The sequence below is a fragment of the Pseudomonas imrae genome, from assembly GCF_046352735.2.
In the GTDB taxonomy this organism is placed as follows: domain Bacteria; phylum Pseudomonadota; class Gammaproteobacteria; order Pseudomonadales; family Pseudomonadaceae; genus Aquipseudomonas; species Aquipseudomonas imrae.
Genome location: NZ_CP110853.2, coordinates 2,298,233 through 2,413,575, shown reverse-complemented (window position 1 = coordinate 2,413,575; position 115,343 = coordinate 2,298,233). Strand labels below are relative to the sequence as shown.

The following is a 115,343-nucleotide window of genomic DNA, read 5'->3' as shown; positions in this document are numbered from 1 at the left end:
GCTGTTTCGTCGTCGCTGAGTCTTAGCGATCGAGTAGGAGGCGGATTTACATCCGCCGTCCTCTCACACCACCGTACGTACGGTTCCGTATACGGCGGTTCAGGTTATGCGGCTAAGCCGGTTTATCGTATCCAGTATCGAGACCAGACCAAGGCTGTCCCATAGTTTCTTCGGCAACGCCTGATTCACATGTGACGCTCCCGAGTTCCACCATGGGCCTCGCCCATTGAACGCGGACTTGCAAGCGCGGGCTTCGTTGAGCCCTAGTCGCATCAAGTTGCGCGCCCTCGTAGAGGGCTGCTTCCATTGGCGCCAGATGACGCAGCGAAGTTTATGTCGCACCCAGCCGTCCAGTGCCTCAAGGGGTCGCTTGCTCTGACTTAGCTTGAAGTAGCCCGCCCAGCCACGCAAAACGGGATTTATCCGCTCGATGGTGTTTGCCATCTTGCTGCCCCGCGCACCGCGCAGCAGGTCTCTGAGTCGGTCGCGCAAGCGACCCAGACTCATCGTCGCCACTCTTAGCCTCGGCTGTTGGTGCCAGCTCATCCCGTACCCTAGGTAGTCACACACCCATGGCCTTGCTACTCGGCTCTTGTCCCGGTTCAGCGTCAGTTTCAGACATGGCCCCGCCGTTCCAATTCGCAGTCGAGTTCGTTGAGCAGGATATTCGACAGCAACGGCGAGAGCGGGCCGCCTTGCGGCGTCCCTTCCTGTCGTCGGCTGACGATCCCGCCCGACATCACCCCGGCTTCGAGATAACGGCGGATCAGCTTAAGTACTTGCTTATCTTCAATATGACGCTGCACATGGGCCATCAGGATGTCGTGGTTAACTCGATCAAAGAACTTTTCCAGATCAAGTTCCACGCACCAGCGGTGACCCGCAGCCACATGGGCGCGGGCGGTTTCAATGGCTTGGTGGGTGCTCCTGTTTGGACGCAAGCCGTAGCTGTAATCCGAGAACAGGGGATCGAAGATCGGCGTGAGCTGTTGCAGCAGAGCCTGTTGGATCAGGCGATCCACGACGCTGGGGATACCCAGCTGTCTTGTGCCGCCTTTGGGCTTGGGGATTTCGACGGCGCGTACACCTTGTGGGTGATACTCGCCGGCCAGCAGCCTCGCCTTGAGGGTTGGCCAATACTGTTCCACGTAGCCAGCCAATTCGTCGACCGTCATGTCATCAGCACCCGGCGCTCCCTTGTTGCTGACCACGCGCTGATACTCACGCCGAAGGTTAGCCGGTGCAAGCACCCGCTCCATCAGCGTGTCCGGCTCCGCTTTCGTCCACGTCACAGACGCCGCCGATGTCTGCGCACTGCCAGCCGTCATCCTCGGATTCTGTCCGGGACTTGGGATTACAGTTCTCCTGCGGAGAAGTTTCTGCTTTTTCGACATTCGACGAGACTCTGGCGCCTACTGGCGGCATAACCTGTTCGGCCCTTGGTGGCGTGGTATTCGCCACTTACTACGGCTTCGGCTGACTTCTGCACGCTCATCCCGTCGCCTCATGACGCTCGGTAGCACAATGGCAAACGTGCAGATCTCCCAGGATAATTCGCGCGACCTTCCTGCTTATGCCTGTCGGATCTACGTCGCAGCGTTCCGTGCAAGTATTGGGCTTTGACGATTATGGCCGTCTTACCCCGCTACGCCGCCTCATCCGCTTCCTGTTCGTCAGGCCAGCATTTTGCCTCGGGCTTCCTTCAGATTCGCAGTCACCCGCGACACCCTTACCTCTGGCTAACACTTCCCCTTGCCGGGTGTGTAGAGGACTTTCACCTCCGAGTCACCGCGCGGCCACCACAGCCAAGCTGGTTGCGCTTACGCGCAACGCGCCATGCCTGGCGCACCATCAAAAAGCCCTGGCATGCCAGGGCTTTTTTGTGAGTGCCGCCCCGCTGATGATCATCGGCAACCTATTCAGCGCCTGCCCACCGCTATCGCGGCCTCGCAGGAACTCGACGGCTCCCACAGGGGATCGGCTGTTGGTTGGATTGAATACTTAATGACCAGCAGCAATTGCTGCTGTAAGGCGTTTTGGTACCCGGGCAAAGGCAATTAGATATGTAAAAATCAAATTACCTCTCCTCTAAGATCCTTTTTGATGACGGAGGAACAACCGTGTGCAACGGCATTACGATGAAAAAAGTCAACTCTGAGCCAGCCGAAAAAATCAAAAAACATTTCTCAATATTTCAACGCGAAGGCCCTTAACAGCCAGACCCAAAAACATCAGCTCATAAAAACAATAACTTATATCCCCCTTAGGACCAATGCGTAGGAAGTCGTAGGAGTGGTCCGACTAATTTTTTCTTGCAAAGATATAATGCATATCTATTTTATAAATCGTGAGGAAGTCAATATATTGGTCAATATAAGGCAGATATACTTGCTCAGCGATTACTGGAGAATCAAAAGGTAATCGAAGCTATGTCCGTTATATCTGAAATAACGTCCAGTAGGCAACTAGCAAAGTTAGCCACGGGAGCAGATTTAATCATCTGTTGTGCTGATAACCCCAAAGGAGCTATTCAGAATTATGTAGCTAACGCGGCAGTAAAAGCAGGCACATCGGCGCTGTTTGGTGCCGTTGGTATTAACAACGGTATACTTGGGCCACTTCTTAAAGATAGATCTTCATTTCAGGCTTATCTACGATGGATTAGAGAGGTACACAGCGTTTGTAAAAAAATAATTATTCCTGCACGGTTTCCATCCAATGGAATAACGAATTCGATTATTGCTAACCTTATAGCTTGGGAGGCTTTTCAGCATTCAACAAAAATGGGGCCCTCAAAGATAGATGCATGCACCTTAAACCTAAATCTCAATTCGTTTGAATTTACAAAAAAAACAGGTCTTCAAATAAAAATGAATGCATTAGAATTTTTCAAAAACAAGAACGACAACTTATATTATTCCTTGTCAATATTTATGAATTTGGATGTTCAGAGAAGTTTATTTGTGCTTTACTTGCTACAACTTGGTATCACACAAGGAGAGATAGGTATCCTTCAATCTTTTTTATTTTTTTCTTCCGTAGCATTAGAAATTCCATCTGGTTTACTCGCAGATCGATATGGTCGTAAATGTTCTCTAATAATCGGTTTTTTAGGGTTGTGCATAAGCGGTGTTGGATTTTTGTTATTTTCATCTTTTATTCCTTTCGCAATTATATTTTGCCTGTTCGGTGCAAGTCTTGCTATGGGCTCTGGTTCAGACAGGGCATTATTGTATGACAACTTACTTGCTGAACATCGAACTGAAGATTACCCTAAAATATTATCACGCGCCCGTGCCATTGGTGCGGTGTCATTAGGTTTATCCATGCTTCTTGGCGGTGTATTACAAGAGACTTGGTCTTGGAACATTGTTTATATTTTTTTTGCAATATCAAAATTTCTTGGAGCTGTTATTGTAACATTTATTCCCGAAATCAATCTCCCGCCTATTTCACTGAACCCCAATAAGAGAAGTGACATGAGCGATAAAAAAGCAGAGGGGATTTTCACTTTGCTAATTAATTTTTTCCGCTCTAAAAAAGGCGCTTTTCTTATACCTTTATTTATTGGATATGCTTTATTCGAGCTTTCAACGATCCCTCTGTTTATCTATGGCCAGCCATTTTTTTCCATGCAGGGCTTAGAGGTGCCTATGATTGCTGGTATTTATGCTGCCGTTGAAGCTATATCAGCGGGAATGTTCATAGTCGCTGGTTTTATTTGTTCTAGACTCTCCCTCAGCATAATTGCTTTCAGCACTACTATTGTTGTTACTTTTTTTCTTTTCATTTCATCATTGAACATTGGAACAATCACCTCAATTGCAACATTTCTTCTAATCATGTCGCTCCCCGCTATATATGAGACCTCGTATGAAACGTATATCCATGAGAATGTTGAGTCACGTATCCGAGCATCTTGCCTCTCTGTTGCAAATCTAGTCAATTCAGTTATTATTGGCATATCCTATACTGTTTTCGGCGGATTGTTAGATATATATGGCTTCTCATCAACCTTGATTATAGTTGCAGCCTTCTGTTTTGTTGGTTTATTTGGCGTGAGCACAACACTTCTATTAGGCGGACAAAAAACCAATCTAAAAAAACAAGAAACTTGAATCGCCCCAGGTTTTCTAGCCACTTTCCAGGCTCACTGCGTCGTGCTTTCAAACTCTGCTCGGTGACAGCTGATTGTTGAAACCATGGCGTCATTTTTGGTTGTAAAACATCTCAATCTAATCGTAAGCGCGCCATAAATCCCCTCTATTCAAAAAAGCGAAGCGCTATTTCTCGTGCTTGATATCCCCCGCCCGTACGTCTTTGATCGGCAAGAGCAGGTACAGCGAGATATTCCAACGTCGTCCATTATCGGTGACCACGGTGACGCGCTTGCGGTTGATTTCAGCTTGGTATGTGGACTTTATGGCGCGCTTACAGACGAACTGCGCTAAAGCCTCTCCCTGACGCAATCTTCACATTAAAGGCGGAGCATTCGCCGTGATCGAACTGTCACCTATTGATCAGCAGTTTTTAACCTCACTGACGATTGGAGTTCTTCATGGCGAAAATCACCTTGGCCCAGCAATTGGCCACGACCCTTGAGCAGGCAGGCATCAAGCGTATCTGGGGCTTGACCGGCGACAGCCTCAACGGCCTCACCGATTCCCTGCGAACCATGGACAGTATCGAGTGGATGCACGTGCGCCATGAGGAGGTCGCAGCCTTCGCCGCAGGCGCCGAAGCGGCGGCCACCGGCGAGCTGACGGTGTGCGCCGGCAGCTGCGGGCCGGGCAACCTGCACTTGATCAATGGCCTGTTCGACTGTCATCGCAACCATGTGCCCGTGCTGGCGATTGCCGCGCAGATTCCGTCCTCGGAGATCGGCCTCAACTACTTCCAGGAAACCCATCCCCAGGAGCTGTTCAAGGAGTGCAGCCACTTTATTGAGCTGGTGACCAACCCCGAGCAAATGCCCCATGTGCTGCACCGCGCCATGCGCTCGGCGATCCTCAATCGCGGCGTCGCGGTGGTGGTAATTCCGGGCGACGTCTCGCTGCTGGAAGTGGAAGACAAGCTCAAGCCCTGGCCCGCTCTGCACGCGCCGCGCACCTTGCCTGCTGAACAGGACCTGCAACGCTTGACCGAGATCCTTGAAAGCAGCCAGAAAACCACCCTGCTCTGCGGCAGCGGTTGTGTCGGTGCGCATGACCAAGTGGTCGCCCTGGCCGACGCACTCGGTGCACCTGTGGTACATGCCCTGCGCGGTAAGGAACATGTGGAGTGGGATAACCCTTTCGACGTAGGTATGACCGGCCTGATCGGCTTCAGCTCGGGCTACCATGCCATGCTCAACTGCGACACCTTGATCATGCTGGGTACAGATTTCCCCTATCGGCAGTTCTACCCCACTGACGCAAAAATCATTCAGGTCGACCGCAACCCCCAAGCCCTTGGCCGTCGCGCCACCCTGGACCTGGGGATCGCTGCGGACGTCAGCGAGACGCTTCAAGCACTGTTACCACGCCTGACCCGCAAGGCTGATCGCAGCTTTCTGGAATCGTCCCTCAAACACCACGCAAAAGCCCGACAAGGCCTGGACGACCTGGCCCAACCTTCGAAGGCCGATCGGCCGATTCACCCGCAGTACGTAACCCGTTTGCTCAGCGAGTTGGCGGACGACGACGCGATCTTCACCGCCGATGTCGGTTCGCCAACCGTGTGGGCAGCGCGCTATCTGAAAATGAACGGCCGGCGGCGGCTGATCGGCTCCTTCAATCACGGCTCCATGGCCAACGCCATGCCCCAGGCTATCGGCGCCCAGGCAGCCTTTCCCGGACGCCAGGTCATATCGCTCTCAGGCGATGGCGGTTTCAGCATGTTGATGGGCGATTTCATTTCCCTGGCGCAATTGAAGTTGCCGGTAAAAGTCATCGTCTACGACAACGCCTCACTGGGCTTCGTCGCCATGGAGATGAAGGCCGCCGGCTACCTGGACACCGGTACCGAGCTGAAAAACCCGGACTTTGCCGCCATGTCCAACGCCATGGGCATTCTCGGGATACGCGTTGAGCAATCCGAAGACCTGGAGCCCGCTTTACGTCGAGCCCTGGCCCATGACGGCCCGGTATTGGTAGATGTGGTAACGGCCACCCAGGAACTGGCCATGCCGCCAAGCATCAAGCTGGAACAGGCCAAAGGGTTCAGCCTGTACATGCTCAAAGCCGTGATGAGCGGCCGCGGGGATGAGGTGATTGAACTGGCGCGGACCAACTGGTTCAGATAGCCGCACTTGAGTCACCTGTAGACGCAAGCGCCTACAGGTGACTGGTCTTTCAGCCCTTCTGCTTTTCCACCCACTTGCCGTAGGCATCGATAAACGCTTGCAGGAACGGCTTGGTCCTCTCCGAGACATTCCCGCTCTCGTCAAACACATTGCCTGCGCCACCCAGATAGGCTTCGGGTTGCTGCATGCAGGCCACATCAAGAAACACCAACGACTGACGCAAATGGTGATTGGCGCCAAAACCGCCAATGGCTCCTGGCGATACGCTGATGATCGCACCAGGCTTGCCACTCCAGGCGCTCTGGCCGTATGGACGGGAACCAACGTCGATCGCATTTTTCAAAGGTGCCGGGACCGAACGGTTGTATTCGGGGGTCACGAACAGCACTGCGTCGCACATATTCAGCTGTTGACGGAACGCACTGTAGGCAGCTGGTGCCGTTTGCCCATCAATGTCTTCGTTATACAGCGGCAATTCGCCGATCTCGATAATCTTCAGGTTGAGGTTGCCAGGTGCCATCGCCGCCAACGCCAGGGCGACCTTGCGGTTGATCGACTCTTTTCTCAAGCTGCCAACCAGTACGGCGATCTCGTAGACCTTACTCATGGAGTTTTTCCGACTTCTGGATAAAGGAGTGTGTAGTTATAGAGAATTCGTCACGCTATCACCAGCAGGCCCGAACCGCCCCGAAGCATTTTCCTGATATAAACCGATACAGAAGCCATCTGAAAAAAGTAATCGAATAGTATTTTTTTCATGTAGGTAAACTACCCCGCTCAACGACGGTCTACAGAACCGCAAATCGGTGTTTATCCAGAGGTTCTAAACAGATGGCAGCAGTACTTGTTGGACAATTCCATGCCCGAGACGCCGAAGGTCGCGTTTACTCCGTGCATGAATTCCAGGAATCCACCCCGACGCTTGATGGTTTGGCCGGGGCGGCCCCTATCACTTCCTACAAGCTGGCCATTGGTGACCGTGTAGAAAAACTGGAAGGCGATGAGTTCAAGCTGATTCAATCGGGCACTATCATCGTCCGTGAATCAGTAACCACTCTGGCGTCATAACCTGATGCCTCGGCAGAAGCCTTATGCACGGACTTGAGTTAGGATTCAAACCTTGAATTCCTCACCTGCCGGACATGGACTTCACCCATGCGTTTACGTCATATCGAAGTAATTCAAGCCATTTTGCAGACCGGACACCTCGGCACCGCTGCCGAATGGTTGCAACTGGCCGTGCCCGATGTTGACGCGATTCTCAAGGATGCTGAACAACAGTTGGGGTTCATGCTGTTTGCCAGCGTCCGGGGCAGGCTCCAACCCACCCGTGAGGCCCTCGAGCTGCAAAGCGGCATCACTCGTCTCTACGAAGTCCTGGAGCCGGTACAACGCCTGGCCAGCAGCCTGAAAAGCCATCATGCGCCACCGCTGCGCATCCTCTGCACTGCCCCGCTGGCCCATCAGTTGCTGCCGCAAAGCATCGCCGCACTGCGTCGGCGCTTCCAAGACACACCCTGTAACCTGTCAAGCCAGGCGACACGGGATATCGTGAAGAGCCTGTTGCTGGGCGAAGCTGACCTGGGCCTTAGCCTGCATGATCCCGAGCATCCACAAATAACCAGCACGGCACTGACACAGGGCAAATTGCAATTGCTGGCGCCCCACGGCTGGCTCAAGCCTCGACAGAAATACAGTGCGCTGCAAGAGCTGGCGGGCCAGTCGATGATCGGCCTGGAGGGCCAGGATCCGCTAAGCCTGCTGCTGGCAAGCAAGCTGCAAGCCTTGCGTCCAGCACCGGTCATCCAGACACGGGTTCAGACCTACCAGATGATGCGCAGCCTGGTGGAGGCCGGTGAAGGTCTGGCAATCGTCGATCCGTTCACCGCCAGCGGCGCACGGGAGGCCGGACTGGATACGTGCCCGCTGTCGCCTCCTGTGGTGGTGAGCTTGTATGCCCTGACACCCAGGGACAGCACCACCACGCCAGCACTGAATACCCTGGTGGAAATCATCACGCACAAAGCCGAAACCTTACTGGCGGGCACTGCTTCTTGAGTTGATCAGGCGTCTTGCAGCTCTGACTTGAACATGCGGTACCAGAAAATCGCCACCTCCAACGTCTGCGGGTCGATCCCGCGATAACGCAGGTGGTCGATCCCACCCAGCACATAACCGCATCGCTCATACAGGCGGCATGCGCCAAGGTTGTTGTTCTGGGTTTCCAGCATCATGCCGGGCAGGTTTTTCTTGCGGCTCCAGAACTGCGCCACGTCCAACAACGCCCTGGCCACGCCATGTCGCCGTGCGGGAACGGCCACGGCCAACTCATCGACATGGGCAAAACCGTTCCAATTGGTGCTGACAACGATATGACCGACGGGACGATCATCCAGATAGGCCATAAATACTGCGCTATCTTCAGCGCCCCGATAGCTGGCGAATTCTTGCGGATCAATGCCATAGCACTTGCGATACGACGGGACATGTTGCACAGCCCACTGATCGACACGCCTTTCCAGCTCCGGCGCGCCATAGGCACTGACTTCAAAGCTGAAATCGTTGCCCCAGACGTAGGCGTCAAATCCCTCGTCAGCGACTCGCACACTAAGCCCTGGGTACTTCGGATTCATGACAGCTTGCATAACTTTCCTTAAGACTTGATGCAATCAACGGTGTAGCAACGACCATCACCGTGGTCCTCGCGTTGCAGCCCATGAACGTCGGCGACAAAACCGGGGAAGTTGCTATCGAACTCCCGGGCAAATGCCAGGTAGTCGATGATCGAACGCGTCGACTCGGTAAAACGCTCCCCTGGCATGATCAACGGAATACCTGGCGGATAAGGCACCAGCATCACGGCTGCGATACGCCCTTGCAAGGCATCGATACAAACGGCCTCGACCTCACCGCGTACCAGTTGGTCATAGGCATCGGCGGGCTTCATCGCAACCTCGGGCAATACGGTGTACATGCGCTTGAGGTGTTTGGCCGTGGCATTGCTGCGATAGCAGCCGTGCAACTGGTCGCACAAGTCTTGCAAACCCATGCCCTGATAGCGCGCCGGACCGTGTTGAAACACTGACGGTAAACAGCTGGCCAAACTTGCGTTGGCGTCATAATTGCGCTTGAACTCCAGCAATTCGGTCAGCAGGGTACTCCACTTGCCTTTGGTGATTCCCATGGAAAACAGCACCAGGAACGAATACAGGCCGGTTTTTTCCACCACCAGGCCACGCTCCCAGAGAAACTTGCTGACCACAGCAGCCGGGATTCCGCAATCACTCAAGGCCCCGCCGGCGGTCAGGCCGGGCATCACCAGCGTCACCTTGATCGGATCGAGTAACACGTAGTCTTCGGCGACATCGCCAAAACCATGCCAATCGGCTTGCGGTTGCAACAACCAGTCGCTGGTTGCAACCCTTTCGATGCCCGCCACCGAGGGCGGTTGCCAGATGGAGAACCACCAGTCTTCAGCGGCGATATGTTGGCGCAAGTTGGCCAGGGCGCGCCGAAAGCTCAAGGCCTCATCGAACATTTCCTGGAGCAGCGAGCGCCCTGCCGGCCCCTCCATCATTGCCGATGCAACATCCAGAGACGCAATGATGCTGTATTGCGGCGAGGTGGAGATATGCATCATGAAAGCTTCATTGAAGCGATCGCGGTCCAACTGCCGAGCACCACCATCCTGCACATGAATCATCGAGGCCTGGCTGAACGCCGCCAGCAGCTTATGCGTGGAGTGCGTGGTAAACACTAGAGGGCTGTCGACGGTGCGCGAGGTGCCCATGCCGTAGCGTCCTGCAAAAAACTCGTGGAACGCCGCATAGGCGTACCAGGCCTCGTCGAAGTGCAATACTTCGACACTGTTACCCAGTTGCTGCTTGATCAGTTCGGCGTTGTAACACAGGCCGTCGTAGGTGGAGTTGGTGACCACGGCCAACTTAACCTTGGGCTCGCGCCCACGAGTCAATGGGCTGGCATCGATTTTCGCGCGAATCGATTCACGACTGAACTCAGTCAGCGGAATCGGGCCGATGATCCCCAACTCGTTACGTTCCGGGCACAGATACAACGGTATGGCGCCGGTCATGATGATCGAGTGCAGAACCGACTTGTGGCAGTTACGGTCCACCAACACCAGATCATCGCGCCCGACCATTGAGTGCCAGACAATCTTGTTGGCGGTCGAGGTGCCATTGATCACGAAGAAGGTATGATCAGCCCCAAAGTTGCGGGCGGCACGCGCCTCGGCTTCGGCCAACGGGCCAGTGTGATCCAGCAGCGACCCCAGCTCCGGCACCGACACCGACAAATCCGAACGCAAGGTGTTTTCGCCAAAGAATTGATGAAACGCCTGCCCGATCGGGCTTTTGCGGTAAGCCACGCCGCCGCCGTGCCCGGGTGTGTGCCAGGAGTAATTGGAGTCCGCCGTATGCTGCACCAGCGCTTTGAAAAATGGCGGCAATAGGCCGTCCAGGTATGTTCGTGCTGCACGCGCAACCTGCCGGGCCAGGAATGGCACGGTGTCTTCGAACAAATAGAGAATACCGCGCAATTGATTGAGTTCGCTCATGGCATCGGCCGGAGCATTTTCCAGGGTGACTTGCTCGCCAAGCGCAAAGATAGGGAGATTTGGCGCGCGCATCCGCGCCAAGCGGATCAGCTCGACCATATTTTGCAGCAGATGGGTATTTACCCCCGCACCTTCGGCGGCAATCAGCATGCAGGCCAAGCCATGATGAGTCGAAGCCACTAAACGGCCTTCGGCGTAGTCCACGGCTGAAAATATACTGAAGCCTTCTTGCTCCAACTCTTGGGCTATGCCCCGGACCCGATCACCGGCAACGGTGTCAGCCTTGATGTCGCGATGCACGATCAGGATGGGAAACTTCAGGTCTTTATACATGGGAGCCAGTATCCTGAGGGCGATCTACTCAGGGTAGAAGCTCGGGACCGTTGTAGCGAATGAAGATTGAAGCAGTAAGCGGCCACGCCTCTTACTGGGTCAATTGGCTCCACAACGCCGGCGCGCCCGCGGACTTGGCAATGGCCTCAAGACGCGCGGCGTGCTCGGCCATGTCCTGTTCGCTGGCACGGATGATCGCCGTGGGCTTGCGGTCGACCGGCAGGCGCCGGATTTCCGAAGGTCGATTACCCGAACCTTCCGCCGAACCGTTGCCATCGGAAGCGTTACCAGCCAGGGACAGGCTGGTCTGGCCGCCGGTCATGGTCAGGTAAACGTCGGCCAGAATCTCGGAGTCGAGCAAAGCTCCGTGCAGTTCACGACCGGAGTTGTCGACGCCATAGCGTTTGCAAAGAGCGTCGAGGCTGTTGCGCTGGCCGGGGTGCCGTTCGCGGGCCATCATCAGGGTGTCGAGAATGGTGCAGTGGCGGGTGATATCAGCCCGGTCCGACTGCCCCATCAAGGCGAATTCATTATTGATGAAGCCGACGTCAAACGCCGCGTTATGAATGATCAGCTGCGCGCCTTCGATAAAGGCGAAAAACTCATCGGCGACTTCAGCGAAACGCGGCTTGCCCACCAGAAACTCGTTGGTAATGCCGTGGACGCCAATGGCGCCTTCATCACTTTCGCGGTCCGGCTGCAAGTACACGTGAAAATGGCGACCAGTCAGGCGGCGGCCTATCAGTTCGACACAACCAATTTCAATGATCCGGTGGCCATCGGTCACCGGCATGCCGGTGGTTTCGGTATCGAGTACAACAGATCGGATGGCCATCAGGGCTCAGCTCTCAACGGTGTGGTGTGTTTCAAGGGGCAGGATATTAACACGCTCTCCAAGCGAAGCGACCCATGGTGCAACACTGGAGGTATTGCCCCACAGTTTTTTACAAGCTTTAGCAAACCAGTCGCAGTTTGCTACAGGGAGCCTTGCTAGCCTTCGCGGCTCTTTCTGATAGGGAATACCCGGTTTATGTACAACCCGAAATGGCTCCTCGCCCTTTGCCTGTTCGGCCTTGCGAATGCCCAGGCCACCAGTTTCGTCATGACCACCGACGCGCTGGTCAGCCTGTCCATGAGCGCCTCTAAAGGTACCAGCAGCAGCTTGAGGGATGACAAGGTGGTGCTAGCGGCAAAAACCGACGCGGCAGCGTTTGTCGCCAGCCAGGGTGAGATACGCAGTGTTCAACTGGAGGCGGCGTTCCAGCATATCCGCCGCACCCTCCCGGACTCGCGGGATACGGACGAACAACTCGCCCGTGCGATACTGATCCTGTAACAGCTGCAGCGGCGTCAGAAAGGGTCAGCTCTGTTTATAGCCGCGCACTTCGTCCACGCCCCGGTTGGCTAGCTGGTCAGCCCGCTCGTTGCCGGGATGGCCGATATGCCCACGTACCCATTTCCAGGTGATGTTGTGGCGATTGCATTGCTCGTCGAGCAACTGCCATAGGTCGGCGTTCTTGACCGGTTCCTTGGCGGCGGTTTTCCAACCGCGCTTTTTCCAGTTGACCATCCATTCATTGATGCCTTTCATGACGTATTGGGAGTCGGTAACCAACAACACATCACAACGACGCTTGAGTTCTTCCAGGCCACGAATGGCCCCCATCAACTCCATGCGATTATTTGTCGTGTTGGCTTCACCACCCCACAACTCCTTCTCCACGCCCTTGCAAATCAGCAAGGCGCCCCAGCCGCCGGGCCCTGGATTGCCTTTGCAGGCGCCATCGGTGAAGAGTTCTACACTATCGATCATTGCGCTATCCATCAAAGCGGGCTGCCGGCAATCGACCGGCGAAGCCCGAGGCCGGAAAACCAGGCCTGAATTCTAAAGAGTGCCTTATTGCTCGGCGGGCCGGCGATTGACCTTGGCCAACGGCATCGGCACCAACTTGCTTATCGGTTCGCGCCGTACCTGGCTCACTGGTCGTAGCCCCACCACAATCTTGCGCGCCACCAACAAATAAAAACCGCCACCAGACAACTGCCAGGTTCCTGCCCTGCGCTCCCAGCCTGCCAGGCGGCCTTGCCACTTGCTCGAGGCAAGCGGCGGACGATAGCACCCGAAGCGGCGTTTCTCCAGCGCGAAGCCCAGTAGGTTCAACCAGTCACCGACCCGTGATGGCGAGATACAACGAGCCTGGCCCAACCCGTCATGAGCGAAGACGTGGCGCAGGCCCCATGTGCTCCAGGGGTTGATTCCAACAATCAGCAAATGGCCACCAGGGCGCACGCTGCTAGCCGCCTCGCGCAGCAAACCGTGGGGCGACAGGCAGAAATCCAGGCCGTGCTGCAGCACCACCACATCGGCGGCATGTTCGCTCAACGGCCAGGCCTGTTCCTCGCAGACAATTTCCACTCCCGGCAACGGCGCGCCCAGCCGTACGTTACGCTGCACTTGAGGTGCAGACGGTGGGGTTTGGGCCGAAGGGCCGTAATGCACCAGATAGCCACCGAAGAAGCGCCCAAGCTCATCCTCAAGCATGCCCCGCTCTTCTTCCAGCAGAAATTGCCCGATCGGCCCATTCAGCCAATCGCGGGCAGCACCGATGAGGGCCAGCCACTCGGGATCGGCCTGGGCGAACGCTTTATCAGTCATTGCATTCTCCAAACGCGCCAAGACGTTCTAAGATGCACCAATGTGTTCCGCTTGGCGAATAGAAGAATGATACAGATCAGTGCCCTGCCCGCCTTCACCGATAACTACATCTGGTTGTTACAAGACCATCGCAGCCATCGTTGTGCTGTCGTCGATCCAGGTGACGCTGCACCGGTGCTCAAATGGCTTGAACAGCATTCGGACTGGATCCTCGGTGACATCCTGATTACGCACCACCATCACGATCATGTAGGCGGCGTGGCACTGCTCAAGGCAAAAAACCCGCATGCCAATGTCTACGGCCCTGCTCTTGAGACAATTCCGGCCCGTGACATAGCGCTGAAGGATAACGATCGTATCCAAGTGTTTGGCTGGGAGTTCGAAGTGCTTGCGGTGCCCGGCCATACCTTGGGACACATAGCTTATTACCGTCATGGCTTGCTGTTCTGTGGCGACACCTTGTTCGCTGCCGGTTGCGGGCGCTTGTTCGAAGGCACGCCAGAACAAATGTACGCATCGCTGGAGCGCCTCGCTACATTACCCGAGGACACGCTGGTTTACTGCACTCACGAATACACACAAAGCAACCTGAAATTTGCCCAGGCAGTCGAACCGGCCAATCATCATATCAGCGAACGGGTGGAGAAAGTCGCCCAGCTCAGGGCTGATGGCAAGATGACCCTGCCGTCGACGCTTGCGCTGGAAAAACTCACAAACCCTTTTTTACGCACCGCCGAAACATCCGTTAAACAAAAAGCGGACGAATGGAGTGACCAGGACAATCGCTCCGGGAGTGCGGTTTTTGCTGCCTTGCGATCGTGGAAAGATACGTTCTAATGAGACAGCTTCTGATACTGATTTTCTGAATGGTTGACCGCGACCTACGCGCTTTCTAGAATCGCCCGACATTTTTGCCCGGAACTAACTTCCAGCCAATGTCGTCATCTATTCGTAAATCCAATCATTCAGACGCATTGACCCGCCTGGCCCAAGCCATTGCGGTGGCAGCCTGCGCAACTCTGGCGGGCTGCCAATCAACCAACCACCCTGCACAATCCATCGTGCAACCCAAACCCAACCTGGCTGTAAAGATCAAGCAGAAACCCCTTTGGCTGTCAGAAAAGCCAAGCCCGCTGGTACCGCAGGATGTCTGGGAACGCATGCGCCAGGGCTTCCAGCTGCAGGGCGACGTAGGCGTCAACCCGCGCATCGAGCAACAACGCCTGTGGTTTGCCAGCAATCCGTCTTTCCTGGAGAACGCCGGAGAACGCGGCAGCCTCTACATTCACTACATCGTCGAGCGCCTCGAAGAGCGCAACATGCCCCTGGAGCTGGCGCTGCTGCCAGTGATTGAAAGTGCCTACAACCCGATGGCCTATTCGCGCAGCGATGCAGTCGGTTTGTGGCAGTTCATTCCTTCCACCGGGCGCTATTTCAATCTGCGCCAGACCCGCGCCTACGACGGCAGGCGCGATATCACCGCCTCGACCACCGCTGCACTGGACTACCTGACTCGTCTGCATGACATGTTTAACGGCGACTGGTTGCTGGCACTGGCAGCTTATAACGCCGGCGAAGGTACCGTCAGCCGAGCTATCGAGCGCAACGAGAAACTGGGTTTGCCGACCGACTACTGGAACCTGCCCCTGCCGCAGGAAACCCGTGACTACGTGCCCAAGTTCCTGGCACTGTCCCAAGTAGTCCTGGCACCCGAGGCATACGGTATCAACCTGAACCCGATTGCCAACCAACCGTATTTCGAAATGGTGGAAGTCAAGCAAAGCATGGACCTGTCACGGGTCGCGGCGCTGGCAGAAATCGACGAAGACGAGTTGTTCCAGCTCAACCCGGCGTTCAAGCAGCGCACCACTCTGGACGGCCCCCAGCATTTGCTGGTACCCACCTCCAAAGCACAGTTGCTGGCCAGCAGCCTGTCATCGATGAACCGCGAGGAGCTGTTGAGCCTGCGGCCGAAAAAGCCGGTGTTCGACGAGGTTGAACACCAGGCCGTGGCTGGGCGCTCGCGTACCTACAAGGTCAAGAGCGGCGATAACCTGACGCTGATCGCCAAGGCCAACAAGGTCTCGGTACACGACCTGCAACGCTGGAACAAGCTCAATGGCCAGGCCTTAAAAGTCGGCCAGGCGCTGGTGATGCAGGATACGCGCAAGGCTGCACGCAAGAAGCCGATGCGGTACAAGGTCAAGAAAGGCGACTCGCTGTACATGGTGGCCAAGCGCTTCAATGTCGAGATGCAACATCTCAAGCGCTGGAACCCACGCACGAGCAAGGCCTTGAAGCCTGGGCAAATGCTGGTGGTTTCCGGGCCCAGGTAGACAATACCTTTTCGGGGCGACTTTGTGGTGGCGAGCTCGTCTGTCGCCACCCAAAGCCCGCCGCGACATTGTTTTCCCGCCGCTTTCAATAGTCTTTTTCCAAGCGGAACAAGCTGTTACTGTACCGATCATAAAGCCCAAGCTGCCTGGATCGGATCTCTGACTTGAAGCGTTCCCTCCTTCTACTAATAAACCTGGCCTTGAGCTTTTGCGCGAATGCGAGCATCACCGAAAACCACGGTTATGCGCAGTTCGGCACGCTCAAGTATCCGGCAAAATTCACCCACTTCGAGTGGGCAAACCCCGCGGCGCCCAAAGGCGGCACCCTGCGGGTAATGGCCTTTGGTACGTTCGACACCCTCAATCCTTATACCTTCAAGGGCTCAAGCCCGGTCTCGACCGCAAACTTCCTTCAATATGGCGTCAACGAGCTCAACGAGCCGCTGATGGTCGGCACCGGCCAGTATGCCCCCTCCGGCGACGAACCAACCTCCAGTTATGGTCTGATCGCACAATCGGTGGAGTACAGCGAGGACCGCAGCTGGGTGGTGTTCAACCTTCGTCCGGAAGCGCACTTCCATGATGGCAAGCCCATCACTGCTTACGACGTGGCGTTTTCCTATCGTACGTTGCTCACCGAAGGTCATCCGCAATACCGCACCAACCTGCAGGAAGTGGCGCGGGTGGACATTCTCAATCGTCAACGGATCCGTTTTGTATTCAAGCGCGCCGGCAATCCGTTGCTGATACTGCGATTGGGCGAGTTGCCGGTATTACCCCAGCACTATTGGAAGAACCGCGACTTCAAAGCCACCACCTTCGAGCCGCCACTGGGCAGCGGGCCGTACCGGATCAGCAAGGTAGAGCCAGGTCGGCAATTGGTGTTGGAGCGGGTCAAGGATTACTGGGGCAAGGACCTTGCGGTCAATCGGGGCTTTTATAACTTCAACAAGGTCGAAGTTGAATTCTACCGCGACAGCGCCGTGGCCTTCGAGGCATTCAAGGCTGGCGAGTTCGACATCTACATCGAGCACCAGGCCAAGAATTGGAGTAACAGCTATAACTTCCCGGCGGTCAATCGAGGCGAAGTGATCAAGGCGCAGATCCACCATCAGATACCGACCCAGAGCCAGGGCCTGTTCATGAACAGCCGGCGCGCCGCCTTTAGCCAAACCAAGGTGCGCGAGGCCCTGGGGTTGATGTTCGATTTCGAGTGGACCAATCGCACGCTCTTCAGCAGCAGCTATACGCGTAGCTTGAGCTACTACCCCAATAGCGAGTTCGCCGCCAGTGGCCTTGCGACAGGCCACGAGTGGCTGAAACTCTCGCCTTATCGAGAGCAACTGCCAGCCAGCCTCTTTACCCAAGCCTTCAGCCTGCCGCAGACCGATGGGCGGGGCATCCCCAGGGAAACCATGCGCCGAGCCCTCGGCCTGCTGGCCGAAAGCGGCTGGAAGCTATCCGGCCAACGCCTGCTCAATAACGACGGGCAACCATTGCGCTTCGAGATTTTGCTGGTCAATCCAAACCTGGAGCGCATCCTGCAACCTTATGTCGAAAACCTGGCGAGCATCGGCATCGACGCCCGCTTGCGCACAGTTGATCGGGCACAGTACAAACAGCGCCTCGACCAGTTCGACTTCGACATGATCCTCATGACACTCAACCAGACCTTGAGCCCGGGACTTGAGCAGTGGCAATACTTCCACTCCAGCCAGGCCGGGATCAAGGGCAGCAAAAATTACGCGGGCATCGCCAATCCGGTGGTCGATCACCTGCTGGAACAATTACTGGCCGCCCAGACCCGTGACGAGCAAGTCGCAGCAGGCCGGGCCCTGGACCGGGTACTGCTCTGGCAGCACTACATTATCCCCAATTGGTACCTTGACTATCATCGCCTGGCGTACCGTAATCGGTTCGCCTTCATCACCACGCCGCCCTACAACCTGGGTCTGCGCGCATGGTGGCTGAAAGCTTCGGAGAAAGCCCAATGAAGCCTTTGCGTACTGCGATTATCAGTGGCTTGTTCTTTTGCGCGGCTGCCAACGCCGCACCGCAGCATGCCTTGACCCTCTACGACGAACCACCCAAGTACCCCGCTAACTTCAAGCATGTCGACTATGTGAACCCCAACGCGCCCAAGGGCGGGACTTTTCGTGAATCGGCGATGGGCGGCTTTGACAGCCTCAATCCGTTTATCAGCAAAGGCGTGCCAGCCGATAATATCGGCTTGATCTACGACACCCTGGCCCAGCAAGGCCTGGACGAGCCCATCACCGAATACGGTTTGATCGCCGGCAAGATCGAGAAAGCCCCCGATAACAGCTGGGTGCGTTTCTACCTGCGGCCAGAAGCCCGCTTCAATGATGGCCACCCGGTACGCGCCGAGGACGTGGTGTTCACTTTCAAGACCCTGATCACCCAAGGCTCGCCGATCTACCGCACCTACTATGGCGACGTCGAAGACGTGGTGGCCGAAGATCCTTTGCGGGTGTTATTCAAGTTCAATAACACCAATAACCGTGAGTTGCCGCTGATTCTCGGTCAGTTGCCAGTGCTGCCCAAACACTGGTGGGCCGGACGCGACTTCTCCAAGGGAAACCTGGAGATCCCCCTGGGCAGTGGCCCGTACAAAGTGGTCGAGGTCAAGCCAGGACGCTCGATTCGTTATGAGCGGGTCAAGGATTACTGGGGCAAAGACCTGCCGATCAACAAAGGACTGTACAACTTCGATTACCGGGTGACCGATTATTATCGTGACAACACCGTCGCCCTCGAGGCGTTAAAGGCTGGCCAATTCGATTTCTGGCAGGAGATCAGCGCAAAAAACTGGGCCAATGCCTACAACGTCCCGGCTGTGGCCGAAGGTCGCCTGATCAAGGAAGAAATTCCCAACGGCAATCCCACCGGGATGCAGGGTTTTGTGTTCAATATCCGCAAGCCGGTGTTTCAAGACGTGCGGGTGCGCAAGGCCATCAGCCTGCTGATGGACTTTGAATGGACCAACAAGCAACTGTTCAACGGCGCCTACACCCGAACCCGCAGCTATTTCGAAAACTCGGACATGGCTGCTACCGGCCTGCCCGGACCTGACGAGCTGGCGATTCTCGAACCGCTGCGCGACAAAATCCCGCCTGCGGTCTTCAATGAAGCATTCGAACCTTCGAAGACCGATGCCAGCGGCATGATCCGCACACAGCAACGCGAAGCCTACCAATTGCTGCAGGACGCCGGCTGGCACATCGTCGATGACAAGATGGTCGACGCCACCGGCAAACCGGTGACCATTGAGTTTCTGCTGGCCCAGACCGAGTTCGAACGCATCCTGCTGCCATTCAAGCGCAACCTGGCGGACCTGGGCATCAATCTGGAGATTCGCCGGGTCGACGTCTCGCAGTACATCAATCGCTTGCGCTCCCGGGATTTCGACATGCTGGTCGGCAGTTTTCCGCAATCGTCGTCCCCGGGAAACGAACAACGTGAATTCTGGAAATCCTCCAGCGCCGACAACCCCGGCAGCCGCAACTACATCGGCCTCAAGGACCCGGCCATCGACCAATTGGTGGAAGAGTTGATCGACGCCGACTCACGCAAAAGCCTCGTGGCCCACGCCAAGGCCCTGGACCGTGTGTTGCAGTTCGGCTATTACGTGATCCCCAACTGGCATATCAAGACCTACCGCGTGGCCTATTGGGACCACCTGGGTCACCCGAAAGTCCCTCCGCGCTATGACGTAGGCATCTCCACCTGGTGGATAAAGCCCGAGAAGGCGCCGGCGGTGACAGCGGAAACCGACATCACAGCCGATCCGGCGAGCGGAGGCGACTGACATGCTGGCCTATATTTTTCGCCGACTGCTACTGATCATTCCTACGCTGCTGGGCATCCTGCTGATCAATTTTGTGATTATCCAGGCCGCGCCCGGCGGCCCGGTGGAGCAGATGATCGCCAAGCTGGAAGGCTTTGAAGGCGCCACCAGCCGCATTGCCGGCGGCGGCGCGGAAGTGTCGGTAGCGGGCTCCAGCTACCGCGGCGCCCAAGGCCTGGACCCGGCGCTGGTCAAGGAAATCGAGAAGATGTACGGCTTCGACAAGTCGGCGCCGGAACGCTTGTGGATCATGATCAAGAACTACGCACAGCTGGATTTTGGCAACAGCTTCTTTCGCGATGCCAAGGTCATCGACCTGATCAAGGAAAAGATGCCCGTGTCCATTTCCCTCGGGTTATGGAGCACCCTGATCATGTACCTTGTGTCGATTCCGCTGGGCATCGCCAAAGCCACGCGGCATGGCAGCCACTTCGACGTGTGGACCAGTTCGGCGATTATCGTCGGCTATGCGATTCCGGCGTTTCTATTTGCGATCCTGTTGATCGTGGTATTTGCCGGCGGCAGCTACTTTGACTGGTTCCCACTGCGCGGCCTGACGTCCAACAACTTCGATGAGTTGAGCGCTGGCGGAAAAATCCTCGACTATTTCTGGCACTTGGCGCTGCCCGTCACGGCCCTGGTGATCGGTAACTTCGCGACCATGACGCTGTTGACCAAAAACAGCTTCCTCGACGAGATCAACAAGCAATACGTGATCACCGCCAAGGCCAAGGGCCTGACCAACCACCGTGTGCTTTACGGCCATGTGTTTCGCAACGCCATGTTGTTGGTGATCGCCGGATTCCCCTCAGCCTTTATTGGCATCTTCTTCACTGGCTCGCTGCTGGTCGAAGTGATTTTCTCCCTCGATGGCCTGGGCCTGATGAGTTTTGAAGCGGCGATCAATCGTGACTACCCGGTGGTGTTCGGGACTCTGTTTATCTTCACCCTGCTGGGGCTGGTGGTGAAACTGATCGGGGACCTCACCTACACCCTGGTAGACCCACGCATCGACTTTGAAAGCCGGGAGCATTGAGATGAATCTATCCCCCCTCAATCGCCGCCGTTTCGAACGCTTCAAGGCCAACAAGCGTGGCTGGTGGTCACTGTGGCTGTTTTTGATCCTGTTTGGCCTCAGCCTTGGCGCCGAGCTGATTGCCAACGACAAACCATTGGCCGTGCATTACGACGGTGAGTGGTACTTCCCGGCGCTCAAGCGGTATCCGGAAACCACCTTCGGCGGCGAGTTCCCCCTGGAAGCCAACTACAAGAGCCCATACATCCGTGAACTGCTCAAGGCCAAAGATGCCTGGACGCTGTGGGCGCCGATTCCGTTCAGCTACCAGAGCATCAACTACGACCTGAAAGTGCCAGCGCCTGCCCCACCTTCGGCCGACAACCTGTTGGGCACCGATGACCAGGCGCGGGATGTATTGGCGCGAGTGATCTATGGTTTTCGCGTTTCAGTGTTGTTTGCGCTGACGTTGACCGTACTGAGTTCGATCATCGGCGTTGCGGCCGGGGCGCTGCAGGGCTTCTATGGTGGCTGGGTAGACCTGGCAGGCCAGCGCTTCCTGGAAATCTGGTCCGGCTTGCCAGTGCTGTACTTGCTGATCATTCTCGCCAGCTTCGTGCAGCCCAATTTCTGGTGGCTGCTGGGGATCATGCTGCTGTTTTCCTGGATGAGCCTGGTGGACGTGGTCCGCGCCGAGTTCCTGCGTGGGCGCAATCTGGAATATGTACGCGCAGCCCGGGCCCTCGGTATGCAGAACGGTGCGATCATGTTCCGCCATATTTTGCCCAACGCCATGGTTTCGACCATGACGTTCATGCCGTTCATTCTGACCGGCGCCATCGGCACCCTGACCGCCTTGGACTTTCTTGGCTTTGGCTTGCCGGCCGGCTCGCCGTCACTGGGTGAACTGGTGGCCCAGGGCAAATCCAACCTGCAGGCGCCTTGGCTGGGGATCAGCGCTTTCGCGGTGCTGGCAATCATGTTGAGCCTGCTGGTGTTTATCGGCGAGTCCGCTCGCGATGCCTTCGACCCGAGGAAATGAGATGAATCAGGACAATCTGATCGAAGTCCGCGACCTCAGCGTCGAGTTCGTCACCGGCGAGCACAGTCAGTGTGTAGTCGAGCGCATCAGCTTCGATATCAAGCGCGGCGAAACCCTGGCCCTGGTGGGCGAAAGCGGCTCGGGAAAATCGGTGACCGCGCACTCGATCCTGCGCTTGCTGCCCTATCCGCTGGCTCGTCACCCATCCGGGACGATCCAGTACGCCGGCAAGGATTTGCTGACACTCAAGGAGAAGTCCTTGCGGCATATTCGCGGCAACCGCATTGCGATGATTTTCCAGGAGCCGATGACCTCGTTGAACCCGCTGCACTCCATCGAGAAGCAGATCAACGAGGTCCTTGGCCTGCACAAGGGCTTGAGCGGCAAAATCGCTACCCGCCGCACCCTGGAACTGCTGGAGCTGGTGGGTATCCCCGAACCGCACAAACGCCTCAAGGCGCTGCCCCATGAACTGTCCGGAGGCCAGCGCCAACGTGTGATGATCGCCATGGCCCTGGCGAACGAACCGGAGCTGTTGATCGCAGACGAGCCCACCACGGCCCTGGACGTTACGGTGCAGTTGAAGATTCTCGAACTGCTCAAAGAACTGCAGGCCCGCCTGGGCATGGCGCTGTTGTTGATCAGCCATGACCTGAACCTGGTCCGGCGTATCGCCCACCAGGTGTGCGTGATGCAGCGTGGCTGTATCGTCGAGCAGGCATCCTGTGAAGAACTGTTCCGCGCACCGCAGCATCCCTACACTCAGGAACTGCTGGCCGCCGAGCCCAGCGGCGGCCCCGTCGACAATCTGGTCGGCCCGCCGCTGCTGGAAGTCGACGACCTGAAAGTCTGGTTCCCGATCAAGAAAGGTTTCCTGCGCAGCACCGTCGATCACGTCAAGGCCGTGGATGGCATCAATTTCAGCCTGCCCCAGGGCCAGACCCTGGGTATCGTCGGTGAAAGCGGTTCCGGCAAGTCGACCCTGGGCCTGGCGATCTTGCGCTTGATTGGCAGCAAGGGCGGGATTCGTTTTGAAGGCCATCAACTTGATCGCCTGAGTCAACAGCAAGTGCGACCCCTGCGCCGGGAAATGCAGGTAGTGTTCCAGGACCCCTTCGGCAGCCTCAGCCCGCGCATGTGCGTCAGCGAGATCGTCGGCGAAGGGTTGCGGATCCACAAGATCGGTACTGCGGTCGAGCAAGAACAAGCGATTATCGCAGCGCTCAACGAGGTCGGGCTGGACCCGGAATCCCGCCACCGCTATCCCCACGAGTTCTCCGGCGGCCAACGCCAGCGCATCGCCATCGCCCGCGCACTGGTGCTCAAGCCACGCCTGATCCTGCTCGACGAGCCCACCTCGGCCCTCGACCGTACGGTGCAACGCCAGGTGGTAGAGCTGCTGCGCCAGTTACAGGCCAAGTACAACCTGACCTATCTGTTCATCAGCCACGACTTGGCGGTGGTCAAGGCATTGAGTCACCAGTTGATGGTGGTCAAGCAGGGACAGGTGGTGGAGCAAGGGGACGCAAAGTCGATTTTCGCCGCCCCCCGGCACGCCTATACCCGGCAATTGCTGGAGGCGGCGTTTTTAGTCCCGGCCGCCGAGGCTACCTGAATCTTTGGGAGACGCAGCTATCTATACATCGCCAGGGGGGGGTGTTGGACATATCCGTGACTGCAGCAACGGATGCACATACCCGACTCGCCCCCCCAGCCACAAACACATCAACCACCCCACAGAAAAGCAAACCAATATCATTTGCACTGCACTCGACCCTTTGCTTTAATCGCGACCAATTCCCATTCACGCCAAGGCTTCAATGCCGGATGGACATCGTGTCGACCGCCCCTACTCCCTTCAGCCAGCTTTACGGCGCCCATCATTCATGGCTGCTGGGGCTGTTGCGCAGGCGCCTGAGCAATCGTTGGGATGCCGCCGACCTGGCGCAAGACACGTTCATCCGCGTACTCAAGCGCCCACCGGCGCACGCTGATGAAGTGGGCGAGCGCTCCTACTTGGCTACCATCGCCCGGGGCTTGTGTATTGATCATTGGCGGCGTCGGCAACTGGAACAAGCCTGGTTGCAAAGCCTTGCCGAGCGTCCTGCAGCAGTCCAACCATCCATTGAACAGCGGGCGATCATCGTTGAAACCCTCTACGAGGTGGATGCCATGCTCACGCGCCTGCCGCGCAACGTTCGCCAAGCCTTCCTGCTGGCACAACTGCACGGCATGCCCTACAAGCAAATCGCCGTTCAACTTGGCGTGTGCGAGCGCATGGTGAAAAAATACATGGCCCAGGCGCTGCTGCACTGCGCAGTGCTGGAAGCCGAGCTCGATGGACTGCTGGTGCAATGAACGCCAGCGGAAAACTCAGCCATGCCAGCCTGCAACAAGCCGCGCAGTGGTATGTGCGCTTGCAGGATCAACAAGGCTGCGCCCGGTCACGCCAACTGTGGCAAGCGTGGCTGGGGCTGAGCCCTGAACATGCTGCCGCGTGGGACTACGTCGAGCGAGTCAGCCAGCGCTTTATGCCGCTGGCCGCAGAACCCCATGGCGCCGAGCGCGCGTTACGCAGTTCGCGACGCCAGACGCTCAAGACCCTGTTGGTACTGTGCTCAGGTACGGCACTGGCCTGGGGCGCATGGCGTGAAACTGCGCTGCCGCAGTGGGTAGGCGGCTGGACGGCCGACTACACCACGGCCAGCGGCGAGATCCGCGACGCGCTGTTGGCGGACGGCAGTCGTGTGTGGCTCAACGCATTAAGTGCATTGGATGTTCGTTTCGACGACCGCCAACGCCTGGTGCACCTGCGCTTTGGCGAAGTGTTGATCGACACGGCCACTGACCTCAGGCCGTTTCTGATGGACACTGAACACGGGCGGTTGCGCGCTCTGGGCACTCGTTTCAGTGTGCTGCAAAACACCCACGACACACTCCTCAATGTGTACGAAGGCCGGGTTGAAGTGCGCACCGCCAACCATCAACACACGCGGATCATCGAAACCGGGCAGCAAGCACTCTTCACCCGCGACGGTTTCAACACCACCTCACGTGCCAGCGCAACCCGAGAGGCCTGGAGCCGTGGCGTGCTATTGGCCGACAACCTGCCCTTGGGTCAGTTGATTGGTGAGTTGGACCGATATCGGCCCGGCCACCTGGGCTGTGACCCAGCAATCGTCCATTTGCCAGTGATGGGTTCATTTCCCCTTACAGACAGCGAACATGCCCTGCGCCTGCTGGAAGCGGCCTTACCCATACGGGTAGAAAAACTCATGCCGTGGTGGGTGACTGTCGGGCCAAAACCAACTGCCATATAAAAATCTTCATACCCGGTTCCCTTTTCCAACGTTCGTCCGGTTAACCCAGCAGACGCTTTCATAATTCGCCGAACGACTCGATCAAAAGGGCACCTTCCCATGCTGCAACCCGTTGCTTTTGCCGTGCGCCCATTGGCGCTGGCCATCACCGCTACCCTGCTCTGCCTGGGTTCACTGAGTGCGCGCGCAACTGAAGCACCCTCGACCCAGCAAGCCACGCGCAATTACAACATTGGCGCCGGTTCGCTGGTCAGCGTGCTGAACCGCTTCGCCGAGCAGTCGGGAATTTTCATCGCCGGCCACAACAGCCTCGCTGCCGGCAAGACCAGCCCAGGCCTCAATGGCAACTACACAGCAGCAGCCGGGCTGCAACACCTGCTGCAAGGCAGTGGCCTGCAGGCCTTGTCGCAAGGCGATAACGGTTACGTGCTGGAGTTGGCACCTCTGCAAACCGGTGCTCTCGAGCTGGGCGCGACGACAATCTCCGGCTTGGGCCTTGGTGCCACCACTGAGGACAGTCGCTCCTACACCACCGGATCGATGTCGTCAGCTACCGGCCTGCCACTGTCGATCCGCGAGACGCCGCAGTCAGTCACCGTCATCACACGCCAGCAAATGGACGACCAGGGTTCCAACAACATCGCCGACACCCTGCGCCGGGCGCCAGGAGTCAGCGTGCAGAACTACGACAGCGAGCGTTGGGAGTTTTCCAGCCGTGGCCTGCCGATCACCAACTTTCAGTACGACGGCGTCAACTCGACCTATGACGGTGTATATGACTACGGCACCACCAGCACCGACATGGCCGTGTATGACCACCTGGAGATCATCAAGGGTTCTTCAGGCCTGATGACCGGTTCGGGCGACCCTTCGGCCACCGTCAACCTGATCCGCAAGAAACCAACCAGGGAGTTCAAAGCCTCGATTACCGGCACCGCAGGCTCCTGGGACAACTACCGCACCGAAGGCGATATTTCCGGATCCTTGACTGAAACGGGCAATGTGCGCGGGCGGTTCGTCGGCGTGTATCAGGATCGCGCCTCCTACCTGGACCATTACCAGCACACCAAGGACATTGCCTACGGCATTATTGAAGCCGATATCACCGACGACACATTGCTGACCTTCGGCATCGACCAACAAGACACGCGCTCGCGTGGCGCCAGTTGGACGGGCTTCCCGATGTACTTCAGCAACGGCAACCGCACCAACTTTTCGCGCTCGTTCAATCCTGCCGCCGACTGGAGCCGTCGCGACTTCCAGAACCAGACCATATTCGCCTCGGTGCAACAAAAACTGGCCAACGACTGGTCGCTCAAAGTCAGCCTGGACCGCAAGCGCAGCCAACACGACACCCTGCTCGCCTCCGCCAGTGGCGGCAATCCGGACCAGGTCAGCGGCGAAGGCATGTACATGTTCATGGGCAAGTACAAGGGCGATCAGGTCCAGAATACCCTCGACGCCAACCTCAGTGGCCCGTTCAGCCTGCTAGGCCGTGAACATGAGTTGGTCATGGGTTTCATGGCAACCCGCTCGAAGCAAGACATACCGATGTACGGCTCGATCTACCCACCTGTCGGCGGCAGTATCCACGACTGGCACGGCGAGTACCCGAAACCGAACATTCCCCGCAGTGGCCAGAACGATATTGTGCAGCGCCAGACGGGTGCTTATCTGGCGACACGCCTGAAGCCCACCGATGACCTGTCGGTGATCCTCGGTACGCGAGTGAGTAATTTCAGCAACAACGACACCACGGACTTCTACGACCCCGCGACAACCGATAACCGCACCAGCTACAAACAGACCGGCGTGGTCACACCCTATGCGGGTGTCGTCTACGACCTCAACGATGTCTGGTCGGTTTACACCAGCTACACCAAAATCTACCGACCGCAAAACAGCAAGGATGCCGAGCGCAAGCTACTCGACCCGATTGAAGGTGATACCTACGAGGCCGGGCTCAAGGCAGCGCTTTTCGATGGTCGCTTGAATGCCAGTTTTGCCGCGTTCCGCATCGAGCAGGACAATGTTGCCCAGTACGTTTCAGGCTTTGAAAACGAATCGATCTATCGCCCCATTGCAGGGGCGACCACCAAAGGCTTTGAAGCAGAGTTGGCCGGTGAAGTGCTGGACGGCTGGAACGTCTCGGCCGGCTACACCTACCAACATACCCGCGATGCCAACGACGACTACGTCTACAGCTCGGTGCTGCAAACCACCACGCCGCAGCAAGTGGTGCGCCTGTTCAACTCGTATCGCTTGCCGGGCGCGTGGCACAACCTGACCCTGGGCGCCGGCGTGAACTGGCAGAGCGAATTCTTTGGCAACGTATTCCAGCCCAACCCAGACGATACGGTCAACTTCGGCCAGTACGCGCGCATCACCCAGGACAGCTATTACCTTGTGGACCTGATGGCGCGCTACCGCTTCAACGAACACTTGAGCACGACGCTGAATGTAAAGAATGCCCTCGACAAAAAGTACTACACCGGCCTCGGCAATTTCGGTACCGGATTTTATGGAGAACCACGCAGCCTGCAATTGGCAGCGCGCTGGGACTTCTAAGCCGGGAAGCTGGGTCAATCACCGGTCGCCAGCTGTCGGCGGCCGGTTTTTATGCAATCATCGGGGCCCCGTAAGTTGCTCGGAGAGGGGCATCATGTTGCTGCCGGACCCAGCTGCTCCACGCTTCTGGCGTGATGAGCGCCTGCCATTCATCGAGGCGCGAACCATCGCCGATGGGCGCAAGGTCTGCTACGCGCTTCACGCCCACGAGCATTTCTCGATCGGCGCGATCACCGCTGGGCAGAGCTTGTACATTCATGGTTCAGAGACCTTTCGGATCAGAGCCGGCACCGTGGTGCTGATGAACCCTGGCGATGTACATGCCTGCAATCCCATTGATGACCAGCCCTGGTCCTATCACATGCTGTACATCGAAACCCGGTGGCTGACCGATTTGCAGCACCAGCTGGGGTTTGCCGACGAGCTGGATTTTCGCCGCTTCGACACCACGCACACCGATGATCCCGTTCTGTTTTGCGGCTTGCTGGAGTTGTACGAGACCCTGGTGGACGGCAATGCCGAGTACTTGCACAAGCAAAGCACGGTCGTGAGTTTTTTCAGTGAAGTGCAATCGCGCCTGAACCCGGCAGCCGACGCAGGCCGAGAGGTCAACCACAAGCTGGAGCGCGCCGCCGATTACATCCGCGAACATTGCACCGAGGCACTGAAACTGGAAGACATCTGCCAGGCGGCGCAGTTGTCGCCGTCGTATTTGATCCGCGCATTCAAGCAATCCTACGGGATGACGCCTCATGCATTCGTGGTCAACCAGCGCATCCAGTTTGCCCGTGCCCAACTGCGCAGCGGCAAGCTGATTGCCGACGTGGCACTGGCCGCCGGATTCGCCGACCAGGCGCATTTCCAGCGGGCGTTCAAGCAACACCTGGCCGCCACGCCGGGGCAGTATCGCGGCTGAGTCAGGTCAGCAGCAGATACACCACGCTGATCACCAACAGCAGTGCCATCACCCGGTTGAACAGGCGCATGCCACGGGCATTGCTCAGGTAGCGACGAAAGAACGTACCGACATACGCCCAGCACGCCACAGACAGATAACACACCACCAGATACACCGCCGCCAACTGCCAGACACGCTCCGCTTCGCCCTGCGCGGCGAATAGCCCCATGCCCGCGACACAGGCCAGCCAGGCCTTGGGGTTGAGCCATTGCATGATCGCGCCATACAGCATCGACGGCGCCACCGCAGCGCCCTGTGCATTGAGTTGACCGTCATCGATTGCCAGCTTGTAGGCCATGTACAGTAAAAACGCGACACCGCTCCATTGAATGCCTTGGGTCAGCACCGGCCAGCGCACCAGCAACTCATGCAAGCCCAGGCCGATCAACACCAGCAGCAAGGTAAAACCCAATGCTGCCCCGGCGACGTGTTTCTGGCTGGCGGCAAAACCAAAGCGTGCCCCGGTGCTCAGGGCGACGACATTGACCGGGCCCGGCGTGATGGAGGTTGCCAGGGCGAAGGCAGCCATGGACATGATCAAACTCATTGCACTTCCCTTTTGTAGTGACAGGTGGGTCATGGCCTGTACGCTACGTGGTGGCAGCACTCACGTATTGAAGAAAATGCCCCTTTGTTCCGATGTCGTTTATTTGCGTCGGCCTGGGCGCGCGGTTACTCCCCCGTCATACGCTCCAGGCTATTGCTCAAATGCAGCCACATTGCCGCCCGAGCGGCATCCGGATCCTGGCGGCGGATGGCCTTGAGAATCGCCTCGTGCTCAAGATTCGCCAATTGCCCCAGCTTCATCAGATCGGCATCGCCGCGCTCCTGTGCATTGATCCGGGTACGTGGGATCACCGAGTGCCCCAGGTGATAGATCACATCAGTGAAATAGGTGTTCCCGGTAGCCTGGGCAATCAGGCGATGAAAGCGTACGTCCGGCTCCACACTGCTGTCGTTGTTGGCCAGCGAGTCCTGGTAATCGTCCAGCGCCTGGCGCATCTGCAGCAATTGCTGATCGGTGCGGCGCATTGCCGCCAACGCCGCCGCCTGGGTTTCCAGGCCCATGCGCAGCTCAAGAATCCCGCGCACGCTGACGGCAGTGTCATGGGTCAGATGCAACCCGCGGCGCTCGTCGCGCTCCAGCACAAAGCTGCCCACACCGTGCCGGGTTTCGACCAGTCCTGCAGCCTGCAGCTTGGAGATCGCTTCGCGCACCACCGTGCGACTGACGCCGTACTCGGCAACGATGGTGGATTCTGACGGCAGTTTTTCACCCGCCACCATCTGTCCGAGCAAAATACGCTGGGTCAGCGCCGTGACAATGTCATGGGCCAGACCCGGCGAGCGCTTGCGTTGCAGGGAAGCAGTGTCGTCGTTCATGAAATTTTCCGCTCAGGTGATCGCTCCTATCTTAGCACCCAGTGCTACGGAAAATGCTTGCCAACTTGTATGACAACACTTCACAAATCGATTTCAATAATGGATGCAAGATCAGGGAAAACCCGTAGCCGTCGAAAAAAAACTGCCTTAAAGCCCAGGCAGTACAGAGAGCATGAAAAAAATCGTTCCCCACGCCTCTCCTATTGCGTCTTCTAAAAATCAAGTTGTATGATGTCTATCAAGTTGCCAGGCATCTCCTGCCAATCAGGCTATTCCCCGCACAACAATAAATCAGTGGGAGTTCTACCCCGTGAATCCTCAAACCCCTGCCACAACTGCGCCTGCCATCGACCCGGTTCTGGTGCGCGCAATCCAAAAGGTCAAGCGTCATGTGCTGCCACTTTTTGTGATCATGTTCATCGTCAATTACATCGACCGCGTCAATATCGGCTTTGTACGCACACACATGGAGCACGATCTGGGCATCGGTGCGGCGGCCTACGGCTTCGGCGCCGGACTGTTTTTTATCGGCTATGCGCTGTTTGAAGTGCCCTCCAACATGCTTTTGCAAAAAGTCGGCGCGCGTATCTGGCTGACACGAATCATGTTCACCTGGGGCATCACCGCGACCCTGATGGCGTTTATCCAGAACGAAACCCACTTCTACATCCTGCGTTTTTTGCTGGGTGTCGCAGAGGCCGGATTTTTCCCCGGGGTGATCTACTACTTCACTCGCTGGCTGCCAGGTGTCGAGCGCGGCAAGGCCATTGCGATCTTTCTCAGCGGTTCGGCCATCGCCTCGCTGATTTCCGGGCCGCTTTCCGGCCTGCTGCTGCAAATCACCGGCATGGGCCTGCATGGCTGGCAGTGGATGTTCATCATCGAGGGCATGGCCTCGGTCTTGCTCTGCGGGTTCGTGTGGTACTGGCTGGACTCCAGCCCCCACGATGCCAAATGGCTCAGCCGGGAAGAACAGGACGCGCTGGTCAATGAAATCGCGCGTGAGCAACAGGCGCGCGACGCAGCCATCACGGTCAAGCCAACGCTGGGCAAGCTGCTCAAGGACCGCCAGATCATGCTGTTCTGTGCGCTGTATTTCTGCATCCAGTTGACCATCTATGCCGCCACCTTCTGGCTGCCGAGCATCATCAAGAAAATGGGCGACTTGAGCGACATCCAGGTGGGTTTCTACAACTCGATTCCCTGGCTGATCTCGATCATCGCCATGTATGCCTTTGCCACCCTGGCGGGCAAATTCAAGTTCCAGCAGGCCTGGGTCGCCGTCGCCTTGTTGATTGCCGCCGCCGGGATGTTCCTCTCTACCACGGGCGGGCCGATCTTTGCGTTTATCGCCATCTGTTTTGCGGCGATTGGCTTCAAGTCCGCATCCGCGCTGTTCTGGCCGATCCCGCAAGGCTATCTGGACGCGCGCATCGCGGCCGCCGTGATCGCGCTGATCAACTCCATCGGCAACCTCGGCGGTTTTGTCGCGCCGACCACCTTTGGTTTTCTGGAGCAGACCACCGGGTCGATCCAGGGCGGCTTGTATGGTCTGGCCGGCACCTCGGTGATCGCCGCAATCCTGGTGTTTTTTGCCAAGACCCTGCCCGGTTCGCCCAACCCCAGCGTGCTGCAACCCGCCCCCGCCTTGAGCAAGTAAGGAACAAACCATGAACACAGAACATCAGCACCACAGCCGCAACGCTCCGGTCGTGACCCACCTGGAAGTGATTCCGGTGGCTGGCCATGACAGTATGTTGCTCAACCTCAGCGGCGCCCATGGGCCGTTTTTCACCCGCAACATCGTGATCCTCAAGGACAGTGCCGGGCATATCGGCGTGGGCGAAGTCCCCGGTGGCGAGCGTATCCGCGAGACCCTGGAAGACGCACGCTGCCTGGTGATCGGCAAACCCATCGGCGAGTACCAGAGCATTCTCAACGCCATGCGCCGCACCTTCGCCGCCCGCGATGCTGGCGGGCGCGGCCTGCAAACCTTTGACCTGCGCATCACCATTCACGCCGTCACCGCCATGGAAGCCGCGTTGCTGGACCTGCTGGGCCAGTTCCTGGAGGTGCCGGTAGCGGCACTCCTGGGTGAAGGCCAGCAACGTGATGCGGTGAAGATGCTGGGCTACCTGTTTTATATCGGTGATCGCCAGAAAACCGACCTGGCCTATCGCAGCGAAGCCGATGCCGATGACTGGTTCCGCCTGCGTCATGAGCCGGCCATCACCCCCGAGGCCATTGTGCGCCTGGCTGAAGCGGCCAAGGCCAAATACGGTTTCAACGACTTCAAACTCAAGGGCGGCGTCTTGCAGGGTGCTGAAGAGATCGAAGCGGTCACGGCACTGGCAGAATGCTTCCCTGATGCGCGTATCACCCTGGACCCCAATGGTGCCTGGTCGTTGAAAGAAGCCATCGCTCTGTGCCGCGACCAGCATCATGTCCTGGCCTACGCCGAAGACCCGTGCGGCGCGGAGAACGGCTATTCGGGACGTGAGGTGATGGCAGAGTTCCGGCGCGCCACCGGTTTGCCGACCGCGACCAATATGATCGCAACCGACTGGCGGGAAATGGGGCATGCCATCCAGTTGCAGTCGGTGGATATTCCCTTGGCCGACCCGCACTTCTGGACGATGCAAGGCTCGGTTCGGGTCGCACAGATGTGCCATGAGTGGGGCCTGACCTGGGGCTCCCACTCCAACAATCACTTTGATATTTCCCTGGCGATGTTCACTCAGGTTGCCGCTGCCGCGCCGGGCGAGATTACCGCGATCGACACCCACTGGATCTGGCAGGATGGCCAACGCTTGACCAAGGCCCCGCTGCAGATCGTCGACGGTCATGTCCGGGTGCCGGCCAAACCCGGCCTGGGGGTGGATATCGACATGGATGCGGTGGCCCACGCCCACGAACTCTATAAAGGCATGGGCCTGGGCGCGCGCAATGACAGTGTGGCCATGCAGTTCATGATTCCCGGCTGGACCTTCGATAACAAGCGACCGTGCCTGGTGCGCTAGTTCACCGAAACTTATCGAGCGCTTGAGTCAAAGCGCTCAACATCCTGGGCCGATCAGTCTGGACAGGGCTGATCAGCACAATATCCCGGCCATACCGATCAGCGCCCAATTGCTCCACGGCACATTGCTTGGCCCAGCGCTCGATCCCGGACCAATAAGGTACCAGGCTCACTCCAAGCCCTTCACTCACCAGCATGGCGATGGTTTCCAGGGCATCCAGATCCACCAATGCCGTGGGCTGCAGCCCATTGTCGGCCAGGTAGCGCTGGGCATGACGTCCACCCCACGAGTCGGGATCGTAACGGATATAAGGGCGGGTCTTGAGCTGGGTCATCACGTTATCTGCAGATTTTTCCTGGGACAGGAAAACCAGCGGCTCCTTTCGCAGCGCGTGCCGGTGCAGCGCTTTTGGCAATTCGAAAGGTGGCGCCACCAGGATCGCCGCATCCAACTCACCGGCAAGCAGCGCCTGATACAGCGAGCGTGAGGTGCCAGGCACAATGACCGGTTTGAGGGCGGGCGCCAATCGGGTCATGGTCCGCAACACGTCGGGCAGCAAGCCGGTCAATACGGTCGAGATGGCGCCTATTTTCAACACGCCGGTCAGCCCTTCGACATCGACATCGCCGGCGAGCAATGCAACCTCGCGCACAATGCTTTTAGCCCTGGGCAGCAACGCAATACACGCCTCGCTGGGCTTGGCCGTGTGACCGACCCGCGACAGCAGCTCAAAACCCAGTTGCCGTTCAAGCGCGAGTATTCGCTGGCTGATCGCTGCTGCTGTCAGCCCCTCCACCCGCGCCGCATGCGCGATGGAGCCGCACTCCACCACCGTGATCAGGCTTTTCAGATATCGCGTATCCATAAGTAATTCTTTTTATGATCGCAAAAATTACATGCTATCTCTTTGCATAAAATCCGCACAAGCTGCCTGCGAGCCCTTAACTTCCGACTTCAGGAGCAGGCGATGCAGTCGATTTTCCATCTGGCGTTCCATGTTCGCGATCTACAGGCGTCACGGCGCTTCTACTGTGACTTGCTCGGCTGCACGGCCGGACGAAGCACGGACACGTGGTTAGATATCAACTTTTTCGGACATCAATTATCGCTGCATCTGGGCGAACCTTTCGCGGTGAGCAATACCGGCAAGGTCGGTGAGCATCTGGTGCCAATGCCTCACCTGGGAGTGATATTGAATATGGCTGACTGGGTTGTTTTAAAAGACCGCCTGGTCGAGGCACGCCTGCCGTTTGTGCTCGCACCTTCCATTCGTTTTGCGGGCGAGCCGGGTGAACAGGCCACTATGTTTTTCCGCGACCCGTGCGGCAATCCTATCGAGATAAAAGGCTTCGCTGATCTGGCAGCGGTTTACGCGGTTTAATATTTATAAATCCAGGGAACGGCACCGGGCCTTCCGACTTCATCAAGTTCTGGATGGCATTTGGGTTGCCACAGGTCAATATTCCCCTGGTGCGTGATGCAGGGGCGCTTCCCGTCGGGCTGCAAATGATCGGGATCTTCAGGAACGACAGCACGCTGTTGCAGGCTGCCACCCAAGTGGATATCGCGCTGAGAAACGCCGGTTCCTCAAGCGCAGGATGTCGATGAAGGTTACCGGATCGCTCTGTCAGCAGCGACCGGAGCGCAGTCGGCCAAAGTGGCCTTGAGCAGGCGCAGTTCCAAATATTGCAGCAGCATGATGGTCTTGCCGTCGACAATTTCCCCGCGCGCTACCATGGCGATTGCCTCGTCAAAGTCCAGTTCCAGGACCTCGATGTCTTCGCCCTCCTCCGCCAACCCGCCGCCATTGTTCACGCGGTCGCCGGGCTGATACTCACCAATGAAAAAATGAACGCGCTCGGTGACGGAGCCAGGGCTCATGAACGCCGAATAGACTTTCTCTACGTGGCCGACCCGGTACCCGGTTTCTTCCTCGGCCTCCAGGCGAATGCGCTCCTCGGGGCTGGCGTTATCCAGCAGGCCGGCGGCGGTTTCGATCAGGTAGCCGTGGTAATCGTTGACGAAAGTCGGCATGCGGAACTGACGAATCAACAGGACCGTACGATGTTCAGTGTTGTACAGCAGAATAGTTGCGCCGTTGCCGCGGTCATACACCTCGCGGGCCTGGGCTTGCCAACTGCCGTCGCGCCGACGCAGCTCGAAGCTGTACTTCTTCAGCAGGTACCAGTTGTCCGAGAGCAGTTCCTCGGAGTGGATACGTACAGGGCTGTGGTCCATGGGCTGTCCTTGATCGTGGAGGCAGGAGCATGTCGGCGTCGGCCTGCCAGCGTCAAGTCAGGTGTTTCAGTCAGTAGAAACTCGCCGCGATACTTTGCAGACAATCGACAATGACAAGCGTGCGAGTGATCCCCCGGTTCCCCTATCGGCAGAACACCATTCGTAAAACTGAAATCCGGCACCGGTTTTGCCAAAGCGTGTCAAGCGTAAGCCAAGCTTATCAGGGACTTAAGCAGCAGCTGATCAAATATTGACCTGCTGCTAAATCGCCATCCCTGTCGGACCCGCGCCGGGTTATCCACAGAGATACCCACGGTTTCCGTGGACAACTCTTTTCACATTGCCAGGGTCCTTTATCCGGGAAAGCCCGACTAATCCAAACCTTTTGCCACCGTGCGCATCGACTTGATCAATGCCGACGCTGCCAAATGAGTGGATGCCGAAGTCATGGAATGCAAGGCCAATGGCTGGACGCTGATTACCTCGCGCAACCCGGGCGATCTTCCGGCATTCAACCAGGCGATGGCCAAGGCATAGGCATCGAGCGGACATACCAACCAATATCCTCCCAGCTTGTGCAAGGATGGGAAACTCAGCGCTCGCCGGGCTCAGTCTTGGCCATTGCCTTGGGTCCGGTGATAGCCCACAGGATCAACCCCAACAGTGGCACAAACACGATCACCACCATCCAGAGCATCTTGTTTTCGGAGCGGCTTGCGCTGCGCAATACACAGTTGATCGCCCAAAGCTCCACCAGAACCAGCAACGCGGCCAGAACGATCCAGATGTATTCAATTTGCATGGTTCACCTCCTGAGGTCTTATGCCTTAGGTCAAGCAATTGGCGTGAGGGTTCAGTCCAATCGCAGGTAGGCACACACGGAGGCGTTTCACGATATAGGGGCCGCAAAGGGCCGATAGCCAGGTTCTCAGTTGGCCCGCGCCACCTTGTCCGTGGCAATTGGCGGCCCGATACCCCAATCGCCATGCAGGTACCAATCCTCACCGATCATTTCTGCCGGGTGCATGGTACGTTCGGCGCCATTGCCACAGGCAAGCTCGGCGGTCGCGCAGTAGCGATCACAGCCCCAACAGATACGTTCGGGGTGTTTGGGGTTCAGCGCAAACGGCTTGGCCATGCTCGGTACTCCATACAAGCAAACAGTGCTCTGAGCCTACTGCCAGCCGTCGCCGGTAGCCTTGATCGCGGTCAAGATCGGCTGGGTAAACGCACGCATTCAGTGGTGATCACGCAAAAACCATCAGCCTCGTAAAACAAAGGCCGGGAACAACCCGCGCATTTTTTCCCACAACTCAGGCAGCAACGCTTGTGCCGAAACACTCGGCAACTGCTCGTCGAGCATGCGTGCCGTACGCACCAGTTGCACAGCGAAACGCTTGACGCCACGTTCGTGTAAACGCTGAGCCAGCAACAGCAGGCGTTGTGGGTCGATCAGGTGCCAATGCACCGTGGTGCGGCACTCATAGTCGACGCCGCTGCGCAGCAGCAGATCCAGGCTGCGCCAGTTGGCTTTGCCGCTGTCCTTGACCTGGGTGATCCGTTGGCAATCCTCGGCCAGGGACTTGACATCGAACCCCACCCAATCGGCGTGGGCCAGGCCGTTGGCAAAGCCGGCTGGCTTGATCCCGGCACTGTGCAGGCCAATGCGAAAGCCCATCTGGCGCACTTCATCCATAGCCGCCGGCAAACCTTCCTGCAACGTGGGCTCGCCACCGCTGAAGACCACGGCATCGAGCAGGTCCTGACGGCGTTGCAGAAACAGCAAGACTCGACGCCAGTCCACCTCTGCGCTGCCGCGTGGCGGAATCAGGTCCGGGTTATGGCAATATCGGCAACGCCAGGCACAACCCTGGCAAAACAGCACGCAGGCAAGCATGCCGGGATAGTCAAGGGTGGTCAGGGGCACCAGGCCCCCGACCCGTAGCGCTCGACTCATTGGCGTCCGGCCGCAGCCGCGCTTTCGGTAAAGTGCGCCCGCTCACGGTGCTCCGACTGTTTGCCGGGGTTGAAGGCCGACACCGGGCGGTGATAGCCCATCACGCGGGTCCAGACTTCACAGCGTTGGCGTTCGAGGGTCTTGGTGGTATTCATGGGGTTGTCACTCCTTGGGATGGAAAACCGCTGGTCAATGCGTCGCGCCCTGGCTCTGCTGTTGCAGCAACAAGGCTTCATCACACTTGGGACAGAATTCATGCTCGCCCGCCAGGTAGCCATGGACCGGGCAGATGGAAAAGGTCGGCGTCACCGTCAAGTACGGCAAGCGGAACCGCCCCAACGCCTTGCGCACCAGTTGCTTGCAGGCCTGGGTCGAAGAGATTTTTTCAGCCATGTACAGGTGCAACACGGTGCCGCCGGTGTATTTGCATTGCAGCTCGTCTTGCAGCTCCAACGCCTCGAACGGGTCTTCGGTGTAACCCACCGGCAGTTGCGATGAGTTGGTGTAATAAGGCGCCTCGTGGCTGCCGGCCTGCAGGATCCCGGGGAAACGCTTGCGGTCTTCCTTGGCGAACCGGTAGGTGGTGCCCTCGGCCGGCGTGGCTTCGAGGTTGTACAGGTGGCCGGTTTCTTCCTGAAAACGCAGCAAGGTGGCGCGTACGTGGTCCAGCAGTTTCAAGGCATACTCACGCCCTGTCGCGGTGTGCATGCCTTGTTCGTCACCGGTGAAATTGCGCAGCATCTCGTGCATGCCATTGAGGCCGATGGTGGAGAAGTGATTACGCAAGGTGCCCAGATAACGTTTGGTATAGGGATACAGGCCGGCGTCCATATGGTGCTGGATCACTTTGCGCTTGACCTCCAGGCTCTCCATTGCCAATTCCATCAGGTGATCCAGGCGTTGCAGCAAGCCACTGGTGTCGCCCTTGAACAGGTAACCCAGGCGCGCGCAGTTGATGGTCACCACCCCCAGCGAGCCGGTCTGCTCCGCCGAACCAAACAACCCACCACCGCGCTTGAGTAACTCGCGCACGTCCAGTTGCAGACGGCAGCACATCGAGCGCACCTGGTTGGGTTGCATATCGGAGTTGAGGAAGTTCTGGAAATACGGCAAGCCATAGCGGGCCGTCATTTCGAACAGTCGATCGGCGTTTTCGCTGTCCCACGGGAAGTCATGGGTGATGTTGTAGGTCGGGATCGGGAAGGTAAACACCCGCCCCTTGGCATCGCCCGCTTGCATCACCTCGATGTAGGCGCGGTTGATCAACTCCATTTCCGCTTGCAGGTCGCCATAGGCGAAGGGCATTTCCTCGCCACCGACGATGGGAATCTGTTCACGCAGATCTTCCGGGCATACCCAATCGAAGGTCAGGTTGGTGAAGGGTGTCTGGGTACCCCAGCGCGACGGCACGTTGAGGTTGTAGATAAACTCCTGCAGCGCCTGGCGAATCTCGGGGTAGGCCAATTGGTCCTTGCGCACAAATGGCGCCAGGTAGGTGTCGAAAGAACTGAACGCCTGGGCACCGGCCCATTCGTTCTGCAGGGTGCCGAGAAAGTTGACCATCTGCCCCAGGGCGCTGCCCAAATGCTTGGGCGGCCCGGCCTCGACCCTTCCTGGCACCCCATTGAGGCCTTCGTGCAACAACATGCGCAAAGACCATCCCGCGCAATAACCGGCGAGCATGTCCAGGTCATGGATATGCAGGTCTGCCTCGCGATGTGCCTGGCCGATTTCCTGGCTGTAGACCTCATCCAGCCAATAATTGGCCGTGACCTTGCCCGACACATTGAGCACCAGCCCGCCCAGGGAATAGCCCTGGTTGGCATTGGCCTGCACCCGCCAGTCTTTGCGATCGAGGTATTCGTTCATCGAGGTGGCGACTTCCACCAGTGTCTTGCGATTCCGTCGCAGGCGACCGTGCTGCTCGCGATAGACGATGTAGGCACGCATCGCCAGGAAGTAGCCCGCGTCCATCAACACCCGCTCGACGCTGTCCTGGATCTGCTCGACATCCAACCGGGTTATCCCACTCAAACGAGCCAGCACCGCACCCAATAGCAGGTCGACGTCGGCCTCCTGGTAATCGCCTGTGGCATTCCCGGCCGCGATCAGCGCCTGACGGATCTTCTCGGCGTCGAAGGCGACCAAGCTGCCATCGCGCTTGTGTAGACGGGTACTGACCAGCGGGTTTGAGGTGATCTGCATGGGGACTCCAAACACTACATATAGTTATATAAATCATCTAAAATACAATATGCAGTGATGGTACGCAGTGAATGGTGCGTAGCAATTGATCAGAGTCAAGTTTGCAAACGCAATCCAAATGTGGGGCTCGACAGCTCCCACATTGATATTTGTCTATCTTGAATGGTGCGTTAAGCCTCACCCCCCACTCATGTTCATGAACCGCACCACCTGCACCTCGCCCTCCCCCGTAAAATCATGCCGCACCGGCTTGCCTCGCAGTGCCTTGTGCAACGCCTCCACCAACGGCCGGTCATCCAGCGGATAACGCCTGACCAACCCACGAAAATCCACCGCATTGTCCTGCCCCAGACACAGCAGCAACTGCCCTTCCACCGTCATCCGCACCCGATTGCAGCTTGCGCAGAAGTTGTGGGAGTTGGGCGAGATAAAGCCGATGCGCGTCTGTGGATGCTTGGCCAGGCGCACATAGCGCGCCGGCCCTCCGCTGTTTTCGGTGCTGTCGATCAGCCCATGGTATGACCCAATCAACGCGCGCACCTGGTCGCTGGAACAGAACGTCTCGCCCCGCGAGCGCCCGACATCTCCCAGCGGCATTTCTTCGATAAAACTGATATCGATGCCCTGGTCGATGGCGTACTGCACCAGCGCCGGCACTTCATCGAAGTTGCGTCCCTTCATCACCACGCAGTTAAGCTTGACCCGTTCAAACCCAGCATCCCGTGCCGCTTCGATGCCGTTCAGCACCTGGCGCAGGTTGCCGTTGCGCGTGATGGCATGAAAGCGTTCGGCATCGAGGCTGTCGAGGCTGATGTTCATGCGCTTGACCCCGGCATCCACCAACGGCCGGGCCAGGCGCGCCAGTTGTGAACCGTTGCTGGTCATCACCAGTTCGCGCAGGCCAGGCAAGGCCGCGATGTTGCGGCACAAGTCGACGATGCCCGGACGAATCAGCGGCTCGCCGCCGGTCAGGCGAATCTTGCGTACGCCCTGGCTGACGAACAGCGCCGCCAGCCGATGCAACTCTTCAAGCGTCAAAACCTGCTGGCGTGGCAGGAAGGTCATGTTTTTCGCCATGCAGTACACACAGCGAAAATCACACCGATCCGTCACCGACAGCCGCAAGTAGTCAATGGAGCGGCCCACACCATCTACCAGGTGCATGTCACTGCACCAACGGCGAGTCGGCGCCCTGCAAGGCGATGCCGCGAACGTCGGCCGCGCCGATCAGGGTCTGCAGGTATTGCACCAGCGCCTTCTGCCACACGCCCTGCTGCAACTGGGTGCGAATTGCAGTTGCCACCGCCTCGTAAGGCAGCGCCTGGCCTTCGATGCGTTGGTCGACACTGATCACGTGCCAGCCATAACGGCTTTCAAGCGGTTTGTTGGCCAGGCCCGGCGCCAGGGTGAACAACTGGCGCTCCAACTCTGGCACCGTCTGGCCCTTGCTGACCTGCCCCAACGATCCTCCCTGGGCTTTTGACGGGCAGGCCGAGTACTTGAGGGCCAGCTCGGCAAAGCTGCCGGGAGATTCATCCAGGGCCAGCAACAACACCTCGGCCTGGGAGTGGGCCTGATGGCGTGCCTCGGCGTCATCCGGCGCGCACTCCAGCAGAATGTGTCGCACCGCCAGCAGTGGTGCGCTGTGGAAGCGCCCGCGATTGCTTTCGAAGTAGCGCACACAGGTCGCCTCGTCACACTCCGGCACCTTGACCTCGCGCTCCAGCAACAAGCGCGTGGCCGCTTCCTCTTCGTTCTCGCCGGCCGCAACGTCCAGCAACAGTCCCAATTCACCAATCCGCTGCTGCAACAGCTCGCGGATCACCAGCGCTCGCGCGGCAAGGAACACCGCCTCTTCACGGCTCTCGGCCGGGTGATACTGCAGCTCCTGGGCCATCGTCTGCGCGTCGATCAGCACTCCGTTGACGCTGACAATCGGCCACTCCTGTTCGCTGCTGGCGATCAATTGCGGCTCGGCCGGCACTTCGATTTCCACTGCCGGCGCTTGCGTTGAAGCACTGCAACCGCCACCACCATTCCCGCCACCACATCCGCATCCTGAAGTCATGACGTTCTCCTCACTTCTGCCGCACGATTTGATAACGACGCCCCAGGTACCAGATCGGCGCGCTGACCATATGCACCAGACGGGTAAACGGGAACAACACAAACAGAGTCAGGCCCAAGGCCACGTGGGCCTTGTAGATCAGGCTCACCGGGGCAATCGATGCGGCGGCTTCCACCGGGCGCAGCAACACCACGTTTTGCGCCCAGTCCGCCAGCATCACCATCACCGAGCCATCCATATGGCCGGTGGAGGCAACGATGGTCAACAAGCCAAGCAGCAACTGCGCCAGCAGCACCAGCAGAATCAGGATGTCCGACGGGCTCGAGGTGGCCCGTACCCGAGGGTCGGTGAGGCGGCGGTTGACCAGCATCAGCAAGCCCACCAGGCACAGCAGGCCGAAGAAACCACCAGAGACCATCGCCAACAACTGTTTGTTCTCGGTGCTGATCACATGGTGATAGACCGACGCCGGTGTCAGCAGCCCGACAAAATGCCCAGCCAGCACGAACAGCACGCCGATATGGAAGAAGTTGCTCGCCACCCGCATTCCGCGGTTGTTCAGCATCTGGCTGGAGCCGGCCTTCCAGGTGTACTGGGACAGGTCAAAGCGTGCCCAACTGCCCAATAGGCAGATCGCCAGGGCGACATACGGATACACACCAAATATCAGCAAATTCCACTTAGACATTACCCACCTCCTTGGCTGGCGCAGCAGCCAGCCCATCATGCTGAAAATCCACCCAGTGCAACGGCACCGCGCTTTCTTCGCGGGCCTTGCCCGGCGCGCTGGGCATGGCACTGCAACGGTCCTGCTGTTCGGCCTGCATAAAGTCCACGGCTTCTTCTTCCCAGACCTTGTCCAGGGCTTCGAGGGAATCGTCGCGAACCTCGGCAGCCACTTGCTCGCGCAGCTGGGCAATCGCCTGGTGCGGCTCCGCGCCACTGATCTGCAACAGCGCGCGGAAACAGCTGGCATAGGCGCTTTCGCGCTCATCCAGGCGCGCCGCCAGCAGCGCCAGCAAATGCGCCACATCCGCCAGGCCTTCGCGGGCCTCGATGTCTTCACGGGTGGACAAGAACTCCAGGTACAGCGGGATATAGTCCGGCAGCTCCTTGACGCCGATGGCAAAACCGGCTTCCTGGTACTGGGCCATCATGTCGACCATGGCCTGGCCGCGATCACGGGATTCGCCATGCACGTGTTCGAACAACAGCAGCGACAGCGAACGGCCACGGCCAAACAACGCGCCGTAATGTTCCTGGCCGTCCATCAGGTCGTTGCCGCAGATCAGTTCCAGCAGTTCGAACAACGCACCGCGCTGCTTGGGGCTGATTTCCCGCGACTCGATGATCGCTTTTTCCAACTCGTCGCGACCGCTCACCAGGGTCTCGGTGGGGTAGTCCAGCAACAGCGAAATCACTTTGAGAATACGCATGGCTCAGTCCTCCCAGATCTGTACGGTTTTCAGCACGTCGCGGCGGTTGGCCTTCTTGGCGCCGAACATGTTGGTGTCAGAGCTGCCACTGCAACCACTGCCAAAGCTGAAACCACAGCCGGAACGCTCGGCGAACGCGTCGCTCATGGCGTCTTCACGGTGCGCGCTTGGCACCACGAAACGGTCTTCGTAGTTGGCAATCGCCAGGTAGCGGTACATCTCTTCCACCTGCTGCACATTCAGGCCGACGTCCTCGAGCACTTGCAGGTCTTCGACGCCGTCCACTTGCTGGGAACGTTTGAAGGCGCGCATCGCCAGCAGGCGCTTAAGCGCACGCTTGACCGGTTTTTCGTCGCCGGCGGTCAGCATGTTTGCCAGGTAGCGCAGCGGAATACGCAAGCTGTCGACATCCGGGATCACCCCGTTCATGCCCACGGTGCCAGCGGCGGCGGCGTTCTGGATCGGTGAAAGTGGCGGCACGTACCAGACCATCGGCAAGGTGCGGTATTCCGGGTGCAGCGGCAGCGCGAGTTTCCAGTCCACAGCCATTTTGTACACCGGCGAACGCTGGGCTGAGTCGATCACCGACTGCGGCACACCATCGGCCAGGGCCTGGCGAATCACCGCCGGGTCGTTGGGGTCGAGGAAGATTTCCAGCTGTTTTTCGTACAGGTCATGCTCATTCGCGGTGCTGGCGACCTCGGCGATGCGGTCGGCGTCATACAGCAGCACGCCGAGGTAGCGGATCCGGCCCACGCAGGTTTCCGCGCAAACAGTCGGCATCCCGGCCTCGATACGTGGGTAGCAGAAGATGCACTTCTCGGATTTGCCGCTTTTCCAGTTGAAGTAAATCTTCTTGTACGGGCAGCCGCTGATGCACATGCGCCAGCCACGGCATTTTTCCTGATCGATCAGCACAATGCCGTCTTCTTCGCGCTTGTAGATCGCGCCGCTGGGGCACGACGCCGCACAGGCCGGGTTCAGGCAGTGCTCGCACAGGCGCGGCAGGTACATCATGAAGGTGTTTTCGTACTCGCCGTAAATGTCGGCCTGGATCTGGTCGAAGTTCTTGTCCTTGCGGCGCTTGGCGAATTCGGTGCCAAGAATCTCTTCCCAGTTCGGGCCCCACTCGATCTTTTCCATGCGCTTGCCAGACACCAGCGAACGCGGGCGTGCGGTGGGTTGGTGTTCGCCCAGAGGCGCGGTGTGCAAGTGCTGGTAATCGAAGTCGAACGGCTCGTAGTAGTCGTCCAGGCTCGGCAGGTCGGGGTTGGCGAAGATATTCGCCAGCACCCGGAACTTGCCGCCGATGCGCGGGTTGATCGAGCCGTTGGCATTGCGCACCCAGCCACCCTTCCACTTGTCCTGGTTTTCCCACTCCTTGGGGTAGCCGATACCAGGCTTGGACTCGACGTTGTTGAACCACGCGTATTCCATGCCTTCACGGCTGGTCCAGACGTTTTTGCAGGTAATGGAGCAGGTGTGGCAGCCGATGCACTTGTCCAGGTTCAGGACCATGCCGATTTGTGAGCGAATCTTCATCTCAGTTCTCCTCGATATCGGTCGGCAGTGGACGCGGCAAGTCATCGCCGGTGGAACCATCAAGCCAGTCGACCTTGGCCATCTTGCGCACCACGACGAATTCATCGCGGTTGCAACCAACCGTGCCGTAATAGTTGAAACCATAGGCCTGCTGGGCATAGCCGCCGATCATGTGGGTCGGCTTGAGCACCACGCGGGTCACCGAGTTGTGGTGGCCGCCACGGGTCTTGGTGGTTTCGGAACCGGGCACGTTCACGATGCGCTCCTGGGCGTGGTACATCATCACCATGCCTTCCTTGACCCGCTGGCTGACCACCGCACGGGCAGTCAGGGCGCCGTTGACGTTGAAGCATTCGATCCAGTCGTTGTCCTCGATCCCGGCGCGCTTGGCGTCGATCTCCGAGAGCCACACAATCGGGCCGCCACGGCTCAGGGTGAGCATCAGCAGGTTGTCGCTGTAGGTGCTGTGGATGCCCCATTTCTGGTGCGGGGTGATCCAGTTCAGCACGATTTCGGTCTCGCCATTGCTGCGCTTGCCCTTCACGCCTTCGATGGTGCGGGTGTTGACCGGTGGCCGGTAGCTCATCAACTGCTCGCCGAACGCCTGCATCCACGGGTGATCCTGATAGAACTGCTGGCGACCGGTGATGGTGCGCCATGGGATGTTTTCATGGACGTTGGTGTAGCCGGCGTTGTAGCTCACGTGTTCGTCTTCCAGGCCAGACCAGGTCGGGCTGGAAATGATCTTGCGCGGCTGCGCCTGGATATCGTGGAAACGAATGGCTTCATGGGCCTTGGAAATCGCCAGGTGGCTGTGGTCGATGCCGGTGAATTCCGACAGTGCCGCCCAGGCCTTGAGCGCGACCTTGCCGTTGGTTTCCGGGGCCAGGGACAGGATCACCTCGGCCGCATCGATGGCCGTGTCGATTTTTGGCCGGCCGTGGCTGATGCCCGCGTCATTTTCGTGGTGGTTCAGCTCGCCAAGAAACTCAACCTCTTCATCAGTGTTCCAGTTGATGCCTTTGCCGCCATTGCCGAGTTTTTCCAGCAGCGGCCCCAGGGAACTGAACTGCTTGTAGATGTTCGGGTAGTCGCGCTCCACCACCGCCATGTTCGGCGCATTCTTGCCCGGTTGCGGTGCCACGCCGGCGCTTTTCCAGTCGGTGCCGCCAAAGGGTTGCGCCAGCTCGCCAACGCTGTCATGCATCAGCGGCACGGTGACCAGGTCTTTTTCGACACCCAGGTGCCCGACCGACATGGCCGAGAACGCCTTGGCGATACCCTTGTAGATTTCCCAGTCGGAACGCGACTCCCATGCCGGATCAATCGCCGCCGACAGCGGGTGGATGAACGGGTGCATGTCCGAGGTGTTCATGTCGTCTTTTTCGTACCAGGTAGCGGTCGGCAGGACGATGTCGGAATACACGCACGTCGAGGACATGCGAAAGTCCAGGGTGGTCACCAGGTCGAGTTTGCCGATGGCGCCGTCTTCAACCCATTCGGCCTCGGTCGGCTTGCACTCGCTGCTGTGGCCAATGTCTTCGTTCATCACCCCGTTCTTGGTGCCCAGCAGATACTTGAGCATGTACTCATGGCCTTTACCGGAAGAACCCAGCAGGTTGGAGCGCCAGATAAACATGTTGCGCGGGAAGTTCACCGGGTTGTCCGGCTGCTCGCAGGCAAAGCGCAGGCTGCCGTCCTGCCAGGACTTGACCACGTAGTCTTTTGGGTCCATGCCCGCGGCAGCGGCGTCGCGACAGATATGCAACGGGTTGGTGTTCAGCTGTGGGGCGCTCGGCAACCAGCCGGCGCGCTCGGCGCGGATGTTGTAGTCCAGCGCATGCTCGGGGAACTGCGACTTGTCGGCCAGCGGCGAGAGGATGTCGTGCATGCTCATCTTCTCGTGGCGCCACTGCGAGCTATGGCCGTAGAAGAAACTGGTGCCGTTCATCTGGCGTGGCGGACGATTCCAGTCCAGGCCGAACGCCAGGGGCAGCCAGCCGCACTGCGGACGCAGTTTTTCCTGGCCCACGTAATGCGCCCATCCGCCACCGGTCTGGCCGACGCAACCGCAGAGCATGAGCATATTGATCAGCCCGCGGTAGTTCATGTCCATGTGGTACCAGTGGTTCATCGCCGCGCCGACAATGATCATCGAACGCCCACGGGTCTTGTCGGCGTTATCGGCAAACTCACGGGCGATCTGGATGGCTTTCTCGCGGCTGACACCGGTGATCGCTTCCTGCCAGGCCGGAGTACCCGGTACGCTGGCGTCGTCGTAGTCCTTGGCCACGTTGCTGCCGCCCAGGCCACGGTCGATGGCCAGGTTGGCGGCGGACAGGTCAAATACCGTGGCGACTTTAGCCACGCTGCCATCAGCCAGGGTCACGCTGTGCACCGGCACCCGGCGAAACTGCACGGCATCGCCAGCCACGTGCTGGAAATGCTCGTGGGATTGGCCGGCAAAATACGGGAACGCCACTTCGGCAACGTCGTCGCCGATCAGGCTGAGCTTGAGGTCGATCTCACGCCCTTCGCCGCCCTCTTTCGCCAGAATGTTCCACTTGCCCTTCTCGCCCCAGCGGTAGCCGATGGAACCTTGGGGTGAGACCAATTCGCCGCTCTCGTCGAGGGCAATGGTTTTCCATTCCGGGTTGTTGTCTTGGCCCAGGTTGCCGGTCAGATCGCTGGCGCGCAGGAAGCGGTCGGGCTGGAAGCCTGCGCCCGGCGCGGTGCCGAGCATCGGCTTGAGCATCACCAGCACCGGCAAGTCGGTGAAGCGCTTGGCGTAATCGGTGAAATACGCACTCGGCTTATCCAGGTGAAATTCCTTGAAGATCACGTGGTTGAAAGCTTGGGCCAGCGCAGCGTCGGTGCCCTGCTTGGGGTTTAGCCACAGGTCGGTGAGCTTGGCCACTTCCGAATAGTCGGGCGTGATCGCCACGGTCTTGGTGCCCTTGTAGCGCACCTCGGTGAAGAAGTGCGCGTCTGGGGTACGGGTCTGCGGGACGTTGGAGCCCCAGGCAATGATGTAGTTGGAGTTGTACCAGTCAGCCGACTCCGGTACGTCGGTCTGCTCGCCCCAGACCATTGGCGAAGCCGGTGGCAGGTCGCAGTACCAGTCGTAGAAGCTCAGGCACACGCCGCCGATCAGCGACAGGTAACGCGAACCGGCTGCGTAACTGACCATCGACATGGCCGGGATCGGCGAGAAGCCGACGATACGGTCGGGGCCGTATTGCTTGATGGTGTAGACGTTGGAGGCGGCGATGATCTCGTTGACTTCATCCCAGTTGGAGCGGATGAAGCCACCCATGCCGCGCTTGCTCTTGTAGGAGTCGGCCTTGGCTTTGTCCTCGACGATACTGGCCCACGCCTCGACCGGCGACAGGGTCAGGCGCGCCTCGCGCCACAGCTTGAGCAGCGGCTTGCGGATTTTCGGGTACTTGAGGCGGTTGGCGCTGTAGATATACCAGCTGTAGCTCGCCCCACGCGGGCAGCCGCGCGGCTCGTGGTTGGGCAAGTCGTTGCGGGTGCGCGGATAGTCGGTCTGCTGGGTTTCCCACGTGATCAGGCCATTCTTCACGTAGATCTTCCACGAGCAGGAACCGGTGCAGTTCACCCCGTGGGTGGAACGCACGATCTTGTCGTACTGCCAGCGCGAACGGTAGACGTTCTCCCAGTCGCGGGACTCTTTGCGGGTCTCGCCGTGACCTTCAGAGAATTCGTCTTGCTTGCGATTAAAGAACCGCAGTTGATCGAGTAGATGACTCATGGTGCTTTCCTCTCAGGCTTGCTGCGGGGTTCTGTGCCCCGCCCACGCAAGGTTTGAATTCGGGGTCGACTCAGCAGGGGGTCTCGGCGCCTTTGCGCGCATACCACCACCAGGTCACGACAATGCAGCTCAGGTAGAAGCCGACGAACATGTAGAAGGCCAGTGCCGGGCTGCCGGTGTAGGCCATGGACGAGCCAAAGGTCTTGGGAATGAAGAACGCACCGAAGGCGCCCATCGCCGAGCTGAAGCCCAGCACTGCCGCAGACTCCTTGCTGGCGTCCTTGAGGGCTTGCTCACGCACGGCGGCGGGTTTGCCGGCGCTGGCTTTTTCATGCTGAGTGCGGAAGATCACCGGGATCATGCGAAAGGTCGAACCGTTGCCTACGCCGGTGGTGATGAACAGCAGCATGAACATGCCAAGGAAACCGTAGAAGTTGCCGCCCTGCCCGTTCGCTGGCAGAAAATGCAGCACACCGAACACCATCACGATCATCAACACGAAGTTCCACAAGGTCACCCGCGCACCGCCCAGCCTGTCTGCCAGCCAACCGCCCAAAGGCCGGACCAGGGCGCCGACCAGCGGGCCGAGAAAGGCGAACTTGAGGGCGATCACGTCCGGGAACGAGGTTTTGATCAGCAGTGGGAACGCCGCCGAGAAACCGATGAACGAGCCGAAAGTTGCCAGGTACAACCAGCACATCAGCCAGTTGTGCTTGCGCTTGAAGATCACCGCCTGCTCGCTGAACGAAGCACGAGCGCTGGACAGATCATTCATGCCGAACCAGGCGAATACGGTCACGGCAACGATGAACGGCACCCAGATGAAACCGGCGTTCTGCAGCCACAGTTGGCTGCCGTCCTCCAGGGTTTGCGGCTGGCCGCCCAGCAGGCCGAACACACCGAAGGTAATCACTAGCGGCACGCAAAACTGCATCACCGACACGCCCAGGTTACCCAGGCCGGCGTTCAGGCCCAAAGCCGTGCCTTGCTGGGACTTGGGATAGAAGAAGCTGATATTGGACATGCTGGAGGCGAAGTTGCCGCCGCCGAAACCGCACAGCAGCGCGATCAGCACGAATACGCTGTAAGGCGTGCCAGGGTCCTGCACCGCAAAACCCATCCACAGCGATGGGATCAACAACGAGGCCGTACTCAAGGCAGTCCAGCGACGCCCGCCGAAGATCGGCACCATGAACGAGTAGAACACCCGCAAGGTGGCGCCGGACAATCCGGGCAAGGCGGCCAGCCAGAACAGTTGGTCGGTGGTAAAGCGGAAGCCGATGGCGTTCAGGCGCACGATCACCGTGCTCCAGACCATCCATACAGCGAAAGCCAACAACAGCGCCGGAATCGAGATCCACAGGTTGCGGGTGGCGGTCTGTTTGCCGCTGGCACCCCAGAACGCCGGGTCTTCAGGGCGCCAGTCGTGGATCACCGGGCCCGAAACGGGCTTTTGCGCGATAGTCATGCGGATTCTCCTTGGAGAGACTGGGCCGCCGGGGCCTTGCCCATCAGCGGCTGCTTGCGGATTTCACTGAAGTACATCCAGGCCAGGGACACCCAGACCACGCCGTACATCAACATGAAGCAGGAGGAGCGCACGCCGGTGAGGTCCACCAGGGCGCCAAACATAATCGGCAGCACGAAGCCCCCGAGACCGCCGGCCAGGCCGACGATGCCCGACACCGCACCCATGTTTTGCGGGTAGTCGTTGGCGATGTACTTGAACACCGAGGCTTTGCCGAACGCGAAGGCGATGCCCATCACAAACAGCAACACGGTGAACAGCGTGGCGTTGAGGCCGATATGCAAATCCAGCGGACCATTGACGGTCATGACCTGCAGTTGGGTCTGCGGGTAGCTGAGCAGAAACAGGCAGATCCAGCTCACCCACAGCACCCACCAGGTCACGCTTTGCGCGCCCCAGCGGTCGGACATCCAGCCACCCACCGCACGCAGCACGCCACCGGGCAGGGAAAAACACGCGGCCAGCAGCGCTGCACTTTGCAGGCTGAAACCGTATTCCTGTACGTAGTACTTGGTCGCCCACAGCGCCAGGGCCACATAGCCGCCGAACACAATCGAGTAGTACTGGCAATAGCGCCACACGGCCGGGTCCTTGAGGCACAGCAGTTGCTCGCGCAAGGTGGCGCCGCCGGCACTGCGATGGGCCTTGTTTTCGCTGGTGAGGAACCAGAAAAGCAGCGCGGTGATAAACAGGATCGCGCTGAACACCTTGGGCACCAGGTGCCAGGTGCCGAGGGCAATCAGAGCTGGGGCAAGGAATTTGGTTACTGCCGCGCCGGCGTTGCCAGCGCCGAATACGCCCATGGCAAAGCCCTGGTTGTCTTTGTCGAACCATTTTGCGACGTAGGCGATACCCACCGAGAACGAGCCGCCGGCCAGGCCGACAAACAACCCCAGCACCAGGAACTGCCAGAAGGCGGTGGCGTAGGTGATCAGGTACAGCGGCAACACGCAGGTCAGCATCAATACAAAGAACACAATGCGCCCACCGAAGCGGTCGGTCAGCAGACCCAGTGGCAGACGCACCAGGGAACCGGTCAACACCGGAGTTGCGGCCAGCAGGCCGAATTGGGTTTCGTTGAGTTGCAAAAGCTCTTTGATCGGCACGCCGAGTACGGCGAACATCATCCAGACCATAAAGCAGACGGTGAAGGCCAGTGTACTCATGCCCAGCACGAGGCCTTGTTTTACACGGGGTTGAGTCACGGTTTGCGCTCCCAGAAGTGAATCCATGGGCGCAGGTTAGGGGCGCAGTCCTTGCACAACTTGACTCAGGTCAACGTCCGCCATGGGGGTATTGGCCTATGCTTGGCCCCACTACCTCTAAGGAGGTAGGCCAAAAAACAAGAGAAAACCTTTATTTATCAATGGATTGATCTCTTGTGCCGGCCTTTTCCCGTGGGCGGGTTCGTCGGCAACTCTTTAGAGGTAGTGCGCCAGGGATTGCATCATCCAATGCTGTTGTCCGTGCCCGGTGCCGCCATGCTGCTGTTTATTGCTCTTCGATTACGCCGTGATGCTTGACTGGCTGCGCAGCTCCCTGCCCGCTCGCGCCGGCCTCGCGGTGATCCTGATTGCGATCCTGGCGCTGGCCAGTTCCTTGAGCGCCGGTCTGATTGCCTGGTTCAGCCAGGGTGACGGCGCGGCGATCAATACCGCTGGCTCCGTGCGCATGGAGACTTACCACCTGAGCTGGAAAATCGCCGCCAACGCCGAGGAGGCTGAGATTCAGGCGATCACCCAAAGCCTGCAAAAACGCCTGGACAGCCAGTCCCTCAAGGCAGTGCTGGAAGACGGCCCCCACAGCGCCCTGCAACAGAGCTATCGGCAGATCCAGCAGCACTGGAACGAACAACTGCGCCCGGCCATCGAGCGCGGCGACGGTGCGTTTTTCCGCGACCGCGCGCCAGCGTTTGTCGAGCAGCTCAATAAATTCGTCAGCCTGCTGCAGCAGCAGAGCGAACATAAACAAAGCTGGCAGCAACTGATCCAGGGCCTGGCGCTGTTCAGCACGCTGATCATCCTGCTGGTCGGCCTGTATGAACTGCAGTACGGCGTGGTCACGCCCTTGAAGGAGTTGGTGGACGCCACCCGGCGTTTTCGCGATGGCGACTATAAGACGCGGGTCAATCACCGCTCACAGGATGAACTGGGCCAGTTGGCGCTGAGTTTCAACGCCCTGGCCGAAACCATCGAAGAATCACACCGCACCCTGGAACGCCAGGTGCAGCACAAGACCCTTAACCTGCAACAGGCCAACGCCGCGCTCGAACTGCTGTACGAGAGCAGCCGCAGCCTGGCCACGCGCCTGGCCAACGCCGAAGGTCTGGATGAATTGATCCGGCGCTTCCAGAAACGCCTTCCGGGCCTGCGTCTGTCGTTGTGCCTGCAGGGTCACTTCCTGGCGCCTGCGCAGCAAATGCTCGCACTACATGGCGAGAACAGCCGCAACGTTTGCGCCATTGGCGATTGCGCCACCTGCGAGCGGCATCACGTCGCCCCGCCACAGGTGTTCAGCATCAGCAACCAGGGCGCGGAACTGGGGGAACTCAAGGCACATTTTATCGACGGGCATGCGCCCCAGGACTGGGAAAAACAACTGATCCAGGCCCTGGCCAACCTGATCGGCACCTCGCTGTCCCTCAAGCGCCAGCGCGAACAGGACCACCGTCTGTTGCTGCTGGACGAGCGCACCATCATCGCCCGTGAACTGCACGACTCCCTGGCCCAGGCATTGTCGTACATGAAGCTGCAAGTCAGTCGCATGCAGACCTTGCTGCGCCGTGGCGAGCCTGCGCAAACCCTGGAGACCGTCACCGGCGAACTGCGCGAAGGCCTGAACAATGCCTATCGGCAATTGCGCGAATTGCTCACCACATTTCGCCTGCAAATTCACGATGCAGGGCTGGTGCAAGAACTCAAGGACACTGCCGAGGAGTTCTCCCGGCGCGGCGAATTCCAGGTGCATCTGCAGGTCGATGCCCTGGCCTTTCAGTTGTCGGCCAGCGAACAGATTCATCTGCTGCAAATCACCCGTGAAGCCCTGTCCAACTGCCTGCGCCACGCCCACGCGCAAAACGCCTGGCTGCAACTGCGCCAGAACGGCGAGAGCGTGAACTTGAGCATCGAAGACGATGGTCGCGGCTTCAGTGGTGCAGTGGATCAGCGCGAACACCACGGCCTGACCATCATGGACGAACGCGCGCGCAGCCTGCGCGGCCAGCTCGATATCTCGTCGCGCGAGCCCCAGGGCACCCGGGTGCAATTGCTGTTTCGCCCGGAATTCCTCGGGCACTCCCTACAAGAAGGTAGCCCGTCATGAACACCCCACAGCCGCATCGCATCCTGCTGGTAGACGACCACCCGATGATGCGCCACGGCATGCGCCAGATGTTCGAACTGGAAGACGATCTGCAAGTGGTCGGCGAAGCCGGCAACGGTGCAGAAGCCCTGGAGCAGATCGAGTCGCTGCAACCGGACCTGGTGCTGCTGGACAACAACATGCCGCAGATGAACGGCCTGGAAACCTTGCGCCGCCTGCGAGCCATGGCGTATGGCGGCAAGGTGCTGCTGTTTACGGTGTCGGATGCCGAGGATGATATCCGGGATGCCCTGCGCCTGGACGCCAACGGTTATTTGCTCAAGGACATGGAGCCGGAGTTGCTGATTCAGTACATCCGCGACGCTCTCCACGGCGCGCTGGTGATCAGCCCTGGCCTGACGCGTGTGCTGGCCCAGGCGTTGCGTTCACCTCAGCCCCATGCCGGCATCGAGCTGACCGAGCGTGAGCGGCAGGTACTCAAGACCATTGCTGGCGGGTACAGCAACAAAGTCATAGGGCACAAGTTGGGGATTACGGAAGGCACGGTGAAAGTGCATGTGAAGAATCTCCTGCACAAACTGGGGTTGCGCTCACGGGTGGAAGCGGCGGTTTGGGCCATGGAGCATTTGCGGCAGGTTTCTTGAGGTTTGGGGAAGCGGTGTGTATGCGTTGTCACGGCCCTCATCGGTTCCACTTTGCTGGAAGATCTTCATCTCTTCACGATCAGTGTCAGGCCAATACAACTTCTCCTGGAAAGGCTCGGCATTAAGGGCCAGCCCTTTCAAGAACTTTGAAGACACAGGTATATGGCAAAACCACCAGAAGCCGTGACCGCAGCAACGCACATGTACCTCCAACGAGGCATAGCCCGCACCACGCCCAGGTCCTACCATGGACGCGAGCGGAGGTACGCCATGCTGACCCATCCATCCATTGTTTTAACCCTGCGCCGGCATCATCTGTTCAGCCCATTGCCGGAAAAAATCTTCCAGGATGTGTGCAGCCTGGCCAATCTCAAGCGCCTGCCTGGCCACACGACCCTGGTGCATCAGGGTGATTCCGCCACGCGCTTTTTCCTCTTGATCAGCGGCCAGATCAAACTGCACCGCGTCACCGGCGAAGGCCAGGAGCATCTGGTAGAAGTCATCTGCCCTGGCCAGACCTTTGCCGAAGCCTTGCTATTCAGCCAGGCCAAGGCTTATCCGGTCAGCGCGACGGCCCTCAAGGACAGCGTGCTGGTGAGCATCGAGGGGCATCACTATCGCAAGGCCCTGGAGGACCAGCCGCAAATCTGCCTGGCGATCCTGGGGACCATGAGCCTCCACCTGCATCAACGACTCAAGGACATCGACACCCTGACCCTGGCCAATGCCAGCCGCAGGGTGATCAACTTTCTGTTCCAGGAGCGCGACGCCGTCAGCGGTGACGTGGTATTGCAAGTGCCCAAGCGTCTGGTGGCATCAAAACTGGGGATTCAACCGGAGACATTTTCACGCATCCTCCATCGGCTGGTGGAAAGCCGGTTGATCGAGGTACAGCGGCGCACGATCAGGATTGTGTCGCTGGAACAACTGATGGCCTACCAGGCCGGCTGACAATCAGCACTGGTGTACGGGGTGTATGGGGTTAGAATCAGCCTCATTTGTCGCCAGCCTTCCTGACACGAGCGCCCTCATGAGCTTTGATTTCGATACGATCCATCCCCGTTTCGGCACCGGCAGCACCAAATGGAGTCGCTACCCCGAAGACGTCCTGCCGATGTGGATTGCCGACATGGACATCGCTGCACCAGAGGCGATCCTTAAGGTGCTGCACCAGCGCCTGGACCAGCAGATGCTCGGCTACAGCGTGGCTCGCCCACAGGTGCGCGAAGCGATTGTGGCCGATCTATGGAACAAGTACGCCTGGCGCGTGCAACCCGATGAATTGCTGTTCCTGCCCGGCGTAGAACCAGGCTTCAACATGGCCTTGAACGCGTTTGTCGCGCCAGGCCAGTCGGTGGTCTTGCAGACGCCCAACTATGCGCCGTTGCGCCATGCGGCGGGCAACTGGGATTTACCGAAGATCGAGGTACCGTTCGAGCTGAACGACCAGGGCGAGTACCTGACGCCGCTGCCGGCCTTGCGCCAGGCATTGAAAGGCGCAGGCGCCCTGCTGCTGAGCAACCCCCACAACCCGATCGGCAAGGTGTTCCCTCGCGAAGAATTGCTCGCCGTGGCCACCGAATGCCTTGCGCATGGCGCGCTGATCATTTCCGATGAAATTCACGCCGAGCTGTGTTTTGACGGTCGCCGGCATATCCCTACGGCATCGCTGAGCCCGGAGATTGCCCGGCGCACCATTACTCTGATGTCGGCGAGCAAGGCTTACAACGTGGCAGGCTTGAAAACCTGTTTTGCGGTGATTCAGGACCCGGATATTCGCGAGCGCTTCAACAAGGCTCGCCGTGGCATGGTCGACAGCGTCAGCCCGCTGGGGCTGGAAGCCACTTGGGCGGCCTACAGCCAATGCGGCGAATGGCTGCAGGCGCTGGTGGCATACCTGCAAGGCAATCGCGACTATCTGCTGGATGCGGTGCGCAACCGCTTGCCGGGCGTGGTGATGCATGCCCCTCAAGGCACCTACCTGGCCTGGCTGGACTGCAGCGCACTGGGGCTCAGCGACCCGCAGCAGTTCTTCTTGAAGCAGGCCAAGGTCGGCTTGAGTGCCGGCGTGGAATTTGGCGATGACAGCCAGCAGTTCGTGCGCTTGAATTTCGGCTGCCCGAGGGCACTGCTCGAGGAAGGGATTGCGCGCATGGAGCGCAGTTTGCTCAACCGCTGAAGGCGCCGCGCACTGATCGTTCCCACGTGTCGGGGAACGACCAGGCCACCCGCGGCGTCGATCAGAAACCTATCGTCGCCGAGACCAGCCAGGTGCGCGGTGTCGACAGGGTCAAGCCTGGGGCGCTGTCGCTGGAGGTGGCGGCCGAAGCCCAATAGGTGGTGTTCAGTACGTTCTCCACGGTGGCGCGCAGAGTGACCGGCTTTTCGTTCAGCTTGAAGCTGTAGCGTGCGCCCAGGTCGTAGCGTTCCCAGTCGTCGATTTTCTGCTGGTTGGCGGCGTCCAGGTATTGCGCACCGGTGTGAATGGCACGGGCGGTCAGGGTCAAGCCTTGCAGGCGTTCGACGTCCCATTCGGCGCCTAGATTGACGTTGGCCACTGGAGCGCCGGTGCCGCGCTTGCCATCCGTCAGGCCTTGGGCAGTCTTGGTTTGCTCGCTGTCGAGCAGCATCACACCGCCCAGCAAACGCAGGCCTTTGGCGGGTTCCCCAAACACGTTCAACTCCACACCTTGGTTTCGCAGCTCGCCATTGGGCTTGAAGAACCCCTCGGCATCGATGCCATAGGCCGGCTGCTTGATCTGGAACACACTGGCGCTCATGCCGAAGTTGCCCATGTCGTACTTGGCGCCGACTTCCACCTGCTTGCTCTTGGTCGGCGGGAAGATCGCGTTCTCGTTGCGTACCCCGCTCGAAGGCGCGGTTTCACCCTGGCTCAAGCCTTCCATGTAGTTGGTGTACAAAGACAGTTGCTCGGTGACTTTCACCACCAGCCCCAGAGCCGGCGAGGTGGCTTGCTCGTCGTACTGCGGCTGATCTTTCACGCCATTGCTCCAGGACGTCACTTGTACCTTTTGCAAGCGTGCGCCGAGTGTCAGCAAGACACGGTCATCCAGAAAGCTCAGGGTGTCCGCCAGGGCCAGGCTGGTGAAGCGGTTTTCGGTGTGGGTACTGGTGTCCCAGCGCACCGCCTGGCCTGGATGGGGCAACTCGACCGGGTTGTAGAGGTTGCTCTTGCCGGGGGTATAGCGCTCGCCGGCGTTGTCGAAATCCATATTGAAACGGTTGAGGCTGACGTTGATCGTGTGCCCTATCGGCCCGGTGTTGAACCAACTGCGGGCACCAACCGTGACGGTCTTGACGTCTTCATCGCGCCGAAAACTGCGCGGCACCACGGTGAAGTCACCGTTGCTCTGGGTCGCCTGCACACCATGGCGCAGGAAGCCATAGTTGCCTTTGCGCGCCCCTGCAGCGGCGTAGACCATTAATGAATCGCTGACATCGAACTCACCACGAAGCGCGCCAAAGGTGTCCTTGGTATGGGAGGTGGTCCAGGACTGGGCGAAATTGTCACGGATATCGCGGGCCTTGGGCATCACACTGCCCCTGGCAACTTCAACCCGTTCCTGCGGGGCGTCGGCCGTGCGCTCCTGACGGCCCAGGTCAAGGGACAGGCGCACGCGCTCCTTGCGAAAATCCAGGCCGATCACGCTCATCTCCCGATCAACCTTCTGGTGATCCCACTCGGTATCACCGGACTGCTTCACGCCGTTGAAACGCACGCCAAACTGCTGTTCATCACCAAAGCGTCGACCGATGTCCACTGCCCCGCCGAATTGCCCGGCCGAGGCATAGCTGCCGGTGAACTCGGTCAGCGGTGCATCTGCTGCGCGCTTGGGCTCGATGTTGATACCGCCACCCACACTGCCACGGGGCGCGATGCCACCGAGCAGCGCGCCGGGCCCCTTGAGAATATCGACCCGTTCGACCATTTCCATGTCGATGGCATACGTCGGTAGCACGCCATATAGGCCGCCGTAAGACACATCACTGTTAAACAGACTGAAGCCGCGCACGGAGAACTGCTCAAACCGCCCGCCCGCCGGGTTGGTAATGCGCACTGACGGATCGCTGGCGACCATTTCACCGAGGGTGCGGGCCTGAAGGTTTTTCACTGCTTTAGCGGTGTAGGACGTGAGGTTGAAAGGCGTATCCATGAAGTCGCCCTCCCCCAACAGGCCTTGGGCGCCTTTGCGGGTGACTTGATCACCGGCATAGGTTTCGGCGACCGGTGTGGTGCTGGCACCGAGAATCGAGGTCGCCGGTAGCTGATACGTGCCGCTTTGCGGAGCAGGGATCAGGGTATAAGCGCGATTGCCCAGCGCCTGCAGCTGCAGGCCGGAGCCCTGCAGCAGACGAGCGAAACCTTCCTCGACGGCAAAATTACCGGAAATACCGGTGCTGCGAAGGCCGCTGACCAGCGCCGGGTCCACCGACAGATTGACCCCGGCCAGCCCGGCGAAGCGGGTCAAGGCACTGTCCAGGCTACCCGCCGGCACCTGGAAGCTGCGCCGGGCCGCGTCCTCGGCCCAGCTCACAGGAATACACAACGGGCTGGCACTCAGGCTCAGCAACAGACTCAAACGCAGCAATGATGGCGGGACGACGGGCATTAAAAGGCTCTCTGTTTTCGTTCACTTGCCTTGGATGACAGGCGAAGCGAAAAAAAGGGACAGTACTAAGGCTAAATGCCGTCAGTTAAGGGCCACAAATCCTACAGGCGCAGCAGAACAGTGTGGGAGCTGTCTCGCTCCGCGAGGCTCGACAGCTCCCACATTTGATTTTCGCCATCTTGAGCATCGCCTTCCCTTGACTGATCAGCATCAGCCCTCAGGCCAGTTTTCTGCGCGGCGCCAATGTCACCCAGTACCGGGTGCGCGCATGCACCTCCAGCGCCAGGCTCGAGGCCAACAAGTCCAGGATGCGGTCGGTGTCTTCCAGGCGGTAACTGCCAGTGACGCGCAAGGTTTCCAGGCTCGGGTCCCAGCGCAGGACGCCAGGGCGATAGCGTGCCAATTCGCGCAGAAAGTCGCCCAACCGCTGGTTCCGAGCAGTCAACACCCCGTCGCGCCAACCTAATTGCAAGACATCAAACCTGATCGATGCGCCAAGCCCCGTTGCCTGCAGGCGCGCTTGTTGCCCGGCGCGTAACAGGCTGCTGTGCCCGCGCAGGTCGAACACTTGCACGCTTCCCTTGAGCACGGACACCTGGCAACCCTCGGCCAACTGGCGCACGCAGACCTCAGCCTGGCTGGCAATCACCTGGCCATAGCGCGTCTGCACCGTCAACGGGGCAGCGCCTGGGACCGTCAGCGCCAACTCGCCATCCAGCAAGCGTAGGCTGCGCCGACCCAGGTCCACATCCACGGCGCTGGCCGTGTTCAACTGCAGTTGGCTGCCGTCTGCCAACGGCACCCGTTTGCGCTCGCCCGTGGCGGTATGCAGGTCGGCACGCCAGACGTCGAGGGGCAACTGGCGGCCGAGCAACCACACCGAGGGTATCAATGCCGCCACGCCGAGTGCGCGCTTGAGTACCGCGCGACGCCCCGGTTGCGGCCGGTCAAGGCTGGCCAGCGCCAGGGTGGATGGCAAATCGGCAAAGCGCTGGCGCAACAGCTGCGCTTTCTGCCAGGCCTGTTCGTGTTGCGGGTGGTTGTCGCGCCATTGCTGCAAGCCCGCGTGATCGCGTTCGGTGGCACAGCCAGACTCGAGCAACGCCAACCACTGCGCCGCCGCCCGGGCGACATCCGGTGCGGTGCGGCTCACAGCTCCACCAACAGGCAATGTTCATAGGCCTGGGCCATATAGCGCTTGACCGTGCGCTCGCAGACCTTGAGCCGCTCGGCAATCGCTCGATAACCCAGGCCTTCCAGCTGGCTCCAGAGAAATGCCCGACGTACCGCCGGCGGCAAGCCATCAAGCAGTTCATCCAACGCTTGCAGGGTTTCCAGTAACAACCAGCGCTGCTCGGGAGACGGTACGCAGTCTTGCGGCAAACGCGCCAGGGCATTCAGGTAGGCCTGCTCCAGGCTGCGACGTTGGTGGAAATTGACCAGCAGACGCTTGCCCACTGTCACCAGATAAGCCCGGGGCTCCTGCAGGTCGGGAATCGGCTGGGCACTGGCCAGTACACGCAAGAACGTATCCTGGCTGAGGTCAGCCGCATCCCAGGCATTGCCCAAGCGCCGTCGCAGCCAGTTTTCCAGCCAACTGCGGTGGTCGCGATATAACGTATGCAGGCTGCTGGGCTCTGTGGCGGGCGTTGGCGATACGGCATCAGTCATACAAGCAAACCCTGCGCGGCGCGAGTGAGTCTCAAATGAGATTCATTCTATTTAATATCCCGGCGCCGTACCATGTTCTTTTTCAACCGATGCCTTGCCACGTCGTTATTAACCCCGTTCAGCATCCTGCAAAATCAGATCCGCGCCCTTCTCCGCTACCATCAGCACCGCCGCATGAGTATTGCCTGAAGTGACATTCGGGAAGATTGATGCATCGACAATCCGCAGGCCCTCGATCCCATGCACCTTCAAGCGCTTGTCTACCACCGAGACCTGCGGATCCGAGCCCATGGCGCAGGATCCGCACAGGTGGTAGATCGAACCGCTGTTCTCGCGAAAGTACTGCAGCATTTGCTCGTCACTTTCCACCGCGGTCCCAGGCAAGACTTCAGCCACGGTAATGCCCTTGAGTGCCGGCGCCTGCATGATCTTGCGCATCAATCGGCTGCCCTGGATCACCTCATCGATGTCTTTTTGGGTGCTCAGGTAGTTGGGATCGATCAAGGCGGCATCCCGCGGATTCCTCGATGCGATACGAATAGTCCCCCGGCTGGTAGGCCGGCACGGGTTAAAGCACAACAGAAAGCCTGAATATGGCTCGGGCTTGAGGCTGGCCTTGTTGTTTTTCGGGATCTGGTACGACAGCGGGTTGAAGTACAGCTGCAGGTTGGGATGCGCCTGCGCGTCGTTGCCACGGAAAAAACCGCCCGCCTGGTTGACACTCATGGCCAGGGCTCCCTTACGGGTCAGCAGGTACTTGAGGCCCAGTTTGAATTGGCCGAACAACGAGCTGAGCTCATCGTTCAGGGTCGGGATATTGGCTTTGTAGTAATAGCTGACGCACAGGTGATCCTGCAGATTCTCCCCCACCGCCGGCAGGTGCTTGACCAACGGGATGTGGTGCTCGGCCAACAGCTGTTGGTCGGCAACACCCGACAGTTGCAGGATCTTCGGCGTATCCACCGCACCGGCACACAGGATCACTTCCTTGCGTGCAGTAAAGGTGCGTGCCACGCCACGTTGGGTGATGGCGACGCCAGTAGCGCGTTGCTGATCGTCAAACAGCACACGGTCCACCAACGCATAGTGCTCCAACGTCAGGTTCGTGCGGCTCAACGCCGGATGCAGGTGGGCAAAGCTGCTGGAACAACGCTGTCCGTTACGGGTATTGACGTCATAGAGGCCCGCGCCTTCAAAGTCCGGCCCATTGAAGTCGTCGCTTTGGCCATAGCCCAGCTGTTCACACCCCTGGAGAAACACGTCACAGATCGCGTGGGTCTGGCCTCTCATCGGCGTAATGCTGATGGGACCGCTGCCGCCGTGATACGGGGTGTCACCCAGCGGGTGGGTTTCCAGCTTGCGGAAGTACGGCAGCACCTCGTCAAAGCCCCAGCCATCATTGCCATTGGCGGCCCAGTCGTCGAAATCATGAGCCTGGCCGCGCACGTAAATCATTGCGTTGATCGAACCGGAACCGCCCTGCACTTTGCCACGCGGGGCATAGATGGCACGGTCGGCCAGTTGTTTTTGCGGCTGGCTGTAATACATCCAGTTGAAGGTCGGGTTGTAATACATTTTGGCGAAGCCGACCGGAATCTTGAACCACCAGGAACTGTCTTTACCGCCGGCCTCCAGCAACAATACCGAATACTCGCCCGATGCGGAGAGTCGGTTGGCCAGGATGCAGCCTGCGGCGCCAGCGCCCGCAATGATGTAGTCGTAAGTCATGCACAGTTACCGCGTAAGTCGTTTTACAAAGCCCGCCCGTGACCGGACGGGGCAGCTCATCAGCCCTTGGCGGGCGAGGTGTCTTTGACGTCGACCGGAGCAGGCGCCATTTGCAAGTGCAGGCGCCCGCCGGTATACGGCGAATGTCGACGGACTACTTCCATGTTCAACTCCACCCCAAGGCCCGGCTCGGTTGACGGGATGATGTAGCCGTCTTCCCATTGCAACGGTTTGGTCAGCACTTGGGCGTGGAACCCGCCCCAGGTCATGATGCTTTCCTGAATCAGGAAATTCGGCGTGCACGTCGCCAGTTGGAAACTCGCCGCGGCGCCAATCGGGCCGTTGTACAGATGCGGTGCAATTTGTGCGTAGTACGCCTCGGCCATGCTGGCGATCTTCTTGGCCTCGAGCAGGCCGCCGCAGCGGGCCACGTTCATCTGCAAGATGGACGCACCGCCGGCCTGCAACAGCTTGAAAAATTCGTACTTGGTGGTCAGCCGTTCACCGGTGGCAATCGGAATACTGGTCTTGGCTGCGACTTGCGCCATGGCGTCCTCCTGGCCTGGCGGCACAGGCTCTTCAAACCACAGCGGATCGTACTTTTCCAGACGTTTGGCCAGGCGAATCGCTGACGACGGCACCATCTGCCCATGCGTCCCGAACAGCAGGTCGCATTTGTCACCCACCGCTTCGCGGATCTTGCGACAGAAGGTTTCGCAGCGTTCCAGCACTTCAAGGGAAATCTGATGACCCGAATACGCGGTGTAAGGGCCTGCCGGGTCGAACTTCACCGCAGTGAAGCCCTTGTTCATGTTTTCAATCGCGCATTCGGCAGCCAGATCCGGGTCGTCGTAGTCGTACTCACCCTGGCTGTTGACCGGGTACAGGTAGGTGTAGGAACGCAGGCGCTCATTCACTTTGCCGCCGAGCAATTCGTACACCGGCTTGTTCGCGGCCTTGCCGATGATGTCCCAGCAAGCCATTTCCAGGCCGCTGACCACGCCCATCATTGTCAAGTCCGGGCGTTGGGTGAAACCACTGGAATAGGCCTGGCGGAAGAAGCGCTCGATATGGTGCGGGTCATGGTTGAGCAGATAGCGTTCAAACACGTCTTCAATGATCGGCAGCATGGCCTTGGGGCCAAACGTAGCGGCGTAGATTTCGCCGACCCCCTCAATGCCGCAGTCAGTCTTGAGCTTGACGAATAGCCAGTACATGCCGCCGATGTGTGGAGGCGGCACGGCAACGATATGGGTTTCAAGGGCGACGATTTTCATCTCAGGCACCTGTCTGGTTCAGTTTTTTACGATTGATTCTGGCGCGCAGGGCCAGGGCCGCGAGGGTCCCGAGCACGCCGATAAAGGCGATGTAGCCGAAGTACAAGTTGTAACCGACCGCACCTGGATAGGTTTCGGTGAGGTAGCCGTTGATCAGCGGGATAAAGGTGTCGGGCAGGTAACCCACCACCGAGACGATGCCGATGGCCAAGCCGGTGATCCGCAGCGGGATCTCACAGCTGTCGAGGATTGCCCAGTACAAGCCGCGAATGGCATAGGTCAGCAGGCCGATAAAAATCACCGTGCCAATCAACAAGCCGAGGCTGTTGAACCCCGGGAACACAATCAAGCCGACCATCGCCAGGGTCACGAGTGCCAAGGCGACGACCAGTACCGAAATATTCGAGAACTTGTCCCCCAGCCAGCCACCGCCGATACCGCCAATGGGCCGCATCCAAAGCTTGATGGTGGTGATGGTGCCAGCCATCACGGCGGTCATGCCGCTGCCTTGCAAGTAGTCGGAAAAACTATAGGTGGCCCAGAACATGTGATAGCCGCAGAACACAATGGCCGTCACCAGCCACAGTTCGGGGATTTTCATCAGCGTCTTGAGGTCGGTGATCAGGTTGAACGTGCCCTCTTGCACTGGCGCGGCTTCTTGCATGGACTTCGGGTCCTTGATCAGCACCAGCACGCAGCCGATTGCGATACACACCACCGAATACAGATACACCACCTGCTTGAAACCTTCGGCCGCCGATTGGCTGCGGGTCTCGGTGGCGTAAGCGAACAAACCCAGCGCAACCGTCGCGAGCAAGGCCTCCACCAGGCCTCGGCCACCGTCAAGAATGCCAAAGAAACGGCCCTGCTCGCTCCGGTGGGCAATCATCTTCACGCGCTTGAGCACCGATGCCCAAAAAGTCAGGCCTGTGGTCAGGCCCCAGCAACCGAAGATGATCATCAAGCCGGTCATCGACGGCACCGTGGAGTACCACAGGCCAAGTACACCCGTGGCCACCAGCGAGAAGAAGATCAGGAAACGCGGCGGCAGGCGATCCGCCAACCAGCCGCTGGGCAGGTAGCTGAGCAAGAAGATCGTGCCCAGCATCGAGTACAGATAGCCCAGTTCAGTGTGGCTGATCTGGAATACATCGAGCATCGTGGTCTGGTAGACCTGGCGCAGATAGAGAATCGGGTAGATCGCCCCGGCGGCCAGTACCAGCAACATCAATTGGAAATAGCGACTGGCGGTGTCGTGGGGGGCCGCAGACGCGGCGTCAAAACCCTGGGCAACAGGTGCAGGCTTGGACATGTTCGAGACCTCGGGCACCCGATATCCGGGGCCCTGATAATTGTTGTTATAGAGGCAGCGGCAAGTGCCAGGCTACAAGCGGCAAGTAAACCTTGCGCGTCATAACCTGCAACAGGCAGCTTGAAACGTGTAGCGGTGACCCTAATACTTCATGACCACCAAGCGGGTCTGGGTGAATTCGAGCATGCCGTGCTTACCGTCATCACCGCCCAGGCCCGAGCGTTTCCAGCCGGCATGGAAACCCTGATAGGGATCGGCCGGCGTACGATTGACGTACAACTCTCCGGCTTCGATGGCGTTGGCGACTTTCATCGCCGTGCGGTAGTTTTCGGTGTAGAGCACCGATGCCAAGCCAAACTGGTGGTCATTGGCCATGGCCAGCGCTTCGTCGATATCGTGGTACTTGAGCACCGGCAGCACAGGGCCAAAGATTTCTTCCTGGATGATTTCCATGTCCTGGCGGCAACCACTGAGCAGCGTCGGCGGATAGAAATGACCCGAGCCTTGGGGCAGCACACCGCCCGTTTCCAGCACAGCGCCTGCCGCCACCGCGCGTTCAACCATCGCATGGATATTCCCACGGGAACTGGCGTTGACCAGCGGGCCCATCAGCCCGGCATCCGTGGCGCGATCGCCATATTTCACCGCACTGATCTTGGCCTTGAGCAGGGCCAGGAACTGGTCGTGGACGCTTGCCTGGACGTAGACCCGCTCCACCGCCGTGCACAACTGGCCGCAATGGGTGGTCTTGGACGCTACGATAGCGCTGGCGGCGGCTTCCAGATCAGCGTCGGCCTCAATAATCGCAGGGGTCTTGCCTCCCAACTCCAGGGATGGTTTGGCGATATTGGTCTTGCAGTAATCCAGCACGATACGCCCGGCGTTGACACTGCCTGTCAGGGTGATCAGCCCGACCGCCTTGTGGGTACACAGCGTGGCAGCCGTGGCGTGGTCCATGGTCAGGATGTTGATCACGCCCGCCGGCATACCCGATTGCACCACCGCCCGGGCGATTGCGAAGGCCGACAGCGGCGTGTTGTTGCTGGGGCGAACGACTACGGTATTGCCCGCAATCAACGCCGGGGCGATCTTGCGCAGCAGGGTGTAGACCGGGTAATTGAACGGGATCAGGCAGGCGACGACACCAATGGGTTCGCGTTGCAAAAACAGATTCTCGTCAGGTGTATCGCTGGGGATGATTTCACCTTCGATACGGCGCGCCCATTCAGCGTGATAACGCGTGATCTGCGCGGCATAACGGGCTTCGTTGCTGGCGTCATCGAGGCTTTTGCCTGACTCGCTGGCCAGCGCTGCGCCGATGGTTTCGGCGCAGCCTTGCAGTGCATCAGCGAGGGCGCGCAGGTGCTCGGCGCGCTCGATGCTGGTGAGTTTGCCCCAGGCTTTCTGGGCGACGGCTGCAGCGGTGACCGCGGCGACCGCTTCTTGCGCGGTGGCCGCAGCGACCTGGCCGATCAGGGCTTCTGTGGCCGGGTTGTAAACGTCGATCCTCGCGCTGCTTGCAGGGTCGACAAACTGACCATTGAGAAAATTGCGCTCGATTTGCATTGGTTTCGCCCATCGTTGTTGTTATCCGAGTGACGTGCAGTCTTGTCATCGGCCAACGGCGGGACAAACGATTTATTAAGCGCAGTAACATTCATAAAACGCAGGTTAGTCGCCAAATGCTGCAGTAGATGGCTCCAATTGGCGCTGCGCCAACCAGATTTCTTCCTGCAGCCACTGGCTGAATATCTGCAATTGCGGCATCTCGGCCTGCTCCGGACGCGTCACCAACCAATAGGACTGGTGCCCCTCCACATGCACGTTGAGTACCTGGGTCAACTGCCCACTGGCCAGTTCTGGGGCCACCATGTGCCAATCGGCGATGGTGATCCCCAGGCCGTCAATTGCGGCACGAATCGCCAGGTCCAACAGGTCGAACTCATACCCGCTCTGAGTATCTACGCCGGTGATGCGGGCCGCATCCAGCCAGTGTTTCCAGGTGAGGTAGCGCTGATCCTCATTGGCCAATACGTGCAAGAGGGTCATGCGCTCAAGGTCGATGCCTTGCTCCCCGCACTCGCGGGCATATAACGATGGCGCACACACCGCAATGTGCCGCTCGTGAATCAGCAAGGCGCTGTCCAGGCCATCCCATTCACCGTTGCCAAAGCGAATGGCGCAGTCCAGGGTACTGGTTTCTCCCAGGCTGTCCTGCAACCGCGTAGTGATACTCAGCTCCAGCTCCGGATGTTGCTCGCGCAGACGCCCCAGGCGCGGCATCAGCCAGCGTGAAGTGAACGTCGGCGGTGCATTGATGTGCAGCCGGTTGGAATGGGTTTTCTGTTGGATGCTGCGCACCGTCAATTCGATTTTATCGAATGACTGATGCAAGGCCCGCAGCAATACCCGACCCGCGCTGGTCAGTTCCAGGTGATGATGGCGACGCTCCAGCAGACTTTCACCCAACTGCTCCTCTAGCTGGCGTACCTGGCGGCTGACCGCACTTTGGGTGACATTCAGCCGTTCGGCGGCGCGGGTGAAACTGCCAGTGCTCCCCGCCACTTCGAAAGCCTTGAGGGCGTTGAGACCAGGCATTTTGCGTTTCATGGACAAGACTCGAAAGCGACTGACAAAGTGGCAAGCATCCCACGAACCTGCGGGCGATGCCTATCATCGTCGCTCAGTAACATGCATTTGAAGAAGGTTTGATCCCTATTTTTATCGTTTGTCGCCCCTACTTCCATGACCAAGACTTGCGGCATCTCTAATAAAAATAACCGAGAGCTGCCCTATGTCCTTGCCCGCGTCCCTGCGTCTTAAATCCACCTGCGCGGCTCTGCTCTGCACCCTGGCGGCACCAGCCATGGCCATCCAGGTGACCGACAACCTTGATCTGGGGGGCGCCATTCGTGCCCGTTGGGACGTTGATCCCGACCGTGACATCCAGAAGTTCGGCCTCGACACGGTATTCCTCAGTGCCCAATACACGTCCGACACCTGGATCGGTGAGGCCCAATACCGTTTCTACGGCCGTTCATACCCCTACCAATACACCAAGGACTACGGCGATATCCAGTTCGCCAAGCTGGCGTGGGTCGGCTACAAATTCAACCCCGACCAGCAGGTCCAGGTCGGCCTGAACCAAGTACCGTTTGGATTGGCACCGTTATTCGGCAGCACCTTCTACGAAACCCTGGGCAACGTCATTGGCCTGGAAGATGTACAGCAAGTTGGCGCCAAGTACATTCAGCAGCGCGGCGACTGGAATCTCCAGGCCGGCTACTACCTGCGCCCGGCGTGGCAAGGCAAAGGCACCAGTAAAGGCGTGACGTATTCCAGCGGCGTATCCGGGGCCGACAGTTATGTAGCCGACGGCAGCGACAATCAGGAGCGCAACACCGTCGTAGTACGCGTGGCCAAGATGCTGGAGCTGGGCTCATGGCAATCGGAGGTGGGAGTGTCGGGCCTCACCTCCACCCTGGAAAACAGGGACACCGGCAATGACGGCCGGCGCAATGCTGTGGCCGTGCATTACAGTGGCAAGCAGGGTCCTTGGGGTGTGCAATTGCAGGCTGCGCGCCAACAGATGTCACCGCGCAATGCCGGTTCCTCCGAGGTGGTGACACTGGGCGGGTATGACGGCACTTACAATGTCGCCAGTCGCGGCAACTTGTATGTGGCCGATCTGAGTTATGACATTGACGCAAAGTACCTGTTCGGCCAGATCAGCGGCGTGAAGCTGTACGCCAACTACAGTGCGTTCGACAAGTCCGCTGATGCGTTCAAGACCTCCCAGCGGATGATCCTCGGCACGTCGTTCTCCTTCAACAAATTGTGGATTGCCACGGAATGGCTGATCGGCAAGAACGACCCGTATATCGGAGGCAGCAGCTACGCGCAAAGCCTGGCGGCTGGTGGCAGTAATCAGTGGGAGAACCAGTTGTACATGAATGTCGGGTATTACTTCTGACCTGGGCATCGGCAAGCCCATACCTCACTCAAAAGCCCGCGCGGCAGTGTTCTTGTCCCTCGAAGATGCGTTTGGCATCTTCCAGAGGGGCGGCGCGGATCGCTAGCGTATCCATTCCCCGGACCTGCCTTGTGCGTTGACCATCGCCAAAACACACCATATAGTGTGCCCACAATCAAAAACCACCACTACATAGTGTGCAAAATGCTTTTAGGCCGACCATACTATGCGCAGCATTTCAATGCCTGAAGCCTGCAAAACCATACATTTTTTGGACGGAGTGACCAGCCCTCACAAACCGTCGGAACAGATCAGGAAGGAGTATTTTCAATGCTGAGTTGGGATGAAGTCGACAACGAAGACACCGGTGCAGCGGTGATCAAGGGCGCCAACGCCGGCCACGCCACCGAAGCCAACATGGACCGCCTCGACGGTGCCGGCGCTGCCGCCGCCATCGAAGCCCGCGCCGTCACCGCCAGTGACTCCGCCGCCATCGTTCGCGCCAAGGCCGCCCTCGACAAACTCGACGTCGCCGAAGGCCTGGCCGAGCTCGAAGGCGCGTCCGCCCGCGTCGCCGTCGACGAAAAACGCATGATCAACTGCCGCGCCGACCTCAACCAACTCGTGCCTTTCAAGTACGACTGGGCCTGGCAGAAGTACCTCGACGGCTGCGCCAACCACTGGATGCCGCAAGAGGTCAACATGACCGCCGACATCGCCCTGTGGAAAAACCCCGAAGGCCTGACCGATGACGAACGTCGCATCGTCATGCGCAACCTGGGCTTCTTCTCCACCGCCGACTCGCTGGTTGCCAACAACCTGGTCCTGGCCGTGTACCGCCTGATCACCAACCCGGAGTGCCGCCAGTACATCCTGCGCCAGGCCTTCGAAGAAGCGATCCACACCCACGCCTACCAGTACTGCATCGAATCGTTGGCCATGGATGAAGGCGAGATCTTCAACATGTACCACGAGATCCCGTCGGTCGCGAAAAAAGCCGCCTGGGGCCTGAAATACACCCGCTCGATCTCCGATCCGAAGTTCGAGACCGGCACCGTCGACACCGACAAAGAGCTGCTGCGCAACCTGGTCGCCTACTACTGCGTGCTCGAAGGCATCTTCTTCTACTGCGGCTTCACCCAGATCCTGTCCATGGGTCGACGCAACAAAATGACCGGCGTCGCCGAGCAGTTCCAGTACATCCTGCGCGACGAGTCGATGCACCTGAACTTCGGTATCGATGTGATCAACCAGATCAAGATCGAAAACCCACACCTGTGGGATGCCGAGATGAAAGAAGAAGCGACCCAGATGATCCTGCAGGGTACCCAACTGGAAATCGAATACGCCCGCGACACCATGCCGCGCGGCGTGTTGGGCATGAACGCGGCGATGATGGAGGACTACCTCAAGTTCATCGCCAACCGTCGCCTGTCGCAGATCGGTTTGAAGGAAGAGTACCCAGGAACCACTAACCCGTTCCCATGGATGAGCGAGATCATGGACTTGAAGAAAGAGAAGAACTTCTTCGAGACGCGGGTGATCGAGTATCAGACCGGTGGTGCGCTCAGCTGGGATTGATGCGGGCCCATAGACCGCCCAGGCAGCGGTCTATGGGAACCGCTCAGTTCGACACTTGCTCCAGGAAGATCAGCTGCAACGGCTCCTTGAGAAGATCATCCGCCGTTGCGGCGAAGCGCTTGAAGTACGGCATCGCAAAATGCGTATCGAGTGCCGCCTGGTCCTTGAACGCCTCACGCATATAGAACGTGCCGGGCTCATCGCGCAGTTCAAACAACACATAGTCCAGGTTGCCAGGCTCGGTGCGCGTGGGTTCAACCAGGGCCAGCAGGCCTTCCTTGAGCGCCTGCTCCTTGCCCGGCCTGGCCTTGAGCACAGCAATGGATACCAATGGTTTGTGCATGACAGTCACTCCGGTAGTGGTAAGGGACGGATGCTGGCTTGCACATCCGGTGATCAACAGTGCAAACAGCCATAAACCCAGCGGCCTGATTGACGTTTTCATGCAAAGCCCTCGAGGACGATCTTGCCCCGCGCCTTGCCACTCTCCACCAGGGCATGGGCGTTGCGCATGTTGGCCGCATTGATGGCGCCAAAATGGGCGCCGAGGGTAGTTTGCAAAACGCCCTCGTCAACCAGCCGGGCGATGCGGTTGAGCAGGTGATGTTGTTCGATCATGTCCGGCGTTTCGAACAGCGAGCGGGTGAACATCAGCTCCCAATGCAGGGACAAGGACTTGAGTTTGAGTGGCATCACATCCAGGCTGCGCGGATCATCGATCACCCCCAGGCGTCCCTGTGGGCGCAGGACCTCAACCAATTGCGCCAAGTGTTCTTCGGTGTGCGTCAGGCTGGCGACATGACTGACGGCATCGATCCCCAGAGCCTGCAATTGCGCGAGCATCGGTTGGCGATGGTCGATCACATGATCAGCGCCCATGCGTTTGACCCAGTCTGCGGTTTCCGGGCGCGAAGCGGTACCGATCACGGTCATGCCGGTCAGCTCGCGGGCCAATTGGATCAGCATGGAGCCAACACCACCGGCGGCGCCAACAATCAGCAGGACATCACCATCACCTGTATCTTCGACAACGCCAAGGCGATCGAACAGCAACTCCCAGGCGGTGATCGAAGTGAGCGGCAAGGCGGCTGCATGGGCGGCATCCAGCGTATGAGGTCGATGCCCGACAATTCGTTCATCGACCACCTGGAATTCGCTGTAGCTGCCCGCACGGGTAAGCGAGCCGGCGTAGTACACCTTGTCACCCGGCTTGAACAGCGTGACGTCGGGACCGACCTCGCGAACGATACCTGCGGCGTCCCACCCGAGTATTTTCGGCTCCCTGGCAAACGTGCCAGCACGGACCTTGGTATCCACCGGATTGACCGCCACCGCTTCGACTTCAACCAGCAGATCCCTGCGGCCGGGGGTGGGCAAAGCAATGTTCACATCTTGCAGAGAGCACGGATCGTCGATAGGCAGACCGTGTTGGGTAAAGCTGATGGCTTTCATGGTGACTCGCTTGTGATGAGGGCTGCGCGCATCTTTGCCGTTTCAGGAACAAAGAAAAATCAACACAATGCAGCAACACTTTCACTGCAGGAATGAAAATGATCCGAATCGATGATCTGGGCCTGTTTCTGCGCAGTGCCGCCCTGGGCAGCTTCACGGCAGCTGCGGTCGAGGCCGATTTGCTGCCGGGACAGGTCGCCGCCGCCATCAAGCGGCTGGAGCGCGAGTTGCAGGTAAGGTTGTTTACCCGCACGACCCGCAGCCTGCGCTTGAGCGCCGAAGGCGAGCGCTATTTGCCCACCGCCCAGGCGGTGCTGGAAAGCCTCAGGCAAGGCGAAGAGAACCTGCGCGGTGAAAATGCGCCTTTGCGCGGGACGTTGCAGATTGCCGCGCCGTCTGACCTGGGGCGCAATGTCCTGTTGCCCTGGCTGACGGAGTTTCGCCACCTGCACCCTGAGCTGACGTTGCGTTTGTTCCTGTCAGATCAGGTAAGCAATCTGTTTCGCGACCCCGTGGACGTCGCGATTCGCTATGGATTGAACGTGGACGCCAACTACATCGCCCTGCCCCTGGCTCCCAAGAACCGCCGCGTGCTGATCGCGTCACCCAACTACCTGGCGCGCCATGGCACGCCTGTCGTCCCCGCAGATTTACTGGATCACGCCTGCCTGCTGTACCTGCAAAACGGTCGAATTCATGATCGCTGGCAGTTGGGCACGCACACCGTGCAAGTCGCCGGACCGCTGTTCAGCGACGACGCCGATGTGGTTCGGCGCTGGGCGTTGGCAGGTGAAGGGATCGCCTACAAGTGCTGGCTGGATGTCAGCGCCGACGTCAAGGCAGGACACCTTGTGCGGTTGTTGCCCGATTACCCAGGCGATGTGTATCCGTTGAGCTTCGCCTGCCCACACAGGGGCCAGGTTTCCCGTGCTGTTACCCAGTTGCACCAGTGGTTGAGCCAGCGTTTCAACGCCATGAACCCTCTTGTCGCGGATTAAAAGCAGCCCTATCCATGCCAGATCAAACCATCAAGACGCCCTGCGTCGGCTTGTGCTCCACTGTTTATGGCGACCTGGTCTGCCGGGGTTGCAAGCGTTATCACCATGAAGTCATCCGGTGGAATGGCTACAGTGCGGACGAAAAGCAAGCCGTCTGGCTGCGCCTCGAGCAGTTGCTGGTGCAGGTCATGACCAGCAAGCTGGAGGTGATCGACACCCTGCGCCTGCGCCAACAGCTGGAAGCCCGCAAAATCCGCTTTATGCCGCAGCAGTCGCCGTATTGCTGGGCGTACCAGTTGATTGCGCGAGGTGCGCGGATGATTTCAAACCTGCAGGCTTATGGGCTGGCGCTGTTACCCGAGTTCCGCGAACGCCCCCTGGCCGATCTGCGCGATGCGATCGACCGGGAGTTCTTCCTGCTGTCAGAGGCGCATTACCAGCGCTATATCGCCCCCGATTTTCTGCGCGATGCATTTGACCCCGGACTGATCGCCAGCACCCGCGCATGAAGGTTGTAGCAGGCGAGGTCATTGGGTCCAGGACGCAGCGCGCTCCCTTTGCAGGCCATAGCGCTCGATTGCCTGCTCACATACCTGGCGATCCAGGCTTCCCTGCGCCACCAGCGCCGTCAAGGCAGCAAGCACAATGTGGTAGCGGTCCACCTCGAAGAAATCCCGCAGTGCCGCACGCGTATCACTTCGGCCGAAGCCGTCGGTGCCGAGCACGGTATAGCTTGAGTCCAGGTACGACGCGATCATCTGCGGCACCGCCCGTACGTAGTCGCTAACGGCAATCACCGGTGCGCCCTTGGGCAGGCAATGCCCCAGATGACTGCAACGCGCGGTGTCCTGGGGATGCAGGCGATTCCAGCGCTCCACTTCGCGTGCGTCGCGGGCCAGTTCGCTGAAACTGGTGACGCTGAACACCGAGCCTGACACCTGCCAATCCTCTGCCAACAGTTGCGCAGCGGCCTGGACCTCGCGCAGTGGCGCGCCGGACCCGAGCAGGCGTACCTGAGCATCGGCGGCACCTTCAAGACGGTACATACCTTGGATGACGGCTTCTTCCACGCCCTCGGGCAACGTTGGCTGTGGGTAGTTCTCGTTCATCAGGGTCACATAGTAGAACTCGTCGACATCGTGCTCCAGCATCTGGCGCATGCCATGGTCGAGGATCACCGCAAATTCGCCGGCGAATGCTGGATCGTAGGCACGGCAGTTGGGCACGGTGGAGGCCATCAGGTGGCTGCTGCCGTCCTGATGCTGCAAGCCTTCGCCACCCAAAGTCGTACGGCCCGCCGTGGCGCCCAGCAGGAAACCACGGGCACGCTGATCAGCAGCGGCCCAGATCAGGTCGCCGACCCGCTGGAAGCCGAACATCGAGTAGTAGATATAGAACGGCAGCATCCGCAGACCGTGTACCGAGTAACTGGTTGCCGCCGCCACCCAGGAGCTGATGGCGCTGGCCTCGCTGATGCCCTCCTCAAGAATCTGCCCATCGGTGGCTTCGCGATAACTGAGGATGGAACCGATGTCTTCCGGTTCATATTGCTGGCCGACGCTGGAGTAAATGCCGATCTGCTTGAACAGGTTGGCCATGCCAAAGGTACGCGCCTCGTCCGCCACGATCGGCACGATGCGCGGGCCAAGGGCCTTGTCCTTGAGCAAGTTGCTGAGCATGCGCACAAAAGCCATGGTGGTGGACATTTCCTTGCCTTCGGCCAGGGTGGCGAAACCGGCATAACCGGCCATGGCCGGCACGCCGACAGGTTCGGCGTGCTGCCCGCGACTCGGCACGTAGCCTCCCAGGGCCGCGCGACGCTGGTGCAGGTAGCGCATTTCGGCGCTGTCATCGGACGGTTTATAGAAGCTCAAGGATTCGGCCTGCTCGTCCGTCAGCGGCAACTGGAAACGGTTGCGAAAGGCAATCAGTGCCTCGCGGTCGAGTTTCTTCTGCTGGTGTGTGGTCATCTTGCCCTGCCCTGCGTCACCCATGCCGAAACCCTTTTTGGTCTGGGCCAGAATCACCGTGGGCCTGCCTTTTTCCCGGCGGGCAGCGTGATAGGCGGCGTGGATCTTCACCATGTCATGGCCGCCGCGCTTGAGACGGTCGATCTGCTCGTCGCTCAAACCAGCCACCAACTTGGCAAGCGACTCATCCTGGCCGAAGAAGTGCTCGCGGTTGTAGGCGCCGTCCTTGGCGGCAAAGGTCTGGAATTGCCCATCCACGGTGCTGGACAAGGTGCGGACAAGGGCGCCGTCAGCGTCCTTCGCCAGCAGCGCGTCCCAGTCAGAGCCCCATACAAGCTTGATCACGTTCCAGCCTGCACCGGCGAACAACGCTTGCAGCTCATCGATAATCCGGCCATTGCCGCGCACCGGCCCATCGAGCCGCTGCAGGTTGCAGTTGACCACCCAGGTCAGGTTGTCCAGGCCTTCCCGCGCGGCCAGGGTCAGGGCGGACATGCTTTCCGGCTCATCCATTTCGCCGTCGCCAAACACGCCCCACACATGACGCTCGCTGGTGTCCTGCAAGCCACGGTGTTGCAGGTAACGCATAAAGCGCGCCTGGAAAATCGAGCTGATCGGGCCAATGCCCATGGAACCGGTGGGGAACTGCCAGAAATCAGGCATCAACCAGGGATGGGGATAGCTCGACAAGCCCCGGGCGCCGGCCTTGAGCGCACCGAGTTCCTGGCGGTAGTGGGCCAGATCGTGCTCAGTCAAACGCCCTTCCAGAAAGGCCCGGGCGTAAATGCCCGGGGCGCTGTGGGGTTGATAGAACACCAGGTCGCCGCCACTCTGGCCCTGGCGGGCTCGGAAGAAATGATTGAACCCCACTTCAAACAAGTCGGCGGCACTGGCGTAGCTGGCGATATGCCCACCCAGTTCACCGTAGGCCTGGTTGGCCCGCACCACCATGGCCAGGGCGTTCCAGCGCATCACCGAGGCCAGGCGCTCTTCGGTGGCCAGGTCGCCCGGGAAATGTGGCTGCTGGTCCACGCCGATGGTGTTGATGTAGGGCGTGCCATGACGCGGTTTCCAGCCAATACGCGATGTGCTGCCGGCCCGCGCCAACATATCGAGGATCTCCCGGGCACGCTCGGGTCCGGCGTTGGACACCAGCGACGCCAAGGCATCGCGCCATTCGTCCAGCTCTTGTTGGTCCTTTGCTGTGTGATTCACTGCGTTGGCGAAACCGTTCATAAGAACCTCCGGGCTTTTTTTCAGTTTATGTGCGCACCAAAGGATTTTTTGACTGTTATCAATCGAAAACCAACTGATTTTGAGCACAAAACACCTCAAGAAAGGCGTATTTAAAGCACGTTGTGCTCCATCAACCTGAAACCCCACGATTGTGTTTAAAATGCCGCCCGCTTAAACGACTGACGCTGCCCGATGACCCCAGACGCCCTCGCCACCCTCGACGCCCATTTACTCGCCGCCCTGCGCGCCGTTCCCTCGGAGACCCGCCGCCTGTTTCACGGCCGCGGCCGTTGCTGGCCGGGCCTGGAACAGTTGACCGTCGATTGGTTACAAGGCGTGGTGCTGGTCTCATTGTTCAAGGAACCGCAAGCCGCGCACTTGCACGCGTTGGAACAGCAGTTGGCGCACCTCGCCACCACCGACGAATGGCAACAGTCCGGCGCCCATACGCTGGCGTTGCAGCATCGCTATTTGCCGCAAAGCACCACTCAATGGCTGGTGGGCGAGGCGATCGACCAATTGATCATCACCGAAAGCGGCCTGCGCTATTGCATCGACCTGGGCAAAAAGCAGAACAGCGGGCTGTTCCTCGATATGCGCTACGGTCGCAATTGGGTGCGTGAGCATGCCCAGGGCACACGGGTGCTGAACCTGTTTGCCTACACCTGCGGCTTTTCCGTCGCGGCCATCGAAGGCGGGGCCGAACAAGTGGTCAACCTGGACATGGCCCGTGGCGCCTTGAGCCGTGGGCGTGACAACCATCGCCTCAATGACCATGACCTGGGCAAGGTCAGCTTCCTGGCCCATGACCTGTTCAAGTCATGGGCCAAAGTGAGCAACTGCGGCCCCTATGACCTGGTGATCATTGATCCGCCCTCGTTTCAAAAAGGCAGCTTCCTGCTGACCAAGGATTACCAGCGGGTGCTGCGTCGCCTGCCTGACCTGCTGAGGCCGCGAGGCACGGTGTTGGCCTGCATGAACGATCCGGCGTTCGGCCAGGACTTCCTGATTGACAGCGTCACCCGCGAAGCCCCTGGCCTGCGCTTTGAACAACGCCTGGAAAACCCGCCCGAATTTCCTGACATCGACCCACAAAGCGGTCTCAAGGCGCTGGTGTTCCGTCAAGTCTGATGCCGAATCGTCCTACGCTTGCTACGCTAATCGTAACGCCGGGCTGGTGAACCTTATTCCCTGCTTTCCGGTCGATACTTGCAACCCCTGGCCAGATTCGACGGCCTTCTGCCGTCGGCTGCCCTGTTTCACCTTTTGGAGAACGCCCCTGTGATATCGACCCTGCATGTAGCCAGACTCAAAGCCTGGGGCGCCCACGGCTTTACCGCCACAGGCGTGGTCCTGGCCTTCCTGGCTACCCTGGCCCTGCTGGAAAACCAACCCAAGGCGTGCCTGTTGTGGCTTGGCCTCGCGCTGGTGGTGGACGGAGTGGACGGCTCACTGGCGCGCCGTGTGAATGTACAGACGGTGTTGCCCAGCTTTGATGGTTCGGTACTGGATCTGGTGATCGATTACCTGACCTATGTGTTCATCCCGGCCTTGTTTATCTACCGTTATATCGACCTGCCGGACTTCACCCACCTGTTCACGGTGTCGGTGATCCTGGTGTCTTCGCTGTTCTGCTTTTGCAATGTGAACATGAAGAGCAAGGACAACTACTTCCAGGGCTTCCCTGCGGCCTGGAACGTAGTGGCGCTGTGCGTGTACATCATTGACCCACCCGCCTGGGTGACCCTGGCGACGGTGATTGGCCTGGCGCTGTTGACAGTGACACCGATGAAGTTCCTGCATCCTTTCCGGGTCAAGCGCTTTATGCCGATCAACATTGCGGTGACCACGGCTTGGTTGTTGTGCAGCTTGTTGTTGGTGATCGACCATCCCTATACCAATAGGTTGACCATGGGGTTGTGGTTGTTGATGTCGGCGTATTTCCTGGGGATTTGTATCTGGCGCACGGCGGTGGAGTGGTTGGATAAGCCGCGTCAGTCGTAGTTGGATTGGGCGCACCTAGATCCAAATGTGGGAGCGAGCAAGCCCCCCCACATTTAGGCACAGGTGCGTCAGGCTTGACGCAACGCCCGCCTCAACACCTTGCCCACCGTAGTCTTGGGCAGCTCCTGGGTACGAAACTCCACAAACCTGGGCACTTTGTATCCGGTCAAATACTCCCGGCAATGTACGAGCAATTGCTCCTGGGTCAGGCTCGGGTCCCTGCGCACCACGATGATTTTCACCTTTTCCCCGCTGATGCCATCTTCCACACCAATCGCCGCCACTTCTGCCACGCCCGGATGCATGGCCACCACGTCTTCGATTTCATTGGGATACACATTGAAACCGGAGACCAGGATCATGTCTTTCTTGCGGTCCACCAGGCGCATGAAGCCCTGCTCGTTCATCACCCCGATATCGCCCGTGGAAAACCATCCCTCGGCATCCAGTACCTCGGCGGTTTCCTTGGGGCGTTTCCAGTAGCCTTTCATCACCTGCGGGCCTCGCACCTGCAGTTCGCCCTGCTCGCCCACGTCGGCCAGTTCGCCGTCCTCACGGATAAAACGCACCCAGGTCGACGGCAATGGCACGCCGATACTGCCGGTGAACTCCATCTCACGCATGCGTGAAATGTCGATGGGGCTGATGCTCACCACGGGCGAGCACTCCGTAAGGCCATAACCCTCGATAATCGGCAGGCCGGTGACCTCTTTCCAGCGCTTGGCCACCGCTGTATGGGTCGCCATGCCGCCAGCGATTACCAGGCGCAGCTCGGAAAAATCCCGCGCGCAGAACTCTTTGTTCTCCAGCAGGCCATTAAACAGCGTGTTGACCCCGGCGATGCCATTGAACCGCTCCTTGCGCAGAATCATCTGCACGCGCTTCACGTCTCGTGGGTTGGCGATCAGGATGTTGCGCCCACCCAGGCACATGAACATCAGGCAGTTCACAGTCAGGGAAAAGATGTGGTACAGCGGCAACAGGGTGACGTTGGTTTCCTGCTGGTTCTGGTCCAGTTGATCGCCGACCCAGGCCTTGGCCTGCAGCAGGTTGGCGATGATATTGCGATGGCTGAGCATCACTCCTTTCGCATCGCCGGTGGTACCTCCGGTGTATTGCAGGAACGCCAGCTCCTCGCGCTCCAGCGGCACTGGCATGTAAGTCTGGGCCCTGCCCTGTTTGAGCACGGTATTGAAACGCTGCGCACCCGGCAGATTGAAACGTGGCACCTGTTTTTGCACGCTACGCAGGATGAAGTTCATTGCCGCACCCTTGAACATGCCGAGCAAGTCGCCGATGGCGGCGACCACGATGCGCTTGACCGTGCTACCCGCCACGATTTTTTCCAGGGTGTGGGCGAAATTCTCGAAGATCACCACCGTCTCGGCACCGCTGTCCTTGAGCAAGTGCTTGAGTTCATGGGAGGTGTACAGCGGGTTGACGTTGACCACCACCGCACCGGCCAGAATGGTGCCCAGCAGGCAGATCGGATACTGCAGGCAATTGGGCATCATCAGCGCCACGCGGTCGCCCTTGCGCACGCCCTGGGCCTGGAGCCAGGCGGCGAAGGCGATGCCTTGGACTTGCCAGTCGGCGTAGGTCATTTCGGTGCCAATGCTGACGTAAGCCACGCGGTCGCGATACTTGTGCAAGTGCTCGAGGAACACCTCGCGCAAGGACGGGTAGTCCTCGATCCCCGCGTCGATGTCAGTGGGCACGCCGGGCAGGTAGGCGTTCAACCAGATGCGTTCTGCTTGGTCCAGGCTTACAGCGTTCATGGCAGTCTCCTTGTTGTTGTTTTTGTACCGCTACTTCTCGACGATGGCAGTGATACCCAACCCGCCAGCGGCGCAGATGGATATCAGGCCGCGCCCGCCACCGCGCTGGTGGATGGCCTTGGCCAGCGCCGCCAGTTGCCGCCCGCCGGTGGCGGCAAACGGATGACCGCAGCCTAGCGAGCCGCCGTTGATGTTCATTTTTGCGCGGTCGATGCTACCCAATGGTGCTTCGAGCCCCAGCCGATCACGGCAGTAATCCACATCTTCCCAGGCCTTGAGGGTGCACAGCACCTGAGCGGCGAAGGCTTCATGGATTTCGAACAGGTCAAAATCATCGAGGCTCAAGCCTTCGCGCTTGAGCATGCGCGGCACCGCATAGGCCGGGGCCATCAGCAGACCTTCGCTGCCATCGACGAAATTCACCGCGGCGGTCTCGCCCGTGCGCAGATAGGCCAATACCGGAAGACCACGGGCCGCGGCCCAGTCTTCGCTGGCCAGCAACACTACCGAAGCGCCATCGGTCAGGGGTGTGCAATTACCAGCCGTGAGGGTGCCGCCCTGGCGGTCGTAGGCCGGGGACAGGCTGGCGAGTTTCTCCAGGCTGGCATCGGCGCGCAGGTTGTTGTCGCGGGCCAGGCCGCGATAAGGGCTGATCAAATCGTCGAAGAATCCCTCCTCGTACGCCGCATTCAGCCGCTGGTGGCTGGTCAGGGTCAATTCGTCCTGGGCCAGGCGCTTGATCTGCCAGCGCCTGGCCATTTCCTCGCAGTGCTCGCCCATCGACAAACCAGTGCGTGGTTCGCCGTTACGGGGCAACAGCGGTTTGAACAACATCGACGGTCGCACCGCCAACAGGCTGCGCAGTTTGTTGGCGGTGCCTTTGGCGCGATTGGCAGCCAGCAGCGTACGGCGCAGGGACTCGTTGATGCCGATGGGCGCGTCGGAAGTGGTGTCCACTCCCCCGGCGACCCCCACGTCAATCTGACCAAGAGCGATTTTATTGGCCACCAGCAAGGCCGCTTCCAGGCCGGTGCCACAGGCTTGCTGCAGGTCGTAGGCCGGGGTTTCGGCAGACAAGGTGGTGGACAACAGTGATTCACGTGCCAGGTTGAAATCCCGCGAATGCTTGATCACCGCACCGGCAGCGAACTCACCCAGGCGCACGCCGTGAAGGTTGTAACGGTCAACCAGGCCCTGCAGCGCGGCCACCAGCAGGTCCTGATTGCTGTCGTGGGCATACACCGTATTGGAACGGGCAAATGGAATGCGATTGCCGCCGACAATCGCCACGCGGCGGGTCGGGGCGGGACTGAAGCTGTAGTCACTCATGGACGACTCTCATCAAAGCGCGACGGCCAGACAAACAAGCCGCGCATGTGGGGTTTGTCACCGGCAAGGTTGCGCACTTCGAACGCGCGCTCCGGCCCCGCCCCGGGGGCGCTCCAGAGGGCGACCTGGCCGGGCAGGAAGATCGGTAACTTGAAGTCGCAATGGGCCTGGGCCACGTCCAGCCCGCCCGGCGGTTGCTGGGCGGCCAGTGCGCGGCCCAGGGTCCACATGCCATGGGCGATGGCACGACGAAAGCCAAACAGGCGCGCGCCGATCAACGAGGTATGGATCGGGTTGTAGTCGCCCGAAACCTTGGCAAATCGTCGCCCCAGATCAGCAGGCAGCGCCCAGCGCTGCGTGCGCAGCAGGCCCTCGTCCGGCAATGACAGGCTGTCACCCCATGGCTCGCCCACTGGACCGACGACATCGCGGCGCAAATACAGACTGTCACTTTCCCACGTCAGCTCGCCCGCGCTGTAGGCACGGGTGGCAATACTCAGGGCCTGGCCCTTGGGATGGGCAACCCAACGTTCGGCGTATACCTCCAGGCGCAAGGCCTGGCCGGCTTCCAGGCGTCGATGCTGATGAATGCGATTGGCCAGATGCACCATGCCGGTGGCCGGGTAGGGAAAACTCGGCCGGGTCAGCAACATCAGGTGCAGGGGGAACGCCAGCACATGGGGATAGCACAACGGCACGCCTTGCTCGCGACGAAAACCGCAGACCCGGCCGTATGTGGCAATCGCCTCGGCTGAAAGCTCCACCGCCCCACGCACCAGCCGCTCCCTGGGCAGCGCGGGCGCGCCCTCGAGCACGGGCTTGCGCAGTGCCAGCACTCCGTCCAGCAATAACCGGTTGCGCGATGGCGGTGGATCGATGATTTGGGTCACATAGTCCATGCTCAGGCTCCCAACAGGCTTTGGCCGCAGACCCGTACCACTTGGCCATTGACTGCGCCCGAGGCCGGATGGGCCAGCCAGGCGATGGTTTCGGCGACGTCCACAGGCTGCCCACCCTGGGACAGGGAGTTCATCCGCCGCCCCGCTTCACGAATCATCAGCGGAATCTTTGCCGTCATCTGCGTCTCGATAAACCCCGGTGCCACTGCGTTGACCGTGACCTGCTGCACCGCCGCCAGCGGGGCCAGGCCTTGCACCAAACCAATCACGCCGGCCTTGGAAGTTGCGTAGTTACTCTGTCCCAGGTTGCCGGCGATTCCAGAGATCGACGACACACACACAATTCGCCCGCCTGGGTTGACCCCCTGCCCTTGCAGCAAAGCCGTGCTGAGCTGTAACGGCGCTTCAAGGTTAACCGCCAACACGCTGCGCCACGCCGCTTCGCTCATCTTCGCGATGGTTTTGTCACGGGTAATCCCGGCGTTGTGGACCACCACGTCAAACGCCCCGTGTTCGCGGATATGCGCCTGCACCTGCGCGACGGCATCGGGCGCGGTGATATCCAGCGCCAATGCCGTGCCGCCGACCTGTCGCGCGGCCTGTTGCAGTGACTCCAGCGCCTGGGGCACGTCGACACAGACCACGTGCGCACCGTCTCGGGCCAGTACTTGCGCAATAGACAGGCCGATGCCACGGGACGCCCCGGTAACCAGGGCGCGGCGACCCTTGAGCGGCAGCCCCCAATCAATGTCCGGCACCTCATCAACGGGTTTTTCCAGGCGTACCACTTGCCCCGACACGTAAGCCGAACGTTGCGACAGGAAGAAACGCAGGCTGCTTTCCAGTACGTTTTCAGCGCCCGGCGCAACGTAGATCAATTGCACGGTGATCGCCCGGCGCAACTCCTTGGCCAGAGAGCGCACCAGGCCTTCCAGGGCACGCTGGGCGATAGTCTGGGACAAGTCGCTGCAATGCTCGGGCGCTGTGCCCAACACCACGACCCGCGCGTGTGGTGCCAAACGCCTGGCGTTGGTGTGGAAGAATTCGTACAGCTCATCCAGTTGCTTGAGATCGACAATCTCACTGGCATCAAACACCGCCCCCTGGACCTTGACGGTGGACGGCGCCTTGATCGTCGCCGGTTGCGCTGTCACGGTATCCGTGGCGCGGAATATGCGTTGCACTTCAGCCGCCAGGCGCCCTGCCCCCGCTACGATTACCGGGTTGGCCAGACCGCTTTGCTGGCGCTGCAGACGCAACGGTTGCGCAAGCCCGACAGTCTTGGCGAACCAATGCCCCCAGGGTGAGTTGACGAAAGTCAGATAACGGTCGCTCATAGGTAATCCTGCTGCATTTTTGCAGGCTCGGGCGTACGCGCGAAAACCTCAAGCATGATGCGACCAGGCGTAATAAACGCGGCGCTCTTGAGTCCTTCGCGAGCACGCTCGCGCCTACGATTGAAGGGTCAATTGACCGGCGCGTTCTCGTCCTGGCTGGTCCGGCGTTTGCTCGCTGGCTTAGCCACCTGATCCAGCGCCTGCTGGCGCTGCTGCAATGCTTGCAGCAGCCCGAAGTCCTGGGGGAAGTCGTCGACCTGGATACCGTGGTCGGCGTATTCCACGTAGCGCGCCAGCAAGGCCTCCTCGTCGTCGCTGATCAGATCCTGCGCCCGCGCCTTGACACGCCAGGCAGTGAACGCCGTGCCGGAGATCGGCATCGGCTCGATCAGGCCTTGTTTGCTTGCGCCTTTAAGCCGTACTTCGATCAGTTCCACCTGCGGCAGCAAGCGGAATGCCAGCTCGCCGTAGGCCAGCTTGTCGATTTCCGGCCTTGGTATGTAGGAATTGGCCAACAGACGGTCGCGACTTTCTCCCGGGGTCTGTACCAGCTCCGCCACCTGGGCCAGCAAACGGTCCGATGGCTTGCGCTGCGGGATACCAAACGCAAAGCTCACGCGACGAATCACCGTCGCAGCGGCTTTTGACGGGTAGTTATCGAGCACTTCGGCCAGGGCTTCATGGGCCCGCAACAGAGCGTCCTGGGCCGACCAGTGCACCAGCGGCAAGTCGGCCTGGGGCCGGCCATCGTCTTCGAAGCGTTTGAGCACACAAGACAGAATGTACAACTGGGACAGGATGTCACCCAACCGCCCGGTAATGCTTTCCTTGCGCTTGAGCGCCCCGCCCAGCACGCCCATGGAAATATCGGAAATCAACGCCAGCACCACCGACAGGCGATTGGCCTGGCGGTAGTAGGACGCCAGCGCAGGGTCGGTCTTGCCCGGCACGGAAATCAGGCGCCCGCCGGTCAGCGAATGCACGGCTGCACGTACGGTATTGGCCAGCACAAAACTCAGGTGGCCAAACATTGCGCTGTCGAAATCCACCAGCGCTTTGCGCCCGTCAGTGTTGCGCGCCGCTTCCATTTCGCGGAATACATACGGATGGCAGCGGATCAGCCCCTGGCCGTAGATGATCAGGCAACGGGTCATGATGTTCGCGCCTTCCACCGTGATGGCGATGGGGCTTTGCTGGTAGGCGCGGGCAAGAAAGTTGTTTGGCCCCATGCAGATTCCCTTGCCGGCGACGATGTCCATGCCGTCGTTGACAATGATCCGCGCGCGTTCGGTGACGTGGTATTTGGCAATGGCAGAAATAACCGACGGTTTCTCGCCGGCATCCAGGGACGCCACCGAGACCTTGCGTACCGCGTCGCAGGCGTACAGATGCCCGGCCATGCGGGCCAAGGGTGCTTGCACACCTTCGAATTTGCCGATGGGCAAGCCGAATTGCTTGCGCATCGCCGCATAGGCAGTGGTACCGCGCACCGCCACCTTGCCCAGACCGACGTTGGCCGAAGGCAGGGAAATCGCGCGGCCGGCCGCCAGGCATTCCATCAACATGCGCCAGCCATTGCCTACTTGCGCTCGGCCACCGATCACCCATTCCAACGGAATGAACACGTCTTTGCCCTGGGTCGGGCCGTTCTGGAACACCGCGTTGAGCGGCCAGTGCCGACGGCCGCTCTGCACGCCGGGATGGGAGGTGGGAATCAGCGCGCAGGTGATGCCCAGGGAGCCCGGCGGGCCCAACAGGCCATTCGGGTCTTCGGCACGAAAGGCCAGGCCGAGGACAGTAGCGATAGGCCCCAGGGTGATGTAACGCTTGTCCCAGGTCACGCTGAAACCCAGGGTTTCCTGGCCTTCGTGCATGCCTTTGCAAACGATGCCCAGATCGGGAATGGCCCCGGCGTCGGAGCCGGCGTACGGGCTGGTCAGGGCGAAACACGGGATGTCTTCGCCGCGGGCCAGGCGTGGCAGGTAATAGTTGCGCTGGGCGTCGGTGCCGTAGTGCAGCAGCAGTTCAGCCGGGCCGAGGGAATTGGGCACCATCACCGATATCGCTGCCGCCGAACAACGGGTCGACAGCTTCATGACCACTTGCGAATGGGCATAGTGCGAGAAGCCTTTGCCACCGTATTGCTTGGGAATGATCATCCCCAGGAAACCCGCTTCCTTGGTGTACTGCCAGCCTTCGGGGGACATGTCTTGCCAGACCTGGGTGGTTTCCCAGTCGTTGGCGATGTCGCAGAGGGTTTCCACTTCGTTGTCGAGGAACGCCTGTTCTTCAGCGCTCAAACTTGCAGGCGCCGCTTGCAGCAAGCGTTCCCAGCGGGGCTTGCCGCTGAACAGCTCGGCGTCCCACCACACGGTGCCGGACTCGATGGCCGCCCGTTCGGTGTCGGACATCGCCGGCATGATCGTGCGAAACAGGCTTAATGCCTTGCTGGTCAGCAACGCTCGGCGCAGGGGCTTGAGTGTCAGCAACAACGCTGGCAGCAGCACCAGTACGGCCGCGACGCCTGTCCCAAGACCTGCCACCGCGCCAGACAAATAGCCAGCCACCACCCAGACCAGGCCAGCACCAAGCCAAAACGTGGCAGCGGCTTGTCGATACGCCAGGGTGATCGCCGCAGCGAATCCCGCCAATAACCAGATAACCATGGAGATACCTCGACTCAATTCAGGTACGACACTCAGGCGAGCAGATCGCAATGACCTGCGGTTTAACGCCACACTACAAACTTGAAAAGATAAATTCAAATTTTGTTTTGAAATTTTTATTTAATACTTTGCCGAAACAATTTGCGGCTGAACAGGTCAGCCGGGTTGAGCAGTCAAAGGGGTTCAGAGTGTCCCAGCTCGTGGCGAGGGGCCTTCCCCCTCACCACCTTTTCAAACAGCTCAGAAGGCGTAAGTAGCGGACAGGCTGACCACTTCGCCCTTGGCCTCGGACTTGCCATCCAGCGATGCAGCACCCAGACGGTCGACGTTCTTGGTCTTGAGCTTGACGGTTTCCACGAACTGCCGTGAATAGGCACCGTCGATACTCAACCCTGGGATCGCGCGAATGTTGTAGCCGAAGCCGAGGGACGCGAACGTCCGATCGCCATCCGGGATACGCGGGTCACGGGTGGAGTTGCGGGTCGGCGTCTGGTCGAAGGCCACACCGGCGCGCACGGTGAAGTCATCGGTAAGCCTGTAGTCGCCACCGAAGGAGTACATCCAGGTGTTCTTGTAGTTATACGGAATCGACACAATGGTGTTGCCTTCGGACTTCAAGGTCAGCGCCTTGAACGACGACCATTGGGTCCAGGTGGCACTGACGCCCAAGGTCAGGCGATCAGAGAACTGGTGTACCCAGTCCAGGGACGCGTTGGCTGGAATGTCCAGTTGTGTCGAGGCATCGGCGCCACCGGGGTATAGTTTCAGGCCAGGATAGGCCAGCTCGACCAGCGTCTTGCCATCCTGCACAGGGATCGTCATTACCCCGTCCGATGTTGGATCTGCGTAGACGTTGTATTTACCTTCCAGCTTGTTCTTGATCTTGGCGTGGTAATTCAGGCCAATGGTGTCCTGCAACGTAGGCTTCCAAGTGACACCGGCAAACCAGCCCAGCGAGTTATTGTCGACCTTGACCCGCATCAAGGCATGGCCCTGGCCTGCGGGAAACGGAATGTTGCCCAAGTCCGGCGACTGCGCAGCGGCGGCATAGAGATCGACGTTCTGGCTCACGAACCCTTTGGTGTGCTGAAGAATAGCGCCACCGCCCACGGAAAATTGGTCATTGACCTTGAATGACAGCGAACCGGTCAGGCCAACGGTTTCGATTCGGGTATCCACCGCGAAGTCCCGACCTTTCCAGTCGGAATCCCAAGTGGTACGGGCCCCCATTGGCACCACCTGGCTGAGACCAAAGGCAAAACGGTCGTTAATCGGGATAACCATGAATCCGGTCGGTATATAGGCTTCGAATCCGCCTTGACCGCCGTCACCAGTACGGGGTGTCGAGCTGAGGCCCGTGCTGGGATCGAAGACCGTGTTGGATGCCGGATTGCCCGCGTAGTCATACGCGGATCCTTTGTATTTGATGTCAATGTTTGCGTAATTGATGGTGAACTGCGAGATGGTCTTGTCAATGAACGCCATGGCAGCCGGGTTGTTAAAGGCTGCTGACGGGTCGTTCTTGAACATCGAACCACCACCGAACGCCCGCCCCCAGCCGGCGGTATTCGCTGTCGGAGCCATGAAACCGCCCGCCTGGACCGGGCCTGTTGTCGCCAGCAGCCCACCCAGTAATGCCAGGCCGAAGAACGCTTGCGCCTGCTGTTTCTTATTGCTCATGCTCCACTCCTTATTATTTTTGTCCGTTACGGTCGGTCGAACCGATGCGGTTTACCTCAACAGGCGCCTCTTGCGAGGCGCCTGCACTTCAGGGGTGATCTGCCCTTTGCTCTACAGAATCAATGGCTCAAGGAGCCAGGCTCAAACCCGGTGCCTTGACGCTCAAGGATTGGACGGCGCAACTGCCGGACAGCGCTTGATTCGACGCAGTCAGCATCTTGGTCGCCTGATTCCAGGCTACGGTGATCGTGCCTGCGCCACAGTTGGATGCCGGGAACGCTACCGTCCAACCCACGTTCGTCACGTTCCCCGCACCGATGCCGGTACTTGGAGCAAAGCTGGTAGCGGTCAATACCCAGCCTGGAGCCGGGATGCTTTTCAGTTTGGGCAAACCGCACAGGCCACCGCCGGTGAGGTTTGCCGAAGTGATGGTGGCAACGCCGCCGGTGACGGTCCCGCCGAAGGTGATGCCGCAGGTGACAGGAGCCCCGAAGGAAGACGGCGACGTCACCACAATGGTGCCCGGGTCAGTCGTGAACGCACCATTCGGGGTGATCGACGCCGCACTGGCCATTGAGGCCGCACCAAAGCACATCGCAAAAGAAGTTGCACAAACGAGGGTTTTCAAGCTTTTCATTGTTTTTCCTCACATGTATGGCGAGTCATATCGCCGGGGGTAATGGCCATGATCGAGAGGTCACGGTGAAACTGCAGAACTTCCCTTTCCAGCCAAATCTCAATTCAACTACCGCGATAACTTCGTGTATTTATTCGACGACTTTGAATGTCGGCGGCATCTTGATTGATACCGACTTGATCGTGCAGTCTTCACCGATGGGGACATTGGCCGCCTCTAACTTGCCGGTGGCGTTATCCCATGTACCTTCGGCGGTCGATGGGCCGCACTTGCCACCCAGGCCGAAGGCATGCACGTCGACACTGATCTTCGACATCGAGCCACTTTTTGTGTCCTTGGCCACTAATATCCAGGGCAAGTTGATTGCCTCGACCCGGCTGCATTTAAGGCCACCATCGAATTCAACTTTGTCGACATTGACTGACGAACCATCCACGGCGACTTTGCCGGCAACCTTGATGGTGCAATCGGCGCTGATCAGGGCGCCCTTGGAAAAGCTGATCGGGCCCTGGGCCGTGAAGGCACTGCCCGCAGGCTCGATACGCGCCGCCTGAGCCTGGTGATAGGCAATAAGACCCAGCGCAGCAAGCACGATATGGGTCGTGAACTTGGCAGGAGTTTGCATGGTGTACGTCCTTCCCTTAGTTTTATTTTTGTTCGGGTCAAACAACTTTCTTGCAATGTCGGCAGCGCTCGAAACGGTAAATCGTGGGCGAGAAAATCCTGCGCGATATACAAATCCCGAGCCTGCCATACAACATCTTAATCACATTAGAACTTGCTGGTATTTCCGTACTTTTCCAACATCTGCAAACGCTTTGGCGGATGAATATTGGCCAGCGTTACATCTCCCGAATAATGCCTGAGTACGCGATGATCCATGCGCCGTCGCCACAAGTAAGGGACGTACGCCCAGACAATCATGCTGGCATAGCCATAAGGCAGTTGCGGTGACTCATCAAAGTGGCGCAGTGACTGATAACTGCGCGTCGGGTTGGCGTGGTGATCGGAATGACGCTGCAACTGGAACAGAAAGATATTGGTGACAATCCGGTTGCTGTTCCATGAGTGCCGCGGCGAGCAACGTTCATAACGCCCGTTGGGCAACTTCTGGCGCTGCAGGCCGTAGTGTTCGACATAGTTCACCACTTCCAGCAGCGAAAAACCGTAGATCCCCTGGATCAACAGAAACGGAACCACCGCCATCCCCAGCCACGCAATCATCGCGCCCCACAACACCACGCTGTACATCCAGGCGCTGAGCACACCGTTCTTCCAATGCCACACCGGCAAACCGAGTTTGCGCAGGCGTTCACGCTCAAGGTTCCAGGCCGAACGGGCACTGAACCAGACCGAACGCGGCAGGAAGGCCCAAAAGCTTTCCCCCAGCCTTGAACTGGCCGGATCTTCAGGCGTGGCCACACGTACATGGTGACCACGGTTGTGTTCGGTGTAGAAGTGGCCGTAGAAAGTCGGCGCCAGGGTGATCTTCGCCAATACGATTTCCAGCAGGCGCGGTTTGTGACCCAACTCATGGGCGGTGTTGATGGCAATGCCGGTGGCAGCCCCGGTAGACATGGCCATGCCCAGGTAGGTAAACCAACTGACTTCACCATGCAGTTGAGTGCGTGCGGTGATGTAACTGGCGGTCTGCGCAACCCAGCCCGACGGATCGAGGGCGGCGGTGAGCTGCAGCAGGCCGCCACTGATGATCCAGTCGATGCCACTGGCTGCCAGCCAACCGGTGATTACCAGCGAGCAAATCACCAAAAGCACCCCGGTGTAGACGATCCAGCGGTAATACTTCTGCGACTCCAGGCCGCTGACCGCTGATTCCGGAGGGTTGCTGACGTCTTCACCCAACAGGCCATCGATCAAGGGAATCAGGCCGAAGATCACCAGCACGCCAACCCACCACAGCGTTTGGACGCCAGTGGTAATGGCCAGGGCGCCAGACAGCAGAGGGGTTGCCAGCGGCATGATGCCGAGCCACCAGAGGTGCCGCTTGCTATCGGTCCATACGTGAGGTGCGGCCAGCGTCTGGTTCATGGCAGCCACCTTGCGGCAGGGACAGCGAAGTTCGAAGTCGGGGTGATACAAGTCATCAGCCAGCTCAGGGAGCTCTGATCGGCGTTGAGGAGCAGGTATGCGATAAAAGGCGTTTTTTTCATTATTTTATTCGCTCTTAGGCATTTCAAAAATCATTTCAAAATAAATATTGAAATATTTTTTTAAATAAATAACGCGTAATCGGTAGGTCGTCAACTACTTTTTCGAGGCCTTTTTCACGTGACCGTACAGTCTGTTTTCCAGCACTTGAGTCAGGTGTCTAGGGCAAGCGTCACGAGGTCTCGACCACGCTTTACGGGCCATGCTTATTTGCTCGCCAACGCAAAAGGCGGGTGCAATATGGTGGCGGTCGGTATCGGTCGGGCGCGCTTGGCGATCTGCTCCACCACTCCCGCCACACGCTCGGTAGCGGTAATCGGCAACATATGCCCCCTGCCCTCGACCAGTTGCAGCTTTAACCCGGGCACCTTGTCTGCCAGCGCCTGGCCGTGTCTGCGAAAGTCCAGTACCCGGTCCTGGGAGCCATAGATCAAGCCGATAGGCAGTCGCAGCTGCCCATAGCGCTTGACCATATCGGGCAGGTAATCGTTGACCAGGGAGATTTCGGTGGAAGCTGCATAGAAGTTATCGGGGCGCATTCCCAGCATACCGCCGCCACGCGTCGCGAAGTCCGCCGGCGCCGGATCGGGGGCAAACACGCCCTTGACCACCGAGGCACTGGTCAGCATGCCCAGTGGCACTGTCAGCGTGCGCGACACCCAGCGGCGCAACCATCCAGGGCGTACCGCCAACGAGAGAAACACCAATGGCAACATGCGCTGGGGGTGGGTCAAGGGTGCCACCAGGATCAATCCCGAAACCGCGTGAGGATGATCCAGTGCCAGGGCCAGGGAAATCGCTCCGCCCAGGGAGTGCCCCAGAACCAGCGGCTGCCCCAGGTCCAGGGTACGGATAACCGTGGCGATTTGCCGGGCCTGGCTGGGCAGGTCCGCGCCGCTTTCCTTCCCCCGGGTGGAGTATCCGGAGCCTGGCCGATCCAGGGTGATCACGCGAAACTGCTCGCGCAGTTGCGCAGACAAGGCATAGGTCAGGTTTCGACTACTGCCCATCAGGCCATGGATCATCACCAGGGGCGGGCCCTTGCCTTCGTCTACATAATGAAAGCGCTCGCCATCGACCTCCACAAAGCGCCCATTGATCGGTACCGCAGCTTCGATACGCCGCGTCATCCAGGCGCTCACGCCCCACAAGACTGCACTTGCGCCAACAAATATTCCCGCAGCGACAACCCATTCGACAGCCATAGCTCGGTCCTCTGCTTTCCCTGCTGCTGGCGGCCTGACCGGAATTGGTCCAGACCTCAGCCATCGTCCACCCTTGGACCTTAACTGCCTGCTTGAGGTGCGCGTCCGTCGGACAGTTCGCACATAAGCAACAGGTGGGTAGCGTAGGCGATATTTTCAGGTAGATTATTTAAAATCTTTTTTAAAATAATTAATTCAATTTTTCTTTGCAATGGTGTTCTATCTAAAAACCAAAACAAAAACAGGAGCACATCCGATGTCACAACCTGTAAGGCGCAGAACGTCAGCGAGGGACAACCCATGAATGCCTCTATGCCCCCATCCCGCCCGGCGGATTCAGTCGACATAGCGATCATCGGTTCCGGTTTCGCCGGGCTGTGCATGGCGATCAAGCTCAAGGAAGCCGGGCTTGATGACTTCTTTATTGCCGAACAGGCCGACACCCTGGGCGGCACCTGGCGCGACAACCACTACCCCGGCTGTGCCTGCGACGTGCAGTCCCACGTGTATTCGTTCTCGTTCGCCCCCAATCCACACTGGACCCGCCAATTTGCGCCCCAGGCCGAGATTCGCGCCTACCTGGAGCGATGCGCCGATGACTACGGGTTGGCGCCATTCCTGTGCTATGGAATGGGACTCGAACGGGCAGTGTTCGATGAACAATCCCAGCGCTGGCAACTGAGTTTCAACAATGGCCGCCACGTCAGCGCGCGGGTGCTGGTGTCCGGCATGGGCGGCCTGTCGCGCCCGGCACTGCCGGATATCCCGGGGCTTGCATCGTTCAAGGGCAAACGCTTCCATTCCCAGCAGTGGGACCACGACTATTCGTTGAAAGGCAAACGCGTTGCGGTGATTGGCACCGGCGCCAGCGCCATCCAATTCGTACCGCAGATTGCCCCGCAGGTGGCGCACCTGGATCTTTTCCAGCGCACCCCACCATGGATCATGCCCAAGCCGGACCGGCCGATATCGCCCATCGAACGGTGGGCCTTCAAGCACCTGCCCTTCACTCAACGCCTGGTCCGTGGCGCATTTTACTGGGCACTGGAAGGTCGCGTGGTGGGCTTCGCCCTGCATCCGCGCCTGATGAAAATGGTGCAGAAAATCGCCGTGCGCCACCTGCACAGGCAAGTGGCACGCCCTTCCCTGCGCAAAGTCCTGACCCCGGACTACACCATCGGCTGCAAGCGTGTGTTGATATCCAACGACTACTACCCGGCGCTGTCGCGCAGCAATGTGCAGGTGGTCACCGAGAGTGTATTGCGCATCGAGGCCGATGGCGTGATCACCGCCGATGGCATCAAGCATCCCGCCGACTGCCTGATCTTCGGTACAGGGTTCCAGGCCACCGATCCCCTGCCCCGCGACTGCATCATCGGCCGCAACGGCGTGGACCTCATGGACACCTGGCGCGATGGCGCGCACGCCTACCTGGGCACCACAGTGCCGGGTTATCCGAACCTGTTCCTGATCGTCGGGCCCAATACGGGGCTGGGCCATAACTCGATGATTCTGATGATCGAGGCACAAGTCACCTACATCCTTCACGCACTGCAACAGATGCGTCGCCAGCGCATCGCCACCGTGGACGTCAAGCCTGCGGTGGAAAGCACCTACAACCAACAACTGCAGGACAAGCTCAAGCGCACCATCTGGTCCACCGGCGGTTGCCAGAGCTGGTACCTCGACCCGCGAACCGGCAAGAACACCACGTTGTGGCCGGGCTCGACGTGGCGTTTCAAGCAGGTCACGCGCCATTTCGCGCTCAAGGATTACCTGACCACGCCGGCAGCGATCGACTCGGCACCACAGCGGATCACTGCGCCCCACATCACTACAGAAGGCAGCCTGTCATGAATTCATTCAACGGCCGCGTGGCGGCTATTACCGGCGCGGCTTCAGGCATGGGGCACGCCCTGGCACTGGCCTTGGCGCGAGAGGGTTGCCATCTGGCCCTGGCGGATACAAATACCCAGGGCCTGGAACAGACGGTGCAACTGATCAACAGCTCGACCCTGGCCCCGGTGCGTATCACCTCCCGCTCGCTGGATGTTGCCGACCGCCAGGCCATGGAAGAGTGGGCGGCCACCTGCGCGGCTGAACACGGCCAGGTCAACCTGATCTTCAACAATGCCGGCGTCGCCTTGTCGAGTACGGTCGAAGGCGTGGACTACGCCGACCTGGAGTGGATTGTCGGCATCAATTTCTGGGGTGTGGTCCACGGCACCAAAGCATTCCTGCCTTACCTCAAGGCCAGCGGCGATGGACACGTGATCAACACTTCCAGCGTGTTCGGCCTGTTTGCCCAGCCCGGCATGAGCGGTTACAACGCCACCAAATTCGCCGTGCGCGGGTTCACCGAGTCCCTGCGCCAGGAACTGGACTTGCAGCGTTGTGGCGTCTCGGCCACCTGCGTCCATCCCGGCGGGATTCGCACCGACATCTGCCGCAGCAGCCGAATTGACGCAAACATGACCGGCTTTCTGATCCATAGCGAACAACAGGCCCGGGCCGACTTTGAAAAACTCTTCATCACCGACGCCGGCCAGGCGGCGAAGGTGATTCTGCAAGGGGTGCGCAAAAACAAACGCCGCGTGCTGATCGGCCGCGATGCTTACGCCCTGGACTTGCTCGCGCGCTGTATGCCCGCCGCCTATCAAGCGCTGGTGGTGTTCGCCAGCAAGCGCATGGCGCCAAAAAGAGCCAAGGCACCGGCTCTGGAAGCCACCGATGAACAACGTCTCTGAACAGGAGTAGCCAACATGCTGCCCATTCGCCGTGACCTGCGTTTTACCCTGTCTGCCGACCGCATCAAGAACTGGCATGAACAAGGGCCGTTTATCACGCACTTCTTCAACGCCTTGTCGCTGCTGTTTCCCCAGGGCGAATTGTTCTTCATGGACAGCGTGCGGCACTACCGCAAACGTATCGAGGACCCGGAACTGAAGAAGCAAGTCCAGGGCTTCATCGGTCAAGAAGCCATGCACAGCCGGGAACATGTCGTCTACAACGACCTGCTGCAAGCCGCCGGACTGCCGGCTCACACCCTGGATCGGCGCTTGAAGACCATTCTTGACCTGCAAAAGCAGCACTTGCCCGCATCCTTCAACCTGGCAGTGACCATTGCGCTGGAACATTACACGGCCATGCTCGCGGAAATCCTGCTTAGTGACCCGTCACGTTTTGGTGACTCGATCAAGGGCTATCAGCAAATGTGGTACTGGCATGCCCTTGAGGAAACCGAACACAAGGCCGTGGCCTTTGATGTCTGGAACAGCGTGATCAAGCCAGGGCCCAAGCGTTATCTGCTGCGTACCGGGACCATGTTGTTTACCACCGCACTGTTCTGGCTGGTGGTGTTTGATTTTCACGTGCGCCTGCTGTTCGCGGACCGCCGCGCGGGCGGGCACCTTAAAGGGTTCTGGCGGATGCTCAAGTTCCTCTATGGACCCAAGGGGGTGTTCCCGCGCATGGCGCTGCCTTGGTTGCATTATTTCAAGCCCGGCTTTCACCCCTGGGATCACGACAACCGGGCACGCCTGGAGCGGATTGACGGGTTGATCGAAGACATCGAACGCACCAATGGACTCACCAGGTAACAGCCAACGGGGGGCGCAGGCCTGCTACCCCCCAACCCCTTGCGCCACCTTGCGCTCGCGTTCGCGCACAAAGCCTTGCAACGCATCCCCCGGCAAGGCTTTGCTGAAATACCATCCCTGGATAATCAACTCCGTGTCCGACTGCAGGAAGGCCAACTGCTGCGCCGTCTCGACACCTTCGACCACGACCCCCAGGTTGAGCGCTTCACAAAAACGCAGCATGCCGGTCAGCACTTGCGCGCCCTTGGGATCGTGCTGGGCCACCACGAAGCTGCGGTCGATCTTGATGAAGTCCACCGGAAACTGATGCAAGTAACTGAGCGCCGAAAAGCCCGTGCCGAAATCATCGATATAGACCTTGGCGCCGATGGCTTGCAGCTTTTCGATCATCTGCCGTGTGACCTGAATATCCCCCACTAACGCATCTTCGGTGATCTCCACCGAGATCTGCCCCTGAGCCCGGGAAAGAATCTGCACCAGCCGGTCGCCATAGGCCGGCGTGGTCAGGGTCGCACTGGAAATGTTGATAGTCATCGGTAATGAGAAACCGGCCTTTTTCCACCGTTGATATTGACGTACCGCCTGGGATGCCACCCATAAATCGACATCCGGCATCAGCCTGGCCTGTGCCAGCCATTGCAGGAACTCCCAGGGCGAATGCACTGTTCCATGGCTGTCCCGTGCCCGCATCAAGGCTTCGCAGCCGGTACACAAGCCCGTCAAGGTAGAGACCTGGGGCTGAAACTCCAGGTAAAACTCATAGTCGCTGATCTGCTGGATCCGGCTCAGCTCCCTGGCCTGGCGGACCAGGGCCTTGTGGGAGGCCAGCACCGGATCAAGTTCCAGCAGGCGCCCCTTCTCTTCCAGACCGCGAAACGTCATGTCGAAAGACTTGAGGTATACCGTACTTCCCTCCATGGCCTGGCGCTGGATGGCCCGTACGTAGGGGGCATAAACCAGGATTCCGACCCCCAGCAGGGCCAGTTGCAGGATCACGGCCGTCCAGTCGCCGGTACTCAAATAGGCGTTGAGCAGCACCGGCGCGGTAAATGGCACGCTGACCACCGCTGGCGATACCCAACCGGCCTGGACCACGATCAAAGCCAGCAGCGTATTGGCGACCGGAACCAACAAGAAGGGGATGAACAGGCGCGGGTTAAGGATGATCGGCAAGCCAAACAACAGCACCTCACTGACATTGAACAGCGACAGCGGCAAGCTTGCCATCGCCAGCAGACGCATCGGCCGGTTCCTGGAGAACAGCAGGATCGCCAGGAGCAAAGCCAGGGAGCCACCTGAGCCGCCAATAAACGCAAAACATCCCAGCAAGCCGCTGTTCAAGATGTACTTGATCGGCTCACCGGCCGCCTGGGCCGCGCCATTGAGTGCTACAGCGTGATCCAGCACATCGAACAACGGCTGGATCGCGTATGTGCCATGAATGCCAAAGAACCACAGCAGCGAATTGATTGCCGCGATGAACACCCCGCTGCCATAAGGCGTCTGCAGCGCGTCCAGCATCAACGGCCCCTGGAATTGCGCCACGTGGGGGATTTGCAACAGTAACGACAACCCCATCACCAATAGCAGTGCGGTGATCACCCCCGGCACTACCATGTTGATGGTGCCCTTGAGGTTGTGTACCACCAGGTCCTCGCTGACCAGCCGGGTCCAGCGGCGTCGATGCAACCAGGCAATCGCCGGGACGTTGATCAGCGGCGAAGCAATGGCAATGAACAAGATGAAGGTTGCGGATGCCCGAGGGTAGTCACGCAAGATGAAGATCGCGATGACCACATGGGCCAGGCATAGAAACGCCACGGGCAACTGCGGCAAACGGTGCTGGATCGCCAGCATATAGCCAATCGACGCCGCGACCAGTAATGGGATCACTGAGCTGATCTTGCCATGCAGGCCTGCCAGGAGCGCCACGACCTGCGGGTCGAACCCCAGCAACCGTGCGCATTCGGACAAGATCAGGAACCCAGCCGACACCAGCAGACATGGCAAAATCCACAACAATCCTTCACGGATGGCCCGTAGCGACTCGGTACTGGCCAACGCCGCCAGCCGTTGAGTGAGGAAGAGTTTGAACAGCGTTTGCGCCATGCCTTATCCCTCAGCCGCTTCGCGTCCTTATCCAGGGAGCCCCTCGGAATAACGCCTGGGCCATTGCGCCCAAAGCTACACGGCAAGACAGCGCAAGTGGAAGCATTTTGCCAAGATCGGCGTCGGTTGCGCAGAGATTCTCTGCTTGCCCCTGCCCGTAATACCAGCAACTGGCCACGTCATGGTGTAATCTTGCTCGCCCTTTCCCTACGGTTGCCAAACCGAAAATCCGATATCGAAGTGACTCGATTCGTACAACTCAAGGAGAACCACTGAATATGCAAGGCCGTCTTTCCAATCGCGCCAAACCGTTGTTTTTTACCGTGGCGCTCTGGTTGTGCGGGGTCGCCGTACTGTTTCTGGCCAAGGCAACAATCGAGTCAATCGGCGGGCCCATCAGCAAAACCTGGATTGACCTGGCGCTGGTGCTCACCGCTTATCTGTTTTTTTTCCTGCTTGATCCGCTGCAGCACTGGATTTCCAATCAGTTGAGCAAGCGTGCCAGGCGCAAGAGCCGGTCCCGACAAACCTCGGTTTGAGGCTTACCGGCATTTCATCATGGAGTAGCGTCTTGTCTGAACCTGGCGAAGCCCACCAGCATGCCCTGGATATCTTTCTGCAACAGCGCCCTGACTTGCGTGCCGAGCTGCAGACGCTGAACCCGCTGGCAGCGCAAGCCAAGAAAGAAACCATGGAGCAATACCGCGCCGAGCGCCTGCACGAGGCCTTTGAAGCAGAGGCCGAGCGCCTTGGGCTGTTTGCCTGGGAACTGACCCTGCAACTGGTCGCACGCTCGCCCGAGGAGTTCCAGGCGCGGCGCCTCGAAGTCCACAAGGAGGTCGCCCAGATGGCAGGCCTGAGCTGGGATGCGTACTGCCAGCTCCACGGACTAGCAGAGTGACGGTCTAGCCAACACTGAACCAGCGGGGAACCAGCTTTGGCAATTCGTCGTCAAGCCGCTGGCGCAAGCGCCCCGTCAGAAATGCAAACCCACCTCAACCCGGCTCATGATCGAGCAACGCTTGAACGCTGCCCGCACGTGCATTGAGCATCTTGCCCAGATGGCTGGCCACTGATGCCGCGATGCAGTCCTGCGGGCTGCGCCCATCCAGTGAATATGTCGTGCCGGCAAGACGCTCGAAAAGGCTGCAATATCGGGTCATGTCATTGATGGGTTTCTTGGGGGCTACCGAACCTTCTTTAGCCATGGCGCTAATCCTTTTCGTGGCTAGACAACTTATTCAAGTACCGCTTCGAGATCGAAGAGGCACAGCTTGCGATGGACATCTTCCTTGTGTTCACGCATGCCATTGCCTTGGGTAATATGTCGCAACAGCACCAAATTTTCAGCGGGCACTTTATCCAGCCTATCGCTGTTCAGCAAGTAGCCAAATGTCAGTTAAGGAGCTTCCTACAAGAATAATTATAGTTCCACAACAACTGATATAGCGCCGATCATAAAAACCAGAAAACCTTAACAAATAAATAGTTACGTAGATATCCTTGAAAAAGCCTTCAAACCAGGAGCCCTGGGTTTTAATCTACAAAACCCAATAGGCTTCGCAACTAACCGCACATATATGTACTACTAATCTCATAAACTAAGATCTGTTTTTTTGCACTACCCTGTTATTGGCAATATCACCACTGAGGCGACTTCATTTATCAGGCAAGGAAACCTGTCATGCCAGGGTCCGGGACGTCGAGTTCTGATGATTGACACAGTCGGGTTCCTGATCGCGCGTTACACCATTGCCAGCGGATGCTTGCGCTTGGGGGCGCCGAACACGCGATCAATGGCTTCCAGGTCGTGCTCATCAAGAACGACTTTGGCCGCGGCAGCGTTCAGCCGTACATGCTCAGGGGTTACTGCCTTGGGAATCGCAATCACGCCTGGCTGGCGCAGTACCCATGCCAGGGAGACCTGGGCCGGCGTCACGTCGTGACGCTGGGCGATCTGCTTGAGGGTAGGACTGGACAGCAACTCACCGCCCTGGGCGATTGGGCAGTACGCCATCAACGGCAGGTGGTGTTGCTGCCACCACGGCAACAGATCGAATTCGATACCGCGCTCCTGGATGTTGTACAGCACCTGATTGGTTGCGCAGGCCGGCGAAGCCAGTTCCTGGAGATCCGCCACGTCGAAGTTGGACACTCCCCAGCGCCCGATCTTGCCGGCCTCGCGCAGACGCTCGAATGCCTCAACCGTTTCTTCAAGGGGGTATTGCCCGCGCCAGTGCAAGAGGTACAAATCGATGCGCTCGGTACCCAGGCGCTGCAGGCTGGCATCGCAAGCACGGGGCACACCTTTGTGGCTGGCGTTATGAGGGTAAACCTTGCTGACCAGAAACACCCGGTCCCGTCGCCCGCGTATCGCCTCCCCGACAACCTCTTCGGCACCTCCCTCGCCGTACATTTCTGCGGTGTCGATCAAGGTCATGCCTTCGTCGATGCCCAATTGCAGCGCCGCTACCTCCGCGCCGCGCTGCGCCGGGTTTTCCCCCATGCGCCAGGTGCCCTGGCCGATGACAGGAACCGGGGTGCCCGCCAGATCAATGGTGCGCATACCAACCTCCAGATGAGTGTGGATTTGATAGTGTGGCATTCACAGGGCGAGGCTGCATGCAGACTTGCTCCCCTCCTCCCGGAAGGCACTCGGGCTAAGCCCTGTCCATCGTTTGAATGCCCGGCGAAAACTGCGTACGTCGCTGTAGCCAACCTCTTCGGTGATGCGCTCGATGGACAACCCAGGGTTTGCCAGCAAGCCCATGGTCCGCGCGCGGCGCACTTGCTCCAGCAACGCTTCGAACGTTAACCCGTGTTCGGTCAAGCGTCGTCGCAGCGTACGCCCGCTCATGTTCAAGTCACTGGCGATCTTCTCCAGTTGACTACCTTGCAAGTCCCTGGAAATGGCCCGTTCTACCGCCTGGATCAAGTCGAGCTTTTGGTGCAGATGGGCGCTTTCCAATTCCAGCAATTCCAGGGCCTGACGCAGTGCCAGGGCATGATGATTCGGTAATCTGCGCTCCAGCCAGTGCGGGGCCAGAATCATGCGGTTATGCAGGCAACCAAAGCCAACGTTGTCACCGAACAACCGGCGGTACTCATCGGCATACGTGGGTGCCGCGTGCATGAACTCCATGCGCAAGGGCATGAAATCCTGCCCCACCAGTGTCCGACCGTAGACCATAAGGCTGGCGAAGAATTCTTCGGCGGCGAACACCTGGACCTCGGCGTAGGGCAATAGACAATCGATGTCGACACACACTTGGTGCGCATCTTCATGGATGCGCGAGGTGGCGATGCCGCCGCAAGCCTGTTGATGCCGCTCACCGATGGTAAAGGCATCGCGCAATGTCTCGCACAATGAAATGACATGCCCCAGCAAGCCCAGGGTGCCCAGTACGTTCTGGTTGCCGACACACAACCCCAACCCCTGGCCAGGCAGCACCTTAAGGGCGCGCTGGATCATCGCCACTGCCTGGCGATAGGAAATACGCTGGGATGGGTCATCCAGGTCCGCCAGCATAAATCCCAGGCCACGGCACAGGGACGGGGCGTTAGCGCCTTTCTGTGCAACGACGTGCCCCAGGGTTTGCAGGAGAAACGGCGAGACCAGAGCCACTTCATAGTGCGAATCAACGGCTTTGCTGTGCATGGATCTTCCATTCCCGACTGAGTACTTCAGCTCTTGTTTTAGAAACATCCCGACAATCATAGGCCCTTGCAAGGATCGCCGCACTCTGAACTGAAACTGTCCGCCAAAGCCCCCTATCTGTCCGCCAATACCCTGCCATGCAAGACGCCAAGCGCTTATTTCTATGGGCCAGGCTCTCGTGGAGCCGACGATGCATAAATCCAACAATAATAATGGGCACAGCCATGAATCCGAACCGCGTGTTCCACCCGCTGTATCTTGCCTTGATGGCGCTTACCAGCCTGCCGGCCCTTGCCACGGAAGGCGGCGTGGACAATATCGGCACTGGCACCGACGGTTTCTACATCTTGCCGCTGGATGTCAACAACCTGCCGGACCACATGTTCGCCTTCAATCTCTACTACAACCATTACGAAGCCAAAAAGCTGAACATCAGCTCCCTGGGCGGCAAAGTGCCAGAAGTGAAGATCCAGTCCGATGCGATCATTCCGCGCCTGGACTACCTCAGTCCGGTGCGCGTGCTTGGCGGGAGGCTGGGCGGCTACATCGCCCAGCCGTATATCAAGCAACAAGTGGCGCTGTTCGGTATGTCCGATCAGCGCGAAAGCATGGGTGATACGACCGTTGCACCGATCATTCTGTGGGACATGGGTAAAAACCTGACGCTCGCCGCCGCAGTGGAAATCACCCTGCCGACCGGCGAATACGATGCCACGCGCCTGGCCAATACGAGCAATAACTTCTACACCTACAAGCCGCTGTTTTCCGCGACCTGGCTACCCAACGAACGCACTGAGCTATCGATCAAGACCACCTACAGCTTCAACAAGGAAAACCACGACACCGACTACCGTTCAGGGCAGATTTTTCACTTCGACTACTCCGCCAGCTACAAGCTGACCGACACCCTGAGCCTGGGCCTGAATGGCTACTACCTCAAGCAAACCACCGACGATAAACAATATGGGCGCACCGTCACCGATGTCTTTGGCCAGGAGGTCAACGATGGCGTGCGGGGCCAAGTGTTTGCCATCGGGCCGGCGGTATATTTCACCTTCCTCGAGTACGCCAGCGCAGAGATTCGGTGGGCCAAGGAATTTGATGTGGAGAACCGGCCTGAAGGCGACATGCTATGGGCGAAACTGACAATTCCGTTTGCACTGTAGACACGCTCAAGGGGGGAGCCGATTGGCTCCCACTCATGAATAAACCGGCCATGACTCAACGATCTTGCCACCTCGCACCGCCAGCAGATCGCCGAACTGCAACAGCACCGACTCGCTCTGGGTAGGCCGCAGAAAAACCTGGTCTTCCACCCCCAGCCCCACCGATGGCGAGCCATTGACCATCTCCTGATTGGAGCTGCGACCATACAAAGAGTTGCTTCGAAGCCCGGCCGGTGACTCGAACTCGGCCATCCAGTTGCCGCCATAGATAAAGTAGGTGGCGCGCAGGTTACGGTCCCACCACGAGAGCAGTCGCGACTTGTCATCGAGTGCCGGGATATTCACCGCACCGGTGCTTTTCAGCACTGGCGTGGCGATGTAAACCGCTGGCACATGGTCGCCAAGGGCGGGTAAATCGTAATGCGTCGGCTTGAGCAAGCCGGTGCCCACCGATACCTCGCTGCTCAGTTGTTCTTGTTCATGTATTCGGTAGCTGGGGCTGCCAGCCGTGTTGAGTGTCAGCCCGTCGTGCCACAACGGCGCGAAATGCCGGCGGGTATAGTCAACACAGCCCTGGTAGCGCTGCATGACTTTGTCGAACAGCGCCTGGGGCGAGCCAAGAATTCCCGGCACACCCATGCCGACGAAGGGGTCGTAGCCCATGAAACCGGCAAACTCCAGATGCTGTGGATGTGCGCTGACCAATCCGAGCATTTGCCCCAACACCCTGTTGTCGCTGACGCCGCCGCGATGCAGCCCCACATCCAGTTCGATATTGACCCGCAAGCGCGTACCCAATCCCTGGGCCAGCGCCAGGTATTGTTGCAGCCGCTCGGGTGTATCGAGCAACCATTGCAACTGGCGCGCAGGATCGAACGCGCCCTTGTGACTTTGATAAAACAGTTCGGCAGAACGCACCGGAAGCGGTTTGCCCAGCAGGATGTCGGCCTGTGGAAACAGCAGCGCATCATGATTCAGAAACGGTTGATGGAAGGACATCAGCCGCTGCGTGCCGGCACGCTTGGCGATATAGGCCAGCAGACCCGGTGACGGCAGGGACTTCTCCACCAGGCGCAAATGCTTGCCGCCACGTTGGACCGATTGCATCACCACATCGATGTTGTGATCCAAGCGATCCAGGTCGATCACTATCACCGGGCGCATTGGCCCATGGGCCTTGAGTTCCCGGTTCAACCGACTGAAATACTCACCGTAGGGCGCGCCCCGCTCGGCGGGACGCAACATCGCTGCGCCCGCCGCCAGCACGGCGCCGGCCCCTAAGGTGCCGAACATAAAGTTGCGACGATTCATCCGGCAACTCCCAGTATTGATGACAGGTGCGCGTTAAGGAATTTCCCACCAGGATCGAGAGCCTGGCGCACCCGTGCAAATTCGTTCCAACGTGGATACAACGCCTCCAGGCTGCGAGCATTTAGGGTGTGCAACTTGCCCCAGTGAGGCCGACCGGCGTATTTCCAGAAGATCGGCTCCACCGCCGCGAAGAAGTTGTGATGGTCCATGGTGTAGTGTTGGTGTACCGAAATCGCGCAGCTATCGCGCCCCTCGAACATGCTCAAGGGGATGTCATCTGCCTTGACGTAGCGGTACTCGATGGGAAACCAGGTGCGCAGGTCCTTGTCACGGATCAACTTGAGAATCTCACGCAAGCAGGCCGGCCCGTGTTCGGCGGGAACCGAATATTCCATCTCATTGAAGCGCACATTGCGTACGTTGGCGTAGACCTGGAACGACTCGGCCACCCGGTCTTCAAAGCTTGCGAAATGGCGCAGGCCGTTAAGCAATGTACGCCGCGTCTCGGGAAAATCGCTGACGTACTTGTCGAGATTTTCGATGATCGACACAAACTCGTTACCGCTCCCCTGCGCGGGGTCAGTGACTGGGGTTTGGGGGTCGGTGGTTTCGTTCAGGGCAATGGACAAGGCGTAGTCGGAATGCGTCACCACCAGCATTTCCCAATGTTGATTGGCCCGGGTGTTGGTTTCGATGTCTTCCAGCAGCTCTTCGGTCCTGGCGATCCACTGGCGCTCGCGCAGGCGATACGGCGTACGATTTTGCAGGCGAACCTGGGTGGTCACCCCGAGCGCGCCCAGGGATACCCGCGCGGCATTGAAGACCTCGCCATGGTGCTGAGCGTCACAATCAAGCACCTCGCCCTGGGCGTTCACCAACTGCAACCCGCAAACCAGCCCGGAGTACGAGGTAAAACCCACGCCTGTGCCGTGGGTCGAGGTAGCTATCGCGCCCGCCAGCGTCTGGTAATCGATATCCGCCATGTTCGGCAGCGCCTGGCCAATTTCCTTGAGCACCGGTCCCATGCGTGACATCGGCGTACCAGCACCGAAGGTGGCTTGCAGGCTGGCGCTATCGTGATCAAGCAAGCCGTTGAAAAAACTCAAGGACAGCAATGTACCGTCAGTGGGCACCAGGGCACTGAACGAATGACCGGAACCCACGGGCCGGATCTGCCCCGGCGCCTGACGGACCACCTGTACCAACTCGTCGAGATCCTTGGGCGCCAACCGTGCCAGAGGCAGGCAACTCTGCGCCCCCGACCAGTTGCGCCACGGGATCAGCCTCGGTGCCCGGGCCAATTGCGCCAATAAAGGATTACTGGCCAGGGCCAGGAATGTGCCGGCTATCGCCGAGCGTTGCAGCAGTTGCCGCCGTGAAAGCGCCATCACCTACTCCACTATTCCGATTGGCCGTGAAGGCCGGCCATAAAGCTGATCAGGGCCATGAACTGTTCCTCGGAACACTGCATGCATTGCCCCATGGGCGGCATGCCGTTGTAGCCGTTGATTGTGTGATCCAGCAGCGTGTCCATGCCTTGGGCAATACGCGGGCTCCAGGCCGAGACATCACCGGTCAGAGGCGCGCCGGCTGTCGGGTTGGCGTGGCAGAGCTTGCAACTGGTGTCATAGATCCGGGCCAGGTCCACATCGCGTGGCATGCCACTGACAGCCGTGGCACGTTCGGGGGGAGGTTGCGGCGCGTCGTCACAGCCGGTCAACAGGCTGTGCAGGGCAAGCAGTAAAGCAATGCGACGGCAGGACGTTGACCACATGGCCACTCTCTCTTCTCAGGCTATGGAAAGCTGGTTCCACACTAAGGCAGCAGTGGTACGACGTTGAGGGTATTGGGGGACAAAAAGGGGGGCTTGGGCGGACACAACCCAGTGCAGGAACGGCCCCACACTGGGCTCAATACACCCTCAAGAAAGCGCGGCTAACCTTGAAACCCTGCGCGTCACGCTTGAATCTGGCGCGACCGTCGAGGGTGTGACGGACCCTATTCCAACGCGCATAGCCTTCAAGCTGAAGGAGTACTCAACATTTTCACCACGTTCGGTCGCAACTGCGGATCCTCGGGCAAACGCAGTCCAAAGCTGTTTTCCAGCAGTGCGAGCAATTGATCCGCATCCTCAATGGAGCGTTTTTCGCTGTCTCGACCCAGATAATGGACAGCGTAGTTACCGTTATTCAAGGTACGGCGCAGGCCAGGGCCGATCAGCGCGACTTTCAACTGCCCGAGAAACGGCGACTCGGGATGAGTACACACATACCAGTTGCCGATCTCGTAATCGAAGTGCGCCTGCATTTGCAGGTCAAACACATAAAGCCCGCGCCATTCCCCGCCGACTTGCGCCCACAACGTGTAACTGCCCTCCTTCACGGTCAAGCGATAAGGCTCATGAGGCGTGGCCTGGGGTTGCTCGTTATCCAATTGCAACGGACTGCTGGGCACCATGCCGCCAAAGCCGACGTCGGTTATGTAACGCACGCCGTCCAGTGTCACCAGGCTCAGGCGATGGGTGCGCGGCGTGAGTGCATCAGGCGGGCCGCCCATTATCACGCGGCCGGTGATGCCGCGCGCCTCGAAACCCAGCTCCTGCAGCAGAGCCAGAAACATCTGGTTCAGTTCGTAGCAATAGCCGCCGCGCCCGTCCAACAGGACCTTTTGCTCGACGCTGGGCAAATCGATAGGCACCGGTAAACGCAATAGGCTTGAGAGCGTTTCGAAGGCGAAGGTGCTGACATGACGCAACTGCAGCTCTGCCAGGGTTTGCAGGGTCGGGGGCGGCGGCGCGTCGTACCCCAGGCGTTGCAGGTACAGACGGCTGTGGGTCAGACGTGGAGAATCCTGAGACATGGCGCAATCCTTGAGCGCTGGGCGAAGGCAATACTAATACCCGGAACCAGGTTTGTTGCCAATTGTGATCTGGATCAACTGAACACCTGGTTGCGCTACAAACTTTCTGAACCTTTCTGAACCCTATCGAATCCATTTCATATCAACACAGGGAGTCGATATGAGTACCGCAACGATCTACACCATCCACTACCGACTGCACGGCGAAGACAAATCCTTCGTGGTGCGGGCCGAAGTGATGAACAATGCTGAAGCATGGCACTGGGCCAGCTGCGATGCAGGTGTTGCTCACGTTGGTCGCATCGGCCGGCCCGGCCATGAGCGCACCAAGAAAACCACGCGACCGTGGGCGGAAAAATACGGTATTACCGATGTGACATGGGTTGCACCCAAGCGCTTTGGCGAGTGAGTGAATATGTCCTGCAGGGCGTTCGCATCGAACGCCCTGCAGGTTTTTTATCAAGGTTTCAAATTACCCAAGGGGTCATAGGGAGTTTTGGGGGCGGGCGCCTTGTGCTTTTCCTTATCCAGCGGCGCAATCGCCGGGCCTACCGGATCGACCTGCGGGTCAGCCACATCCGGGGAGTCTGGATCGAATCCCAACTCGTCGCGGTCAGTGGCATGCTCTGACGAATGCGGGCCGTCAGGCTTTTCAGAATGTTCAGTCATACCAATCTCCTGGGCTCGTCGCGTCGTCAAAGCACACGGGCCTTATCGTGTAGATGCTCAAGATTCTCGTCCACCTGCTCTCGCTCACGCTTGACCGGGTCGTTGGGGCGATTGGCATCGTTATCGCGCTCCACCTCCCCCGGCATGATGGGTTCGTCGGGGTTGTCGGTGCCGGGTTGCTGCTGATAGCAAGTCATGGCCTACCTCACTTGAATATCCATTGCACACAGGTGTTAGAGAAAACCCCGGCGGCCATCGTTCAACTTGAGTGCCGGGTGGTCTGATCGACTTTCTCACTACAGCCGTAAACCATGAGAAGATGCCGCGCGGTTCAATGCCCCTACTTCCTTCATGGAGACTGCACCCCGGATGTTCGAGATCAAACCTTTCGATCCGCAAGCCTATCGCCGACAGACCCGCCGCAGCACCATGCTCGTCGCGGTGATATTCGTGGCCCTGGCCATGCTGCTGTCGAGCCTGGCAGTGATGCTGTTTGGCGAACCCGGCGGCGATAACTTTCGCTTCAACGTCGGCGGCGTTCTGGCTGGCGTGGTGCTGACCGTGGCACTGGTGCGCGGCCCGTTCTGGTCCCAGGCATGGCTGGCGCCTGCGGTATACGGCTGGCAACTCAAGCGCAACCTGATGCGCGTGACCAACCTCATGCACAAGGTGAATGAACAGGTCCAGGCCAACGACCCGTCAGCGATCAAGCTGTTGCGTTTCTACCACCTGGGCCTGACTCAAATGCATGAACTGGACGCCAATTCCAGCGCCCAGGCGCAACTGGTACGGGACATGGATGCGCACAAGGCAAAGATGCAAGCACTGGGGATCGAACTGGAGCAGCCACGCCTGGACCCGGCGTGGCTGGAAGCGGTAAAAGGCCGTTGAGCAGCGTTCAGCCCGCCAACAAGGCACCCAGGTCCAGTCGTCCGTCCTTGAGTGGCGGGCACCAGTAATAGCCGCCGGTCAACGGTTTACTGATGCGATACAGCCCATCGACGATCCCGTCCTCCAGACCGCTCATGCGTCGCAGTTGAGCTTCAAACGCGTCAAAGGAGTGCCCGAATGCGAGGAACATAAGCCCCGCCTGGCCATTTTCTGCCCATGGCATGGAGCGGCGTACAACAAAAGCTTTGGGGCTGAAGCTTTCCTGGGCGGTACGCTTGACGTGGGCGGACTCCGGGGCGTCGTCCAGTTCTTCGTTATCGCCGTGGCGGCGACCAATGATGTGATCACGCTCCTGGGCAGGCAGCGCGGCGAAACCGTCCAGATCATGCTGCCATTGCTGGATCGCGGCGAAGCTGGCGCCACTTGCCCCTACTGCTGCTTCAATTGCAGCATCGTCGTGGGGGTTTTCGGTGCCGTCTTCATAGTCAGTCAGGTCGAAACCGGTCTTGTAGCGAAAGCCTTCGGTCATCTGCACCAGGCGAAAGGCCGGCGCCAGGACTTTTTCCATGGCCCGGCTGCGCATCAGCAGTTCACCACGGTCCTCGCCGTGCAGCCAGCACCACAATGCCTGCTGGGTGGACGGATTATCGGCGCCCGGACCGCTCACGTGGGGAAAGCTGCGCAGCCCATCGACCTGCACACCCAGGGCATTGACCAGCGGCTCACCGAAACCCACCACCACTGCCGAATCGGCCCACTGCACAAGCGCATCGAGCGCAGCAGGTACGGCGTCAATGGACGCGACGGCAAAAAACAGATGGCGTGCCTGCAAAGGCACCGGTGCAGCAAGAATGCCCGGCTGGTACTGACTCATGTGAACTCCTTCAAGTAAGCCCGGCAGTTTACCCGGCGAGCGCCGCTGTGCGTAGTGGATAACGCGTAAGCCTTGCAACAGAGCCCTTGGATGGAGGAATCTCTAACCCAAGCTGCGCAATCACTCCAGGGGAAGTCACATGACCACCGATCTCTTGTTTGCCAATCTGTTTCCCACCGCCAACGACATTCCCGAACAATTCCGACTCCCGGCCCCGATCGAACAGCGTGACTATCTGGTGGACGGCCAACTACGCACATGGGACGGTCCCTTGGCCCAAGTACGCAGCCCGGTGCAGCTGAAGGGGCCGGACGGCGACACGCCGGTGATCATCGGCAGCACGCCGCTGCTGGATGCCGACACCGCCCTGACCGCCCTCGATGCCGCCGTACGCGCCTATGATCGCGGCCAGGGCCAATGGCCGACGATGCGTGTGGTTGAACGTATCCAGCATGTCGAAGCCTTTTTGCGGCGCATGCGCGAACAGCGCGATGGCGTGGTGAAACTGCTGATGTGGGAAATCGGCAAAAATCTCAAGGACTCGCAAAAAGAGTTCGACCGTACCTGCGACTACATCACCGACACCATAAACGCCCTCAAGGAGCTGGACCGCCGCTCCAGTCGCTTCGAGCTGGAACAGGACACCCTTGGGCAAATCCGCCGCGTGCCGCTGGGTGTGGCGTTGTGCATGGGCCCTTACAACTACCCGCTCAATGAAACCTTCACCACCCTGATTCCAGCGCTGATCATGGGCAACACCGTGGTATTCAAGCCCGCCAAACTCGGGGTGCTGTTGATCCGCCCGTTGCTGGAGGCGTTTCGCGACAGCTTCCCGGCCGGCGTGATAAACGTGATCTATGGCAGTGGCCGCGAAACCGTCAGCGCGCTGATGGCCAGCGGCAAGATCGATATCTTCGCGTTTATCGGCACCAACAAAGCCGCCAGCGACCTGAAAAAGCTGCACCCGCGCCCTCACCGCCTGCGCGCGGCCCTGGGGCTGGATGCGAAGAATCCGGGGATTGTATTGCCCGAGGTAGACCTGGATAACGCAGTCAACGAGGCGGTCACCGGATCGCTGTCGTTCAACGGCCAGCGCTGCACAGCGTTGAAAATCCTCTTCGTGCATGAGGATGTAGTCGCAAGCTTTATCGAAAAATTCAACCACAAGCTGGCGACGCTCAAGCCCGGCATGCCTTGGGAGGACGGTGTCTCCCTGACCCCCCTGCCAGAGCCCGGCAAGGTCGACTACCTGCATGCCCTGGTGGCCGACGCCCAGGCCCACGGTGCCAGCGTGATGAACACCAACGGCGGCGCCAGTCGCGGTTCGTTTTTCTACCCGGCAGTGCTCTACCCGGTGAGTCCGCAGATGCGGGTCTACCATGAGGAGCAGTTCGGTCCTGTGGTACCGATCGTGCCCTACCGCGACCTGGATACAGTGATCGACTACGTGCTGGAGTCGGATTTCGGCCAGCAACTGAGCATCTTCGGCATCAACCCAGTGGAAGTCGGGCGCCTGGTGGATACCTTCGCCAATCAGGTCGGCCGGATCAATATCAATGCCCAATGCCAGCGCGGGCCGGACACTTTCCCGTTCAACGGGCGCAAGAACTCGGCCGAAGGCACGTTGTCAGTGCATGACGCCTTGCGCGTGTTCTCGATCCGCACCCTGGTTGCTACCAAGTTCCAGGAAAACAACAAGGACTTGATCAGCGACATCATTCGGGATCGCGCTTCGAGCTTTTTGACCACGGACTATATTTTCTGACATCGCACCTACTGTAGGCGCGAGGGGGATGCCTTGACCCATGAAGTTTCTGCCTGCTGTACGCCTGCACCCTTTTGCCCGGCGCTTGTTGCGCCCACTACTGGATCCCTATCGCCGCTACCGCCACGCCAGGTTGATCCATGCGATCCGTGTTTCCATCGGTTTGCTGGCAACCATCCTGTTGACCACTGGCCTCAATGTGCCCCATGGCGAGTGGGCCTCAGTGACCATGCTGGTTGTGATCGGCGGTTTGCAGCACCACGGCAATATCGGCAAGAAATCCGTCGAGCGCGCCTATGGCACGCTGATCGGAGCCAGCGTCGGCCTGGCGCTGGTCGCCCAACAGGCCTACCTGGGCGTGCCGCTATTGACGTACCTGCTGATGTCCGTGGTCTGTGGGTTCTTTTCCTACCACGCCATCGGCAAGGGTGGGTATACCGCGCTGCTGTCGGGGATCACCGTGTTCATCGTCGCCGGCCATGGTGACAACCCGCTGTCCGATGGCTTGTGGCGCACTGTCGACATTCTGATCGGCATCGCCCTGGCCCTGGCATTTTCCTTCGCCCTACCGCTGTACGCCGTATATTCCTGGCGCTACAACCTGGCCAGTGCACTGCGCGATTGCGCCACAACCTACAACCGGATCATCAGTGGCCAATCGGTGACCGATGACGAGCACCTCAAACTGCTCAACCGTTTGAACGCAGCGATGCTGCAACTGCGCTCGTTGATGCCTTCGGTATCCAAGGAAGTGCGGATCTCCATGACGGAGCTGGACTCGATTCAGCGGCACTTGCGCATGTGCATCAGCACTCTGGAGATCCTGGGTAACACGCGCCCCGATCCTCGGGATGAACAGGCGATGGCACGGATGCAAGTGGCGCTCAAGGCCGAGCATCGGCAAATTCGGGTGCAGTTGATCGCAATGGCCCGGGCGTTGCAGTCGGGGGCGACCGAACGTCTGGAACGTGCCAGCACTGTGCCAGTCACCGAAACGGTCATGGAAACGCCCGTCCACAGCGCACTGGATGGTTATCGTCTGTTGACGTTGCAGCTGGCAGTGAACGTGGACGCAATGCGCGGTCGATTGGCTAAAAGTGCCGGCAGGTGGAAGATTTAGGCGCGATAACAAATTTGCTGCAATACATACAACTTCTCTTACATTTTTTTCACGCTTTGTTCACATCCCCAGCCGTACTGTGAAGCCTCATCCGTTACAAACGCTTCACATCAAGCCCGCCGCCCCAGCGGGCTTTTTTTTGCCTGGGTTTTGGCGGATTGGTTAACGGCTGGCGGGGATAAAGCATGCAACAGCACCTGGCCGGCTCGTTGCGAGCCGGCCAGATTATCAGCGAACCATCTTGCTGGGGGCCGGTGCCGGGGCTTGTTCACGAATCGCACGCTGGGTATCCAGCACCCGTGCCAGGGCCGTTTCGGCTTCGGGGCTTTGCTGAGGGACACGAATGGCCGCCGAGACCAGGGTAATCAGCTTGGCCATGACTTCGGCGTCAGTGGCCGGGCGGCCCAAGCTCATGGAGTTCATCAGCAAGCGCAGTTCGGTGCCGGCCATGACCCCAGAGATCGCCTTGAGGGCAAACTGCAGGCGCACGCCCAGCTCATTGCGTGGCAGGTCCGGCAAGGCCAGCGCGAAGGCTTCGAAAAAACGCTGGAACACCGGCTGGTAATGAACCTTGAGGTACTCCTGGATAAACGGTGAAGTATCGCTGTAGACCCGCCCCAGGAAGCGAATGAATGAGCGGCCTTCCCCACTTGAAGGGTCGCTGCGCTCCAGGCCCATGGCCGGCGCGAACAGCACGCCAAGCAAGGTGTCGCAGTCCAGCGGGCCATCGGATTCGGCCTCGCAACGCGCAAGCAACTCGAGGCGCTGCTCGTTGAGCGGCTCCAGGCGTTGCATCAACAGGGTTTTCATCAGGGAATCCTTGTCCCCGAAGTGGTAATTCACCGCCGCAAGATTGACCTGGGCCTTCTCGGTAATCTGGCGCAGTAGAACGGCGTCATAGCCGTACTTTATGAAAAGAGCCTCTGTCGCATCCAGCAATCGAGTCTTGGTAACGTTTGGAGCGCTGAGTTTCTTCGCGACCATAAAAGTTCCACGGCGGAATGTTGTTTTAAAAAAAAATTTGATTTTTTATACCGGGGCCGCTGATCGAAAGCAAGTAGTGACACAGCGCCATACTATCCAAAGGCCCTGCCGAACGGCTTGTCGACGCCTTTTCAGGGCTGGAATCATGGTTTTTCGTGCCAGGATCTTCCTGCGCGAAAAAGCGCAAACCGCTCTATCTCTGTGGCTGGCGAAGCCTGTTGATCAAGGTTACTATTCAAACAATGTTTTAAAAAACAAGAATAAAAACCAACTGTTGGCAACCGTCTGGCGCCCCCTGAACTTGTAACAAGAATATTCAGGAAGACCGACGGATCGCCGTAGCGCAAGGCGTAGTCATGATGACCAGCACCCCAACGCTCCCAGGCTTTATTTCCCTGCAAGGCATCGGCAAGAGTTATCGACTGGCCGGACAGCACCTGGCAATTCTCAATGACGTCAGCCTGTCGATCAGCAGTGGCGACAGTTGCGGCATTCTCGGCGCCTCCGGTTCGGGTAAAAGCACCCTGCTCAATATTCTCGGCCTGCTCGACTTGCCCGACTGCGGAGCGTACTGCTTTGCCGGCCATGACATTTTCAACGCAACCCCCGATCAGCTCGCCGCGATCCGCAACCAGCAGATCGGCTTCGTGTTCCAGAGCTTCAACCTGCTGCCGCGTCTCAGTGCGCTGGACAATGTCGCCCTGCCCCTGAGTTACCGGGGTGTCTCGCGCCATGACTCGGTAGAGCGCGCCCTGCACATGCTTGATCAAGTCGGCCTGGCCGAGCGCGCCCATCATCGCCCCGCCGATCTTTCCGGCGGCCAGCGCCAACGGGTGGCGATTGCCAGGGCATTGGTGGGGGCGCCGTCAGTGATTCTCGCCGATGAGCCCACCGGCAACCTCGATAGCCACACCGCCCAGGAAATCATGGACCTGCTGCTGGCCCTCAACCGCGAGCAACACGTCACGCTGATTATCGTCACCCATGATCCACACATTGCCGAACGCCTGAATCGCAAGATCCTGGTACGCAATGGCGTCGTGCAAGAGGCCCCACGCCTATGAGCCTGCGGGTCGAACAGAGCCTGAGCCAATTGCTGCACGAGGCATTCGTCAGCCTGCGGACCCTGGGCAAGCGTTCGGTCCTCGCGTTACTGGGAATCGTGATCGGTAGCTCATCGGTGGTGGCGCTGATCAATATCGGCCACAACGCCGCCGAAGATGCCGCGATGATTTTCAAGGACATGGGCACCGACACCCTGGTGGCGCAGTTCCCACCCAAAAGCAACAGCAACGCGGCGAGGCCTGCCAGCCTGGATCTGCAAGCGGTGCGTGACGCCGTACCGCAAATTACCCATATCGGCGCCATTACCCTGTTCAGTGGCCCGGTGGTATTTCAAGGCCACACCACCAACGCCAGCCTGGTGGGCAGCACTCCCGACCTCAAGGACGCCATGCGCCTGTCGCTGCGTGCTGGCCGGTTCCTGTCCGAATTCGATGATGCACAAACCTATGCGGTGGTGGGCGAACACATCGCCCAGGCGTTGAGCGCACCGGGTAACCCGCTGCAGTTGGGCGATCGCGTGCGGATTAATGATTACCTGTTCCAGGTCATCGGCATTCTCCACAACCAGCCACGGGCGATGCTGATTCCGGTGCAAGCCAACGACTCGCTGTTCATTCCTGCGCCGGGCATGCGTCGCATCTCTTCGACGCCACAGGTCGGCAGCGTGGTGATTCGCGCCGCCGCCGGCCAGGACATGGAGCGCGTCGCCGCTCAAGCCGCTGCAGCATTGCGGGCACAGTTCACCGAACATGACGTCGACATCCAGGTGCCGCAACAAATGATCGATGGCATGACCCGCCAGAGTCGCACCTTTGCCTACCTGTTATTGGCCCTGGGCGCCATCTCGCTGGTGGGCGGTGGCGTCGGGGTGATGAACGTGATGCTGATGAACGTCTCTGAGCGGCGCCGGGAAATCGGGATTCGCATGGCCCTTGGCGCACGCCAGCGCGACATCCGCAACCTGTTCCTGCTCGAAGCGGTGACCCTGACCGCCGTCGGTGCGTTATGCGGGGCAGTGCTGGGCATGAGCGCCGCTTACCTCTATGCCTGGCTCTCTGGCTGGCAATTTTCCATGGCCGTCGCCGCCTTGCCGCTGGGCGTGGGCAGTACCTTGTTGGTGGGGTTGTTTTTCGGCATTTACCCGGCCATCTCGGCATCACGGCTACAACCCGTGGAGGCCCTGCGTGATGAATAAATCGCTGCTGTTGCTCCTCACCCTGGCAAGCCTGCCCAGCCTCGGCGCAGATGTGGTGATCCGCCCATCGGCGCCGACCATCACCCGCAGCAGCTATGAGCGCAGCGTATCGCTCAACGCTCAGGTCACCACGTTGACCCTGGGTGACGCCGTGTACCTTGGGCTGCGCAACAATCCCGGCATCCGCAGCGCCTACCTGCAGCGCGTGGCGCAGAAGTTTGACCTGCGGGTGGCTGAAGATACATTCAACCCCAAGCTGATGCTCAACAGTTATTACCGCAGCACCCAGGGCTCCGAAGATCGTGCACGCAACGCCAACCTGGCACCCGCCGCGACCCTGCTGGGAGAGTATGGGACCCAGCTGAGCATGGCCTGGACCCAGCAGTTGAACAATGCCGATCGTGCCGGACGCTATCGTAGCGACGGCCTGGACCTGGCAATCATCCAGCCGCTGATGCGCGGTGCCGGCTGGG

At 59.2% G+C, this 115,343-nt stretch carries 100 protein-coding genes and 3 pseudogenes (2 of these 103 running past the window's edge); 46 read left to right on the top strand and 57 right to left on the bottom strand.

The features are described from left to right. Positions 1 to 19, top strand: the 3' end of a protein-coding gene (locus OQ460_RS10820) for a DUF934 domain-containing protein (protein WP_410021788.1). The gene continues 476 nt to the left of window position 1, outside the view; 19 of the gene's 495 nt are visible here — the last part of the coding sequence; its start codon lies off the left edge, out of view; its stop codon occupies positions 17 to 19. An 80-nt stretch (positions 20 to 99) separates the two neighbouring features. On the opposite strand, the pseudogene OQ460_RS10815 reads toward OQ460_RS10820, so the two are convergent. After that, positions 100 to 1,425, bottom strand: a pseudogene (locus tag OQ460_RS10815) (group II intron reverse transcriptase/maturase). A 938-nt stretch (positions 1,426 to 2,363) separates the two neighbouring features. Here OQ460_RS10815 and OQ460_RS10810 point away from each other — a divergent pair. Together OQ460_RS10810 and poxB are read left to right on the top strand one after the other, a co-directional pair. Beyond that, complete coding sequence (locus tag OQ460_RS10810; protein ID WP_410021977.1) at positions 2,364 to 4,118, top strand: MFS transporter; 1,755 nt, start codon at positions 2,364 to 2,366, stop codon at positions 4,116 to 4,118. Between the two features lie 440 nt (positions 4,119 to 4,558). Next, positions 4,559 to 6,283, top strand: coding sequence for a ubiquinone-dependent pyruvate dehydrogenase (poxB, locus tag OQ460_RS10805; RefSeq protein ID WP_410021787.1), 1,725 nt, complete (start codon positions 4,559 to 4,561; stop codon positions 6,281 to 6,283). A gap of 49 nt (positions 6,284 to 6,332) precedes the next feature. Here poxB and OQ460_RS10800 read toward each other — a convergent pair whose 3' ends face one another. Further along, complete coding sequence (locus OQ460_RS10800; RefSeq protein WP_410021786.1) at positions 6,333 to 6,890, bottom strand: NADPH-dependent FMN reductase; 558 nt, start codon at positions 6,888 to 6,890, stop codon at positions 6,333 to 6,335. 224 nt (positions 6,891 to 7,114) lie between these two features. Between OQ460_RS10800 and OQ460_RS10795 the strand changes: the two genes are divergently transcribed. Together OQ460_RS10795 and OQ460_RS10790 are read left to right on the top strand one after the other, a co-directional pair. After that, positions 7,115 to 7,351, top strand: a complete 237-nt coding sequence (locus OQ460_RS10795) for a hypothetical protein (RefSeq protein WP_410021785.1) — start codon at positions 7,115 to 7,117, stop codon at positions 7,349 to 7,351. Between the two features lie 87 nt (positions 7,352 to 7,438). Further along, positions 7,439 to 8,341 (top strand): LysR substrate-binding domain-containing protein, encoded by a 903-nt coding sequence (locus OQ460_RS10790; protein WP_410021784.1) that lies wholly within the window; start codon positions 7,439 to 7,441, stop codon positions 8,339 to 8,341. 5 nt (positions 8,342 to 8,346) lie between these two features. Here the strand turns inward: OQ460_RS10790 and OQ460_RS10785 are convergent, their stop codons facing one another. From OQ460_RS10785 to dnaQ, 3 genes are all read right to left on the bottom strand, one after another. Further along, complete coding sequence (locus tag OQ460_RS10785) at positions 8,347 to 8,916, bottom strand: GNAT family N-acetyltransferase (protein ID WP_410021976.1); 570 nt, start codon at positions 8,914 to 8,916, stop codon at positions 8,347 to 8,349. A gap of 20 nt (positions 8,917 to 8,936) precedes the next feature. After that, the gene (locus tag OQ460_RS10780) at positions 8,937 to 11,192 is read right to left on the bottom strand and encodes an Orn/Lys/Arg decarboxylase N-terminal domain-containing protein (RefSeq protein WP_410021783.1); all 2,256 of its coding nucleotides are present in this window, start codon (positions 11,190 to 11,192) and stop codon (positions 8,937 to 8,939) included. A gap of 91 nt (positions 11,193 to 11,283) precedes the next feature. Further along, on the bottom strand, positions 11,284 to 12,021 hold the full coding sequence (dnaQ, locus tag OQ460_RS10775) for a DNA polymerase III subunit epsilon (protein ID WP_410021975.1): 738 nt from the start codon (positions 12,019 to 12,021) through the stop codon (positions 11,284 to 11,286). Positions 12,022 to 12,222: 201 nt separating this feature from the next. Here dnaQ and OQ460_RS10770 point away from each other — a divergent pair, with 201 nt between their 5' ends. Continuing rightward, a complete protein-coding gene (locus OQ460_RS10770) occupies positions 12,223 to 12,528 on the top strand; it encodes a DUF2388 domain-containing protein (RefSeq protein WP_410021782.1) in 306 nt (101 codons plus the stop codon). A gap of 24 nt (positions 12,529 to 12,552) precedes the next feature. Here the strand turns inward: OQ460_RS10770 and rnhA are convergent, their stop codons facing one another. Together rnhA and OQ460_RS10760 are read right to left on the bottom strand one after the other, a co-directional pair. Further along, the gene (gene rnhA / locus OQ460_RS10765) at positions 12,553 to 13,005 is read right to left on the bottom strand and encodes a ribonuclease HI (protein ID WP_410021781.1); all 453 of its coding nucleotides are present in this window, start codon (positions 13,003 to 13,005) and stop codon (positions 12,553 to 12,555) included. An 84-nt stretch (positions 13,006 to 13,089) separates the two neighbouring features. Beyond that, positions 13,090 to 13,848: a class I SAM-dependent methyltransferase gene (locus OQ460_RS10760; RefSeq protein WP_410021780.1), complete on the bottom strand. Its 759-nt coding sequence runs from the start codon at positions 13,846 to 13,848 to the stop codon at positions 13,090 to 13,092. A 66-nt stretch (positions 13,849 to 13,914) separates the two neighbouring features. On the opposite strand from OQ460_RS10760, the gene gloB reads away from it, so the two are divergent. The 11 genes from gloB to OQ460_RS10705 all read left to right on the top strand — a co-directional run bounded on the left by gloB (position 13,915) and on the right by OQ460_RS10705 (position 28,913). After that, positions 13,915 to 14,685: a hydroxyacylglutathione hydrolase gene (gene gloB, locus OQ460_RS10755; protein WP_410021974.1), complete on the top strand. Its 771-nt coding sequence runs from the start codon at positions 13,915 to 13,917 to the stop codon at positions 14,683 to 14,685. 98 nt (positions 14,686 to 14,783) lie between these two features. After that, positions 14,784 to 16,184, top strand: a complete 1,401-nt coding sequence (locus OQ460_RS10750) for a lytic transglycosylase domain-containing protein (protein WP_410021779.1) — start codon at positions 14,784 to 14,786, stop codon at positions 16,182 to 16,184. Positions 16,185 to 16,348: 164 nt separating this feature from the next. After that, on the top strand, positions 16,349 to 18,178 hold the full coding sequence (locus OQ460_RS10745) for an extracellular solute-binding protein (protein ID WP_410021778.1): 1,830 nt from the start codon (positions 16,349 to 16,351) through the stop codon (positions 18,176 to 18,178). Beyond that, a complete protein-coding gene (locus OQ460_RS10740; protein ID WP_410021777.1) occupies positions 18,175 to 20,013 on the top strand; it encodes an extracellular solute-binding protein in 1,839 nt (612 codons plus the stop codon). The genes OQ460_RS10745 and OQ460_RS10740 overlap by 4 nt, the downstream gene beginning before the upstream one ends. Before the next feature lies 1 nt (position 20,014). Then, a complete protein-coding gene (locus tag OQ460_RS10735; RefSeq protein ID WP_410021776.1) occupies positions 20,015 to 21,088 on the top strand; it encodes a microcin C ABC transporter permease YejB in 1,074 nt (357 codons plus the stop codon). A 1-nt stretch (position 21,089) separates the two neighbouring features. Beyond that, entirely contained in the window at positions 21,090 to 22,109 is a 1,020-nt protein-coding gene (locus tag OQ460_RS10730; protein ID WP_410021775.1) for an ABC transporter permease, read from the top strand. 1 nt (position 22,110) lies between these two features. Beyond that, positions 22,111 to 23,724, top strand: coding sequence for an ABC transporter ATP-binding protein (locus tag OQ460_RS10725; protein ID WP_410021774.1), 1,614 nt, complete (start codon positions 22,111 to 22,113; stop codon positions 23,722 to 23,724). Positions 23,725 to 23,936: 212 nt separating this feature from the next. Continuing rightward, complete coding sequence (locus tag OQ460_RS10720) at positions 23,937 to 24,467, top strand: sigma-70 family RNA polymerase sigma factor (protein WP_410021773.1); 531 nt, start codon at positions 23,937 to 23,939, stop codon at positions 24,465 to 24,467. After that, positions 24,464 to 25,429, top strand: a complete 966-nt coding sequence (locus tag OQ460_RS10715) for a FecR domain-containing protein (protein WP_410021772.1) — start codon at positions 24,464 to 24,466, stop codon at positions 25,427 to 25,429. The genes OQ460_RS10720 and OQ460_RS10715 overlap by 4 nt, the downstream gene beginning before the upstream one ends. A 99-nt stretch (positions 25,430 to 25,528) precedes the next feature. Next, positions 25,529 to 27,997, top strand: coding sequence for a TonB-dependent siderophore receptor (locus OQ460_RS10710; RefSeq protein ID WP_410021771.1), 2,469 nt, complete (start codon positions 25,529 to 25,531; stop codon positions 27,995 to 27,997). A 94-nt stretch (positions 27,998 to 28,091) separates the two neighbouring features. Beyond that, positions 28,092 to 28,913 (top strand): helix-turn-helix transcriptional regulator, encoded by an 822-nt coding sequence (locus OQ460_RS10705; RefSeq protein WP_410021770.1) that lies wholly within the window; start codon positions 28,092 to 28,094, stop codon positions 28,911 to 28,913. A 1-nt stretch (position 28,914) separates the two neighbouring features. Here the strand turns inward: OQ460_RS10705 and OQ460_RS10700 are convergent, their stop codons facing one another. Further along, positions 28,915 to 29,502, bottom strand: coding sequence for a LysE family translocator (locus OQ460_RS10700; protein WP_410021769.1), 588 nt, complete (start codon positions 29,500 to 29,502; stop codon positions 28,915 to 28,917). Between the two features lie 125 nt (positions 29,503 to 29,627). After that, the gene (locus tag OQ460_RS10695) at positions 29,628 to 30,338 is read right to left on the bottom strand and encodes a FadR/GntR family transcriptional regulator (RefSeq protein WP_410021768.1); all 711 of its coding nucleotides are present in this window, start codon (positions 30,336 to 30,338) and stop codon (positions 29,628 to 29,630) included. A gap of 310 nt (positions 30,339 to 30,648) precedes the next feature. Between OQ460_RS10695 and OQ460_RS10690 the strand changes: the two genes are divergently transcribed. Together OQ460_RS10690 and gudD are read left to right on the top strand one after the other, a co-directional pair. After that, positions 30,649 to 31,998, top strand: coding sequence for an MFS transporter (locus tag OQ460_RS10690; protein WP_410021767.1), 1,350 nt, complete (start codon positions 30,649 to 30,651; stop codon positions 31,996 to 31,998). Positions 31,999 to 32,008: 10 nt separating this feature from the next. Beyond that, positions 32,009 to 33,358, top strand: a complete 1,350-nt coding sequence (gene gudD, locus OQ460_RS10685) for a glucarate dehydratase (protein ID WP_410021766.1) — start codon at positions 32,009 to 32,011, stop codon at positions 33,356 to 33,358. 1 nt (position 33,359) lies between these two features. Here gudD and OQ460_RS10680 read toward each other — a convergent pair whose 3' ends face one another. Further along, complete coding sequence (locus OQ460_RS10680; protein ID WP_410021765.1) at positions 33,360 to 34,223, bottom strand: LysR substrate-binding domain-containing protein; 864 nt, start codon at positions 34,221 to 34,223, stop codon at positions 33,360 to 33,362. A gap of 102 nt (positions 34,224 to 34,325) precedes the next feature. On the opposite strand from OQ460_RS10680, the gene OQ460_RS10675 reads away from it, so the two are divergent. Together OQ460_RS10675 and OQ460_RS10670 are read left to right on the top strand one after the other, a co-directional pair. Next, positions 34,326 to 34,739 (top strand): VOC family protein, encoded by a 414-nt coding sequence (locus OQ460_RS10675; protein WP_410021764.1) that lies wholly within the window; start codon positions 34,326 to 34,328, stop codon positions 34,737 to 34,739. Positions 34,740 to 34,762: 23 nt separating this feature from the next. Further along, positions 34,763 to 34,966 (top strand): annotated as a pseudogene (locus OQ460_RS10670) (hypothetical protein); the annotation flags it as partial. 3 nt (positions 34,967 to 34,969) lie between these two features. On the opposite strand, the gene OQ460_RS10665 reads toward OQ460_RS10670, so the two are convergent. Continuing rightward, positions 34,970 to 35,596, bottom strand: coding sequence for an NUDIX domain-containing protein (locus tag OQ460_RS10665; RefSeq protein WP_410021763.1), 627 nt, complete (start codon positions 35,594 to 35,596; stop codon positions 34,970 to 34,972). A gap of 384 nt (positions 35,597 to 35,980) precedes the next feature. On the opposite strand from OQ460_RS10665, the pseudogene OQ460_RS10660 reads away from it, so the two are divergent. After that, positions 35,981 to 36,133 (top strand): annotated as a pseudogene (locus tag OQ460_RS10660) (protease); the annotation flags it as partial. Positions 36,134 to 36,188: 55 nt separating this feature from the next. Here OQ460_RS10660 and OQ460_RS10655 read toward each other — a convergent pair. From OQ460_RS10655 to OQ460_RS10595, 13 genes are all read right to left on the bottom strand, one after another. Beyond that, a complete protein-coding gene (locus OQ460_RS10655) occupies positions 36,189 to 36,398 on the bottom strand; it encodes a PLD nuclease N-terminal domain-containing protein (RefSeq protein WP_410021762.1) in 210 nt (69 codons plus the stop codon). Between the two features lie 126 nt (positions 36,399 to 36,524). Then, complete coding sequence (locus OQ460_RS10650) at positions 36,525 to 36,734, bottom strand: DUF3079 domain-containing protein (protein ID WP_410021761.1); 210 nt, start codon at positions 36,732 to 36,734, stop codon at positions 36,525 to 36,527. A 123-nt stretch (positions 36,735 to 36,857) separates the two neighbouring features. After that, positions 36,858 to 37,553 carry an anaerobic ribonucleoside-triphosphate reductase activating protein gene (locus tag OQ460_RS10645; protein WP_410021760.1) on the bottom strand — a complete coding sequence of 232 codons (696 nt, stop codon included), beginning with the start codon at positions 37,551 to 37,553 and terminating at the stop codon, positions 36,858 to 36,860. Next, on the bottom strand, positions 37,550 to 37,708 hold the full coding sequence (nrdD, locus tag OQ460_RS10640) for an anaerobic ribonucleoside-triphosphate reductase (protein WP_410021759.1): 159 nt from the start codon (positions 37,706 to 37,708) through the stop codon (positions 37,550 to 37,552). Before nrdD ends, OQ460_RS10645 begins: the two co-directional genes overlap by 4 nt. Before the next feature lie 34 nt (positions 37,709 to 37,742). Then, positions 37,743 to 39,758, bottom strand: a complete 2,016-nt coding sequence (locus OQ460_RS10635; protein ID WP_410021758.1) for a ribonucleoside triphosphate reductase — start codon at positions 39,756 to 39,758, stop codon at positions 37,743 to 37,745. 177 nt (positions 39,759 to 39,935) lie between these two features. After that, entirely contained in the window at positions 39,936 to 40,922 is a 987-nt protein-coding gene (gene moaA / locus OQ460_RS10630; protein WP_410021757.1) for a GTP 3',8-cyclase MoaA, read from the bottom strand. A gap of 1 nt (position 40,923) precedes the next feature. After that, the gene (locus OQ460_RS10625) at positions 40,924 to 41,826 is read right to left on the bottom strand and encodes a peptidylprolyl isomerase (RefSeq protein ID WP_410021756.1); all 903 of its coding nucleotides are present in this window, start codon (positions 41,824 to 41,826) and stop codon (positions 40,924 to 40,926) included. A gap of 10 nt (positions 41,827 to 41,836) precedes the next feature. Beyond that, positions 41,837 to 42,514 (bottom strand): respiratory nitrate reductase subunit gamma, encoded by a 678-nt coding sequence (narI, locus tag OQ460_RS10620; RefSeq protein ID WP_410021755.1) that lies wholly within the window; start codon positions 42,512 to 42,514, stop codon positions 41,837 to 41,839. Beyond that, a complete protein-coding gene (gene narJ / locus OQ460_RS10615) occupies positions 42,507 to 43,262 on the bottom strand; it encodes a nitrate reductase molybdenum cofactor assembly chaperone (protein ID WP_410021754.1) in 756 nt (251 codons plus the stop codon). Before narJ ends, narI begins: the two co-directional genes overlap by 8 nt. Before the next feature lie 3 nt (positions 43,263 to 43,265). Continuing rightward, the gene (narH, locus tag OQ460_RS10610) at positions 43,266 to 44,804 is read right to left on the bottom strand and encodes a nitrate reductase subunit beta (RefSeq protein ID WP_410021753.1); all 1,539 of its coding nucleotides are present in this window, start codon (positions 44,802 to 44,804) and stop codon (positions 43,266 to 43,268) included. 1 nt (position 44,805) lies between these two features. Continuing rightward, on the bottom strand, positions 44,806 to 48,579 hold the full coding sequence (locus tag OQ460_RS10605; protein WP_410021752.1) for a nitrate reductase subunit alpha: 3,774 nt from the start codon (positions 48,577 to 48,579) through the stop codon (positions 44,806 to 44,808). 70 nt (positions 48,580 to 48,649) lie between these two features. After that, the gene (locus OQ460_RS10600; protein WP_410021751.1) at positions 48,650 to 50,047 is read right to left on the bottom strand and encodes a NarK family nitrate/nitrite MFS transporter; all 1,398 of its coding nucleotides are present in this window, start codon (positions 50,045 to 50,047) and stop codon (positions 48,650 to 48,652) included. Beyond that, positions 50,044 to 51,312, bottom strand: a complete 1,269-nt coding sequence (locus OQ460_RS10595) for an MFS transporter (protein ID WP_410021750.1) — start codon at positions 51,310 to 51,312, stop codon at positions 50,044 to 50,046. The genes OQ460_RS10600 and OQ460_RS10595 overlap by 4 nt, the downstream gene beginning before the upstream one ends. Positions 51,313 to 51,622: 310 nt before the next feature. On the opposite strand from OQ460_RS10595, the gene OQ460_RS10590 reads away from it, so the two are divergent. The 4 genes from OQ460_RS10590 to OQ460_RS10575 all read left to right on the top strand — a co-directional run bounded on the left by OQ460_RS10590 (position 51,623) and on the right by OQ460_RS10575 (position 56,251). Further along, positions 51,623 to 53,428, top strand: coding sequence for a HAMP domain-containing protein (locus OQ460_RS10590; protein ID WP_410021973.1), 1,806 nt, complete (start codon positions 51,623 to 51,625; stop codon positions 53,426 to 53,428). Beyond that, a complete protein-coding gene (gene narL / locus OQ460_RS10585; protein ID WP_410021749.1) occupies positions 53,425 to 54,072 on the top strand; it encodes a two-component system response regulator NarL in 648 nt (215 codons plus the stop codon). The genes OQ460_RS10590 and narL overlap by 4 nt, the downstream gene beginning before the upstream one ends. Before the next feature lie 270 nt (positions 54,073 to 54,342). Next, positions 54,343 to 55,023, top strand: coding sequence for a Crp/Fnr family transcriptional regulator (locus OQ460_RS10580; protein ID WP_410021748.1), 681 nt, complete (start codon positions 54,343 to 54,345; stop codon positions 55,021 to 55,023). A gap of 79 nt (positions 55,024 to 55,102) precedes the next feature. Continuing rightward, entirely contained in the window at positions 55,103 to 56,251 is a 1,149-nt protein-coding gene (locus OQ460_RS10575; RefSeq protein ID WP_410021747.1) for a MalY/PatB family protein, read from the top strand. Between the two features lie 61 nt (positions 56,252 to 56,312). Here the strand turns inward: OQ460_RS10575 and OQ460_RS10570 are convergent, their stop codons facing one another. From OQ460_RS10570 to OQ460_RS10535, 8 genes are all read right to left on the bottom strand, one after another. Beyond that, positions 56,313 to 58,703, bottom strand: a complete 2,391-nt coding sequence (locus tag OQ460_RS10570) for a TonB-dependent siderophore receptor (protein WP_410021746.1) — start codon at positions 58,701 to 58,703, stop codon at positions 56,313 to 56,315. Between the two features lie 217 nt (positions 58,704 to 58,920). After that, positions 58,921 to 59,856, bottom strand: coding sequence for a FecR domain-containing protein (locus OQ460_RS10565; RefSeq protein ID WP_410021745.1), 936 nt, complete (start codon positions 59,854 to 59,856; stop codon positions 58,921 to 58,923). Then, positions 59,853 to 60,374, bottom strand: coding sequence for a sigma-70 family RNA polymerase sigma factor (locus OQ460_RS10560; RefSeq protein ID WP_410021744.1), 522 nt, complete (start codon positions 60,372 to 60,374; stop codon positions 59,853 to 59,855). Before OQ460_RS10560 ends, OQ460_RS10565 begins: the two co-directional genes overlap by 4 nt. Positions 60,375 to 60,482: 108 nt before the next feature. Further along, on the bottom strand, positions 60,483 to 62,102 hold the full coding sequence (locus OQ460_RS10555; RefSeq protein ID WP_410021743.1) for a GMC family oxidoreductase: 1,620 nt from the start codon (positions 62,100 to 62,102) through the stop codon (positions 60,483 to 60,485). 59 nt (positions 62,103 to 62,161) lie between these two features. Then, positions 62,162 to 63,379 (bottom strand): mandelate racemase/muconate lactonizing enzyme family protein, encoded by a 1,218-nt coding sequence (locus tag OQ460_RS10550; RefSeq protein WP_410021742.1) that lies wholly within the window; start codon positions 63,377 to 63,379, stop codon positions 62,162 to 62,164. A gap of 1 nt (position 63,380) precedes the next feature. After that, a complete protein-coding gene (locus tag OQ460_RS10545) occupies positions 63,381 to 64,691 on the bottom strand; it encodes an MFS transporter (protein ID WP_410021741.1) in 1,311 nt (436 codons plus the stop codon). Positions 64,692 to 64,832: 141 nt separating this feature from the next. Continuing rightward, the gene (aldA, locus tag OQ460_RS10540) at positions 64,833 to 66,257 is read right to left on the bottom strand and encodes an aldehyde dehydrogenase (protein ID WP_410021740.1); all 1,425 of its coding nucleotides are present in this window, start codon (positions 66,255 to 66,257) and stop codon (positions 64,833 to 64,835) included. 105 nt (positions 66,258 to 66,362) lie between these two features. Next, on the bottom strand, positions 66,363 to 67,301 hold the full coding sequence (locus tag OQ460_RS10535) for a LysR substrate-binding domain-containing protein (protein WP_410021739.1): 939 nt from the start codon (positions 67,299 to 67,301) through the stop codon (positions 66,363 to 66,365). A gap of 184 nt (positions 67,302 to 67,485) precedes the next feature. On the opposite strand from OQ460_RS10535, the gene OQ460_RS10530 reads away from it, so the two are divergent. Both OQ460_RS10530 and OQ460_RS10525 read left to right on the top strand, forming a co-directional pair. Further along, positions 67,486 to 68,664 carry a hypothetical protein gene (locus tag OQ460_RS10530; protein ID WP_410021738.1) on the top strand — a complete coding sequence of 393 codons (1,179 nt, stop codon included), beginning with the start codon at positions 67,486 to 67,488 and terminating at the stop codon, positions 68,662 to 68,664. Between the two features lie 330 nt (positions 68,665 to 68,994). Beyond that, entirely contained in the window at positions 68,995 to 70,245 is a 1,251-nt protein-coding gene (locus OQ460_RS10525; protein ID WP_150294091.1) for a ribonucleotide-diphosphate reductase subunit beta, read from the top strand. Positions 70,246 to 70,288: 43 nt separating this feature from the next. Here the strand turns inward: OQ460_RS10525 and OQ460_RS10520 are convergent, their stop codons facing one another. Both OQ460_RS10520 and OQ460_RS10515 read right to left on the bottom strand, forming a co-directional pair. Next, positions 70,289 to 70,588 (bottom strand): putative quinol monooxygenase, encoded by a 300-nt coding sequence (locus OQ460_RS10520; RefSeq protein ID WP_410021972.1) that lies wholly within the window; start codon positions 70,586 to 70,588, stop codon positions 70,289 to 70,291. Positions 70,589 to 70,686: 98 nt separating this feature from the next. Then, on the bottom strand, positions 70,687 to 71,697 hold the full coding sequence (locus OQ460_RS10515) for a zinc-binding alcohol dehydrogenase family protein (protein WP_410021737.1): 1,011 nt from the start codon (positions 71,695 to 71,697) through the stop codon (positions 70,687 to 70,689). 98 nt (positions 71,698 to 71,795) lie between these two features. Here OQ460_RS10515 and OQ460_RS10510 point away from each other — a divergent pair, with 98 nt between their 5' ends. Together OQ460_RS10510 and OQ460_RS10505 are read left to right on the top strand one after the other, a co-directional pair. Continuing rightward, positions 71,796 to 72,695, top strand: coding sequence for a LysR family transcriptional regulator (locus OQ460_RS10510; protein ID WP_410021736.1), 900 nt, complete (start codon positions 71,796 to 71,798; stop codon positions 72,693 to 72,695). A gap of 14 nt (positions 72,696 to 72,709) precedes the next feature. Further along, positions 72,710 to 73,204, top strand: coding sequence for a DUF1289 domain-containing protein (locus OQ460_RS10505; protein WP_410021735.1), 495 nt, complete (start codon positions 72,710 to 72,712; stop codon positions 73,202 to 73,204). A gap of 18 nt (positions 73,205 to 73,222) precedes the next feature. On the opposite strand, the gene mdeB is transcribed toward OQ460_RS10505, so the two are convergent. Next, complete coding sequence (mdeB, locus tag OQ460_RS10500) at positions 73,223 to 75,901, bottom strand: alpha-ketoglutarate dehydrogenase (RefSeq protein ID WP_410021734.1); 2,679 nt, start codon at positions 75,899 to 75,901, stop codon at positions 73,223 to 73,225. Between the two features lie 192 nt (positions 75,902 to 76,093). Between mdeB and OQ460_RS10495 the strand changes: the two genes are divergently transcribed. Together OQ460_RS10495 and pcsA are read left to right on the top strand one after the other, a co-directional pair. Continuing rightward, positions 76,094 to 77,032 (top strand): class I SAM-dependent methyltransferase, encoded by a 939-nt coding sequence (locus OQ460_RS10495; protein WP_410021733.1) that lies wholly within the window; start codon positions 76,094 to 76,096, stop codon positions 77,030 to 77,032. 150 nt (positions 77,033 to 77,182) lie between these two features. Continuing rightward, positions 77,183 to 77,905 (top strand): phosphatidylcholine synthase, encoded by a 723-nt coding sequence (pcsA, locus tag OQ460_RS10490; RefSeq protein ID WP_410021732.1) that lies wholly within the window; start codon positions 77,183 to 77,185, stop codon positions 77,903 to 77,905. 68 nt (positions 77,906 to 77,973) lie between these two features. Here the strand turns inward: pcsA and OQ460_RS10485 are convergent, their stop codons facing one another. The 10 genes from OQ460_RS10485 to OQ460_RS10440 all read right to left on the bottom strand — a co-directional run bounded on the left by OQ460_RS10485 (position 77,974) and on the right by OQ460_RS10440 (position 91,605). After that, positions 77,974 to 79,683 (bottom strand): AMP-binding protein, encoded by a 1,710-nt coding sequence (locus tag OQ460_RS10485; RefSeq protein WP_410021731.1) that lies wholly within the window; start codon positions 79,681 to 79,683, stop codon positions 77,974 to 77,976. 30 nt (positions 79,684 to 79,713) lie between these two features. Beyond that, a complete protein-coding gene (locus OQ460_RS10480; RefSeq protein WP_410021730.1) occupies positions 79,714 to 81,012 on the bottom strand; it encodes an acetyl-CoA C-acetyltransferase in 1,299 nt (432 codons plus the stop codon). Beyond that, positions 81,009 to 81,911, bottom strand: coding sequence for a MaoC/PaaZ C-terminal domain-containing protein (locus tag OQ460_RS10475; RefSeq protein ID WP_410021729.1), 903 nt, complete (start codon positions 81,909 to 81,911; stop codon positions 81,009 to 81,011). Before OQ460_RS10475 ends, OQ460_RS10480 begins: the two co-directional genes overlap by 4 nt. A gap of 2 nt (positions 81,912 to 81,913) precedes the next feature. Continuing rightward, complete coding sequence (locus OQ460_RS10470; RefSeq protein WP_410021728.1) at positions 81,914 to 83,248, bottom strand: 3-oxoacyl-ACP reductase; 1,335 nt, start codon at positions 83,246 to 83,248, stop codon at positions 81,914 to 81,916. Positions 83,249 to 83,376: 128 nt separating this feature from the next. Then, the gene (locus tag OQ460_RS10465) at positions 83,377 to 85,914 is read right to left on the bottom strand and encodes an acyl-CoA dehydrogenase (RefSeq protein WP_410021727.1); all 2,538 of its coding nucleotides are present in this window, start codon (positions 85,912 to 85,914) and stop codon (positions 83,377 to 83,379) included. A 240-nt stretch (positions 85,915 to 86,154) separates the two neighbouring features. Further along, positions 86,155 to 87,594, bottom strand: coding sequence for an outer membrane protein transport protein (locus OQ460_RS10460; protein ID WP_410021726.1), 1,440 nt, complete (start codon positions 87,592 to 87,594; stop codon positions 86,155 to 86,157). A 127-nt stretch (positions 87,595 to 87,721) separates the two neighbouring features. Next, positions 87,722 to 88,231, bottom strand: coding sequence for an alkane oxidation protein activator PraB (gene praB / locus OQ460_RS10455; protein WP_410021725.1), 510 nt, complete (start codon positions 88,229 to 88,231; stop codon positions 87,722 to 87,724). Between the two features lie 130 nt (positions 88,232 to 88,361). Beyond that, positions 88,362 to 88,856, bottom strand: coding sequence for an alkane oxidation protein activator PraA (praA, locus tag OQ460_RS10450; RefSeq protein WP_410021724.1), 495 nt, complete (start codon positions 88,854 to 88,856; stop codon positions 88,362 to 88,364). A gap of 146 nt (positions 88,857 to 89,002) precedes the next feature. Then, complete coding sequence (locus OQ460_RS10445; RefSeq protein WP_410021723.1) at positions 89,003 to 90,280, bottom strand: alkane 1-monooxygenase; 1,278 nt, start codon at positions 90,278 to 90,280, stop codon at positions 89,003 to 89,005. 326 nt (positions 90,281 to 90,606) lie between these two features. Further along, complete coding sequence (locus OQ460_RS10440; RefSeq protein WP_410021722.1) at positions 90,607 to 91,605, bottom strand: alpha/beta fold hydrolase; 999 nt, start codon at positions 91,603 to 91,605, stop codon at positions 90,607 to 90,609. Between the two features lie 312 nt (positions 91,606 to 91,917). Here OQ460_RS10440 and OQ460_RS10435 point away from each other — a divergent pair, with 312 nt between their 5' ends. Genes OQ460_RS10435 through OQ460_RS10425 form a run of 3 tightly spaced genes read left to right on the top strand, consistent with a single transcriptional unit; the run spans position 91,918 to position 95,204 of the window. Then, on the top strand, positions 91,918 to 93,462 hold the full coding sequence (locus tag OQ460_RS10435; RefSeq protein ID WP_410021721.1) for a flavin-containing monooxygenase: 1,545 nt from the start codon (positions 91,918 to 91,920) through the stop codon (positions 93,460 to 93,462). Next, entirely contained in the window at positions 93,459 to 94,352 is an 894-nt protein-coding gene (locus OQ460_RS10430; protein WP_410021720.1) for an SDR family NAD(P)-dependent oxidoreductase, read from the top strand. The genes OQ460_RS10435 and OQ460_RS10430 overlap by 4 nt, the downstream gene beginning before the upstream one ends. 15 nt (positions 94,353 to 94,367) lie before the next feature. Next, complete coding sequence (locus OQ460_RS10425; RefSeq protein WP_410021719.1) at positions 94,368 to 95,204, top strand: metal-dependent hydrolase; 837 nt, start codon at positions 94,368 to 94,370, stop codon at positions 95,202 to 95,204. Between the two features lie 24 nt (positions 95,205 to 95,228). On the opposite strand, the gene OQ460_RS10420 is transcribed toward OQ460_RS10425, so the two are convergent. Then, positions 95,229 to 97,313, bottom strand: coding sequence for a PTS sugar transporter subunit IIC/EAL domain-containing protein (locus OQ460_RS10420; RefSeq protein ID WP_410021718.1), 2,085 nt, complete (start codon positions 97,311 to 97,313; stop codon positions 95,229 to 95,231). A 278-nt stretch (positions 97,314 to 97,591) separates the two neighbouring features. Here OQ460_RS10420 and OQ460_RS10415 point away from each other — a divergent pair, with 278 nt between their 5' ends. Together OQ460_RS10415 and OQ460_RS10410 are read left to right on the top strand one after the other, a co-directional pair. Beyond that, a complete protein-coding gene (locus OQ460_RS10415) occupies positions 97,592 to 97,852 on the top strand; it encodes a hypothetical protein (protein ID WP_410021717.1) in 261 nt (86 codons plus the stop codon). Between the two features lie 32 nt (positions 97,853 to 97,884). Then, the gene (locus tag OQ460_RS10410; protein ID WP_410021716.1) at positions 97,885 to 98,214 is read left to right on the top strand and encodes a DUF6388 family protein; all 330 of its coding nucleotides are present in this window, start codon (positions 97,885 to 97,887) and stop codon (positions 98,212 to 98,214) included. Positions 98,215 to 98,308: 94 nt separating this feature from the next. Here OQ460_RS10410 and OQ460_RS10405 read toward each other — a convergent pair whose 3' ends face one another. The 3 genes from OQ460_RS10405 to OQ460_RS10395 all read right to left on the bottom strand — a co-directional run bounded on the left by OQ460_RS10405 (position 98,309) and on the right by OQ460_RS10395 (position 100,971). Continuing rightward, positions 98,309 to 98,521 (bottom strand): hypothetical protein, encoded by a 213-nt coding sequence (locus OQ460_RS10405; protein ID WP_410021715.1) that lies wholly within the window; start codon positions 98,519 to 98,521, stop codon positions 98,309 to 98,311. Between the two features lie 536 nt (positions 98,522 to 99,057). Beyond that, positions 99,058 to 99,879, bottom strand: coding sequence for an aldo/keto reductase (locus OQ460_RS10400; RefSeq protein WP_410021714.1), 822 nt, complete (start codon positions 99,877 to 99,879; stop codon positions 99,058 to 99,060). A 39-nt stretch (positions 99,880 to 99,918) separates the two neighbouring features. Then, entirely contained in the window at positions 99,919 to 100,971 is a 1,053-nt protein-coding gene (locus OQ460_RS10395; protein WP_410021713.1) for an AraC family transcriptional regulator, read from the bottom strand. 224 nt (positions 100,972 to 101,195) lie between these two features. On the opposite strand from OQ460_RS10395, the gene OQ460_RS10390 reads away from it, so the two are divergent. Continuing rightward, the gene (locus OQ460_RS10390) at positions 101,196 to 102,137 is read left to right on the top strand and encodes a SphA family protein (RefSeq protein WP_410021712.1); all 942 of its coding nucleotides are present in this window, start codon (positions 101,196 to 101,198) and stop codon (positions 102,135 to 102,137) included. A gap of 33 nt (positions 102,138 to 102,170) precedes the next feature. Here the strand turns inward: OQ460_RS10390 and OQ460_RS10385 are convergent, their stop codons facing one another. The 4 genes from OQ460_RS10385 to OQ460_RS10370 form a co-directional block, all read right to left on the bottom strand. Beyond that, complete coding sequence (locus OQ460_RS10385) at positions 102,171 to 103,379, bottom strand: DSD1 family PLP-dependent enzyme (protein ID WP_410021971.1); 1,209 nt, start codon at positions 103,377 to 103,379, stop codon at positions 102,171 to 102,173. Positions 103,380 to 103,444: 65 nt separating this feature from the next. Further along, complete coding sequence (locus OQ460_RS10380) at positions 103,445 to 104,776, bottom strand: D-arabinono-1,4-lactone oxidase (protein ID WP_410021970.1); 1,332 nt, start codon at positions 104,774 to 104,776, stop codon at positions 103,445 to 103,447. 71 nt (positions 104,777 to 104,847) lie between these two features. Further along, complete coding sequence (locus OQ460_RS10375; RefSeq protein ID WP_410021711.1) at positions 104,848 to 105,222, bottom strand: c-type cytochrome; 375 nt, start codon at positions 105,220 to 105,222, stop codon at positions 104,848 to 104,850. Between the two features lie 245 nt (positions 105,223 to 105,467). Further along, positions 105,468 to 106,307 (bottom strand): arylamine N-acetyltransferase family protein, encoded by an 840-nt coding sequence (locus tag OQ460_RS10370; protein WP_410021710.1) that lies wholly within the window; start codon positions 106,305 to 106,307, stop codon positions 105,468 to 105,470. 160 nt (positions 106,308 to 106,467) lie between these two features. Here OQ460_RS10370 and OQ460_RS10365 point away from each other — a divergent pair, with 160 nt between their 5' ends. Continuing rightward, the gene (locus OQ460_RS10365; protein ID WP_410021709.1) at positions 106,468 to 106,716 is read left to right on the top strand and encodes a DUF6555 family protein; all 249 of its coding nucleotides are present in this window, start codon (positions 106,468 to 106,470) and stop codon (positions 106,714 to 106,716) included. Between the two features lie 50 nt (positions 106,717 to 106,766). Here OQ460_RS10365 and OQ460_RS10360 read toward each other — a convergent pair whose 3' ends face one another. Both OQ460_RS10360 and OQ460_RS10355 read right to left on the bottom strand, forming a co-directional pair. Continuing rightward, positions 106,767 to 106,976 (bottom strand): DUF6021 family protein, encoded by a 210-nt coding sequence (locus OQ460_RS10360; RefSeq protein WP_410021708.1) that lies wholly within the window; start codon positions 106,974 to 106,976, stop codon positions 106,767 to 106,769. 26 nt (positions 106,977 to 107,002) lie between these two features. Further along, positions 107,003 to 107,173 (bottom strand): hypothetical protein, encoded by a 171-nt coding sequence (locus OQ460_RS10355; RefSeq protein WP_410021707.1) that lies wholly within the window; start codon positions 107,171 to 107,173, stop codon positions 107,003 to 107,005. A gap of 172 nt (positions 107,174 to 107,345) precedes the next feature. On the opposite strand from OQ460_RS10355, the gene OQ460_RS10350 reads away from it, so the two are divergent. After that, positions 107,346 to 107,867 carry a DUF3087 family protein gene (locus tag OQ460_RS10350; protein WP_410021706.1) on the top strand — a complete coding sequence of 174 codons (522 nt, stop codon included), beginning with the start codon at positions 107,346 to 107,348 and terminating at the stop codon, positions 107,865 to 107,867. 7 nt (positions 107,868 to 107,874) lie between these two features. Here the strand turns inward: OQ460_RS10350 and OQ460_RS10345 are convergent, their stop codons facing one another. Beyond that, positions 107,875 to 108,741 (bottom strand): Dyp-type peroxidase, encoded by an 867-nt coding sequence (locus OQ460_RS10345; protein ID WP_410021705.1) that lies wholly within the window; start codon positions 108,739 to 108,741, stop codon positions 107,875 to 107,877. A 139-nt stretch (positions 108,742 to 108,880) separates the two neighbouring features. Here OQ460_RS10345 and OQ460_RS10340 point away from each other — a divergent pair, with 139 nt between their 5' ends. Beyond that, a complete protein-coding gene (locus tag OQ460_RS10340) occupies positions 108,881 to 110,506 on the top strand; it encodes an NADP-dependent glyceraldehyde-3-phosphate dehydrogenase (protein ID WP_410021704.1) in 1,626 nt (541 codons plus the stop codon). Between the two features lie 40 nt (positions 110,507 to 110,546). Then, positions 110,547 to 111,626 carry an FUSC family protein gene (locus OQ460_RS10335; protein WP_410021703.1) on the top strand — a complete coding sequence of 360 codons (1,080 nt, stop codon included), beginning with the start codon at positions 110,547 to 110,549 and terminating at the stop codon, positions 111,624 to 111,626. Positions 111,627 to 111,854: 228 nt separating this feature from the next. Here the strand turns inward: OQ460_RS10335 and OQ460_RS10330 are convergent, their stop codons facing one another. Further along, on the bottom strand, positions 111,855 to 112,610 hold the full coding sequence (locus OQ460_RS10330) for a TetR/AcrR family transcriptional regulator (protein WP_410021702.1): 756 nt from the start codon (positions 112,608 to 112,610) through the stop codon (positions 111,855 to 111,857). Between the two features lie 145 nt (positions 112,611 to 112,755). On the opposite strand from OQ460_RS10330, the gene OQ460_RS10325 reads away from it, so the two are divergent. The 4 genes in view from OQ460_RS10325 to OQ460_RS10310 are tightly spaced (at most 49 nt apart) and all read left to right on the top strand, a layout consistent with a single transcriptional unit that may run on beyond the window. Continuing rightward, entirely contained in the window at positions 112,756 to 112,917 is a 162-nt protein-coding gene (locus OQ460_RS10325) for a hypothetical protein (RefSeq protein ID WP_410021701.1), read from the top strand. A gap of 49 nt (positions 112,918 to 112,966) precedes the next feature. Next, the gene (locus OQ460_RS10320; RefSeq protein WP_410021700.1) at positions 112,967 to 113,674 is read left to right on the top strand and encodes an ABC transporter ATP-binding protein; all 708 of its coding nucleotides are present in this window, start codon (positions 112,967 to 112,969) and stop codon (positions 113,672 to 113,674) included. Beyond that, the gene (locus OQ460_RS10315) at positions 113,671 to 114,870 is read left to right on the top strand and encodes an ABC transporter permease (RefSeq protein ID WP_410021699.1); all 1,200 of its coding nucleotides are present in this window, start codon (positions 113,671 to 113,673) and stop codon (positions 114,868 to 114,870) included. The genes OQ460_RS10320 and OQ460_RS10315 overlap by 4 nt, the downstream gene beginning before the upstream one ends. Continuing rightward, a protein-coding gene (locus tag OQ460_RS10310; RefSeq protein WP_410021698.1) for a TolC family protein crosses the window boundary here: on the top strand, positions 114,863 to 115,343 show its beginning. 1,001 nt of this gene lie beyond the right edge of the window; the window shows 481 of its 1,482 coding nt (coding positions 1–481); its start codon is at positions 114,863 to 114,865; its stop codon lies off the right edge, out of view. The genes OQ460_RS10315 and OQ460_RS10310 overlap by 8 nt, the downstream gene beginning before the upstream one ends.

What these genes read in the sequence shown, in the direction of transcription:
- OQ460_RS10355 (WP_410021707.1), bottom strand. Translation starts at nt 107,173, where the DNA reads ATGACTTGCTATCAGCAGCAACCCGGCACCGACAACCCCGACGAACCC.
- OQ460_RS10375 (WP_410021711.1), bottom strand. Translation starts at nt 105,222, where the DNA reads ATGTGGTCAACGTCCTGCCGTCGCATTGCTTTACTGCTTGCCCTGCAC.
- OQ460_RS10440 (WP_410021722.1), bottom strand. Translation starts at nt 91,605, where the DNA reads ATGGCTGTCGAATGGGTTGTCGCTGCGGGAATATTTGTTGGCGCAAGT.
- OQ460_RS10365 (WP_410021709.1), top strand. Translation starts at nt 106,468, where the DNA reads ATGAGTACCGCAACGATCTACACCATCCACTACCGACTGCACGGCGAA.
- OQ460_RS10535 (WP_410021739.1), bottom strand. Translation starts at nt 67,301, where the DNA reads ATGAAACGCAAAATGCCTGGTCTCAACGCCCTCAAGGCTTTCGAAGTG.
- OQ460_RS10650 (WP_410021761.1), bottom strand. Translation starts at nt 36,734, where the DNA reads ATGGCCAAGCCGTTTGCGCTGAACCCCAAACACCCCGAACGTATCTGT.
- OQ460_RS10710 (WP_410021771.1), top strand. Translation starts at nt 25,529, where the DNA reads ATGCTGCAACCCGTTGCTTTTGCCGTGCGCCCATTGGCGCTGGCCATC.
- OQ460_RS10600 (WP_410021751.1), bottom strand. Translation starts at nt 50,047, where the DNA reads ATGACTATCGCGCAAAAGCCCGTTTCGGGCCCGGTGATCCACGACTGG.
- OQ460_RS10525 (WP_150294091.1), top strand. Translation starts at nt 68,995, where the DNA reads ATGCTGAGTTGGGATGAAGTCGACAACGAAGACACCGGTGCAGCGGTG.
- OQ460_RS10485 (WP_410021731.1), bottom strand. Translation starts at nt 79,683, where the DNA reads ATGAACGCTGTAAGCCTGGACCAAGCAGAACGCATCTGGTTGAACGCC.
- OQ460_RS10730 (WP_410021775.1), top strand. Translation starts at nt 21,090, where the DNA reads ATGAATCTATCCCCCCTCAATCGCCGCCGTTTCGAACGCTTCAAGGCC.
- OQ460_RS10335 (WP_410021703.1), top strand. Translation starts at nt 110,547, where the DNA reads ATGAAGTTTCTGCCTGCTGTACGCCTGCACCCTTTTGCCCGGCGCTTG.
- OQ460_RS10695 (WP_410021768.1), bottom strand. Translation starts at nt 30,338, where the DNA reads ATGAACGACGACACTGCTTCCCTGCAACGCAAGCGCTCGCCGGGTCTG.
- OQ460_RS10665 (WP_410021763.1), bottom strand. Translation starts at nt 35,596, where the DNA reads ATGGACCACAGCCCTGTACGTATCCACTCCGAGGAACTGCTCTCGGAC.
- OQ460_RS10570 (WP_410021746.1), bottom strand. Translation starts at nt 58,703, where the DNA reads ATGCCCGTCGTCCCGCCATCATTGCTGCGTTTGAGTCTGTTGCTGAGC.
- OQ460_RS10675 (WP_410021764.1), top strand. Translation starts at nt 34,326, where the DNA reads ATGCAGTCGATTTTCCATCTGGCGTTCCATGTTCGCGATCTACAGGCG.
- OQ460_RS10720 (WP_410021773.1), top strand. Translation starts at nt 23,937, where the DNA reads ATGGACATCGTGTCGACCGCCCCTACTCCCTTCAGCCAGCTTTACGGC.
- OQ460_RS10740 (WP_410021777.1), top strand. Translation starts at nt 18,175, where the DNA reads ATGAAGCCTTTGCGTACTGCGATTATCAGTGGCTTGTTCTTTTGCGCG.
- narL (WP_410021749.1), top strand. Translation starts at nt 53,425, where the DNA reads ATGAACACCCCACAGCCGCATCGCATCCTGCTGGTAGACGACCACCCG.
- OQ460_RS10770 (WP_410021782.1), top strand. Translation starts at nt 12,223, where the DNA reads ATGTACAACCCGAAATGGCTCCTCGCCCTTTGCCTGTTCGGCCTTGCG.
- OQ460_RS10315 (WP_410021699.1), top strand. Translation starts at nt 113,671, where the DNA reads ATGAGCCTGCGGGTCGAACAGAGCCTGAGCCAATTGCTGCACGAGGCA.
- OQ460_RS10635 (WP_410021758.1), bottom strand. Translation starts at nt 39,758, where the DNA reads ATGCAGATCACCTCAAACCCGCTGGTCAGTACCCGTCTACACAAGCGC.
- OQ460_RS10555 (WP_410021743.1), bottom strand. Translation starts at nt 62,102, where the DNA reads ATGACTTACGACTACATCATTGCGGGCGCTGGCGCCGCAGGCTGCATC.
- OQ460_RS10580 (WP_410021748.1), top strand. Translation starts at nt 54,343, where the DNA reads ATGCTGACCCATCCATCCATTGTTTTAACCCTGCGCCGGCATCATCTG.
- OQ460_RS10645 (WP_410021760.1), bottom strand. Translation starts at nt 37,553, where the DNA reads ATGAGTCGAGCGCTACGGGTCGGGGGCCTGGTGCCCCTGACCACCCTT.
- OQ460_RS10425 (WP_410021719.1), top strand. Translation starts at nt 94,368, where the DNA reads ATGCTGCCCATTCGCCGTGACCTGCGTTTTACCCTGTCTGCCGACCGC.
- OQ460_RS10760 (WP_410021780.1), bottom strand. Translation starts at nt 13,848, where the DNA reads ATGACTGATAAAGCGTTCGCCCAGGCCGATCCCGAGTGGCTGGCCCTC.
- OQ460_RS10465 (WP_410021727.1), bottom strand. Translation starts at nt 85,914, where the DNA reads ATGGTTATCTGGTTATTGGCGGGATTCGCTGCGGCGATCACCCTGGCG.
- OQ460_RS10495 (WP_410021733.1), top strand. Translation starts at nt 76,094, where the DNA reads ATGACCCCAGACGCCCTCGCCACCCTCGACGCCCATTTACTCGCCGCC.
- OQ460_RS10715 (WP_410021772.1), top strand. Translation starts at nt 24,464, where the DNA reads ATGAACGCCAGCGGAAAACTCAGCCATGCCAGCCTGCAACAAGCCGCG.
- rnhA (WP_410021781.1), bottom strand. Translation starts at nt 13,005, where the DNA reads ATGATCGATAGTGTAGAACTCTTCACCGATGGCGCCTGCAAAGGCAAT.
- OQ460_RS10575 (WP_410021747.1), top strand. Translation starts at nt 55,103, where the DNA reads ATGAGCTTTGATTTCGATACGATCCATCCCCGTTTCGGCACCGGCAGC.
- moaA (WP_410021757.1), bottom strand. Translation starts at nt 40,922, where the DNA reads ATGCACCTGGTAGATGGTGTGGGCCGCTCCATTGACTACTTGCGGCTG.
- OQ460_RS10395 (WP_410021713.1), bottom strand. Translation starts at nt 100,971, where the DNA reads ATGCACAGCAAAGCCGTTGATTCGCACTATGAAGTGGCTCTGGTCTCG.
- OQ460_RS10405 (WP_410021715.1), bottom strand. Translation starts at nt 98,521, where the DNA reads ATGGCTAAAGAAGGTTCGGTAGCCCCCAAGAAACCCATCAATGACATG.
- OQ460_RS10780 (WP_410021783.1), bottom strand. Translation starts at nt 11,192, where the DNA reads ATGTATAAAGACCTGAAGTTTCCCATCCTGATCGTGCATCGCGACATC.
- OQ460_RS10510 (WP_410021736.1), top strand. Translation starts at nt 71,796, where the DNA reads ATGATCCGAATCGATGATCTGGGCCTGTTTCTGCGCAGTGCCGCCCTG.
- OQ460_RS10680 (WP_410021765.1), bottom strand. Translation starts at nt 34,223, where the DNA reads ATGGATACGCGATATCTGAAAAGCCTGATCACGGTGGTGGAGTGCGGC.
- OQ460_RS10390 (WP_410021712.1), top strand. Translation starts at nt 101,196, where the DNA reads ATGAATCCGAACCGCGTGTTCCACCCGCTGTATCTTGCCTTGATGGCG.
- OQ460_RS10350 (WP_410021706.1), top strand. Translation starts at nt 107,346, where the DNA reads ATGTTCGAGATCAAACCTTTCGATCCGCAAGCCTATCGCCGACAGACC.
- OQ460_RS10505 (WP_410021735.1), top strand. Translation starts at nt 72,710, where the DNA reads ATGCCAGATCAAACCATCAAGACGCCCTGCGTCGGCTTGTGCTCCACT.
- OQ460_RS10370 (WP_410021710.1), bottom strand. Translation starts at nt 106,307, where the DNA reads ATGTCTCAGGATTCTCCACGTCTGACCCACAGCCGTCTGTACCTGCAA.
- narH (WP_410021753.1), bottom strand. Translation starts at nt 44,804, where the DNA reads ATGAAGATTCGCTCACAAATCGGCATGGTCCTGAACCTGGACAAGTGC.
- praA (WP_410021724.1), bottom strand. Translation starts at nt 88,856, where the DNA reads ATGCAAACTCCTGCCAAGTTCACGACCCATATCGTGCTTGCTGCGCTG.
- OQ460_RS10705 (WP_410021770.1), top strand. Translation starts at nt 28,092, where the DNA reads ATGTTGCTGCCGGACCCAGCTGCTCCACGCTTCTGGCGTGATGAGCGC.
- narI (WP_410021755.1), bottom strand. Translation starts at nt 42,514, where the DNA reads ATGTCTAAGTGGAATTTGCTGATATTTGGTGTGTATCCGTATGTCGCC.
- gudD (WP_410021766.1), top strand. Translation starts at nt 32,009, where the DNA reads ATGAACACAGAACATCAGCACCACAGCCGCAACGCTCCGGTCGTGACC.
- OQ460_RS10475 (WP_410021729.1), bottom strand. Translation starts at nt 81,911, where the DNA reads ATGGACTATGTGACCCAAATCATCGATCCACCGCCATCGCGCAACCGG.
- OQ460_RS10530 (WP_410021738.1), top strand. Translation starts at nt 67,486, where the DNA reads ATGTCCTTGCCCGCGTCCCTGCGTCTTAAATCCACCTGCGCGGCTCTG.
- OQ460_RS10320 (WP_410021700.1), top strand. Translation starts at nt 112,967, where the DNA reads ATGATGACCAGCACCCCAACGCTCCCAGGCTTTATTTCCCTGCAAGGC.
- OQ460_RS10750 (WP_410021779.1), top strand. Translation starts at nt 14,784, where the DNA reads ATGTCGTCATCTATTCGTAAATCCAATCATTCAGACGCATTGACCCGC.
- OQ460_RS10445 (WP_410021723.1), bottom strand. Translation starts at nt 90,280, where the DNA reads ATGAACCAGACGCTGGCCGCACCTCACGTATGGACCGATAGCAAGCGG.
- OQ460_RS10545 (WP_410021741.1), bottom strand. Translation starts at nt 64,691, where the DNA reads ATGTCCAAGCCTGCACCTGTTGCCCAGGGTTTTGACGCCGCGTCTGCG.
- OQ460_RS10795 (WP_410021785.1), top strand. Translation starts at nt 7,115, where the DNA reads ATGGCAGCAGTACTTGTTGGACAATTCCATGCCCGAGACGCCGAAGGT.
- OQ460_RS10470 (WP_410021728.1), bottom strand. Translation starts at nt 83,248, where the DNA reads ATGAGCGACCGTTATCTGACTTTCGTCAACTCACCCTGGGGGCATTGG.
- OQ460_RS10340 (WP_410021704.1), top strand. Translation starts at nt 108,881, where the DNA reads ATGACCACCGATCTCTTGTTTGCCAATCTGTTTCCCACCGCCAACGAC.
- OQ460_RS10590 (WP_410021973.1), top strand. Translation starts at nt 51,623, where the DNA reads ATGCTTGACTGGCTGCGCAGCTCCCTGCCCGCTCGCGCCGGCCTCGCG.
- OQ460_RS10605 (WP_410021752.1), bottom strand. Translation starts at nt 48,579, where the DNA reads ATGAGTCATCTACTCGATCAACTGCGGTTCTTTAATCGCAAGCAAGAC.
- mdeB (WP_410021734.1), bottom strand. Translation starts at nt 75,901, where the DNA reads ATGAACGGTTTCGCCAACGCAGTGAATCACACAGCAAAGGACCAACAA.
- OQ460_RS10700 (WP_410021769.1), bottom strand. Translation starts at nt 29,502, where the DNA reads ATGAGTTTGATCATGTCCATGGCTGCCTTCGCCCTGGCAACCTCCATC.
- gloB (WP_410021974.1), top strand. Translation starts at nt 13,915, where the DNA reads ATGATACAGATCAGTGCCCTGCCCGCCTTCACCGATAACTACATCTGG.
- nrdD (WP_410021759.1), bottom strand. Translation starts at nt 37,708, where the DNA reads ATGAATACCACCAAGACCCTCGAACGCCAACGCTGTGAAGTCTGGACC.
- OQ460_RS10435 (WP_410021721.1), top strand. Translation starts at nt 91,918, where the DNA reads ATGCCCCCATCCCGCCCGGCGGATTCAGTCGACATAGCGATCATCGGT.
- OQ460_RS10550 (WP_410021742.1), bottom strand. Translation starts at nt 63,379, where the DNA reads ATGAAAATCGTCGCCCTTGAAACCCATATCGTTGCCGTGCCGCCTCCA.
- narJ (WP_410021754.1), bottom strand. Translation starts at nt 43,262, where the DNA reads ATGCGTATTCTCAAAGTGATTTCGCTGTTGCTGGACTACCCCACCGAG.
- OQ460_RS10520 (WP_410021972.1), bottom strand. Translation starts at nt 70,588, where the DNA reads ATGCACAAACCATTGGTATCCATTGCTGTGCTCAAGGCCAGGCCGGGC.
- OQ460_RS10785 (WP_410021976.1), bottom strand. Translation starts at nt 8,916, where the DNA reads ATGAATCCGAAGTACCCAGGGCTTAGTGTGCGAGTCGCTGACGAGGGA.
- OQ460_RS10655 (WP_410021762.1), bottom strand. Translation starts at nt 36,398, where the DNA reads ATGCAAATTGAATACATCTGGATCGTTCTGGCCGCGTTGCTGGTTCTG.
- OQ460_RS10330 (WP_410021702.1), bottom strand. Translation starts at nt 112,610, where the DNA reads ATGGTCGCGAAGAAACTCAGCGCTCCAAACGTTACCAAGACTCGATTG.
- OQ460_RS10790 (WP_410021784.1), top strand. Translation starts at nt 7,439, where the DNA reads ATGCGTTTACGTCATATCGAAGTAATTCAAGCCATTTTGCAGACCGGA.
- OQ460_RS10430 (WP_410021720.1), top strand. Translation starts at nt 93,459, where the DNA reads ATGAATTCATTCAACGGCCGCGTGGCGGCTATTACCGGCGCGGCTTCA.
- OQ460_RS10420 (WP_410021718.1), bottom strand. Translation starts at nt 97,313, where the DNA reads ATGGCGCAAACGCTGTTCAAACTCTTCCTCACTCAACGGCTGGCGGCG.
- OQ460_RS10625 (WP_410021756.1), bottom strand. Translation starts at nt 41,826, where the DNA reads ATGACTTCAGGATGCGGATGTGGTGGCGGGAATGGTGGTGGCGGTTGC.
- OQ460_RS10415 (WP_410021717.1), top strand. Translation starts at nt 97,592, where the DNA reads ATGCAAGGCCGTCTTTCCAATCGCGCCAAACCGTTGTTTTTTACCGTG.
- praB (WP_410021725.1), bottom strand. Translation starts at nt 88,231, where the DNA reads ATGAAAAGCTTGAAAACCCTCGTTTGTGCAACTTCTTTTGCGATGTGC.
- OQ460_RS10560 (WP_410021744.1), bottom strand. Translation starts at nt 60,374, where the DNA reads ATGACTGATGCCGTATCGCCAACGCCCGCCACAGAGCCCAGCAGCCTG.
- OQ460_RS10325 (WP_410021701.1), top strand. Translation starts at nt 112,756, where the DNA reads ATGGTTTTTCGTGCCAGGATCTTCCTGCGCGAAAAAGCGCAAACCGCT.
- poxB (WP_410021787.1), top strand. Translation starts at nt 4,559, where the DNA reads ATGGCGAAAATCACCTTGGCCCAGCAATTGGCCACGACCCTTGAGCAG.
- OQ460_RS10515 (WP_410021737.1), bottom strand. Translation starts at nt 71,697, where the DNA reads ATGAAAGCCATCAGCTTTACCCAACACGGTCTGCCTATCGACGATCCG.
- OQ460_RS10725 (WP_410021774.1), top strand. Translation starts at nt 22,111, where the DNA reads ATGAATCAGGACAATCTGATCGAAGTCCGCGACCTCAGCGTCGAGTTC.
- OQ460_RS10735 (WP_410021776.1), top strand. Translation starts at nt 20,015, where the DNA reads ATGCTGGCCTATATTTTTCGCCGACTGCTACTGATCATTCCTACGCTG.
- OQ460_RS10345 (WP_410021705.1), bottom strand. Translation starts at nt 108,741, where the DNA reads ATGAGTCAGTACCAGCCGGGCATTCTTGCTGCACCGGTGCCTTTGCAG.
- OQ460_RS10800 (WP_410021786.1), bottom strand. Translation starts at nt 6,890, where the DNA reads ATGAGTAAGGTCTACGAGATCGCCGTACTGGTTGGCAGCTTGAGAAAA.
- aldA (WP_410021740.1), bottom strand. Translation starts at nt 66,257, where the DNA reads ATGCAAATCGAGCGCAATTTTCTCAATGGTCAGTTTGTCGACCCTGCA.
- OQ460_RS10360 (WP_410021708.1), bottom strand. Translation starts at nt 106,976, where the DNA reads ATGACTGAACATTCTGAAAAGCCTGACGGCCCGCATTCGTCAGAGCAT.
- OQ460_RS10460 (WP_410021726.1), bottom strand. Translation starts at nt 87,594, where the DNA reads ATGAGCAATAAGAAACAGCAGGCGCAAGCGTTCTTCGGCCTGGCATTA.
- OQ460_RS10480 (WP_410021730.1), bottom strand. Translation starts at nt 81,012, where the DNA reads ATGAGTGACTACAGCTTCAGTCCCGCCCCGACCCGCCGCGTGGCGATT.
- OQ460_RS10400 (WP_410021714.1), bottom strand. Translation starts at nt 99,879, where the DNA reads ATGCGCACCATTGATCTGGCGGGCACCCCGGTTCCTGTCATCGGCCAG.